Origin of the sequence: Clostridium sp. AM34-9AC (assembly GCF_003480225.1) — a bacterium.
Taxonomy (GTDB): domain Bacteria; phylum Bacillota; class Clostridia; order Lachnospirales; family Lachnospiraceae; genus Acetatifactor; species Acetatifactor acetigignens.
The window spans coordinates 1-81,780 of record NZ_QUIU01000019.1 but is presented as its reverse complement, the minus strand read 5'-3'; the positions used below and the strand labels follow the sequence as shown (position 1 = coordinate 81,780).

At 42.4% G+C, this 81,780-nt stretch carries 67 protein-coding genes and 1 pseudogene; 2 read left to right on the top strand and 66 right to left on the bottom strand.

Annotated features, from left to right (window positions below):
• Positions 1 to 202 precede the first annotated feature (202 nt).
• From DW835_RS12005 to DW835_RS11675, 66 genes and pseudogenes are all read right to left on the bottom strand, one after another.
• Entirely contained in the window at positions 203 to 940 is a 738-nt protein-coding gene (locus DW835_RS12005) for a hypothetical protein (RefSeq protein WP_118731224.1), read from the bottom strand.
• Between the two features lie 18 nt (positions 941 to 958).
• Complete coding sequence (locus DW835_RS12000; RefSeq protein ID WP_182430314.1) at positions 959 to 3,988, bottom strand: hypothetical protein; 3,030 nt, start codon at positions 3,986 to 3,988, stop codon at positions 959 to 961.
• Positions 3,989 to 4,045: 57 nt separating this feature from the next.
• Entirely contained in the window at positions 4,046 to 4,990 is a 945-nt protein-coding gene (locus tag DW835_RS11995; RefSeq protein ID WP_147353724.1) for a hypothetical protein, read from the bottom strand.
• Between the two features lie 102 nt (positions 4,991 to 5,092).
• Complete coding sequence (locus DW835_RS11990; protein ID WP_118731221.1) at positions 5,093 to 6,715, bottom strand: IS66 family transposase; 1,623 nt, start codon at positions 6,713 to 6,715, stop codon at positions 5,093 to 5,095.
• A 272-nt stretch (positions 6,716 to 6,987) separates the two neighbouring features.
• Positions 6,988 to 7,350 carry an IS66 family insertion sequence element accessory protein TnpB gene (tnpB, locus tag DW835_RS11985; RefSeq protein WP_118731220.1) on the bottom strand — a complete coding sequence of 121 codons (363 nt, stop codon included), beginning with the start codon at positions 7,348 to 7,350 and terminating at the stop codon, positions 6,988 to 6,990.
• Positions 7,343 to 7,708 carry a hypothetical protein gene (locus tag DW835_RS11980; protein ID WP_118731219.1) on the bottom strand — a complete coding sequence of 122 codons (366 nt, stop codon included), beginning with the start codon at positions 7,706 to 7,708 and terminating at the stop codon, positions 7,343 to 7,345. The genes tnpB and DW835_RS11980 overlap by 8 nt, the downstream gene beginning before the upstream one ends.
• 470 nt (positions 7,709 to 8,178) lie before the next feature.
• Positions 8,179 to 9,675, bottom strand: coding sequence for a hypothetical protein (locus DW835_RS11975; RefSeq protein WP_182430313.1), 1,497 nt, complete (start codon positions 9,673 to 9,675; stop codon positions 8,179 to 8,181).
• Between the two features lie 24 nt (positions 9,676 to 9,699).
• Positions 9,700 to 10,524 carry a hypothetical protein gene (locus DW835_RS11970; RefSeq protein ID WP_118731217.1) on the bottom strand — a complete coding sequence of 275 codons (825 nt, stop codon included), beginning with the start codon at positions 10,522 to 10,524 and terminating at the stop codon, positions 9,700 to 9,702.
• A gap of 34 nt (positions 10,525 to 10,558) precedes the next feature.
• Positions 10,559 to 11,869 (bottom strand): sugar phosphate nucleotidyltransferase, encoded by a 1,311-nt coding sequence (locus DW835_RS11965; RefSeq protein ID WP_118731216.1) that lies wholly within the window; start codon positions 11,867 to 11,869, stop codon positions 10,559 to 10,561.
• Positions 11,870 to 11,897: 28 nt separating this feature from the next.
• Positions 11,898 to 12,857 carry an L-lactate dehydrogenase gene (locus tag DW835_RS11960; protein ID WP_118731215.1) on the bottom strand — a complete coding sequence of 320 codons (960 nt, stop codon included), beginning with the start codon at positions 12,855 to 12,857 and terminating at the stop codon, positions 11,898 to 11,900.
• Between the two features lie 16 nt (positions 12,858 to 12,873).
• Complete coding sequence (locus tag DW835_RS11955; RefSeq protein WP_118731214.1) at positions 12,874 to 14,100, bottom strand: acyl-CoA reductase; 1,227 nt, start codon at positions 14,098 to 14,100, stop codon at positions 12,874 to 12,876.
• Entirely contained in the window at positions 14,081 to 15,172 is a 1,092-nt protein-coding gene (locus DW835_RS11950; protein ID WP_118731213.1) for an acyl-protein synthetase, read from the bottom strand. Before DW835_RS11950 ends, DW835_RS11955 begins: the two co-directional genes overlap by 20 nt.
• Before the next feature lie 2 nt (positions 15,173 to 15,174).
• On the bottom strand, positions 15,175 to 15,870 hold the full coding sequence (locus tag DW835_RS11945; protein ID WP_118731212.1) for a thioesterase domain-containing protein: 696 nt from the start codon (positions 15,868 to 15,870) through the stop codon (positions 15,175 to 15,177).
• A gap of 33 nt (positions 15,871 to 15,903) precedes the next feature.
• Complete coding sequence (locus tag DW835_RS11940) at positions 15,904 to 17,319, bottom strand: AMP-binding protein (RefSeq protein WP_118731211.1); 1,416 nt, start codon at positions 17,317 to 17,319, stop codon at positions 15,904 to 15,906.
• A 10-nt stretch (positions 17,320 to 17,329) separates the two neighbouring features.
• On the bottom strand, positions 17,330 to 17,569 hold the full coding sequence (locus DW835_RS11935; protein ID WP_118731210.1) for an acyl carrier protein: 240 nt from the start codon (positions 17,567 to 17,569) through the stop codon (positions 17,330 to 17,332).
• A gap of 106 nt (positions 17,570 to 17,675) precedes the next feature.
• On the bottom strand, positions 17,676 to 18,644 hold the full coding sequence (locus DW835_RS11930) for a transketolase C-terminal domain-containing protein (RefSeq protein WP_118731209.1): 969 nt from the start codon (positions 18,642 to 18,644) through the stop codon (positions 17,676 to 17,678).
• A complete protein-coding gene (locus DW835_RS11925; RefSeq protein WP_118731208.1) occupies positions 18,631 to 19,455 on the bottom strand; it encodes a transketolase in 825 nt (274 codons plus the stop codon). Before DW835_RS11925 ends, DW835_RS11930 begins: the two co-directional genes overlap by 14 nt.
• On the bottom strand, positions 19,439 to 20,188 hold the full coding sequence (locus DW835_RS11920) for an SDR family oxidoreductase (RefSeq protein ID WP_243037161.1): 750 nt from the start codon (positions 20,186 to 20,188) through the stop codon (positions 19,439 to 19,441). Before DW835_RS11920 ends, DW835_RS11925 begins: the two co-directional genes overlap by 17 nt.
• Positions 20,188 to 21,390 (bottom strand): acyl-CoA reductase, encoded by a 1,203-nt coding sequence (locus DW835_RS11915; RefSeq protein ID WP_118731207.1) that lies wholly within the window; start codon positions 21,388 to 21,390, stop codon positions 20,188 to 20,190. Before DW835_RS11915 ends, DW835_RS11920 begins: the two co-directional genes overlap by 1 nt.
• Entirely contained in the window at positions 21,371 to 22,450 is a 1,080-nt protein-coding gene (locus DW835_RS11910) for an acyl-protein synthetase (RefSeq protein WP_118731206.1), read from the bottom strand. The genes DW835_RS11915 and DW835_RS11910 overlap by 20 nt, the downstream gene beginning before the upstream one ends.
• A complete protein-coding gene (locus tag DW835_RS11905) occupies positions 22,443 to 23,432 on the bottom strand; it encodes a transketolase C-terminal domain-containing protein (RefSeq protein ID WP_118731205.1) in 990 nt (329 codons plus the stop codon). The genes DW835_RS11910 and DW835_RS11905 overlap by 8 nt, the downstream gene beginning before the upstream one ends.
• Entirely contained in the window at positions 23,419 to 24,261 is an 843-nt protein-coding gene (locus DW835_RS11900) for a transketolase (RefSeq protein WP_118731204.1), read from the bottom strand. Before DW835_RS11900 ends, DW835_RS11905 begins: the two co-directional genes overlap by 14 nt.
• Positions 24,261 to 24,995, bottom strand: coding sequence for an SDR family oxidoreductase (locus DW835_RS11895; protein WP_118731203.1), 735 nt, complete (start codon positions 24,993 to 24,995; stop codon positions 24,261 to 24,263). The genes DW835_RS11900 and DW835_RS11895 overlap by 1 nt, the downstream gene beginning before the upstream one ends.
• A gap of 34 nt (positions 24,996 to 25,029) precedes the next feature.
• Positions 25,030 to 25,683, bottom strand: a complete 654-nt coding sequence (locus DW835_RS11890) for an acetyltransferase (protein WP_118731202.1) — start codon at positions 25,681 to 25,683, stop codon at positions 25,030 to 25,032.
• An 18-nt stretch (positions 25,684 to 25,701) separates the two neighbouring features.
• Positions 25,702 to 26,673: an XRE family transcriptional regulator gene (locus DW835_RS11885; RefSeq protein ID WP_118731201.1), complete on the bottom strand. Its 972-nt coding sequence runs from the start codon at positions 26,671 to 26,673 to the stop codon at positions 25,702 to 25,704.
• 71 nt (positions 26,674 to 26,744) lie between these two features.
• The gene (locus DW835_RS11880) at positions 26,745 to 27,842 is read right to left on the bottom strand and encodes an acyltransferase (protein WP_118731200.1); all 1,098 of its coding nucleotides are present in this window, start codon (positions 27,840 to 27,842) and stop codon (positions 26,745 to 26,747) included.
• 4 nt (positions 27,843 to 27,846) lie between these two features.
• Complete coding sequence (locus DW835_RS11875) at positions 27,847 to 28,953, bottom strand: DegT/DnrJ/EryC1/StrS family aminotransferase (RefSeq protein WP_118731199.1); 1,107 nt, start codon at positions 28,951 to 28,953, stop codon at positions 27,847 to 27,849.
• 73 nt (positions 28,954 to 29,026) lie between these two features.
• Positions 29,027 to 30,475, bottom strand: a complete 1,449-nt coding sequence (locus DW835_RS11870) for a lipopolysaccharide biosynthesis protein (RefSeq protein WP_243037159.1) — start codon at positions 30,473 to 30,475, stop codon at positions 29,027 to 29,029.
• Complete coding sequence (locus tag DW835_RS11865; RefSeq protein ID WP_182430312.1) at positions 30,466 to 31,434, bottom strand: glycosyltransferase family A protein; 969 nt, start codon at positions 31,432 to 31,434, stop codon at positions 30,466 to 30,468. The genes DW835_RS11870 and DW835_RS11865 overlap by 10 nt, the downstream gene beginning before the upstream one ends.
• Positions 31,435 to 31,486: 52 nt before the next feature.
• Positions 31,487 to 32,749 carry an O-antigen ligase family protein gene (locus tag DW835_RS11860; protein WP_118731197.1) on the bottom strand — a complete coding sequence of 421 codons (1,263 nt, stop codon included), beginning with the start codon at positions 32,747 to 32,749 and terminating at the stop codon, positions 31,487 to 31,489.
• Between the two features lie 9 nt (positions 32,750 to 32,758).
• A complete protein-coding gene (locus DW835_RS11855; RefSeq protein ID WP_118731196.1) occupies positions 32,759 to 33,709 on the bottom strand; it encodes a glycosyltransferase family A protein in 951 nt (316 codons plus the stop codon).
• A gap of 25 nt (positions 33,710 to 33,734) precedes the next feature.
• Positions 33,735 to 34,409 carry a methyltransferase domain-containing protein gene (locus DW835_RS11850; RefSeq protein WP_118731195.1) on the bottom strand — a complete coding sequence of 225 codons (675 nt, stop codon included), beginning with the start codon at positions 34,407 to 34,409 and terminating at the stop codon, positions 33,735 to 33,737.
• The gene (locus DW835_RS11845; RefSeq protein ID WP_118731226.1) at positions 34,387 to 35,547 is read right to left on the bottom strand and encodes a glycosyltransferase family 2 protein; all 1,161 of its coding nucleotides are present in this window, start codon (positions 35,545 to 35,547) and stop codon (positions 34,387 to 34,389) included. Before DW835_RS11845 ends, DW835_RS11850 begins: the two co-directional genes overlap by 23 nt.
• Positions 35,548 to 35,565: 18 nt before the next feature.
• Positions 35,566 to 37,347 (bottom strand): hypothetical protein, encoded by a 1,782-nt coding sequence (locus tag DW835_RS11840; protein WP_147353721.1) that lies wholly within the window; start codon positions 37,345 to 37,347, stop codon positions 35,566 to 35,568.
• 49 nt (positions 37,348 to 37,396) lie between these two features.
• Entirely contained in the window at positions 37,397 to 38,683 is a 1,287-nt protein-coding gene (locus DW835_RS11835) for a hypothetical protein (RefSeq protein ID WP_118731193.1), read from the bottom strand.
• A 20-nt stretch (positions 38,684 to 38,703) separates the two neighbouring features.
• A complete protein-coding gene (locus tag DW835_RS11830) occupies positions 38,704 to 39,894 on the bottom strand; it encodes a hypothetical protein (RefSeq protein WP_118731192.1) in 1,191 nt (396 codons plus the stop codon).
• Between the two features lie 184 nt (positions 39,895 to 40,078).
• The gene (locus DW835_RS11825; RefSeq protein ID WP_118731191.1) at positions 40,079 to 41,401 is read right to left on the bottom strand and encodes a nucleotide sugar dehydrogenase; all 1,323 of its coding nucleotides are present in this window, start codon (positions 41,399 to 41,401) and stop codon (positions 40,079 to 40,081) included.
• A 12-nt stretch (positions 41,402 to 41,413) separates the two neighbouring features.
• Positions 41,414 to 42,676 carry a DUF1972 domain-containing protein gene (locus DW835_RS11820; RefSeq protein ID WP_118731190.1) on the bottom strand — a complete coding sequence of 421 codons (1,263 nt, stop codon included), beginning with the start codon at positions 42,674 to 42,676 and terminating at the stop codon, positions 41,414 to 41,416.
• A 46-nt stretch (positions 42,677 to 42,722) separates the two neighbouring features.
• Positions 42,723 to 44,144, bottom strand: a complete 1,422-nt coding sequence (locus DW835_RS11815; RefSeq protein ID WP_118731189.1) for a sugar transferase — start codon at positions 44,142 to 44,144, stop codon at positions 42,723 to 42,725.
• Positions 44,137 to 45,237, bottom strand: coding sequence for a hypothetical protein (locus DW835_RS11810; protein ID WP_118731188.1), 1,101 nt, complete (start codon positions 45,235 to 45,237; stop codon positions 44,137 to 44,139). Before DW835_RS11810 ends, DW835_RS11815 begins: the two co-directional genes overlap by 8 nt.
• A 353-nt stretch (positions 45,238 to 45,590) precedes the next feature.
• Entirely contained in the window at positions 45,591 to 46,361 is a 771-nt protein-coding gene (locus DW835_RS11800; protein WP_118731187.1) for a hypothetical protein, read from the bottom strand.
• A gap of 12 nt (positions 46,362 to 46,373) precedes the next feature.
• Positions 46,374 to 47,633 carry an AAA family ATPase gene (locus tag DW835_RS11795; protein ID WP_118731186.1) on the bottom strand — a complete coding sequence of 420 codons (1,260 nt, stop codon included), beginning with the start codon at positions 47,631 to 47,633 and terminating at the stop codon, positions 46,374 to 46,376.
• A gap of 71 nt (positions 47,634 to 47,704) precedes the next feature.
• Positions 47,705 to 51,118, bottom strand: a complete 3,414-nt coding sequence (locus tag DW835_RS11790; RefSeq protein ID WP_118731185.1) for an SIR2 family protein — start codon at positions 51,116 to 51,118, stop codon at positions 47,705 to 47,707.
• Between the two features lie 21 nt (positions 51,119 to 51,139).
• On the bottom strand, positions 51,140 to 52,657 hold the full coding sequence (locus tag DW835_RS11785) for a hypothetical protein (RefSeq protein WP_118731184.1): 1,518 nt from the start codon (positions 52,655 to 52,657) through the stop codon (positions 51,140 to 51,142).
• Positions 52,654 to 53,763 (bottom strand): glycosyltransferase family 4 protein, encoded by a 1,110-nt coding sequence (locus DW835_RS11780; protein WP_118731183.1) that lies wholly within the window; start codon positions 53,761 to 53,763, stop codon positions 52,654 to 52,656. Before DW835_RS11780 ends, DW835_RS11785 begins: the two co-directional genes overlap by 4 nt.
• Positions 53,760 to 54,956 carry a glycosyltransferase gene (locus tag DW835_RS11775; RefSeq protein ID WP_118731182.1) on the bottom strand — a complete coding sequence of 399 codons (1,197 nt, stop codon included), beginning with the start codon at positions 54,954 to 54,956 and terminating at the stop codon, positions 53,760 to 53,762. The genes DW835_RS11780 and DW835_RS11775 overlap by 4 nt, the downstream gene beginning before the upstream one ends.
• A 47-nt stretch (positions 54,957 to 55,003) precedes the next feature.
• Positions 55,004 to 56,596, bottom strand: a complete 1,593-nt coding sequence (locus DW835_RS18450) for a glycosyltransferase (RefSeq protein WP_243037157.1) — start codon at positions 56,594 to 56,596, stop codon at positions 55,004 to 55,006.
• A complete protein-coding gene (locus DW835_RS11765; RefSeq protein ID WP_118731181.1) occupies positions 56,593 to 57,246 on the bottom strand; it encodes a sugar transferase in 654 nt (217 codons plus the stop codon). The genes DW835_RS18450 and DW835_RS11765 overlap by 4 nt, the downstream gene beginning before the upstream one ends.
• A gap of 84 nt (positions 57,247 to 57,330) precedes the next feature.
• Complete coding sequence (locus DW835_RS11760; protein ID WP_118731180.1) at positions 57,331 to 59,196, bottom strand: nucleoside-diphosphate sugar epimerase/dehydratase; 1,866 nt, start codon at positions 59,194 to 59,196, stop codon at positions 57,331 to 57,333.
• On the bottom strand, positions 59,186 to 60,772 hold the full coding sequence (locus DW835_RS11755) for a hypothetical protein (RefSeq protein ID WP_147353719.1): 1,587 nt from the start codon (positions 60,770 to 60,772) through the stop codon (positions 59,186 to 59,188). The genes DW835_RS11760 and DW835_RS11755 overlap by 11 nt, the downstream gene beginning before the upstream one ends.
• Before the next feature lie 450 nt (positions 60,773 to 61,222).
• A complete protein-coding gene (locus tag DW835_RS11750) occupies positions 61,223 to 61,420 on the bottom strand; it encodes a hypothetical protein (protein WP_118731178.1) in 198 nt (65 codons plus the stop codon).
• The gene (locus DW835_RS11745) at positions 61,421 to 62,917 is read right to left on the bottom strand and encodes a DUF6056 family protein (RefSeq protein ID WP_118731177.1); all 1,497 of its coding nucleotides are present in this window, start codon (positions 62,915 to 62,917) and stop codon (positions 61,421 to 61,423) included.
• Positions 62,918 to 62,936: 19 nt separating this feature from the next.
• Positions 62,937 to 64,820 (bottom strand): hypothetical protein, encoded by a 1,884-nt coding sequence (locus DW835_RS11740; RefSeq protein WP_118731176.1) that lies wholly within the window; start codon positions 64,818 to 64,820, stop codon positions 62,937 to 62,939.
• A gap of 30 nt (positions 64,821 to 64,850) precedes the next feature.
• Entirely contained in the window at positions 64,851 to 66,950 is a 2,100-nt protein-coding gene (locus DW835_RS11735; protein WP_118731175.1) for a hypothetical protein, read from the bottom strand.
• A 68-nt stretch (positions 66,951 to 67,018) separates the two neighbouring features.
• Positions 67,019 to 68,029 (bottom strand): glycosyltransferase family 2 protein, encoded by a 1,011-nt coding sequence (locus DW835_RS11730; protein ID WP_118731174.1) that lies wholly within the window; start codon positions 68,027 to 68,029, stop codon positions 67,019 to 67,021.
• Positions 68,019 to 69,338: a glycosyltransferase gene (locus DW835_RS11725; RefSeq protein WP_118731173.1), complete on the bottom strand. Its 1,320-nt coding sequence runs from the start codon at positions 69,336 to 69,338 to the stop codon at positions 68,019 to 68,021. The genes DW835_RS11730 and DW835_RS11725 overlap by 11 nt, the downstream gene beginning before the upstream one ends.
• A complete protein-coding gene (locus DW835_RS11720) occupies positions 69,335 to 70,780 on the bottom strand; it encodes a glycosyltransferase family 4 protein (protein ID WP_118731172.1) in 1,446 nt (481 codons plus the stop codon). The genes DW835_RS11725 and DW835_RS11720 overlap by 4 nt, the downstream gene beginning before the upstream one ends.
• Positions 70,781 to 70,795: 15 nt before the next feature.
• Positions 70,796 to 71,950: an EpsG family protein gene (locus DW835_RS11715; RefSeq protein ID WP_118731171.1), complete on the bottom strand. Its 1,155-nt coding sequence runs from the start codon at positions 71,948 to 71,950 to the stop codon at positions 70,796 to 70,798.
• A 42-nt stretch (positions 71,951 to 71,992) separates the two neighbouring features.
• Positions 71,993 to 72,781, bottom strand: a complete 789-nt coding sequence (locus DW835_RS11710) for a glycosyltransferase family A protein (RefSeq protein ID WP_118669690.1) — start codon at positions 72,779 to 72,781, stop codon at positions 71,993 to 71,995.
• Complete coding sequence (locus DW835_RS11705; protein ID WP_117467221.1) at positions 72,778 to 73,950, bottom strand: hypothetical protein; 1,173 nt, start codon at positions 73,948 to 73,950, stop codon at positions 72,778 to 72,780. The genes DW835_RS11710 and DW835_RS11705 overlap by 4 nt, the downstream gene beginning before the upstream one ends.
• A 19-nt stretch (positions 73,951 to 73,969) precedes the next feature.
• The gene (locus tag DW835_RS11700; protein WP_243037156.1) at positions 73,970 to 75,421 is read right to left on the bottom strand and encodes an exopolysaccharide biosynthesis polyprenyl glycosylphosphotransferase; all 1,452 of its coding nucleotides are present in this window, start codon (positions 75,419 to 75,421) and stop codon (positions 73,970 to 73,972) included.
• 12 nt (positions 75,422 to 75,433) lie between these two features.
• Positions 75,434 to 76,195, bottom strand: a complete 762-nt coding sequence (locus tag DW835_RS11695) for a glycosyltransferase family 2 protein (RefSeq protein WP_118731170.1) — start codon at positions 76,193 to 76,195, stop codon at positions 75,434 to 75,436.
• A 67-nt stretch (positions 76,196 to 76,262) separates the two neighbouring features.
• Positions 76,263 to 77,192, bottom strand: coding sequence for a hypothetical protein (locus DW835_RS11690; RefSeq protein ID WP_117467225.1), 930 nt, complete (start codon positions 77,190 to 77,192; stop codon positions 76,263 to 76,265).
• A complete protein-coding gene (locus tag DW835_RS11685; RefSeq protein ID WP_118731169.1) occupies positions 77,189 to 78,241 on the bottom strand; it encodes a DUF6077 domain-containing protein in 1,053 nt (350 codons plus the stop codon). Before DW835_RS11685 ends, DW835_RS11690 begins: the two co-directional genes overlap by 4 nt.
• Positions 78,242 to 78,373: 132 nt before the next feature.
• Positions 78,374 to 78,721 (bottom strand): annotated as a pseudogene (locus DW835_RS11680) (sporulation initiation factor Spo0A C-terminal domain-containing protein); the annotation flags it as partial.
• A gap of 222 nt (positions 78,722 to 78,943) precedes the next feature.
• Complete coding sequence (locus tag DW835_RS11675) at positions 78,944 to 79,873, bottom strand: glycosyltransferase family 2 protein (RefSeq protein ID WP_118731168.1); 930 nt, start codon at positions 79,871 to 79,873, stop codon at positions 78,944 to 78,946.
• A 195-nt stretch (positions 79,874 to 80,068) separates the two neighbouring features.
• Here DW835_RS11675 and DW835_RS11670 point away from each other — a divergent pair, with 195 nt between their 5' ends.
• Together DW835_RS11670 and DW835_RS11665 are read left to right on the top strand one after the other, a co-directional pair.
• Entirely contained in the window at positions 80,069 to 80,533 is a 465-nt protein-coding gene (locus DW835_RS11670; protein WP_118502472.1) for a divergent PAP2 family protein, read from the top strand.
• Between the two features lie 22 nt (positions 80,534 to 80,555).
• Positions 80,556 to 81,731 carry a DUF3048 domain-containing protein gene (locus DW835_RS11665; protein WP_118731167.1) on the top strand — a complete coding sequence of 392 codons (1,176 nt, stop codon included), beginning with the start codon at positions 80,556 to 80,558 and terminating at the stop codon, positions 81,729 to 81,731.
• Positions 81,732 to 81,780: the final 49 nt, after the last annotated feature.

The following is an 81,780-nucleotide window of genomic DNA, read 5'->3' as shown; positions in this document are numbered from 1 at the left end:
CGGCGTTAAATTTAAGGGGAGGCGCAGGATTTGACGTTTACTGAACTTTTGATTCGTAACTACATGCTTCGTTTTATCAAAGTCAATTTTACTGCTAAAAAGCAGGTATAATCAGTTTTCACTAATTATACCTGCTTTATCCTACCTTTATAGAGTTGGAATATATTTACGACGGCAACCAAATTATTAGGTAATTACTCTTCTACAACACTTCATCTGTCCATCCGATATCCTCACCGTCTCCGCTATCTGAGGAGTCACCGGAGTCATCGCCCGAACTTCCGCTATCGGAGCTTCCGCTATCCGAGCTTCCGCTATCGGAAGAATCATCATCGTCATCATCGTCATCATCGTTGGATGAATTATCATTACTTACCGGCTGTTGCGTTGGAGCAGGGGTTGCTGCCGGAGTCGTTACCGCCGGAGGATTATTGCCGGTTGTCTGCGGTTTTGCTGTCTGAGCAGCTGTCTTATTGACAGCACTCTGTACCTGGGACGCAGATGCCAGCGTTGCCCCTGCCAATATACCCTGCTTTGCCATCAAAGGTGAAATCTGCTCTGCGCCAGCGGTTCCATTCTGTACTGCCTCACGATTCTGTGTGATCAGTTCCTGCATCTTATTTCTTCCTGCCAATACCGGATCTGCCTGCTGCAGATCCGCTACAGGTGCCACATCCACCCACTTTTCGTTTTCATCCTGTTGCTGAAGTATGCCGTTCATAACACGAACCGCCTGCATATTGTGTGCACCTGCAAGTTGTTGCCGGCTCTGATTCGTTTCTGCGGTTATCGTATTGGTCTGTCCCTCTGCAAGCTGTACCCGCATAGCTTCCAGAGTACTGTGGGAACGATACAACGCCATTGCCAACACTACAGTTGTCAATGCAAAAATGCATGTGAATACTATCCACACTGTGTTTTTCTTATTTTTACTTTTCATCCAGAATAGCTCCTATCTTTACTTTTCCACGCTGTCTACAATATTTTTCAAAAATTTATATCCGGATGTTCCCGGTTTAAAATCTCCGCGGTTCAGGATCTGTTTGCAGACAGTATACATACTACGGGACATTTCCGGTCCATAGATCACCACACTGCTGCCATCCTTTTCCATCACCGCATAGGCCCGGAAGATGTACGACGTGTTATAGCGTTCCGGAGGAAGTTTTGTCAGAACGTTTGCGAACTGGTCTCTCCCATTCACTCTCCGGATCACTTTATCACTGAACTTGCCGTTTATTACACCGTATGTTTTTCCGCCTCCCAATTTGTTGCTTCCATAGACCATCGGATATTGTGCATGAAGATCCGGTCGCATGATCAGCGTTCCCATCTCCGTGATACGATACCCTGCTAAGCCGGAGCCGCTGATCAATTGTGACTTTTTCGCCGTATCAATACCGAAGGTACACCGCAAACCGGTATTTCCCGTATAGCGCACGGAAAAACCATGATAGGAAAACAGATTCTCGAACTCCGGGACTGCTGTTGCAGTATAATAGCTTCCGTTATAGGAAAGTCTCCAGACATACATGCCTGTAGGGATACCGGATGCATTATATTGATACGCGGCTGCAGTTTTCGCCGTTGTTCCCAACTGGGCAATGCTGCTTATTGCCACCAGCCGCCTGGCTTCGTCATTCTGCCACGCTGTGCTGGAAGCCTCCACTCCATCAATATAAATCTTAGCACTACTGTCATAACCTGCCGGAAGAGCCAGGACAACATTACCATTTCCCACTTCAGGCTCTGTCACAGGCGGATCCGGGATTCCTTCCACCGTCTTCATTGTCTTCACAGAAGCAATACCATTGGTTGTAGCTCCGACAGCATACAACGTATTGTCTCCGCAAAAGATGTCAAAGCCATCGATATCTGTCCCTATAGTGGACGCAAGCTTCTGCCAGCTGTCATCCTTCAGATATGCTGCCTGCAGTATCTTCTCATTTCCTGACGTCCAGAAGACATATGGTATCCGGTCCTTTACCACAAGTCTTACAACATCCCTGCTCTGAATATCCGTCAGTATGTTTTCATCCCATTGCTGTCCATCATATGTAAGCATTGCTGTCGTCGCATTGCTATTGTTCACTGCTGCCAGATATAATTTGCCACCTGCTACACATGCATCGACAGAGCTGGCTTTCCCGAGTTGATCCATCGTATAAAGCTTCTGCCAGTATCCATTTTGCAACACTGCAATACAACCATTACCATCTGTTCCCTGTGCAAAATAATCACAATAAACCGCATACCACTTATTGTCATAAAAGAAATGTTTTGTTCCGGAGATGTTGATCCCCGACACTGTCAATGGTGGAAGTGAACTATCCGTATTCCATACATTTATCAGCTGTAACGTATTTCCTGCTGCATAGCTTATCCACAGTCTGTCCTGCTCATACAGCAATTCCATTCTCAGAGGAGAGATTGCTGTCTGAGAGCGGTATATCCGCTGCACATTTTCTGCAGAAACCTGCAGCACACACAGATAACCCGAAGCATCCGTATAAGCCACATAGAGATTGCCAGCCACACTCAGAATATCCACCTGGGATCCCCAGCCAACATCTGCTGTAGCCTGCATTACTTTCCAACTGCTGTCGGAAGCCTCCAAAGAATATATTTTCAACTGATCTTTTCCATTTTCATTAACAATACCAGCCAGATACAGGCTGTTTCCTGTCGTATTCCCGGTAATTGCCGGAGAAGTGAGCCCATTGATGCTCTCCCCCTTCGGCAACCAGTAACTGTCGGCCGAAAGTACCGGAAACTTTACATCAAAGGATACGCTGCCGTCTTCCTTAGTAACAACATTGTCAATCACAATTCCACTGTTGCTGCCATCAGAATAAAAAATAGTATCTGATGTATAATGAGCATTCAGATCGCTGCTTCCCAGTGAGCTGCGATACTGTCCGCCCACTGTAGCCTTAAATGCATCCTCTTGTGCCTTAGCCGGATCCGTTGTGTCCTTACGGAACACATAAATATAGTTATTTCCTTCTTTATTTGTATGATAATCAACCGCATTGTTCACCCGATAGACGATCAATCCGCTCTCCGGAATGTAGTAATCATAGTCCTGCTTGTTTTCCGGCTTTTTCCGGTATTCCACTACAAAAAACTCTGAATCGTTGCGGGATGTCTTCAGAATATACGCACGGTTACCGGATGCTCCTTCCGCCGGCCACAAGGTATATGTCCCACTTTCTTTTAACGTTTCGATATCCATCCACCTAAGCTCACTGCGCGTATAAGCCAATGGATAACTTGCAGTAAGGTTGGGTCCTGCCATCAGGTCCCACCAGCGACCTACCGGATCCCCAGCCTCTCCCGCAGTACGATACAGATCCGGTGCTCCCAGCGTGTGCAGAAATTCGTGCGAAGCCAAGGCATATCCCTGATCATAATTAGTTCCCAATCGAAGCATATTAGTCGGAAGAACATTATAAGCACCCACATGCCAGCCATGCAACAGTGTCTGGTTATCTCCCCAGTCCGCTTTGCGGGAACCAAACGCACCACTGGTATTGTTCTCGTCTACCTGGACAATAATCGTCAGATTATCGATATAATCGTCACCACGCATGCTGTCCAGCTTCGACGGGAAAGACAGTTCACTCATATTTTGTGCCGCTGTAATCACCTGCTGGACAAATTGCTCACCAACGGATGCATCCGGATAGTCCGATGCCGACCCTTGAATGGTGACCGGCAGGAATACATTATTCACCACCTGTGGGAAATAGGTATTTACCGTCACCTGTCCATCCGATATGGTCGAAATATATCTGCTCACGGACCGGTTCGGTTCTGATGCCGGACCGGTGTACATTTCCTGATATCTGCTAAAATTAGTCTGGAAGGTATTATCACCGTCCTCACTGAAATTCACCATCAGTACCAGATTATCAACCTGTGTTGCTGCCTCCGCCTGAACAGGCTTCCACAGCAGCAGGCCGCATACAAATAATGCTATACTCAATAAACTTTTTTTCATATGTGTCATAAATAACTCCTGTTGAAAAACATATCCCTGTGCCTATTCCCAGATATTGCAGATTCCCATCCGAACCGGTGCAAATGCATCATTGCCATCTTCTGCAGTCATAGTCAGGTAATAGATATTTTTCCCTTCCTGTCTGGAAGCATATGCCATCTGTCCTTCTTTACTCAGATATTCCGGGGTTGCTGTCTCGGGCCTTCCTTCCGCAGTAAAATCTCCGTCGTAGCTGACTGCCTGAGCGCTACGGTTACGGAAAGCATCTGCTGCTCCGCTACTCAGGTCTGCGGTGCCCATATGTACCGTAAATGCTCCCTCCGGACGGTTATTCGAAGACAAAGTTCCCTCGTATCCTACGTAAGTGCCATCCGTCAGATTCATGCTTTCACTGACAAAAGAGCCTGTCCGCTCTGCCGCGCATACATAATACCGAATTTCCGGATCCGTTACTTGCACATAGAATTGTCTGCCATCTGCCAGCGGATACTCAATCGCTGTGCAATGCTGTCCCAGTTCATCCGCCAGAATCGTCATTCTCCACTCACCGTTGTCCGCTGCTCCTGTATAGTTTCTCTGCCCGATCAGAAGATCTGACAGCATTACTGTATACCAGTCTTCCGTCAGAATACTGTCTACTGCTGTCTCTGCGTCACCTCCAGCCATGGCTTCCAACAGTACCTGCGCCTTACTCTGTACTTCATCTGTATCCTGTGTCAGATCCACCGTGATCTCTGCCAGCTGCGCCTGTCTCTCAGAACTGTAGTCCAGACGCTGCTCCCACTCCAGGGCATCCCGCTGTGCCAAAGGACTTTCAGTGTCTGTCGCAGTCTCAGTATTTGCTTCTGTTTCCTGTGTAGCAGTCTCCTGCATAGATTCCTCTGTTGCTGTCAATAGCTGAGTGTCCTGCGTTCCGCAGGCAGTTAATGACAGAGATAGTAACAGGGCTATTGCAGAAGTTGTCTTTATTATTCTTTTGTTATTCATTTTGTTTTCTCTTTCTGTATTTTTGTAGTAATATATGTATCGTAAACGCTCCATAGCGAGTACCTTGACAACCATAAGCCGCTTTTGCGGCTTATAGTAAATTTATTTTCGGATATTTTCAGGTAGCTTTGGTGACCAGGGAAGCAGATCCTCCAGAAAACTGCGATCTGTGTCTTCCATATGTTCCGGAATCACTGTCAGCAAATGTTCAAAGTACTCGTATGGTTTTAAATTGTTAGCTTTTGCAGTCTCTGCAATGCTGTAGATCACAGCTGAAGTCTTTGCTCCGTTTATGGTATCAATGACTTCCCAGTTCTTCTTTCCGATACAGAATCCCCGGATAGCCCGTTCCGATGCATTATTGTCCATTGGAACATCTCCGTCCTGAAGGAATACCCGGAGATATTTTTCCTGATTCAGAAGGTAGGTAAATGCTGCTTCCAGCTTTCCTTTTACCACGATCTGTTCTCTTTTCTGTTTCAGGTACACAAATAAAGCATCTACCAATGGCCGGATAACCATCTGACGCTGGACAAGTCTCTCTTCAGAAGAGAGGTCTTTTAGTTTTCCTTCTTCCCGGTAGATCGCCTGGATCTGCTTCATTACCAGATAGGCAACGGATTCTTTTTTCCCCTCAGCCGGTATGGTGGCAAGGGCTTCCTCGAATCTCCGGCGCCCATGTACCCAGCAGCCTGCAATCGTCAGGTCTTCCTTCTCTTTTTCCAGGGTATGATAGACCTGATAGCCATCTGTGACACAGATACCGGAAAAATCTTTCAGGAATTCCCGGGGATGCGAGGCATTTCTGGTTCGCTGGTACTCATACAGGACGATCTGTTCTTCCGGATACATATATCCGGAACGGTACACCCACATATAGCTCTTGGATCCTGCCGGTCGTCCGTCATGGTTTACAAGCACCGGTGTCTCATCCGCCTGAATGACATGGTAATCATACAACTTCCGGTGAAGATAGTCATACAGAACAGAAAGGTATTCCTCACCCAGCCGGATCATCCAGTTCGCCATGTTCTGTCTGGTAATGGCCAGACCATAGCGTTTGAACTCCTGCTCCAGACGATACAAAGGAACTGCATTGACATATTTGCCGTTCATAATGGCTGCCGCAAGTGTGGGTGACACAGGGCTTCCATGAAGCAGTCCTTTGGGATGCTTTGCCTTTACCATGTGGTCATCTTTCTTGTCAGAATAGACTCCGATATGGTGTTCCTCTACTTCCACTTTGGCAGGAATGAACCGGTATCTGCGGGATATGGCATCCGGAAGCTGCTTCCATCCATTTTTGCCAAACTCTGCAATGAGCTCTTCCTCCGTCATGTAATGATCGATCCGTTCTGTAGGAAGACCTGACAGATCCTGATCCTTTTTGCCTTTTTTCTTTGCAGAGTGAGGAACAGGTTCCTCCAGCTGTTCCGGTTCCGGCACCTCCGGATCGTAAACAGCTTCAGCCTCATTAAAGAAGATGATCGTTCCATCTACTTCCATGAAGCTGATCTGACTTGCATCCTCCATCTTTTCAGAAGATCGTCCAAAACGGTTTCTGTTTGCCAGAACCAGCTGTTCCATCATAAGCTGCATTTTTTCGTTGAGGGAACGGACTTCTGTGGTCAGCGTCTCTAACTGTTCCTGCTGGTTCAGAAACATCTGTATCAGAAGGGACTTGTCAACAGTATTCAGTTGTTCTTCTGTGTATCTGACTGCCATGGCGGAACTCCTTTTTACTGGTTCCATTATAGCAGATGCAGTGTATTTCCGCCAGCCGGCGGCTGTTTTCCTTCCGTCATTATGACGGTGGATAACAGTACTGAAAACCCGGGATATTCCTGTTATATTTCAGATTTTCAGTACTGCTATCCACAAATGGACTGCGTTCCTTCAGGTACAACTGACAGGACTTTAACATTGTGGATAAACAGCGGATATGAATTTCCGGGGGATAAACATATCCACAAAAAATTTCTACGAAATGCACAAAACTAAATGAGCTTTCTCGGATCTGTGGTCTGCTCTATCGGATGTCTGGCAATGATCTCCAGACCCTGCATGAGCATCGCATACTGTTCAGGAGTGATCGCCAGAGCTTCCTTTTTGCTTCTTGGCCAGTTGAAAGCCCCTGTATCCAGTCGCTTATAGAGTAGCAGGAATCCGTCGCCCTCCCAGAGCAGTCCTTTGATACGGTCTGTCCGCTTGCCACAAAAAAGGAACAAGGTGTTTCTGTCATATGGATCCAGGTGAAAGCGGAAACGTATGATATTTGCCAGTCCTTCCATGCCTCTGCGGAGATCCGTGTATCCGGTGGCAAGATATATTTTCTGAAATCCGGAAGCATCATTAAGCATGGCTGACTGCTCCCATAAGATTTCTGAGAAATTCCGGTGAAGCATCACTGCAAATATCTATCGTAATTCCTCCTGCATGAAGTACTGCAGCCACAGAGAAATGCATTTGATCCTCTTTTTCCGGTACGTTGTCCGTCGGTGTTGTAAGTTCCACGAGGGAAGGGGATGTCTCACAAAGCTCAAGACAGGCTTCGCGTACGCGCCGCAGACGGTAGTAATAATTCGCCTTTGTCAGGCCATGCTCCCGGCACCAGACATCCACTTTCATATCGGAGGGACGATTCTGGCAATCCCTGATCTGATCAGCCCACTGCTGAAGCCGGATCTGCTCTGCAACTAAACTGGTTTGAGTGTTCATAGTCTTGACCTCCTGAATCCGGTCAAAAAAGTCGAGTACTAAACTTTTTTGACTGTGTATAGTATGAGACTATTATTGCAGATGGGCACAGGTGATGAAAGGTACTCGCTATGGAGCGTTTACTATGTATCGGTAAGAACAGGGGAATACACTATATCTCATCTTGTCTAAATTTATTTTATTTTTAGGTTTTATTTTTCACTAAAAAAGAAAAATGGGGGTAGCAGTAATGCTAAAGCAATTTGTAATAGATTACTGTTTGAAGAACTTGAAAAAGTAAAAATTTACTGCATGAGGAATGTCAATATTTTCATACGTTTGAATGTAAGCGTCAAATCCTACACCTTGGCTGCGTGTGTGAATAAAAGTCTTTAAATATTCTTGTGCGGCAGAGCCGCACAAGAATATTCATTCACTCCCATTCATTGTCCCAATCCGGATACTGTTCAACACTATATTGTCGGCAGCCCCTACCTAGATTTCTTCCACAGCATCCATGCTATCGCTCTGGCAATCACTCCACCGCCCAGAACAATCACGACGATGATCCAGCCTGCATTTTCTTCTCCGGCTTCTTCCTTTTCTTCCGTCTGTCCGGGCTCCTTCGGATCACTTGCCATGCTCTCCGGAAGTTCTGTCGGCTGAAGTTCTACTGCCCGGTCCGGTGTTTCAGATGTGGTTTGTGATGCATCTGCATCCGACGTTACAACTAAAGCCGGTGTCTTTGGCTGCGGAACAGCTGTGGGAACCGGAGTAGTCACTACTGCCTCCATCGGTTTTTCCGGCGAAGAGGAACCTGTTGTTCCAGTCGGCTCCTTTGTTGATGTTGACGGTAATGAAGATGATGTTGTCGCTGGCTGTTGCGTCGGTGTCGGAACAACAGCCGGTGTGGACGGCGTCGGAGTAGCTGCCGCAGCCGGGGCAGCCGTAGGGCTGGGTGACGGTGTCGGTGTTGTCTTGCTTATTACAGTAAAATCTGTTTCTGCAGTGCCGGTGGCCGATACTATTCCTATAGTGTGTGTTCCAGGCGTTAATGTTTTGAGGAATTGCGGCGTCAGGCTGATGATCGTGCTTCCTTCTTTCACTGTATAGTCCGTATCCCGGGTTAACTCTTTCCCATCCAATTCTACACGCACAAAATCCACAAGAGCTGCATTGGAGCGAAATACTGCAGCTTCATTCGCCGTCACATCAATTCTGGCATCTTTTCCGTCGATTATACTTGGTGCCATTTTCTGGATGACAGTTCCTGTCTGCAATTTCTCTCCGCAGTCCTTACAATATAAATCCCCGGTGTACCCGGTCTCTGTGCTAGTCGCTTCTTTTACACCACGTAATTCGGTATTCTTATGATTTCCCGGATTGTATTCACCATATTCCTGATGACATACAGTGCAAATTGCTTTTGCAGAACATGTGGCTTCTCCTCCCGTATGTATATGTTCTCCCGATATTCCGGTAATACGAAATGTTAATTCATGATTCTCAATTTCCGTGACGGAAATGCTTATCTGGCCCGTAATCCCTATTTCTTTACCGACTGTTACTGCTGCATCCGATTTCGTGTCATAGGTTCCTCCCAGCACTTCATAATTCCACTTTGGTCCTGAATAATTCATGTTGCTGGGGAATTTTGTACCAGTATCTACAAGATAGCACACCAGACCTGATTGCAAATTTATACCATAGGCCTGCGAGCCATCCGCTTTATACAGTTTTTTGGTCTGTGAATCATATGGATTCCCATTTCCCGTAAAATCTCTGTACTCCAGATAAAGTGTCTTGTTCTTCTCCGGAATGTCCATTTTATAACCAACAATTGCCGAGTTATCCCTGCTTCCCAAAGCCGTCAGCGTATACTCTCCATTGGCTCGAAGTGTGGGTATATTTTCATCCCCTAACCAGCCAAGAGCTTCCTGTTCCTTCACAGATATAAGCTGTGGCACCGGAGATAACGGTTTTCCCATAACCGACATAAAATATACCGGTGACTAACTTTTCGGATTATATAAATCCCCTAATCCAAAAATATGAGCTGTCTCATGCACCACTTTTTCCAACGATATAATAGCATTTCCATTGGCATCCTTATAAAGATAGCCACTGGAATCTCCGGGATCCTTCTCATAGCCATTTGTCAACTGTGCGTATTCCCCACTATTCAGCGTCCTCGTACCTGCATTTATAGTTACTAAACCGGTATAATCCTGATAGTCCCATAATGGATCACCCCACTGTACGGAAATATTCGTCTGCGTTGTGTTCTTATATATGATCGTTATCGCATCAATGATTCCATCACCATTTTTATCAAGATCTTCATAGCTATATTGTGTTGTTCCATCATAACCAGATATAGGATTACCTGCAGCTATGGCAGCCATGACTGCATTCGACCAATCTACCTTAAGCTCATACATGCGTCCATATTTCTCACTTGTATCCTGATATCCTTCCTGATTATCCTCACTATACTTCGCATAATACCCTCGTGAGTGGGACAGCGTTAAAGAATTTCCTCCATCGAAGAGATACACACTGTTCATTCTCAATTTGCCAGAGGATACTGTCTGAAAATAGTCTGCTACATTGTAGTATGCTGTATTGTAGGAATTGTCGGTAATTTTGCGGACGCTCGTCCACGCATATTCCTTATCGATAAATTCATCTTCTCCTGCAAATCTGACAAACACAATTAAGTTCGTAAAGTTGCTTTCTTCCGGCACTGCTTCAGCCGCACGGCATATAAGAGTGTCATTTAGAAAAATACCAACTATAAAAATAAGCATTGCCAAATAGTAATTTATTCTTTTCATTCTTTTCTCTCAGAACCCCGGTAGGGGCCTGCATTTATCTCTCAACCTTTTCTTTATCCTGTACGCTGATATCTTTTCCAATCTGTACCTCGATCAGTTTCAGTTCCGTCTTCGCCATAACTGTATGGCAGCATCCTGCGGGCATTGTCACTACATCGCCCACTTTCACTGGCTGCTCTACACCACCAATAACAGTTCTACCCTCTCCGGAGATCACTACCCACACTTCATCGCGGTGCTTGTGGTTATGATAATTCATAGAGTGTCCTTCATTAAGGGTCACCTTAATTGTCATGGATCCTGCTTCCACGTCCAACACCCGGAAGCTTCCCCAGCTCTTCTCAGCAAACATGATCTGCTGTTCGAACTTATCTACAAACGGTTTGATATAGGAGCTCTGTTCTTTATCTGAAACTAAAATTCCCTCCGGGGATGCAGATATTACAACATCATGAAGACCCATGGCCAGCACCGGAACATCCATCTCATTCACAATGTGCACGTTGGAGCAGTTATCATTCAATACTCCCTTTCCGATAACCGAATCCTTCATTGCTTCTGTCAGAGTATTCCATGTTCCAAGATCCTTCCACTGTCCAGCAAATCGCTGCACCTGGATCTTATCTTCTTTCTCAACTACCGCATAGTCAAAAGAAATCTTAGGCAATGTTGCATATTTAGTAAGCAGGTCCTGATAATCTGTAAAATCAATTAATTTATGGGCAATCTCCATAACATACTTCAGCTTGTATGCAAATACTCCACCATTCCACAAAGCCCCCTGCGAAATGTACTCTTTTGCCACTTCCATTGTTGGCTTCTCTTTGAAAGTAGATACCATTGCAGTCTGCTCCGAAGTTGCCGGAATAATATATCCGTATTTTTCACTGGGATATGTAGGTTCAATTCCCATCAATACCAGATTTGCCTCTTCGTTGTCTGCCTGATCTGACAGTTTCTTCAACGCCTCAAAGTAATCTGTCTCCACATAGGGATCTACCGGACATACAACGACAGATTCCTCCGGGGACACTCCCAACACATCCACCAAGTATGCCGTAGCCAGCGCAATGGCAGGAAAAGTATCTCTTCTGCAAGGCTCTACGGAAATTCCTACATCTTCACCCAACTGGTTATGAATTGCTGAGACCTGTGTCTTGCTTGTAGCAATTGTCACTGTTGCTTCCGCATCTACCTTTTTGATCTGGTGATAAACTCTCTGCACCATGGACTCATAAGATCCATCTTCCTGTTTGAAAATCTTAATAAACTGCTTGCTTCTAATATCATTAGATAACGGCCACAGACGTTTCCCTGATCCGCCGGATAGTAACACGATATTCATTATTTATTGTCTTTCTTTATATTTAAATCTATACTGTAAGTTCGTTTAGTGTATTCCTAACAGCATCCACAGCATCAAAAAAGCCTCTGTATTCTTCTGGCAACCATTTTTCTCTAATTCTTTGTTGTACCCCTGCCGGACCGATTACAGAAGGGACCGACAAAGAAACCCCTCTAACACCATGTTCACCCATTAGTGGAGAACTGACAGAAACAATAGTTGGTCGCTGATTTATAATAGCATCAGCTATATAACATACTGTGGTCGCTATACCATAATGGGTTCTCCCTTTTGCCTTAATAATCTCCGCCCCCATCTTCCTTGTATCTTGAGCTATTCTATCTCTCACTTCAGCATTCCACTCAATAAAAGTTTGCTCACAATATTCAGCAATCGGAATTCCTCCAACCGTAACTCTACTCCATACTGGCACCTGATGCTCTCCGTGTTCGCCTACCAAGTACCCATTAATCACTCCTGTGCTTAAATTTAGATAATCTGCTATTACCCTTACAAAACGTGAAGTATCTAATAAACATCCCGATCCAAAAACCATTCCATTAGGAATTTCCATCCATTCACTAACCTTTTGCGTTAATATATCCACTGGATTTGAAATAATTAATATACATCCTCTAGTATAATATTGTTTTATAGACTCGATAACATTTTTAATTATTTTAGTATTTTCTGCCGCTAAATCAAGTCTTGTCTCCCCTGGTTTTCTACTTCTTCCAGCTGTAATTACAATCAAATCCGAATCAGCACAGTCTGAATAGTCTCCTGCATATAAATCCGCTGTTCCCATGCTCGGCAATCCATGTCTTATATCCTGTGCCTCTCCCATACTTTTCTCATTATTAATATCAATTAGCACAATCTCACGAGCAATATCTCTTAAGGCTAATGCGTATGCTATCGAAGATCCTACATATCCAGCCCCCACTATTACTACTTTTCTATTTCCTACTATGCATGCCTTTTTCACTTACACACCTTCTCTGTTACACATTAATTTTGATTGTTCTTGTCATCCGTTCAACCAAGTTATAGCCATCCCAAATAAAATCAAAATCCATTGTTTTCCCTATTGGAACTATTCTATCTACTCCTCTTACTCCCGATACGATCAGCGGTAATATTTGCTCTCTGTGTCCTAAAAAGCCTATCGTCTGGCAATGCGTATTATCACACAAATCGTGTATTTCCATTATGTCATCGCAATCATATTCAAAAAAGAAGCCCGAATTGTCCTTCAAATCCATAAGTCTTAGTTCTGCCTTTGGAACCATTACACGAACTATATAATTATCTTCCATTCTATTTATTTTAGATCCTGCAAACAAAATGGATGTCATATAGCAGCTTGTAAGTTTATTAATCGCCATAATAGGCTGAAACTCGTACTTCTTTTTTACAAGTTCATGTTCATACTTCCAAAACAACTCTTTGGCTTCTTCTTTACAATTTCCTAGCCACACAACCATTCTAGGACTTGTACATGCATTTTGATCAGAGAGATAGGTATCATTGTAAAATTCTTCCGCCAGCCGTTCCTTGTCATCCACTGCTAAATATTGCTCACTGTCAATTACTGCTAACGAGTACCTATCTGCAAATGTCACATCATTTGCTCTTGCTCCCAATGGTGATTTCCGAATTTCTTTTATGGTATTATCTCCGCCCCAAATAATTCTGATATCTGCAATTCCAGAAATCAAATCATTAATATTGGGGTCTCTTTCATATCGAACAAGGCATATATACCTTGCTACATTCGGATATTCTTCAAGTATCGATTTTATTGCTTTATTAATAATTGAAACCTGAGGAAATTCCTTTGATGGAATTCTAACAATATTTGCATTTCCTGTTAGTAAGCCTGTCACTAATGAATACGCATAATTTACAGGTACATTAGATGGAGCAATATGAAAAGCTATACCTCTTCCTAAAACAATATCCTTCGTTTGCTTCATAAATCTTTTGCGAAACTCCATAACAGATGATTTTCTCATCCAAAATGCTAAAGTTATAACATCTGGATACATTTTAGCCTCTGGAAGTTTCATTAACATTTTAGAAAGTGTATTTAAGAAATCTATTATCTCATTATCAAACGGTGTTTTTGCTGCCAACTCCCGCATTTCATTGATCGTAGTTGCACTTCCAACTAAATATTCTATTTTTCTGCTTACTTCATCCATTTCATTAATTAAATTTTGCTGCATAAGTATCACTGCACCCTCTTATCTCTGCATTTTTCAATCGGCCATATATTTTAAAATACTTACCTTTTCTGCCACATGGACAATCATCTTCTCCTAAAAGAACTCCTTCATCTTCTGTAATCAAAGAATGTCCAGGATAAGATTCCGGAATTGTAGACACTACCTGAATAATACCCTTTTCTCCGATATCACATACTTTAAAATCTTCTGGTCTTCTCATAATTACGTCCGAAAAAATACTAGCATGCAGATGTCCACATTCACATTGCATATAAATGCATCCCGTCTGTTCTACCATACCATAATAATCATGAATATGATCCAAGCCACATACATTTTTTAATCTTTGGTGGAATTCCTCCGGGCTTACTGCTTCACTTACAAGCTTTTTCCATCCTCCGCCATGTATAAGAACAGCATTTGATAAATCAAATGTAACCCCTTCTTTTTTTAACCTTTCCAATTCTTTATAAAAATGTTGCCATATCATAAAGGTAAAGCCAAACATGAATATTCTTTGTCCATTATACTTTTCTAAGAATTCCTTTAATCCATCGACATCCAATTTCATTTCATCATCCAGCGCATATATCTTCTTTGCACCAAAAATAGAAAATCCTAGTATTCCTGCCCCTCTAGCCGAAAACATTGCCCTATTCTTTACGACAGACGGACAATCTAAAATTATCATGGGCATACGACTGGATCCTGTAAATTCATTAACAATCTTTACCATAGCTTTCTGTTGGTTTGATGAAGTTCTCTTATCCAAATATATCTTAGATACTGCCTGTCCCGATGTTCCTGATGACGTCATTGTTTTTACTATGTCTTCGTCTAAAACACTTTTTAATGATAATTCTTTAAAAAGTCTAACCGGTAAGAATGGAATTTCCTCGTAATTCTGTATTTTATTTTCATCAAAAGAAATACTATCTAGGATTTGTGCATATTCCGAACAGTGTTCCCTGTGCAACTGTGTCAGTTCCACTAATCGCTGCGTCAATATTCTTTTTTTCTGCTCTTTATTTAATGAATACGGCTGTATCTCTAATAATTCTTCAAATGTCATTTTCACATACCCAACCTATTTTCTATTATTCTTGCAATTTCACTATAATGATCATAAATGAAAAAATGATTTCCTTCAAATTGTACGAAATCACATTTATTTATAAAATAATTATTCCATGCTTCCATTTTCTCATACGGTGTATCACTTTCGGAAAAAAAAACGGTTGCCGGAATATTCGTTTTCAAATTCAGTTCTTCAAATTTATAGGTTCCAATCAATGTATAATCAGCTTTATAAATTGGCAAGTACATACGCCAAAAGCTTTTGTTATTTATAAGTGTTTGCGGAATCCCCCCAAACTGAATGGTTCTTTCCTTTACGAGCTCATCCATTTCATTATCAGCATAATTTTTGAGTTCTTTTTTAGTAGCCGGTTCATGCGCTGCAAGAAAAATGTGTATCGGATTATTCAATATCGTATCTTGTAATATCCTCTTTAGGAGTTCTATTGTCGAAATTGTTCCCATACTATAACCCATAATTGCATAATCTTCTCCAGCTACAAGTTTTTCTTTTAACAGCCTCAACATATCTCTTGATAACTCATCAAATGTTTTATAAAGAAGCTCTTTATGACGCTGACCATGACCTGCATATTCTAAGGCAATCACTTCTACACTTTTTGATAATTCCTTTTGTAATTGATCATAAAAAGTTGCATTGCCTCCTGCATAAGTTAGGCATATTAATTTCATAAAGAGCCTCCCTATATTTCTGCGTACAGTTTTCTATACGCTCTTGTAATATTTTTCTAATTCCCTATATAAGGTTTTTCCTGCATCATTTTTTGGAATTTCATCAATAATAATCGTCTTAAACGCAGCCGAATTCAATCCTGTCTTTTCGATAACAAAGTTTCTAACCGCTTCAGCCTTTTCTTCATCTGTCAAGAACAGATACATATGGTCATCAATTCCTGCACTGGCACAGTCGATACTTTCAAATTTTCCTTTTATGAGTCGGTCAACTTCGTCCAAATTTACTCTGTTGCCATATATCTTAAGAAATCTCTTTTTTCTACCAACTATATAATAATAGCCATCTTTATCGAACTGAGCCATATCGCCTGTTTGCAGTATACCGCCGCGTTCATCGCCTTTACTCAGGTCTGCGCCACATTCTGCATAACCTAATGTGACATTTTCTCCCTCATATACAAGTTCTCCTGTAGTATATGGACTTGTAATTTCATCGCTATTCCCATCTATCAGTTTAAACTTGCCTCCCGGTATAGCAATTCCCATGGAACCACATTTTTCAATTGCCTTTTCTGCAGGCAAATATCCCATCCTTGCTGTTGCCTCACATTGTCCATACATTACAATAAATTTTTTCCCGTTTTTATCGGCATAATCCGCAAATTTTGCATGCAATTCAGGAATCAATTTACCACCAGCCTGCGTCATATATCTCAACGACGGAAGGTTCATTCGGAAGAATCTAAGCTTATCTAACATTTCGTAAGTATAAGGTACTCCGCCAAAGGATGTAGCTTTCTGTTCCCTGAAAAACTCCCAAAATTCCTTCTGCATAAGTCCTTTATCGGTCACCAAAATGGTTGCACCTACAAGCAGATGACTATTGATTATAGACAATCCGTATGTGTAGTTCATTGGTAATGTTGTGATGGGGCGTTCTGTCTCATCCAATTCCAAGTATTCCACGATAGAACGTGCATTTGACAGTACATTTTTGTAGCTTTGTCTTACAAATTTAGGACTTCCTGTGGATCCTGATGTGGTAAGCATTAAGCACAATTCATCATATAATGGATACTCCACATCAAAGTGAGTCTTAAGTAATGCATATCCATATGTCTCATACACTTTTTCCATATTCTGGAAACTATCTAATTGCTCTTTAGGTAACCAAAGATATGACGGCTTATAATTATCCAGTAAAACATCCCTCAATTCTTCATCCAAATGAGCATTCAACAGGACTGTTGGAATATTACTATTAATAAAGGCCGTATATCCCATTATTGAACCAATAGAATTCTGGCAAAAGCAAAATACTAGGCACCTTTTTCCAATCTTTTCTACTAATTTTGAGTTTTCCGCATTCAATTCCTGATAAGATAAGGTTGTGCCATATTCATCTATAACTGCCGTATTAGCTGCATACTCTTCAAATTTCCACATTATTTTTTCCTTAAAATTCAATGTTATAATTAGCTGCTAAAATTTCTTTTCCCTTTTCATATGAACTTAAATCGATTATATCATCCGTATCCATCATGATATCAAATGCATCTTCAATTGCTGCTATCAATCCCATATGGCCTACAGAATCCCAGTTAGGAATCTGCTGATACTGTAACCCATTCAGCTGGTCCTCAGTAACCTCTAATGATTCAATAAACGCCTGATTGTACTTTTCTAAATTTGTCATGTTTTTTCTCCTTTTCTAACGTTACATAGTAATTTTATATTATTTAATTCCAAATTTATTTGGAACTAAAATCGCACATAGAATATACTTTTTGTTTGCAAATGTTTCAACTTCTAAATTCTTTTATTATCCTTTCCGCAATTTGCCTAGAACTTAATCCTACTTGTTCTTGAACATAACCTGTTGTCCCACTTGGAGTATAGATATCATCAACTCCAAGAATAATATGCCTTGGTTTCACTGCTTCGGCAGCATAATATTCTGCGATTGCACTTCCTAATCCTCCAGCCTTCAAATGTTCCTCTACTGTCACGATTAATTTATAATGTTTTAACTCTTGTAAAAGAGTAGCATCTAACGGAACTATAGTATGCATGTCGATTACTGTGCAGTCAAGTTGATCTTTCAAAAGATCTGCCGCATCCAAAGCATTTTTTACAATATTTCCCGTGGCAATAATTGCAATCTCATTTCCCTTCTTTAGAATATTGGCTTTTCCAATCTCATAATTATAGGTAGCGTCTTTATACACTATAGGCATTAATGTATCTCCTGTCAATCGTATATACACAGGTCCCTTGTACTCGATTGCGCTTACAACAGCCTTATAAATTTCAGTTCCATCACATGGAGAAAGTATCTTTATTCCGGGAATGGTCCGCATAATTGCTATATCCGGTGGATTAGTGTGCGAATAACTAAATTCTGACTGTATGAATCCACTGTCCATACCTATTAATTTGACATTGGACTGCATATATCCCATATAGTTTCTCACTTGATCTGCTACTCTGACAGAGGTAAACATTGCCCACGACGTTGCTATAACGGGGCTTCCATATCTTGCCAATCCTGCAGAAACTCCAATAAGATTTTGCTCCGCTATTCCAACATTTACTAAACGTTCCGGAAAATCTTTTTTTACTCTGTCAAACCCTGATGCATGCATCAAGTCAGCCGTTACAACATATAGATCTCTTTCATCCTTCAAATAATCATATACCACTTGTCCTAAAGTACCTCTGGCACCCATTCTGGCCAAAAATCTTATATTCTTTGAATCAAGATTCAGCAATCAGCCCCACCTCCTCTTTTGCCCGGGTCAACTCTTGTTCACTTATTTTTCTATCATGCCAGCTGTTATCGCCTTCCATGAATGAAATTCCCTTGCCTTTAACCGTGTGGGCTATTACAGCATGTGGTTTTTCTCCTGTTGCTTCTCTTAATGCATCATATATTTGAGTACAATCATGTCCATTTACCTCTACTGCATCCCATTGAAATGCCATAAATAGTTGCTTCATCTCGTTCATATCAATAATTGCACCCGTATCCCCATCCGATTGAAGATCATTTTTATCAACTATAGCATATAAATTATCCAAATGGTTCTGTGCTGCAAACATAACAGCTTCCCAGACCGATCCTTCATTTATTTCTCCGTCACCTAATAATACATAAACCTTAGTCTTCATATTTCTTTTCTTCATTGCAAGCGCAATTCCAACCGCATACGATAAGCCAAGGCCCAAACTACCACCAGAGCACTCAATCCCTAACTCCCTATTGTACTCAGCCAGTTCCGTCAAATTAGTACCATCTTTTCTATATTGCTCTAGTTGAGTCTCTGATATTACACCAATCTGTTCTAATACTGCATACAACGCTGGTCCTGCATGCCCTTTAGATAAAATAAATATATCTGATTTTGAATCATCGCTACTTATATTCAGTACTTCTCCATATAATGTAGCCAAAATATCAATGCACGAAAGTGCTCCCCCCCAATGCATTGTTTTGGAACAACATTCACTCATCTTTACTAGCGATTTTCTTGCACCTGCAGCAATCCTTCTGATCTCATCTACTTTATTTTGATCCGCCATCAACTCTAATCACCTGCCCATTTATAAATGATGAGTAATCACTGGCCAAATATACAATCGTATCAGCAACTTCACGGGGCATTGCACACCGTCCCATTGCGCACCTCTCTAATAAATGGTCACTCCCAACAACATCCTGTACAGTCTTTATCATGTCCGTTTCGGTAGGACCAGGTGCTACAGCATTCACCCTAATCCCTATTTGTCCTACTTCCGAAGCTAAAATTTTTGACAAATGTATCAATGCTGCCTTACTGCTTCCATAAGTACAATTAGTCGGATTTACATCTATTCCCGAAATAGAAGCAACATTTATTACAGATCCGCTTTTTTGCCTGCTCATTAATTTTATAATATACTGTGTCAAACAAATTGGTCCAAAGAAATTAGTGTCAAAAACATCCCTGATTTCATGCATTGGCGTCATTTGGAACAAAGTTGCATTTACAACACCTGCCACATTAACAAGTATATCTACGTTTTCTTTAGTTTTGTATATCTGCTTAACCGCTTCTTTAATCTCAGTCTCTGTTGCTATATCAAAATACAATGGGATGATTTCAGTATTATATTTTTCAGCCAGTTCAGACATATCTCTTTCAAATTCACTATTACTCTTTCTCGCACATGCCCAGATTTTTGCCCCCTCATTTGCAAATCGTTCTACAACAGCACGGCCTATTCCACGATTTGCTCCAGTAACTATAGCTGTTTTTCCCTGCAAAATTCCCATTATTGATATCCTCCGGTATACACAAATCTAGACATCGTCTCAATCATTTTATATCCATCCCAAATAAACTCAAGTCCCATCGTTTGACCCAGTTCTACGATTCTGTCTACTCCACGTACTCCTTTATCAAACACTAATTTTTTCACCACATTCTTATCAATGCCATATACCGAAATAGTCTGACATTGCTTTGTTAAAATCGGCTCTATTTCCTCCAATTTCTCGGCAGAATATTCAAAGAAATATCCTCCTCCATTTTTATAATCCATCAGATATGATTTTAAAGTGTCTATTTCCATTCTAACAACATAATTATCTTTTGATACTAAGTGCTGGTTATTTTCCTTCATTCCAAGCATACATACCGATGTATATTTATCTACTGCTTGTATTGGCTTCATTTCGTAATCATTTCTAACCAACACTTCTAGTTCGTTCCAGAACTTCTCTTTTGCTGTTTTAATGGAATTTCCCATCCAAACAACCAGTCGTGGGGAACTACACGCATTTTGATCCGAGTAATATGTGTCCGTATAAAATCCCTTTGCTATTTCTTTTGAATCCCCCTTCATATACTCATCCGAATTAATAATGGCAATCGAATGTCTATCAGCAAATGCCATTTCAATTGCTCTGGGTGGAAGAGGTGCTTGCCGTATTGTTTCTATTGTTCTATTTCCACCCCAAATAATTCTCACATCACAAATAGCCGACAATTCTCTTGTAATATCATCACTATGTTCATATCTAATCAAGCAAAAATACGGCCTCATATTTGAGTGTTCTGTGTTAAGCAACTTATTCATAGCATGACAAATAATGTCCACCTGCGGAAACTGTTTATTTGATACTCTTATCAAAGTACAGTTTCCTGCCAACAATGAGGAGGTCATGGATACAGCAAAATTAACAGGCACATTAGAAGGTGCAATATGAAAAGCAATACCTCTACCTAATCGGCAATGATAATCTGTGTGTTTGCTACGAACGCTTTCGATAGAAGCCCTCCTGATCCAATATGCATATGACATTACGTCTACATACTGTCTGGTTCTTGCATCCTTAAGCAATTCTCGAGACAAATCTGCCAAAAAAGATATTGCTTGACTTGAAAAAGTAGGTAGTGCTGGTGTCTTTTGCATATTTTGCAACACTTCCATATCTCCTACAAGAAATTCTATTTTATTTGAATTTATCTGCATAAGTATCACTGCACCCCCTCAATTCTGCGCTTTTCATTCTTCCAAGAATTTTTACATACTTCCCTTTTCTTCCGCAGGGACAATCATCTTCCCCCAAAACGATTCCTTCATCTTCTGTAAGAAGTGAATGACCCGGATATGAATGCGGTAAAGCAGATACAACCTGTATTATTCCTGGTGTACCTATTGGACAAACTGAAAAATCCTTATAGTTTCTAATAATCACATCTGAATATATACTAGCATGCAAATGACCGTATTCACACTCTGCATATATACATCCTGTCTGCTCCACCATCCCATAGTGATCTAAGAAGTGAACAATACCACAAACCTGATTTATCCGCTCTTTAAACTCTTCTCGGGATATTTTCTCCGATTCCAATTTTTTCCAACCACCGCCTGTCATCAGCCAGGCTTTTGACATATCATATTTTTTATCCAACTTTAATAAATTATTATACAAATGCTGCCATACCATAAATGTAAAGCCAAATATAATAAATGGTTGATCCTGATACTTTTCAAAAAAGTTATCAAGGATATCCGTATTAAGCGTCATATCATCGTTCAATACATAAACCATTTCTCTGGCTGCCACTTGAAGCCCCAATATGGCAGCTCCCCGGGCCGTAAACATTTTTCTATCCTTCAGTACTGCCGGAGTATCTACAATTAGCATGGGTAAACGCTTTTTTCCCCAAAAGTCACTTAAAATCTTAATCATTACCTTTTGCTGGATCATCGCAGTTTCTTTATCCACAAATATCTTTGACACCCTTTGTCCTGTCGTTCCTGAGGAAGTCATTACTTTAAATACTTCTTGTCGATCAATACTAAGTAAGTCGTATTCCTTAAACATTCTCACTGGATAAAAAGGAATATCTTCCACTCTGTTAACTTTGCTTTCATCAAAATTAATAGTTTCAAGGAAATTCTTATACTCCTCGCATCTTTCAGCATGAGCTTTCGTCAAGCTAATCAATTCATTTGTCAAAAGCTCATTTTTTTGTTCTTTATCCAGTTCATAAGGGCTATACTTATAAAAATCTTCAATCATTCTTTATCCCCAAGCTCCCTTTTATTTTCAAAACAATATCTTCCGCTACAAGTCCCACTTGCTTTAACATAAACGATCTACTGCCCATTTTACAATTTGCATCATTAATACCTATAAACAATTGTTGGCACTCTGTCTTTTTCAATGTCATTATTTCTGCAATTGCAGAGCCAAGTCCACCCAATATATTATGTTCTTCTATTGAAACAATCAGTTCATGTGTATCAATAATTTCATTTATACATTCGTCGTCAATAGGTTTTATTGTATGCATATTGACCACCGTCGGCTTCACGCCTAATTCGCTTTCTAATAATTGAGCAGCCTTCTGAGCTTCTGATACCATAGAAACTCCCGTAGCAATCAATGCAACTTTGGTCCCTTTTTGTAATGTAACTGCCTTGCCTATTTTAAAGTCATAATCATCATTATAAATCATTGGAATCCCTGTTGTGCCACATAATCTCATGTACACAGGTCCCTCGACTTCAGAAATTGCCTGCATCATTTTAATAGCTTCTGTACAATCTGCCGGGGATAAAACAGTCATATTAGGAATGCTCCTCATGAGTGCAATATCACTAATTGCCAACAACGCAGTTCCTGACCATCCTGAAGTTAAACCTGCAGATGATCCAATTGCTTTTATATTTAAATTCATATTTCCCATTAAATGGCGTACTTGATCTGCACATCTATAAGTCACAAATGGAGCATATGTTGTAACATATGTTTGATATCCCTCCATTGCCATCCCTGCAGCAATTCCTATCATATTCTGTTCTGCAATTCCAACATTGTAAAACATTTCCGGATATTTTGCTGTCATTCTTTCGAGGCCAGAAAATCTTGATAAATCTGCCGTAATAACAGCTAAATCTTTTCTCTCATCGGCCACCTCATTAAATCCAACACTCCATATGGAAGGATTTATTCCCATGATAGACCATGAGCGCATGTTTCTTTTATTATACTCTATCATATCTTCCCTCCTCAATGTCTTTCATCATATACTCATAATCTTCTTCACTTAGCATAATATGATGAGACTCTGCTTTGTTTTCAATACTAGGAAGCCCATAGCCCTTAATCGTACTTGCCACAATCGCTAACGGTTTTCCTTCATGTTGTGTGAGGAATGCCTGATATAGATCTTCTATAGAATGTCCATTTACATCTACTGCAACAAAGCCAAACGCCTCTAACTTTTCTTTAAATGATCCCATAGGCATAATTTCTTCTTCTCTTCCATCAAACTGCATATGGTTATTATCAATAATCACAATCAAATTGTCTAATTGAAATTTAGCCGCTGACATAAATCCCTCCCAATTAGCACCTTCATTGCATTCTCCATCACCTAAAAGGACATATGTTTTATAATCCAGCTTTTTCCTTTTTCCTGCCATTGCCATTCCAATTCCAACGGACAGTCCCATTCCTAAACTGCCTCCCGAAAAATCTATTCCCATTTGTGGATTCCATGGATAGCCTGCTAACTCACCACCGTCTTCGTGGAAGCTCATTAGTTGCTCATGATTGATCATGCCTGCCTGTTCCAAGGCAGAATAACTCGCCAAATAGCAATGTCTTTTGCTGGTAATAAATCGGTCTCTACCTTCCCAATCCGGTTGGTCTGACCGATAATTCAAAATTCCTCCATACAACGTGGCGATAATATCCATAGAGGAAAATCCTCCACCCAAATGCGCGCCTGCTTTCCCCGTGGATTTTGCCATCTCTAGTGCTTTTAAACGCATTGCTTTTGAAAAGGCATAACTTCGATCTATTTTCATTTCATTATTATTCATTAAACACGTCCTCCATCAAGCACCATTATATGCCCTGTCATATAACTAGCATCTTCAGATGCAATGTATAAAGCGGCTTTAGCAACTTCTTCCGTCTTTCCCATTCGGTGAATACTCATTCTATCCAAAACTTTTTTAAGTTCCGCTTCTGATTTATAATTTCCCATATCCGTATCGATAAGTCCCGGTGCAATTCCATTTACCCTGATATTATATTGTCCAAGTTCTTTTGACACAGATTTTGTAATCCATATCATAGCCGCTTTACTTGATCCATATGCCAGATAGCCGGGGTTCGTTTCTATTCCTCCAACAGAACACATATTTATGATGCAACCCGCTTTTTGTTTCATCATTTGTCTTGCTACCAGCTGCATAATCTGAACCTGCGCAAAAACATTTATTTCATATACCTCTTTTAATTTTGCAATAGATGTCATTGTAAACAAACCGCCATATGGTACTCCTGCATTATTGATAAGAACATCTATGTTTCGTTTTTCCTGCAGAATGCTTTTAATGCCTTCTTTAGTTTGTGCCTCATCCGATAAATCAAAATATATCGGTGTAATAGTTACATTATTGTTGTCAGCAATGTTTTTCAATGTATCTTCAAATTCATTACTTTGTTTTCTCGCACACGCCCATATATCGTAGTTATTTTCTGCAAATGTTTTTACCAGTTGTTTTCCTATTCCTCTGTTTGAACCTGTGATAATAACCGTTTTGTTCACTTTCTCACCTCTTTAATCATAAAATTTAGTTTTACTATTTAAATACCGAGCCAGAATTTTCAGCTATTTCGCGTGCTGGATTTCCCATTACTACTTTATTATCTCTAACATCTTTCATCACGACTGCTCCCATGGAGACTATTACATTATGTCCAACTACTATGTGATCTCTAATAGATGATGACACTCCAATATAGGTTTCCTCACCAACCTGCGTATATCCTGCCACAATAGAGAAACTGGATATCTGACAGTGCATTCCAATATGAACATCATGTCCTATAATAGTTTTTCCGTTTATAAACACATTATCCTCCAACACTGCATCCGAAGATATTGTCACATGTTCCTGAATTACTACTCCTTCCCCGATCTTAGCGCTTCCACTTACCTGCGCTAACGGGTGAATAATGGTCGCTAATCCTAAACCATTCTCTGCCACTCTATCATAGAGTTTTTTTCTAACCGTTGGTTCTCCAACAGCTATTACTACCTTTATATCATCCTTTTTAATGTTATGGCACAAGCTAACTAAGGGCATCATTCTGCATTGCATAAAGGTCCCCTCTTGCTTTGTATCATCTATAAATATAATTTCATCCCAACATTTTTTTAAAGAAGGATTCATCTCAATCATATCAAATACTTCTCTTCCAGAACCACCTGTACCATAAATTCCCAGTCTCATATAACCTAATTATCCTCCTTACAATAAGCCTCGCCTCATTGCAATTTCCACTAAGTCTGCAATCTTTATTCTTTGAGTATCTTGAATAAATTTAATTACTTTTGAGGCATTTTGTATATCATCCCGATTTTTTAATTTAACAAAAATAAGTCCTCTTCCTATCAACTCGGCCTCTGCTTTTCTAAAATTCTTCGGATCCAATAATGATTGAACCGGATCATACAGTGAAAAAGAACCTTTGTTGAATACCTCTTTGCTAATAAATAGCATTGGTGCTGTATAGTATTCATCCAGACTTTCCACCTTTTCTGCAGAATCCAAATTGACAATTTTTAAGTTTGTATCATAACTGATTCTTTTACTCTGATCATCAACTTTATACAACAGACAAAATATTGTTGAGACTTCTGGTTTTACCATAGCTCTCTGCATATACTTTGTAACATCAGTGCCGTATATAAAATTATAGCCTTTTATCAAGACAACATTTCTATTTGCTACATAATTTTTTATATTGATATATTTTTCCGAGGCAAACGTATTCTCATATAATACATTTTCTATTCTTATTCCCCATTTATTTTCTGACTTACACAAGTTTTCTATATATTCATAGCTTCTTAACGCCGAAAATATTAGAATATTCTTAATTCCGACCAGCATAAAATAGCTTAGCAGATAATGTATTATAGGTTTATCGTGGAGAATCGTTCCTGCATAAATCGTCTCATTTTCTTCTTGATCCAGCATTAGGATTCCGCACCACTGTTGCCCATTATGCAATATGTCTCCATTAAGCAAACTTTCTATATCGGTATCCAATATTATTGAAAGTTTTGCTAATAGAGACACATCCGGGACTCCTAATCCTCTCTCCCATTTGGACACTGCTTTATCGCTTACTCCCAGCTTTTCTGCTAATTTGTTTTGTGTATAACCTTTCTTTCTTCTTAAAAAAGCAATTGCTTTTCCTACTTTATTCGCATCCATTTTCTCGTCTTTTTATTATAAGCTACTCAGCAAGTAGTGAAAACCGACTCTCCGTTTACTTAAAAAATCAATTATGATACCCCCCCGATTTTGGGATCCTTTCCAGTTAAACGCTGTGTTACCTTATCATATATTTCTGTTTTATCCAACCAGTTAAAAAAGGGAGTCTCAACAAACCTTATTCTTAGTAGATCTAATACAACACATACTACATACACAACAATCACTACCATGGACGAATATAGCGGTAACATGCTATCCGTGTAGTGATCGGCATTGTGAAATAAGTCTTGCCATAAAAGCTTTCTCATAGAATTGCTATTTGCATGAATCAGCAGGACGCCAAATGTTGCTGATGCTACTGTATTTATAATATAATTATATTTCAATCTTATATTTTTAAACAAAATGAATATACTTATGGATGTAGTAACTGCCAAAAGTTTATTACTATCATTTACCATATGGTATGCCGATGTAAATCCTAATTTAGCTCCCACAAAGTCTACTGTTATTATACTCAGCACCATCAACGCCGTTGATATTGTTGTGCAAAGCACTCCACATTTTAAGTTATCTACTTTTAGTGGGTACAATCTTATATATCCGCCAATAAGATATACTGTACATAACCAACCAGTAAAATCAAAAGTATCCCTCATCATAAATGTGGAAAGGAATGTAAAATATATCAATAAAACTGCCAGCATTAATTGATACTGCCGCTTACTTAATGCTCTGGCAAGAACATTCATAAATGGAATAAGTAACATCATGACAATCAATGTCCCTGCATAATATACGTCTGCTTCATATATCATACTAAAAATTATTTTCCAAATGTCCTTAAAGCTAAATATCGTATAACCAGTTATTGCAAATATAAAGGTAAAGAGAAAACTCCAGAATTTTATCGGAAGATATAACTTCAAAAACTTTTTTAATGTAAGGTCGGATTTCACCATAAAATATCCGGTTATTAAAGTAAATACATTAATTGCAGTCTTTCCCCACATTCCAAATACTTGTAAAAATACCATATTGAATGTAATATTATCAAACGAAAATAATTGAGGCAATCCACTATTTACAACAAAATGATGCCCTATAATGGATAAAATCATCAATATTCTTAATAATTCCAGATTACTCTCTCTTTTGTGTTCCATTTTTCTACCCTTTACAATTTAAAATAATCTTGCATATTCTATCCACATCTTCCACTGAAAGATCTGCATATAATGGTAATGTTAATACCCTCAAGCTAAGATGACGTGCAATAGGAGTTTCATTGACATCAAATTCACCATGGAAACATTCAAAAGAATTAGTTAATGGATAAAAATATTTTCGTGCTCCAATTCCATTCTCCGCAAGTTTATCCATTACCTCATTCCGACTGGCTCCAAATACTTTTTCATCAAAAATCACCGGAAAATATGCATAATTGCTTTCAACATTTTCCTGAATCGGTGATAACTGAATTCCCTCTACATTCTCAAGATGTTCTCTGTATCTCTCCACTACAGTTTTACGCTTAGCAATTTCCTCATCTACATGGCGTAAGTTACACAATCCCATGGCTGCACAAAACTCATTCATTTTTGCATTTGCCCCCACACCATCTACGATCTCTTCATTCCTGATTCCAAAATTCTTTAGTTTATATAATGCTCTTCCAAATTCTTCATCATGATAGCAAACGCAGCCTCCTTCAATCGTATTAAATACTTTAGTCGCATGAAAACTAAAACAGGAAGCATCGCCAAAGGTCCCTATTCCCTTTCCCTTATATGTCTCTCCAAAGGTGTGTGCTGCATCATATATAACTTTGAGACCATATTTTTTAGCAATACGATCAATTTCTTCTATGTTACAAATATTTCCATATACATGAACAGGAACAATAGCACTCGTTTTATCCGTAATCAGCTTTTCTATTTTAGAGGGATCCATGGTGAATGTAATAGGATCAATATCGCAAAATACTGGTTTTAATCCATTCCGCACAATTGCATGTGTTGTAGACGCAAATGTAAAGGGGGTCGTAATAACCTCTCCTTCCAGATTAAATGCCTGCATAGAAAGTTCAAGTGCCATATGTCCATTAGTAAGCAATTCAATCTGTTCAACTCCCATATAATCTATGAGGTTTTTCTGCAGTTCTTGATGTTTTACTCCCATATTGGTGAGCCAATGCGTATCCCAGATAGATTTTATTTCATTTATGTACTCTTGTAATTCTGGCATAGATGACCGTGTCACTAAAATTTTACTCATGCTATGTTCTCCTCATTTTTATTTATTTTTATGTGCTGTATACTTCACACACATTATCCTTATTCTAACATAATTAGTTATGTTGTTTTACTGTATCTAGTATATATTTCAATGTTTTTTGCTTGGTGATAATTGACAAAATAATATATACGACACCGCCTACCACTATTTGCACAAATAAAATACATGCATTATTTATCTTTAAATATTGTATAGGATATACGACTGCTCCCATAATCATTGCCAATAGCATGGAAGGAAAAATATCTTTCAGTTGTTCCCAATATGTGTAATTAATAAGTTTCGCATTAGGATAAGCATTTATCACGGTTGCAACTAATCCATCCACCAAACATCCTACTGCTATTGCGTATGGCCCAAATTGAAGGGATACAAAAATAATTACAATACCTATAATTTTCTTAATAATTTCCAGTTTTAAAAAAATATCACTTCTCCCCAAGGCATTTATAGCTTGCAAATTGGAAGTGTGGATTGGCCATAATGCATATGAAAAGCATAACACTTGTAAATAAGGAACACAGTCAATCCATTTTTCTGTTAACACAACTCGTACAAATGGATCCGCTACTGCTGCAACTCCTATCATCAATGGCCAAATGACATACGAACTAACCTGAATAGATTTTCTTGTCATTTCTTTTACGCGTTCCCTATCATCCTGAATTTGCGACATGGCAGGCAACAAGACAGCGCTTATGGATGTATTTATGTTTTTAATAACAAAAGATGAATATTTATCACCCTGGTTGTAATATGCTAAATCTTCTGTCGTGTATACTTTTCCAATAAGTAAGCTTCTTAATTGTGTATACCCTGTGTCCAGTAGCCCCGACGCAAGCATTTTCCATCCATATCTTATCAATCCCTTGGCTCGCTCCCATGAAAATATCCATTCAGGTCTCCATTTTACGGTAACCCATAATACTATGGTATCCGTACAAGTATTTATAAGATATTGTGCTACTAATGCCCAAACTCCAAAACCATGGTACGCCATGAAAATGCCCACTACTCCGGAAAATATCGTTCCAAATAATGTTGACCAGAAAAAGCGCTGAAACATCATATATTTAGAAACATACGCCTGTTGTACTGAATTTATAGCTGCTACAATCACTCGTATTCCCAAAACCCGCAAAGCCGCTTTCATAACCGGCATGCTATAGAATTCTGCAACATATGGAGCCAGCGCAAATATAATTATATATATTATTATTGATACACCTAAATTAGCAAAAAAAACAGAAGAGAAATCAATGTTATCAGCGTCCTTTTTCTGTACAAGTGCACTTCCAAATCCGTTAGACACAAAAACATTAGCTATTGTAATAAACACCATTATAAGTGCTATTGCTCCGAAATCCGAAGGCGCTAGTATTCTTGCAAGTATTATGGAAACAACTAAACTAACAAATTGTGCTAAGATTCTTTCTCCAAATTTCCACGCAAGTCCGGTCATTACCTTCTGTTTTATTTCACCATTCCTATCTATACCCAACTTTTAGTACCTCTTTTAAACATTCTGCAATATATATACTTGATCCAAAGTTTCACATTATATTTCTTCGCAGACAAACCTCTTTGGGGAGTCTTTGCTCTATTGCTTTCACAATTTATCAAATTCAATTCAAACCTCTTATCATCATCTAATATCCATTCTTTCAACGGATCTATTTCCTCATTCTTCTCCATCGTATATCCAGAACCGTCGTTTCCCCATGTTCTTGCTTTAGGTTTTATAGGAAATATGCTATATTTATTGCTGTATGCTATATACAATTGTATTACTCCATCAACAGATTTCAATTTTCCGTCTTCATTCCAAAAAATATTCCTTCTCCTATATAAAATATCATTAACATACACTCTAAATAGCCAGGGATTCTTACAATACATTTCTCTTTGGAATTTCATTTTTCCCTTATTTTTGTCTAAAATGACTTTTTCTTTTTCTTCCTCGTATTGCTTCCACTTTCTTCTCCATGTTCCATATCCATACGGTTGGAAATACGATGACTTATATGCAGTTCCTATACTCGTAGTAATTTTCTCTCCTTCTGGAAATCCACATACTGTCAAAATAGATTCATCTTCTTCAAATTCTTGTAAGCATATATCCATATATTCTAAAAAATTGGAAGAAAATTCATTATCATCCTCTGTAAAAATCCATCTATCGTAACTTTTAATTTGGTTTGCTAAAAAGTTAGCATTTTCACTAGGCCCTAGATTTTTTTCCTGAATATAAACAAAGACTTCCTTAAAGCCCCCAATTCCGCCTTTTAAATAATTAATTACCTCATTGTAACCTTTTTCATATTTTTCGGATGGTGGGAAGTCTACAGATATATAAATTTCTGTAAATTTAGCAAATTCGTTGCTAGCCAGTGAATTTATGCATTTTTTCAAATGTTCTATACGATTGCATGTAGGAATAATAACCGGTGCATATACCATCTGCCTTTTCCTCTCTACGTTAGTTAGTGATTCTTTCATATATCAATATTTATTATTTAGCGTTCTCATTAGAATATTCTTTTGCAATTATAAGAGCTAATAGAATCCAGAATAATGTAATACTGGGGAATGTGGAAATTGTAGATCCAACCATTCCATTTATTAAAACACAGGCAATAATACTATAACTTAACCCCCGTAATCGATAATCCAATTTTCTTCTTGTTGCAAATAGTGTCCAAACAGGTAATATAATATATAAAAGACCTCCTATTATTCCTGTTTCCATTATCACTTTTAAATACATGCTATGAGACGTCACATACACATTCGATATATTATATTTCGACAGTGTATCTCCGGCAGATCCCATTCCCCATCCCCAAATAGGATTAGCTACAATATAGGTTATCGCATCCTTCCAAGTTATAAATCTTTGCGTAAATCGTGTATCACTTGTGCTATTTAAAATGCTGCCTAACATTCTCCCAAGCATATTATCTCCGGAAAGAATGGGAATCACCCCTATAATCGCTAGACCTATCACTAACGCTGCCAATACTATAAACATCATTTTTATTGTTATAGCATTTTTTCTGTAATCATGTATATAAAATTCGCCCAAAAATATTATTGCAGCTACAATTAGGCAAACTAAATTTGTTCTTGTAATACTACAATAGCAACCAAACGCTGCAAACAATGAGAGGCAAAAATATCGTTTCTTCCTTTCTTCTAAAAACAGATAGAAAAAAATAGCAAATATCAAAATGCAAAACATTCCGTAATGAAATGGGCCTGAAAAAATTGATATCGAACGTACATGACCGCCATAATGTAAGGTCCAAAAATCTGCATCATTCATGCCTGCAAAAATATCATCTATTTTCCCCCAAAACAAAAATTGTTTTATTCCGTATAATACTATTGGCATCCCTAAATACCCAATATATTTAAGCCACTTAGAAATATCTAAATTTGTTTGATCTAAATATAATAAAAAAACCAATAATATTAACATCTGAAAATATGATTTTCTATATTCAATAATTGAGTATAACCTATTATTAATATTCGTATGGAAAATTTCCGCTATGGATATCACTTGTATGAGGAAAATAACCCAAAAATACTTTTCCTGGGCTTTCTTAATTTTCAGTTTTCCTCCCGTACATGCTACATAATAAACGATCAAGCCTATTAATGCCATATCCGCTATCAATGTTGCCCATCTGCCAAAAAACATTTTCAAAATACTAGAATAGAACAAAATAATTATATAAACTTTTAGGAGTTTATCGCTATTTTTTACCATGTTTTCCACCTAAATGTCTTTTTGATTCAATAATTCACCTGAAAATTTATAATATTCCTGGCACTGTTTTAATAATACATCATTTCTTCCTTGTCCCACATTGATTTTGGCCAAAGCAATATCCTGTGTTCCAGAAAATGTAAAAGTTTCCCTTGTATACTTTTTAAGCTTTACAACTTTTGTACCTTCTAATGCCTCCATTATTTTTAACCAGATATCATCTGCCGTTGGGCAGAGTTTTAAAAATAAGTCAGAATTCTTCCAATCACTATACAAGCAATTAGGAGGATATAAAACACCTCCCACCCCTGTTGCCAACAAATTATGTCCTTTCATATTAGACCCCGGAGCCAGTCTATTCCAATTTCCATACAATTGGATATTCTCATTAGAAAAAGTAATCTCGTGTACTCTCGCAGCAATAACACAATTTGGATTATTATAATGCCCTTCCAATAATTTTTCAATTAAATTCTCAGGGTATATCATATCATCATCTACCGTGACAACCAATGCTTGCGGGTTCTCAAGAAGCGCATAATAATACTTTGTATGAACTCTCACGTCCTTTACAAATCGTATTTCCAATCCATATTCTACTTCTGTTTCCAGTAGTTTCGAAATTTTCTTTCTTTCATCCTCGCAAATCTCATCCGTAATCCACAGTATAACACGATCTGGCATAACGGTCTGATTAAAAATGCTTTTAAGCATAAAAGGTATATTACTGATGCGTGAGGGAATCGTTGTAAATGAAACTACTATTTGTTCTTTTCTTTCTTTATCATTTAATTTTTTTTGACACTTGAGATAATTGTTCTTAACGTACTTATCACAAAGCTTATTAATTAATTGATACTCTTTTACAATCAGACCATTAATTATTCTTTTAAATATAGATGTGCTATTTGTAAATTTAGGAATTGTAAGTCGATAAAATTGTTCTATTCTTAGCTTCATTTATTACAAATACTCCTTTTTGAAATTATTTTTTCTGGATAATCATATTAGATTTCATTCCCATCGTTCTAATAAACTTTACTTCTACATTGCTCGTTAAATTCATTTCAGATATATCTCTCTTGCATAGTAAATTCAGATTATCCGTATTAGCCCAAAATTCACCCTTTAATTTTCGGACTATTTTTTGAAACACCTCCCAGGGCAACCAATGTAAAAAAGGAATAAAAGTATGCATCTCTAAAGGGAAATATCTATAAGGGGTAGTCAAAAAAACTTTATCAGCTACTCTTAAACATTCATTTATAAAAAACTCTTGATTTTCCCTACTTCCAACATGCTCTAATACAGCAGAACAAAAGCAAACATCAAATTCCTTGTCAGTGAATGGTAATGGCTTTTTAGGTTCATTAAATACAAATTTTTTCAATCCCATCTTTTCAACCAGTTCCGAGCAATCTTCAATAGAGCAGACCGTCAATTGCTTTTTATATGGATACAATTTATCAAAAAGATTAGAGTCTTTCAACTTTGTATCTGGAGTAGCTCCAACATCTAAAACTTCATTCTGTTCTAAGGGCTTAATAGTTTTCATAAAATAATTGAACATTTTCGTTCGTGCTTTCATAGAAAAAAAGGTTTTTAAAGAAAGCAGTTTATTATCATATGCAAAATAATCAATTGCCTTTGCCATCATCATTTCTCCATTCAATTCTTAATATGCCCATAAAAAAGCTGGCAAAAATCGTCACTATTCCTAATTCAATTAATGTTGCCGATGGAATAACAAATCTCATTAAAATTTCGGGGCTTACTTCTCCATAATTATTATTTTTCCAAAATATAAGTGCGATAATGGCGATTACTATACCTGTAATAACCCCCCCAACACCAACTAAAATCCCTTTATTCTCACCGAAATTAACAAATTTGTCTATTGTTTTATCATGCGGAATAAAATGACTTTTTTCTGCATACAGTTTTGTAAATATATAAAAATAAATAATGGTTACCCCGACAACAATCGCCATAGAGCAATATAATAATGTATGTATGCTGAAAATAATTGATCCTATTTTAAACTGACCAACCAACAATATAATAGCACCTATAATCCCTAGTGCAGAAATAACAACCCCAGGATATAGGAAAAGCCATCTAGGACTATACATAAACAAAAACTTTAAATGCCGCCATCCATCTCTAAAGCTTCTCAAATGAGGTGGACGAGATCTGCCATCTTTCTTTAGAGTTGTTGCGACCTCACATATTTTATATTTAGCTAATTCTGCCATAACAACCATTTCGCTTGCATATTCCATTCCCGTTGTATGTAATCCCAGCGCAAGTATTTTTTCCTTATTGTATCCCCTCAGTCCACAATGAAAGTCCTTTATATTACTCTTAAAAAATAATCTTCCAATAAAAGATAATATTGGATTTCCAATATATCTATGAGACCAAGGCATTGCTCCTTTCTCTATTCCCCCTTTAAAACGGTTGCCCATAACTAAGTCGTAACCTTCCCTAAGTTTTTGTACAAAAGGCATCAAATTCAGGAAATCATAACTATCGTCAGCATCGCCCATAATTACATATTTTCCATATGCTGCTTTGGTACCAACAATTAAAGCACTGCCATATCCCTTCTCGCTGGCATGAACCACTCTTGCTCCTAATCTCTCAGCTATTTGTATTGATCCATCTGTACTGCCATTATCAGATATTAAAATTTCACCATCTATGTTGTTTTCACTTAAAAACTTTTTTGCCTTTATTATACATGTTTCTAATGTTTCTGCCTCATTAAGACAAGGCATCAAAATTGTTAATTCCATCACCTTTTTAACGATTTACTAAACCAAATCGTTATTCTCCCCTCTTTGTTCTTTTAAGTTCATTTCTTCATTACCAGTAATTGCAAAGTAATACATTGATAAAAAGGTTCCAATGCAGGCACACGGCCAATAATACCTATAATCCGGCCAACCTGACGACACTACCAACGTCAAATAATTTAAAATCATCGGTAAAAATGGAAGAATATATTTCCATTTTATTTTTTTTCCCATTAATATCGATATTTCTATTAATGATATTGTTAAATAAAGACTAGTCCTCCAATATACCAAAAAAACAAGTGAATTTCCTGTTATTTTTTCATGCATATCTGATAAAATTATGGTTAATATATTTATCTTCCTCTGTGGATAATGGAAATCATAAATTCCTTTTTCGTCTAACCGTTCTCCTGTATAGCAAGATAGCATATCAACTTGTCCATATGTTTTATCCACACTCCAGCCAATACTAGTTCTTGTTAACATCCCCTTCAATAATAATTGAGGTTCTCTTACAAATGTTTTTATGTATATCTTGCAAAAGTCTATTACTGAATATTCTTTTAATGCATTCGAATTGTAATTAGTGTTATATGCATTAAAAACATATTCCTCCGGTTTTTGTCCAGTTATCTCATATACCATACTTTCTGCATCTTCTGATAAACTTCCACCATTATAATAAACATAGCATATATCATTTGCCATTGCAAAATACTTCAATTGTGGCTGTGGCTCTATATCCAGCCACGAGTACACGGGTCCCTTTATTATTAGCAAACACACAAAAACAAACATAGACAAGCTTCTAACATATTTCTCTTTTCTAAGTCCAACCAGTAAGATGAGAAGCATCACTGTAACAACATAGATACCGCTTTGTCTCATAAATGCAGTCAAAAGTGCGCTAATTATAAATTTGACGTGCCAAGACAGCGTTTGTATTTTACTTCTATCAAGTAATGCACCAGCAAACAATATTGACAGCCAAAATAGAGCAGGAACATAAATTGCATCTTTCCATACAGTTATAATTTGGATTATATTACAATAATTAAAGACCATGAAGCAATAATATAGGCCAATCCCCTTATTATCGATTACATGTGCCAACACCATAATTGATTCTACTATAACATAGGCCCATAAAAAAATCTGTACTATTGCGAGAAATGTAATGGAATCCACAATTTTTATTAAATATGATAACAAAATCAAATAAAAAGGCGGAATCCAGTCAATCAAACGACCTGTACCTATTTTATGAATTGTATCCCATATAACCACATCATCCCCTGCGGTAATACATGGATTATAAGCAAACAAATATATCAATCCAGGAATTACTGCAATAATCCACAATATAAACAAATATATTTTTTTTAATGCAGTTCTATTTTTATACAAACAAATTCTTTTAGGTATTTTTATCAAAAGACTTATTATTTGAAAAATTATGGGAATCATCCAAATACATGATAATACGTAAAACACATACGCAGGCAATTTCCAATTCCAAAATTCTTTATCAAACAAATAAAAACCACCTATTTCCGTAAACACAATATAGCATACTAGAACTGCCAAAAGAACTCTATACTTTATTTTGCCGTATACATTGCTCACTATATGGAAGTTTTCCTCAATTCCCTGTGCAGAATAATACGTCAAAAGGGTAATTACAATTCTCTCACTCATTCCTACTTGCTTGTTCAATATTCCTAACATCCACCAGCAAAATATGCTTGCAATGGTAGAGAATATTCTTGGCTTTTTTATTTTATTCCATACGTTCATACATACATTTTGTATTTTTACCATTGCTTCCCATTCAACTTTCCTTAAATCATTTTTTTAATTTCATTGTTAAAAAATTCCGTATGTTTATACATTTATCAATCCCCAAAATTGAAACAATCTTGCAAAAGGCTCTATGTTTCAATGGCCTTTGTTGAAAATTATAATAATTTTTTTTATTTTCGCTTTCTTCAATAAACTTCATATGATTTTTAAATTCCTTCATATAATCATTTTGAAGTAATTCATCTTGCAGGCATATTTTATCTCGTATTTCTTCCTTACTTTCTTCAATACAAATGTGCTGCAAATAATCAGAAAGCCTTTCATAGCCACATTTACCGTCTGCAAATACTGCATTTGCAGCATCAACTCCCATAATGCCTATAGGAGCTGCGTTCATTGTATCAATGGTTATAGTTACTTTTTTTTGCGCCGCAGTCAAGCATGCGCTTCCCGATGTTCCAATGAAATAGTCTACCTTATCTATTAATACTTGTGGTATTGGAGATAAATATCCCAAAAAATAGACCTTTAGATTTTTTATTTCAGAAAAAATTTCTTTTATTTTTAGCTCGATTGTTTTGTCATCGCAATCTCCAACAATAAATAATGCAATGTTTTTCTGTAAATTATTTTGGGCAAACAAAGCAATTTCTTTCATCATTGGCATAATGTAGTCCTTATTTAATCGAGATATAGACCCTAAATTAATGTCTGCCTCTTCAGCACTTTCTATGATGTCATTATTTATATCGCAGATTGAATTTCCACATGAGAATTTTAAATAGTAGTTTTTTCCTTCCGCTATTTCTCTATGTGATTTAAATATTTTTTGCATTGACATATTATTAATTCCTGCCAATTCTCGTCTTTCATATTTAAAGTCAAGGAAATCATAGTACCACTCTTCGAATTCTACAAAATCTTCATCTAAATCAAAAAAGACATGCTTTGCCTGCATATATTGCGCAAGCATCTCTCCCCATAAAGCGAATGGTTGCTTATGTGATTCTATAACAATCTCATTATATTGGGATATATCCCCTGCTATCTCTCTTATAATTTGTTTTTGGCGTTTTACAGAGGTATAAAACGGAATATGGTTTAACTCTCTATAATAGTTATCCTCATACATTTTCATATCATCTAAATATAGTTTGCCAGATCTTCCAGTGTATACGTCAACAACCCATCCGTTTTTCTTAAGAAAATCCGTTTTGTTTCTTGTATATAGTTGTCCGCCCCCCATATCAAAAAATGTGCCTATTATAATATATCTTTTCACGAAATCCTCTTTTCTGATATATAACCTTTTTGTTTCTGTCTGCCGCATAACACTTATTTTATGGAATACTACTGTTGCTTTGTTATCCTATCCATTACTGGCTTAATCCTTTTTTCCCAACTAATACCATCCTCATTGTATTGTTCAAAATTTCCACCGCAATTATGAATATATGTACTCCACGTTTCTTTACTATTTGAAATTTCTATATACTTTTTAAATTCATCCACTCCCAATATAGCCGTAGTTATTATTGGTTTATTTTGGGTTAGATATTGATACAGTTTTAAAGGATCTCCACCATTTTCATTTTTTCCTACCGAATGTGGAATCATCAGTATATCAAACTCCTTCAGCATCGTATATACATATGCAGAAGGTACTCCTTCCAAATGTAAAACATTATTTTGCGTTTCAAATAATTCAACAAGGTCTTTATTCATTTGTCCCTTCAAATACGGTCCCACAAAAACAAACAAATCTTCTGGGCATAGTTTACTTACTTCTCCTATAAGATCCTCGTCTAATCTTTTCCCTATTTTTCCTATATATCCAACTATTTTTCTATATTTCTGTTTTGCTGCTCTAACTGCCCTCAATTGCGGCAATTCTTTCAATTCTGTAGCATTGCTGTTAAAAAAAACTCCATTTTTTACAAGCAGAATATCGTTAGAAGAATATTTTTGCATATATTCACAAGTTTGTTGAGAGTTGGCACTTACAACGTCTGAAATGTGAAATATTTTTTTATATCCCTCTAATGCAGATAACTGTTCTTCTCTTTTTAATGAAGGATGAATAGCAAAATTATCCATTACGTCAAAGTAAACCTTGCATCCCAATGATTTCAATTCACAAACAAGTTTCACTGCGAACGGATTATTAGAATAGACAAGACACTCGTCTCCAGTATTTATTACTCTTTTAATATTATTTAATATTGAAACATAACCGTTTATCCACCATTCTCTTTTTGAAACTATCTGCTCCAATGAAAAGAATTTCAGATTTTGAAGTGTTATTGCATGGTCAACTATTTGCTTAACATTATATTCTATAGTCCCTTTAGGATAATTGGATTCATCTATAGTATATCTCTTTTTATCAAGTATTGTTCTTGGTTTTTTTATATTAACAACATTTTTATATCCTGCATTGTACAGCATATAAAGAATTGCAAATTCTCGCGTCAATATTCCATCCGAATAAAAATTATCCGTATCCTGATATGGAATAAAAATCAATATCTTTCTGCTCATTGTTTCCTATGTGGTAATCAAGACTTTAATTATCACATATTCCCTTTCTTTTAATATCTATTTTACATAAATATTGTCATCGTCAGGCTTGATCAATACTATATGTTGTCAAACCTGACGATGATATTTTTCATATGTTTATATGCAAATAGTTTTTGTACTAATACTACTTTTCAATATTAGTTTACAGTCTCCAATAGCTAAAACCTGAATTTTTCAATTCTTCAATTTTATAAATCCCCTTAACATCCAGCAATACTTTTTTGCTATTTTGTACATCCTTAAACATATGGTTTAGTTCTTCAATTCTAATATTTCGGAACTCATTATGTCCAACCGCTATTATAATACAGTCTGCCTCTGTCACCTGATCTAATTTGACAAGTTGTACATTATATTCTTTTGAAGCCTCATCCTCATTTGCCCATGGATCAACAACGATAGGAGTTATTTCATATTGAGACAATCTTTTTATGATATCACTTACTTTGCTATTTCTGATATCTGGACAATTTTCCTTAAATGTCAATCCCAAAATTACAACTTTAGATTGCTTAGGAGTCTGACCCGCTACTATCATTTGTTTTATAGCAGCATCTGCTATATATGCCCCCATAGCATCATTTACAATTCTTCCATTTAAAATGATTTGACTATGATATCCCAGTTTCTCCGCTTCATATGTAAAGTAATACGGATCCACACCAATGCAGTGTCCCCCTACTAACCCTGGTCTGAAACCTAATGCATTCCATTTCGTGTTCATTCCATCTACAACTTCGTTGGTATCGATGTCCATTCTGTCAAAAACCATTGCCAGTTCATTCATAAACGCTATGTTTATATCTCTCTGACTATTTTCAACAACCTTTATAGCCTCTGCCGTTCTCAAATTAGAGACTGGATATGTTCCAACCTCTATAACTATATCATAAACATTCTTAATTACCTCTAAAGATTCTTTATCACACCCTGATACTATTTTTCTTATATTTTCTAATCTATGAATTTTATCACCTGGATTTATTCTCTCAGGAGAATATCCTATTTTGAAGTCTACCCCACATCTAAGTCCAGATTCTTCTTCCAAGATTGGAAGGCATACGTTCTCTGTACATCCCGGATATACCGTTGATTCATACACCACAATACTTCCTTTTGTCATATTTTTTCCAACAATCTTCGACGCACTAATAACCGGCGTAAGATCCGGTGTGTGATCCGTATTTACCGGAGTTGGAACTGCTACAATAATAAATTTTGCTTCGCTAATCTTCCTTTCATCCGAAGTAAATTCTACCTGTGTTTCCTTTATTTTGTCATTTCCTACTTCTAAAGTTGGATCTATGCCGTTTTTATAGAGTTCAATTTTTCTTTTATTTAAATCAAAACCTATTACCTTAACACCCTTTGACGCAAATGCCACAGCTATTGGCATGCCTACATATCCCAATCCAATTAATGCAACCTTTTCATCACCATTTACGATTTTATTATATAAATCCATTTTTTATCTCCTTTATTGTTTTGTGTCCACATCTACATTAACAAAAATCCGTTCATATTTTTGGCATATATACGGCCAGCTATACTCCTCTTTAATTCTTTTTTGAGCTTTTTCTCCCATTTCTTGAAGTTGTTCACTCTGAAATTTATCTACAGTGTCTATAAGTTCTGCCAAATCTCCCAGCCCTTTATTCCAATAGAGTGCTGCATCTTCAGCAACCTCTCTGTTAAATCCGACATCATACAATAGATTTAGTTTTGTAGATCCCAAAGCTTCAAGCAGTGACGGGTTAGTCCCCCCCACTTCATGGCCATGGAGATACCCATACGCATTCTCTCGTATCTTTTTCAGAAGTTCCGCATCATATACGGTTCCTACAAATTTAATTCTTTTATCACTTTTGTAGTTATACTTCTGTTGTAGCTGTTCCGCAAATTTAGGATTATCTGTTGCGATAATTACAAAATCTCTTTTCGTATTGCTCTTCATAAATTCACGAATCATTATTTCGTAATTATTTTCCTCTACAAAACGACTAATGCATACGTAATATGGTTGTACTATGTCGTTCTTCTTTAACCAGTCAACATACTTGGAATCGTCATCAGTCAATTTAGAAGGAGAAACGTCTGCTCCATATGCTATAAACGTGGTATTCGGCTTATATAATGAATATTCATCTCTTATATAAGTTTCAATATTTTTGCTATCACATACAACAAGATCCGCATTTTTGACAGCATATTTTTCTGAGATTTTCCAATATTTTCTAATTATATAATTCCACTTTCTTCGCCAATCTTCATGACCATCAGGGTTTTGATAAACAAGTCCTCCCTTATTGTGTATTCTTTTAACAAATCTTTTTTCAAACGGTCCCACTCTTGAAGCAAGAATATATACAATCGGTTCATGTACATCATTTTCTTCAATATGTTTACACACCCACTTAAGTGCACTAAGATCATAATATATCGCCTGTGCGGCTCCAATTTTTTCGGGCACCTTGATCAAAAAACATTGAGCATTACAATATTCAAATTCATTTTTTCCGGTTTTATGAGCTTCTGAAAGTTCCTCGACTTTCATGTGGCCTTGACCATTTGCCTTGCATGCCACATGATATCTTATTAATTTATTATTTTTGTGTTGCTGAAGAAGATTTCTTACAAAAGACTCATAGCCTCCATACATTCCAATTGACTTTGATCCAACAATATATACATCCCGTATTTTGCCCTCTTTTACATCCTGCACATTGTTTTCTTTTTCCATTTTTTATTCTGTGCTCTCCTTTATTCCTTTGTAGTAGATGTCCAAGTTATTTTGATCCCTTTCCAAATAACACTACCCAAATCGTCTGTATTAGTATTTTCATGTCCTGTTTTAATGACCATTCATCTATGTATTTCAAATCTAGTTTTACGACATCATCAAAATCTTTAATATCACTTCTTCCACTGACCTGCCACATCCCTGTAAGTCCAGGAGTAATACTTAATCTTCTACGATAGTAAATATTATATTGTTCAAATTCATCCACTGTCGGCGGTCGGGTTCCTACCAGACTCATGTCTCCTTTTAATACATTAAAAAACTGTGGCAGCTCATCAATACTGGTCTTACGAATAAATTGTCCTACCTTCGTAATTCTGGGATCATTATCCATTTTGAACATCAATCCCTTGACTTCATTCTGAGCCATTAGTTCTTTTTTTCGTTCTTCTGCATCAATGTACATAGAGCGAAACTTGTACATTTTAAAACGTCTTCCATTTTTCCCAATTCGCACCTGTGAGAAAAAGACCGGTCCTTTAGATTCCAGCTTAATAGCCAACGCAACAAAAGGAGTAAACACTAACGTAATTAATACGCCTACGCTTCCTCCTACAATATCCATCAGCCTCTTAATCATCATTCGGCGATAATCCATTTCTGTCATAACATAGGTCATCACAGGCATTCCCGCAAACTTCCCTACACTATTGCATGGAATTTCAAACCCGAACTGCTCCACACAATTATGACATACAATTCCCATCGCAAGAAAGGACTGAACCAAAAGTTCCAGTTCCTGATTATTCATATGGGGGCAGTATAAAAGTACAACATCTACAGCACTCTGCCTTGCCACATCAATGACATCTTCTTCCTTCGCCACAACTTGAACGCCATGAATATTTTCTCCTACACGATCTTCATCTACCAATGCTATAGCACTGATTTCATAACTCCATGCCGCATCTGTCTCAATCTGCTTCATGACATGTTCTGCATCTTTTCCCGAAGTAACTATCATTACTTTGTCACTACTGCGACTCTTACTATAGTAACGACGCATATAGCTCTTAAAGGCGATTCGAACTATATAAGTTACTACAGTATTAATCACAACAAAATAGCCTAATAATAGTCTGGAAAATTCCAATTCTAAGCGAAAAGCATAAATATATGCGCCTGTTGCCAGAAAAAGAATCACATTATAGCGTACTACCCTTAGCAATTCATAATAATACCCTCTCTGGAAAAAGTGCTTATATTCATTTGTAAAGAAATTGTTTAGCATACAAATCAATAGAAATGGCAAATAAATCTGAGCAATTTCGCGATTTCCTAACGGAGATTCCACCCCATAAAATCGTATCATGTATGCCAATCCATACGATACCGTAATGCAGACTACATCTAGTAGAAACAAACCATAGCTTTCTATAATCTGATATTTTTTATTGTAATTATTCATGTAATGCTTTTCTCCCTTTAAAAAGAAGTTGAGCAAAATAAATTAATGGCAAATTCCACAATACGCTAAGTGGTAATAGTTCCATATATCCATATATAGCCATAGTGCCTAATGCAATGGTTACATAATATTGCCCTTTGAAGTTACAATACCACATCCCTGCCACATATGCAACCAAGCATAAAACTAACAAAATCCATCCATAGTTAAATAAAGTATGAAAGTACATACTGTCAAAAGGTCGTCCTGGTATATGTCCTAACAGCAATGTCCACACTTCACTATATACTTCATTTATAAATCTAACTCTTCCTGTAAGTATCTTATTGATCCAGGCTGAAAAATCAGAGTTTCTTTGTGCTAACGGCGGTATTATCAATGTAATGCTCATCAGAACTACTGGTATAAAGGTGATTAATCTTAAATACATTTTCTCCCATGAAAAATGTTTCATCACCCAATACCCTATTATCATAAAGCATAAAACAAACCACACCACCAATCCCGTTCTACAGATCATAAATTTATATGCAACTATTAAGATCATAGTTTCAATCACATAAATATACCACTTGAGTCGTTCTTGATATACAATAACAGTTAATAGTAATATTACAAAAATATTAGCAAACGCCATATTTGCACTGTAGTAGCCATAACAGTATATTTCTAACAAATCTCCATTTTTAGGTAATATTACTAATTCATTTTCAATCACTCCGGTCGCTACCAGCGTAAGTGTCCCCACCGTCAGCACCGCCTTTTCCCACAGTGCATATTTCATCACCTTATCCAGGTTCACATTCTTTGCTCCAAAGATTGCCATAACCGTAAGGATCAGTGTTTTTTCGCCGTTTCGGAGAAAGTTCACACCGAAAAGCAGCGTCAATACGGCCATAATTGCAATCTCCTGCCATGTAAAATCCGTTACCGCCATTTTTAATAGCAGAAACAGCATTGCCGCAGCAAATACATATAAATAGATTCTGTCATCCGAATTAATCCCCATAGAATTCATTCCTGTCATAGGGAGCAGGAACAGCATATAGAATACTTCCTGATAGTTTGCCAACTTTTTTCGTAATTCCAACATATTATTTTCCCTTCATAAATTTGTTTTCCACCAATGTATCAATCATTATCTTTATATTTCAAAAAGCCACCTTAATCGGTAGCTTTTTGTAATTATATCATCATTCGACTTATTTATTACTCCCTTGGCATCTCTAGTCTAACCTTTTTACATTTGAAATATCGGATCAATAAATTCATAGGTATCAATCGGCAATCTTCCACCGCTTTTTCTCAATAGTTCATAACCGTCATATTCTTCTATGCCAATCTTATAATTTCTCTATTTATAACTAACCACTATTATAGCATTTTGTAATATAGATAACAAGATTCCCCTCTTATTTCTGCTAATCAACTTCTGTCTCTCAAAATCTAAAACATTTCCATTTTCACATCATGCTGTTTTAGCCATCTTACAAAATAGAATAGCATTACTCCTGCATAAGCCGGATATTGTTCACAGTTTTGCAGATTTTCGACTTTTCTTTTTACTGCACTGATTGCAGCACTTCTTGATTTCCCTTTCACAGCTTTCTCTATAATCTTTTTGCAGCTTTCATACACTGCTTTCCTTCCCTCAATCAGCCCAGATGAAGGTTTATTTAACCACAATACACTTTCCAATTCTTTTGTAATCTGTTCTACTACTTCTTTAGGAAACGCACCTTCTAAATCAAATCCTATTTCTCCATTGCTGACATAATATATTTTTCTCATCATTGCAGGATTACGAGGATCGATTTTAATGATTGTAGAAGCTTTACTCTCATCACAACAAGAATATACTTCCCCATTGCTCTGATCTTTCCCGGCGCATACCGCTAAAAAATTATTATAATCAAGTGCTTCGCTTTTGCTTAAACTTAATGGATACCAATGCTCTATTTTCGTTGAGGAATGAGAATTATCAATTTTCCGCATACAATACGCGCATAATCCATGTTGCTCCGCCAAAGTCAATCTTCTCAATTCGTCGGAGTTAAGTTTTCCAAACATTGTGCGCAGGCTTGACGTATATTTGCTCTTTTGTTTTTTATCTTTGGGCGGAATTTCAGGAAGTTTTTTCCATTCTTCGCTGCTCTTCTGTTGTGAAATTTCTTCAATAATACTATGAGAAGGAGTTCTCTTTTGTATATATATCATTTTATCACCCGTTTAAAAAATCGCTAAATCATAATCAGCCTGTGCTCCAATAACAAAGGGATTATCCTTTCCAAAAAGTTTGATCATTTCCTGCAATATATCATATGCCATTTCAAACTTTTCATCTGATAATGCTCTATCAAATGCTCTGATCTTTTCCGTTGCCTCTGGCAGCATATCAACACTATCCTGTCGAGTAGTAAGCACAGAGTTAATAGGATATGCATAAGCTGATTCTTTTCTAATAGCCTCCGTACAATTTACTAATTGAATTAAATTTGCATCTTTATTTGACGCAATAATGACCGGAGAGTGCGTTGCAACAATAAACTGAATTTGGGGGAAATTTTCCTCCAAAACATTTAAAATTTTCCATTGCCATTTGGGATGCAAATGCATATCAATTTCATCAATCAGCACAATTCCTTCCGCATTTACCGATGTATCAATTTCTGGATTTAGCAATGCGATTCTAAAAGTAATGTCCATTACCATCCACAGTAACGATTGATATCCTGCGCTCCAATAGCCTAACGGATAATCCTTTCCATTTTCTACATAAGTTACTGTTCCATGGGTCGCAGAGTATCTAATTTCCGGCACTTCTTCCAGATCGTTCATTTTTTGCATAATTCTGGATACCGTAGAATTAAAGAACTCATATTCCGGCATCTTTTTTTTCTGCAAAGCCTGCTCATATGCCATTTTTTTAACCCATTCAATAATACTGTTTTTATCAATCATGCTGTCCAAACATCCAACGTATCCACATCGTCTGTCATCCAGCATGTTTTTCTGAGTTTTTCCAAAGTCGGAACGTTTTGCAGCAACCACTCGAGAAATTCCCATATACATCAACACAGGAAGATTGCTTCCGTTTTTTTCCGTAAGTTCTTGTGCATACCCGCTTATCTGTCCACTTACTGTTCTCGTTCTCCCCTTACCACTTCGGTCAGTACGGGTACGGCTGCCAGAGTAAGTTTTTCCACCTAAATTCAAATCAAACAATATATTAGGGGAATAATATGTTTTCTGTTTTGACGCTCCGGCAATAATCTCAACTTCTTCCCGGAAATCGTCTTGCTGAATCCCCACAGAAAGAATTTTAGGAACCCCCAGCAAATAACTGCCAAGTGCAACAACCATTGCCTCTAATGCTGTCGTTTTTCCCATACCATTATCGCCAATCAAAATATTTATTCCTGGTTTCAAATCTAATTCTAATTCTTTGATTCCCCTAAAATTTTGTATTTTAACTGATTCAAAATGCATATGCAATATCCTCTTCTTTCCCAAAATCAATCAAAATGACTACTTTAGTATAACACAGGCAAATATTCTCATCAATATCCATAAATTCTCTGCAGTAGCGCCACCGTCTCCCGCATATCCGTTGTTTCTTCATATTCCGAATCGTCCGCGGTTTCGGCGATCCGCTTCATTTCCCGGAATAGTCTCTTCTGTTCGTTCCGAAGATCTCTGGACTGGGCATAGCGCAGGCTGGATACGAGAAGTCCGAAATATCCCTCCCGGAACTCTATGTCCTCCGGGTACAGCTCCATCCATTCTTTGGCGTGGCGGATCACGGTGTCCGGTGTCTTGCGGTAGTCCGCTGTCTGCATGTAATACGCCTGGCTCACGCTGACATACGCCATTCGAATTAATTTGGACTGCGGAAACGTCTTCAGATGCTGCTGTATCGTTTCATAGGTTTGTGCTTCCACTTTTTCACGTTTCGCCGCAATGTTGGCTATGCATAGGCTCTCGGCTTCTGCCGCTTCACAGATATTTTGCTTCCCACATATAGTATGTGTCAGATCCTCCAGGCGCTGCAATCCTGAAACATCCCCTTTTCTCGTCAGGTATTGAATGGCCTCTCTGGCTGTTTCCATGGACAGCCGGCACATTCTCTCCGGGTATTCCCACTGGGCGAGAAGTTCGCCGATCTTCTCCCATTCGGGCTGCAGATCTGCTTTCCTGTCTTCGTACAGCTTCAGGTGCTGTAGTCTAGCATAATTGTTGCAGCAGAATTCGCCGATTTCCAGGACTTCCTGCAGTTCTTTTGCTAATTCCGTGCATTTGTCCAGGAACAGGCTGTATTTCTCCACTTGTTCCGCGTTATGCAGTCCTACACCGTAGGCCTCCAGAATATCTATGGCTTCTTTTCGGAAGCTTATTTTCTCTGTGGTTTCCTGCAAATAGGTCACGAAGCGAGAGCTGCTTTCGAATAACCGCTCCATATCTCCTCGTTCCGTCAGCGTAATGGCGATTCTTCTCCATACTTCCAGTGCATACTTGTAGAAAAACGGTTCGCTCTGCAGCAGAACGTCTTCTACAGCTCGCAGGTCCTTCACTGCCCGCAGATCCGGCAGCAATCCCATATAATATTCAAAGTAATTCAGCACTTCCGCCGGCGGCGTGATTGCCAGTTTCTGTAGCTTCCGGTTATCCGGCCAGTCTTCCAGTGCCAGCGTAATAAAATGAGCCAGTCCCAACACAGAATTCGCTCTTGCCAGTCTGGCGAAGCGTTCGATATCTCTTTCATTGATTGCATACGATACGATATATTCTTTGATGATATCCGGGAAGACCGGTTCCACGATCCATGCATACGACGGTAATGCAGCAATTCTTTTGCATTCAGCCTCATGGAGTTCCTGTGCTCTTCTTTCTTGTTCCAGCGTTGCAGCGCCGGCATTGACCAGCATCCAGAGATACATTTCCTCTGGGTTGGCATCCAGTTTTGCGTAGGCTACCATATATGCGAACCGCTCATCCTCATCTAAGCTTCGGATGACCTCCGCCGCCTCTTCATTTCTGTTTTCTTCCAGTTTGGCCGGATCGTTCAGCATTTCCACGATGGAATCTTCCTCTTCGGTCTCCACCGGTTCATCCATCCGCGTATACAGATCCAGGAACAAATTTTCCGCCCCGGGACGTGCACTTTTCTCATCAAAATATTGGGTCAGTTTCCGGCAGTCTTCACTCAGATAGTCATCTCCATATCTGTCGGTAAGGTTAAATTCACCGATAGCACAGGCCACCGCCAGGACACGCAGGTAGGAATCCACCAGTTCTTCCTGCCCCAGTAGGACTCCCCAGCGCTTCTTTTCCTTGTTCAGATATTCTGACAAAAGTTCTTCCGTGGAATTCAGCTGGATATGCCCCTCTTTACTGATCCATACTTCGATATACACACTCAGATACAGCGGACGGTCACAATCTGCCGCCATGGATCCGTGATATGATTTCTGTATTTCTTCCGCCGTATTTTGTCTGTAATCACTGCAGTGCTCAATAAATTCTGTCTTTTCCAGCAGGGGAAGATAGCTTTCCAGATAGTTTTCCGTATAAATCAGTTCCTCCTGCTCTCCCAGTGCTGTCAGACACAGTGCCTGTTCTCTGTAGCTTCCGGCTTCAAATTCCAGTCTTGCATCGGGGACCATCTCCCGTTTCAGGCGGATCAGCCAGTCATCCTCTGTGGTTCGTTTCCGGCGCTCCAACAGGAGAATTCTAAGTTTAAAAGGCGTATTTTCGAAAGCCGTAAGATAAGCCGCAATGGTATCCGCACACGCTTGCTCCTGCCCCAGTACATAATCGAAGATCACAACGGTATCTGTAAAAGGCCGGAACTGCCACACTGCATCCGCTTTCTTTTTTGCAAAATAACCGAACCAGTGGGAGGGCATTTTCCGCAGCCATTCCAGCGCCAAGCGGCTTTTGCCCATACCGCCCTCCCCAAGAATCGTCCACCAGGAGAACTTCTTGTCCTCTTCCAGGAAATGATACAGTGCTGTCTGCTCGGTCTCTCTGCCAATAAATTTCAGGAATCCGTTGGTAAAATGCATTCTGCCGAAAGCCGATGTTGCCTTTCTGCTCTCCCGATAAGGATTCACAGAAATCAGCTCTTTTAATCCACTTCTTCGTTGCAGCCGCAGCAGTGCCAGCTCTTTCAGGAATTCCGGTAGATCCGTATATTCGTCCCCATAGGGAATGATTACCGCGTTGCCCGGCAGCAGTGGTGCCGTATCTCCCTTTTTCATCAGGTAAAAATAGGGGATGTCGAATGTTTCTAATTTTTCCGCCGCAAAAGACAGAAATCCCGCCAGATTCGGGTCTTCCACAGTTCCACCGCAGCCGACGATTATGATCGGATAGGTGCTGAGAAGATTCTGGATAAACTGCGCTCCGCTGTTATCCAGAATGCTCTGGTACTGGGAGCCGTCCGCGATGATGTCATCCACCCCGTTTTCCTTATCATATCTTCCATGCAGATGGATCACACGGTTCGGGCTTTTTCCCCGGATCACAGAGAGGATATCCGCCGGTGTCGTATAAGAGATCCCAGGGTTTCCTACCGATTCCTCGATCAGCATATCATAATTTGTCGTTGTGATCAGATCTCCCGCACGCCAGATCTTCTGTAATACCTCCATGAGAATCTGATTGACAGGATGTACCGATGCGATGGTCTGATCCATAAAATTTTGATAGTTTCCTGCCGCTTTTAATCCCGCCAGCAGATAGGTAGCCGCATCGATCAGTTCCGACGTTGTCCATCTGCCGATTTTTTGCTCCAGTTCGGTCTGTTCCGCAGCCGTCAGATACTCTTTCCCGGCCAGAAGCCACTTTGTCCAACTCAGCTGATGAGCTCCCAGAGACATGGATGCCCCTGCGCCGCATAAATATACGATTTTTTCGCTGTCTGTCACTGCGGATATCAGCTGTGGATACGCTGCAGCCGATATTACGGGCATCTCATGCACCTCCTTGTCTCATTATTTTCTCACTTTATTTTTCACCAGCATCCAGTAATATTTCATTTCCTCACTTCTGCCATACAGCAGGAAAAATACCGCGTGGAACAGGATCACGGCCACGGTTCCCGAAGCCAGCAGGTTCGGGATCGGGCTCCATCCGGCCATCGGGCGGATGCACAGTTCCGTCATTCCGAGGATTCCCAATAGTACCAGCAGATGTCGCAGTGTCTGTCCCACATATTGGCCATAGCCCATACCGAAGAGTGGTTTGCACACATATTTCGGGTAACTGTAGAGGTAGACTACCAGGCTGCTCAGGATCGTGCCGAGGAATACTCCTGCTGCCCCCATCAGCTTGGTGAGCACAATGGATACCGTCAGGTTCACAACAGCTTCCACCAGAGGGATCCTGCGGTCTTCATGGAAAATGCCTGCTGCCTCCTTAAAAGTATTCACCGAGGCCCGCATTCCCTCCATATAGAAATTCACCACCAGTACAAACAGCACGGTCTTATCAAACAGGAAGTCCCCTCCCAGCCACAGTGTTACCATCGGCTGCAGCACGGCGTACATTCCCACTGCCACGCAGCCGAAGCACCAGAAATTGATAAAGTCGATCTTCCGGTATACCTCCCGATTTCCCTCCCGGTTGCTGTCTAACAGGAAGTTGCCCACACTGTTGGTCAGGGTCTCGAAGATCCGATTCAACAGGGCTGTGATACCGCCGATGATCAGATGATAGTTTGTATAGAGGTTCATAACTCCCAGTCCCAGAACGCCGGTAATCACGATACTGTCGCTTCCGGTGACCAGCATTTTTCCCAGTTTATGGCACAGCAGACCTTTTACCTTGGTCACGATATCCGTCTTGACCTCTTCCGGGACCGGTGCCACCTCTTTTTCCCGGGTAAAGGGATATTTTTTGCTGATATACAGGGAGATCAGCAGGTTGGATACCACCTTCCCCATAGTCTTCACAATGAGAAACAGGATAAAATTGTGGAATGCCACCAGCACATAGACCTGCAGAGCATTCTGTACCAGATACGTAACAAAATAGATGGTATCCGGGATATAATTCATCATGTCCGCGTAGAGCAGTGATTTCTTATATGCCAGAAAATAAGAACACAGGCAGTCCACCAGGAACAGGGCATAGATCAGATAAATGCTGTCCGGGATCTCCACATCCCCGACCAGCATCGGCAGGAACAGTCCTACTACAACGCCGATCAGAAGCACTACGCCGGAGATCACTATGTAACATTTCTTGTAAAAATGCAGCAGTGTATTGATCTTCGCCGTATCCCGTTCTGCCACCGGCTGATACATATGGTAGATAATGGCAGTTCCGATCCCCAGATCCGCCAGCGACATCATGGAAATAATACTGCTGAACAATCCGTTGATGCCGTTATAATCCCCGCCCATGGTAGAGACCAGCGCTTTCTGCACGATAAAAGCCGTGATCAGGATGATGGCGTTGGTGCCTACGGATGCTATGACATTGATGATTGATTTCTGGGTTCTCTTCATGAACGATTTCCTTTTTGCGTAAGTATCCTGTTATGTTCTGCCGCCATATTTTCTATGGTGTAGCTCTGGATCCTGTCGATGGCACGGGCAGACATTTCTTCTCTGCGTTCCGAAGACTCTGTCAGCGCAAGCAGTGCCTTTTTCATCTGTTCCCGATCCTCGTTGACCACAATGTAGCCTTCCTCTCCGTTTCGGATCAGTTCCAGTGCGGCAATGCAACGGTCTGTGCTGATCACAGGGAGTCCTGCTGCCATGGCTTCGTTGATCACCAGTCCCCAGATATCCTCCCTGGTGAAGAGTGCAAAAATATCCATGGCCCGGAAGAATTTCATCAGCCGGTCTTTCGGCATGAAATCCAGGAAATGAACATTCTGCAGATGATTTTCCTCACAGATCGCCAGGTATTCCTGCGGAGGGGTTCCCCCGACGATATAGACTCCTGTATTTTCCGGCAGGTCCTTACAGCAATGTAACAACAGATCCATGCCTTTCCGGGGGATGAACTGTCCCACGGATATAACAGCACATTCCTCCGCAACTCCGAATTCCTCTTTCCACTGCTTTTTCTCTTCCGCGGTCAGTTTCTCTGTCAGGCAGTCGGCCTTTTTCACAGAAGTAAAAGGATATCGGATAATATTTTCCGGTTTTGCTCCATAAGTCATGCAATACCGGTCGAATTCCTTTGAGCTGCTGAGGCATTTTTCTGCCGCTCTGATAATATAACGTTTTAATGTTGCTTTCACACCGGAAGCCTGCCCTGCAAATCCCCCGTCTCCTTCATAATAGTACGGAATCTTCCTATGTTGCAAAGTATATGCCGCCAATAGTGCCGTAGGAGATGCCAATACTGTCAATACCACAATATCATACAACCCCTTCTGTAAATGTTTTACGATCTCCGGGCAAAACGCAGTATCTGCACTCATTCGCCGGCCTTTTAATATGATTCCCTCAAAGGTATCAAAACAATATTTTTTCCATTCTTCACTTCGTTCTGTTGAAGCATCCGTTTCAAACAGTGCTGTCAGTTCACAATATTTTCCCAGTTCGTTATAAAAGTCTACTTTATACGGAGACGGGATATTGGTTATATATAATACCTTCATCTTTTTTCCTCATAGACAGCCAGGACTTCCTGTCCAAATCTTTGCTTTGAAAAAAATGTTACTGCTTCTTCCATTTCCCCGCTAATACCTTTTTTTCTGCATTCACGAATAACCTTTTCAATCTCCGCTAAGTCCCCTGTCACTATGGTTCCGGCTCCTTTTTTCACAACTTCCGCGCATGCTGTATCGGCATATACAATCGGCCAGGTGCCGCATGCCATAGCTTCTGCCACCGTCAGGCCAAACGTTTCCTCTCTGCTTGGATTTACAAATACATCTGCCGCCGTATAAATCTGTGCCAGTTTTTCGGGGGTATCCGTCCTTGGCAGGCCTAAAACATTTGCTGGCAAAGAAGCGAGCTGCCCTTCGCTAAGTCCGACCAATACAATCTTATATTCCTCCCCCAGTCTGTCAGCCAATGCCAAAAATGTAGAAAGCCCCTTTCTCTCTACCCACACGTTGGCAACTCCCAGAACCACAAATTTATTCTCCAGATGATATTTTTTACGGAAATCGCTTGGTGTCGGCCGGTATATATCGAGATCAATTCCATTATAAATCACCCGAACCGGATAATCCTTCAGGAAGCTCTCTTTCACCCTTTCTGCCAGCCAGTAAGAGGGAACCAGCAATGTCATATCTTCTATTCCGGTAAACGCTTCCTTCTTCCTGAGATAATTCTGTCTGGAACGGTCTATTCCCATGCTGGCCGGATATTGACGGGTCAACGGACAATGATGACATTTTTCCTTCCATTTATTGCATCCTGCCTGTTGAAAGTGTACACAATGCCCTGTAAAAGGCCAACAGTCATGCAATGTCCATACCACTTTTATCTTTTTCTGTTTCAAATATCGAAACAGCAGTTCTATATTGATGTAATATCCATGCAGATTGTGTAAATGGACAACATCGGGATGATACTCCTCCACTTTTTTCAGGAATTCTATTGTTGCACGACGGGAAGCAAATCCCTGAGCGTCCCAAAGTCTTGTTGCCATCGCATGCATCCTGCAATCTTGCATTGATCCGATTTCTATCGTCTTCCTGCCCCCCGGATCATTATGAAATTTATGTTCTCCATAAGCAATCATACAGTCATGTCCACCGCTCACCGCAGTATCGTACAAATCTGTGACAATACGTCCGGTTCCGGTCACACCGCATACAGAATTAATCTGTAATATCTTCATTGTAAGCCCCGTTTCTCTGATTTCTGACGATTTAATTTACTGATTTATTATCCCAGAATCATTTTTGCCGCTTCAATAGCTACACATTCAATCAGATACCACCTGCTATACCCATTAATACGATAACAGTACAGGTATCTGTCCCGGATCCGCTTCTTCGCCGCTTTCAGATCCTTGTGATTGCTAGCACCGCCCATGTGGAAATTCGCCAGCACCTGATCCACGGTGACAATCTGTCTGCCCAGCTTCCGCATCTGGAGGAAAAATCCATAATCGTCATGAATTCCCAGCTGGCGGAAAGGATATTTCTTATAGCACTCCGCTTTTACGAAAGTCGTGGGGTGGTTCCAATCTCTGGAAGTCTGGAATTTCCGGGTTCTTGCCTTTTTCACAAAGGTACTTCCATCTGCTTTGTGCATCCGGATATTGGCATACATGAGGTCACATCCCGTCTTCCGGAATGTCTCTACCGCTGTCTGGACCGCCTCCGGCTCGTACCAGTCATCACTGTTGATAATGCCGATAATGTCTCCGGTAGCATTGCGGATTCCTTTATTCATGGCATCGTAGATCCCGCCGTCCGGTTCGCTGAGGACATGATAAGTGATTCCTCTGCTCTCCAGCGCCGTCCGATAGGATTCCGCAATCTCTACGGTCCGGTCCCTGCTGGCGCCGTCTATGATCCAGTATTCGATGTTTGTATAGGTCTGTGCCAGTACGGATTCTATCGTATGAGCCAGTGTCTGCTCACTGTTATAGGACACCGTGATAATACTGACCAGGGGTTCTTTTTTCTCTTTCTTACCGGCATTCCGGGCAATGGTTAATGTTCCGAAAGCCTTCCTTGCCAGTTTTCCCGGCTTTCCCGGAAGATAAAACGCCATTTTAACGAAGGGATTCATCCATCCGGCGTGAAATATGTGTCGTCCGGAGGCCTGTGCCAGTTCGAAGACCATATCCGGGGTACTGCGGTAAGCATCCTCCTGGGGCCAGAAGAGTCCGCCCTCTCCGGACTCCGCCAGTGTCCGCAGATACTCACACAAATGGTCGATCCGTAGCACACTGCGCTCATTGTGGTAAGTCGGAAACAAGGGCAGCTTCTGTGCCATTTTAACCAATGTCCTATAATTTCCCTTGCAGCCGGGGCCGTAGATCATGGGGAGGCGTAAAATTGCCAGCCTTGTCCCTGTGGACGCTTCCGCCGCAAACAATCCCTGCAGCTTCTGTTCCGCCTGCCATTTGCTGTCTCCATAAAAATTAGAAGGTGCCGGCTTCGTATCCGCCGTGATCCGGACCGGCTTCCAACTATTGCTGCTGTCTCCGTAGACAATGATACTGCTGAAGTAGATATACTGTGCAACCCCGTCTGCAATAGCTTTGCTGGCTGCTTCCACGGCCAGATCACAGTTGACAGCATAGTATTCCTTTTTCTGCTCCTCTGTGAGACTACTGATATCCGCATGAGCTTTTCCGGTGACATTCAGCACACTGTCGTACCCGGACCAGTCCCTGTTTTTCCAGTCGGTTCCCCTCAGACTGACAATATCTGTCTGATATTGTCCGGGATATTTTGTTGTAAGGTAATTATGAAAAGAAGTGCCAATATAGCTATTGGCACCCAGAATCAGTATTTTTTTCATTTTTTATCGGAATTCTCCTTATGCATTTTCATGCTCCCGGTGCCGCCTTCCACGACACCATCCTGCCTGAGTACGCTTACAAAGGTACCGAAAAAGCAGCGAAGGTCCATACCCAGACCATATTTTTTCACATACTCACCGTCCAGCTTTGCCTTGACGGGAATCTCCAGTTCATCTCTGCCGTTGATCTGTGCCCAACCGGTGAGCCCGGGAAGCACATCATTGGCTCCGTATTTATCCCGCTCTGCGATCAGATCATACTGGTTCCAGAGAGCCGGCCGCGGCCCCACGATGCTCATATCTCCCTTGAAGATATTGAAGATCTGCGGGAGCTCATCCAGACTGGTGCGACGCAGAAATTTTCCGGTTCTGGTAATATACTGCTCCGGGTTGCTCAGCATATGGGTCGGCATATCCTTCGGCGTGTCCGTCCGCATAGTCCGGAACTTATAGATCTGGAAATGACTCTTATGGATGCCTACCCGTTTCTGGGTAAACAGGATTGGTCCGGGAGAATCCAGTTTAATGGCAATGCACAGGAGCAGAAGGATTGGTGACAATACAAGAATACCAATGCCGCTTAACAGGACGTCAATGGTTCTCTTTATCGGTGTATAAGTACGGATCCGCTTCTGCGTTGCTGTCGTCATGTATCTTCTCCCTTCGTGTTGCTCTTGCCCTGTTTCCCTGCCCGGAAACCATTCGTACTACTCTTATTAGGATGGGGCCATCGGCTACTCCTCTGCCGGGTGGTAGGTGGTTACAATTTTTTCCACCGCTGCCCGGATGTCACTGGTCTCATCCATAGCCTCCCGTTCCAGTTCCACCAGCTGGCTGCGGAACACTTCTTCATCGAATTCAATGGGTTTGCCGATGAAGATCATCTTATTGGCTGTTTCCTTCAGTCCTTCTTCATTCATCAGCAGTTCCTCATACATTTTTTCACCGGGACGTAAGCCCGTAAATACGATCTGAATATCCTCCCCGACACGATAGCCGGACAGTTTGATCAGATTCGTGGCCAGATCCAGAATTTTCACCGGTTCTCCCATATCCAACACGAAGATCTCTCCGCCCCTCGCATAGGCTCCCGCCTGAAGTACCAGAGATACTGCTTCCGGAATCGTCATAAAATACCGGATAATATCCGGGTGGGTCACAGTCACGGGACCACCCTCGACAATCTGTTTCTTGAACAGCGGGATCACGCTGCCGTTGCTCCCCAGTACATTACCGAACCGGACCGCCACATAATTGGTCCGGGAGTTGCGGTTCATGGACTGGATCAGCATCTCACAGAGCCGTTTGGAAGCACCCATGATATTCGTGGGATTTACCGCCTTATCCGTGGAGATAAGTACGAATTTATCCACTCCGTACCGGTCTGCTGCCTGTGCTACCTTATAGGTACCGAATACATTATTTTTAATAGCCTCGTGTGGGCTGTCCTCCATGAGCGGCACATGTTTATGTGCAGCTGCATGATACACGATATTCGGTCGATATGTCTCGAAAATGCTGTCAATACGCTCTTTGTTACGCACAGATGCGATCAGTACCACCAGATCCAGCTCCGGATACTTGCGGATCAGCTCCTGTTGGATGTCATAAGCATTATTTTCATAGATATCCAGGATGATCAGCTGCTTCGGATGATGGGCTGCCAGCTGTCTGCACAGTTCACTTCCGATGGAACCGCCGCCTCCGGTCACCAATACCACCTTGCCGCCGACATGTCCCAACACTTCTTCCGTATTGATACGGATCGGTTCTCTGCCCAGCAGATCCTCGATCTCCACTTCTTTCAGACTGGATACCGAGACATCTCCGTTGATCAGCTGATAGGTTCCGGGAATGGTCCGCAGTTTGCAGCCGGACTCCTTGCAGATATCCAGAATTTCTTTTCTCGTCTGCACACTGGCAGAAGGAATTGCGAAGATGATCTCATCAATACTATATCGTCCCACAGCATCCAGAATACTCTCTCTGCCGCCAACGATCGGCACGCCACGCATAAGTTTACCGTGGCATCCGGGCTGGTCATCGATAATGCACTTGGCCCGCATGCTTAAGTAACGGCTGTTCTCGATCTCCTTGAGGATCATGTCACCACCGGCTCCTGCGCCGATGATCATGACATTGACACAATGTTCCTTGCCCAACAGGTTCATGCGTTTATTATTGATCAGACGTAAGATACGATAGCCGAAACGGATACAGCAGATGGCCAGTGTCAGCAGGAAAAAATACAATACTGAATAGCTTCTGGGCATCCGGTTGTCTGTAAATTTGCAATAGACGAACTGCGCCAGTGACGCGCAGGCAGTTGCCCCCACGATATTGACCAGTTCATTGGCACTGGCATAACGCCATACGCTGCGGTACAGTTTCCATATTACGAAAAATATCAGAGTTCCTATAATATTCGGGATCAGGAGGTTTTCACAATGTTTAAAAAATAGAGGATCAATATCCTGAAAAGAAAAATCATACCGAATATACAATGCTGCAAAGGATACCAGCAATATGGACATAATATCCATGATCACCAATGCAATGATCCTTTGCAGAGGAACTTTTGAATTGTATTTATTCTCCATCACAGATTGCCTTTCTCCAAGCGATGAACAACAGGGTGATCGTCAGACTGGATACTCCCCAGGAATACTCCAGCAGGCCGAATGCCACCGGAATCAGCACGAATAACTGTGCCGCTGCTGCCGCAGGATCTTTCTTTTCCGCGTAGGTCTTGCCCAGCCTTATCAGAGACCACAGCGCCAGAACTGCAAATACGATCATCATCGGAACGCCGAAGTCCGTACCGTATTGCAGGAAAATGTTGTGTGCATGTCCCACCCAGTAGTGCTCGTGCAATTGGAATCCCTGTTCGGAATAGGGATGTCCCGTCAGATTCAACTGGCTGATATAATATTTGTAAATGGTGCTTCGCACCAACAGAGTATCCGTATCCTGATCCGACCGCAATACCGGAATCTTGTTCGCCGGAATCTCGGTCTGTGCTTCTGCAGCTTCTGCCTTCATGGCAAACGGAGAATGCTCCAATGCATTCTCAAAAGTTTCGAAAATTCTGCCCAGAGCGGCATCCAGATATTCATCGATATCTACGAATTTTTCCGAGTTCCAGGGATCCCAGGAATGAACCTTTCCCTCGCTCCACTCTCCCCAAAACCATACCGGATGATGGAACACCGGCGGCAGATATCTGGTAGCGCTGAAGCAGATGGGAAATGTCAGAATCACGCACAATGACAGTGCCATCAGATTCTTGAACCATTTTTTATAACTTTTCAGTTTACAGATCATCCACAGGAAGCCACCGATCATCAGAACCGCCACCACCCATCCGGTGCGCCCTATGGTCAGCAGTTCGAACGTTAACACCACACCGGCCCCCAGCCAGTAGTACAGGCAGATCCATTTGCTGCACCGGTTTTTCGTCACATACAGGATTTTGGCAAAGACTGCTGCCAGTACTTCCAGGTAAAACAGGGCATTCAGGTTCGGGTTGTTATACATTCCCTGATATCTTACGCTGTCATAAGGCCGGAACACACAACAGAATCCCTGAAACACGAAAAATCCCAGTATGATACCGTTCAGGCATCCCTGAAACAGATCTTCTCTTTCCTCGGCGGTATAATCTGTCAGATAGAAACAGCCGAACATCACCAGATAGCAGAGCGGCCAGATGTAATCGCTTCTGGAGAAGATCATCAGAAACATCATCACTCCCCACACTGCCAGAAATTTCTTCTCAAGGACAGGATATTTTTTCTCAACGGCCACACGGATCACCGTATGGATCAGGGCATAACCGGTCAGGAACACTGCCAGCGCTGCCGACACTCGACCGTTCACAAAAGGATCAAACGAAGTTACTCCCACTACATAGGCAATCCCCACAGCTCCACCCAGAATCGTCCAGAGCAGATAAGGAAGCTTATGTGCCCTGATCTCTCCCCATTTGCAGTGGGACAGCAGTATCACTGCCATAATGCTGCCGGTCATATTGCGGAAAGTCTCAATATAGCCCTCTCTGCCGGAACCGGTCTTGGTTCGCTGATCGATCAGGCAGAACATGAAAAAGCAGAGGGTATATACTATCCTCTTCCATGACCATATATGAAACGTCTTGCCCTTTATTGAAAAGTCCATTTTGCTATCCTCATTTTCTTTGCTGTCATTGCATACTCTTCTATATTTTAAACAATTTGCGGTATAAGTACAAGCTTTTCTTTATCGGTCCATAAATTCTCATTTTCATTAAAGTATTTCCAAATCTGAAAGGCACCGATATTCCACCGATGCCTTCGCTACAACGCAATATGTATCTTCTTCTCCACTATTTTCCGGGCCGCCTCTGCACAGTCCAATGTAATCTCCCGATTGTCTATATCGTAGATTTCAGCTCCAAGGATTTTGATGATTCCATTGTTGCCGGTATCTCCGGTTCACCCGTCTGAAAGAGGCATCTATTTTACCTGCGGCACCTTTATCATCTGTAATTATGCAAAATTTTCCCTCTTCTTCCGGTAATTTCACAAGAACATGCAGACATACCGCAAGCATTTCTTCCCCAAGGTTGTCTCCGGATTCCTTATTGTTTCACACACCGGAGAAAAAACGCGTATAAAAGTCCTGCGTGTTTTTGCTTTTCTCTTCTACTATATTTCGAAGTCCCTCATCTTCAAGAAGTGTCTTTGCTATTGTACTTACCGGACTGTTGATCATCCGGATTGCCCCGATCAGGTAATTGTTCACCTGTTGTCTGGAAGAAAAGCAACTCTCCATAATATCCTGCAATTATTCTCCCGCCGTCCCGGTTGTCACCGTCACAGATTCCTTCCCATAATACTCCGCGCAGGCCGTATTTACCCACACATAGCCATTCTCGGGCTGCAGATCGGTATACATGAGCAGTTCCACATAATTCAGCGGTTGGAACACCGGATTTTTTACGGAATCGTCCTTCAACACGGCGATCCGCTCTTCCCAACCGGCACCGTAGGCCTGTGCCCAGCCGTTTCTCCACATGCGGTAGGCACGGTAACTGGTGGTGCTCTGGACATTGCCGAACAGAACGACTGCTGCCAGAAGTGCCCCCGTCACTGCAAAATAACGCAGGAGGTATTTCTGTGCCAACAGGTCTGCCTTTTCACTCTTTTCCGCTTTCAGAACCCGCTTTGCGATCCAGCCACACCAGTACAGTACATTGGCCACCATCCACAGCACATAAAAATACCACAGGATAGCTCCCTGCCTGCCGCCGCCCATGGTGCCGTCCACGTAGATCGTTGCAGTAGCCTGGGAGGCGTATACTCCGAAAGTCAGCGCAGTAAACAGGCCGGGGAAGCGAAACTCATAGTTCATTTTTCTGACCGCTTTCCAGAAGAAAGGGATCAGCAGAACCAGTAACAGCAGGACCTTCAGATTCGTCCAGCTGATAATATTCAGAAAAGTTCTCTCCAGGGACAGCCAGATGGCCATCAAAGGGGAATTGGCTGTGCTGCCGCCAAAATTGCCGTTGAGTCTGGTGGCTGTCAGCGGAGAAGTCACACACATCAATACGCTGAGTGTCTCTAACAGTGTCACGATCCAGGTCCGGCGGAAAGCATCTTTACGGCAGATCAGAAATAATATCTGCAGACAGATCAACAGGCACATGGTGGATACGCTGGTGGAAAAATTGTTACCACCCACCAGAATCGCCAGCAGGCAGGCCAGCACGGTAAGCACGACCCGCTTTGCCTTGCCGGTCTCGCGAAGCGCAATTTCCAGATACAGTGTCAGCAGGACCAGTGACAAGCTATACACAAAAGTGTAATTCACCGAACCGTTATACCAATAAAAGCTTTCCTCCGGATAGGGGCAGTAAAGCACCTGGAGAATTGCCATGGGAATACCGATGGGCAGGATCAGCCAACGGTTCTCCTTTGCCTGGCCCGCAATGCATTCTCTGAGCAGCAGGAACTGGGACAGGATCACGGAACCGATCATCAGATAGGGGGTGATCCGGTAAAAATGTTCTCCAAATGCCGCAGGCTGCAAAGCCGACAGAATCAGTATGGAAAATCTGGCTTCCCACACATTTTGTGCCAATGTCTGGTATATCGCATGAAATACACCGGCGATTCCTTCTCCGGCCTGCATTGCCCGGTACATATATTTTCCGAAAGACCAGTCATCCGCAGAGGGATAATCGTATTTTGCGATCGTAAACAGCGGCCACAGGATCACCGCCAGTGCCAGGATCCACGCGATGTGGATCAATATCATTTTCTTTCGTTCTGTCAGTTTCATTGGTATAAAATATCCTTTCTTACAATAGATCCGGTGTCCAGTCCATATCTACATCACTTCCGCCGCTGTCTCCACCGGAACTGCCGCTGTCACTGCTTCCGCTATCGTTGCTGCCAGAATCACTACTGCCGGAATCACTGCTGCCGCTGTCATCATCGTCGTCATCGTCATCATCCTGCGCAGGTTCCGGGGTCGGAGCCGGTGTGGGCGCAGGGGTCGGAGTGACTGCAGGCTTTGTCGCAGCAGGTTTGGTCGTTGGCTTTGGCGTGGTGCCGGGATTCTGGGTGGCTGCAGGTTTCTGAATACTTCCACCGGTCTTGTCTCCCGACACGGTTCCGCTGCCGGTGATCGTCTGCCCATCGTTACCGGCTGTACTGTTGCCATCTGCACTGCCGGTGATTTTGCCGGTAATGCTTCCTGTGATGCTTCCGGATGCAGTGGTATCATGGTTTTCTTCATAAGCCGCAAAAGGATCCTGTTTTGCCATTTCTCTGACCGCACCGGCGCTGACCCAGTATTTTCCGTCAAACCATTGTACTTCTCCGTCAAAAATACGGATCTGCGGGGTATCACTGTCTATGGCACCCGTGGTGTTGTCCGCTGCGTTGCCTTTCTCTCCGCCGTCCGTGGCGGCACCGGTTCCCTCTGCTGTATTTGCATTGTCCTCTGCTGTCATATCTTCTGTCACCTCATAGGACGTGTATTCCGGACGGGTCTCCAGTCCTATCATTTCCCCGCAAAAACGATACTCCTCTGCGGTAATATCCCCGCCGATTCCCTGCCACAGGCAGTTCTCACCGGTAGCATCATAGGCATAGAGGATCAGATCCGTATAATCTGTTCCCTCCAGCAGTTTTTTCTTGATTTCTTCGGAGGGCTGCTCTGTCAGGATCTTTCCTTCGGAATCAAAACTTCCCGTGTAAGTGATATATTCCATACCCTCCCGGTTGCTCCAGAGGGAATAGACATCCAGCGCACCTTCTCCGGTATGGACATCACAGGTATAGTCTCCCGTGAGCACACCGCCCTGCATGGTTCCCTGTTCATGGGTAATGCTCCCGGTAGCGCTGTCCACGCTCCAGGCTTCGAAGGTACCGTTCCAGTCCTTCATGGTTTCCGGTGTATCTGTCAGAGGCGCTGTTGTATCCGAAATCTCTGTCGTTGTATTTTCCCGGGCTCTGGCTTCTGTGGTTCCCGTTTCCTGTGTGGCATCGGAATTCTCAGTTTCTGCCGGATCCGCGATGTTCTCGTCCGCACCGGCCGCTGTCACTGTTACCAGCCGGATCGTTGCACCCTCCTGGCTCAGGAATCGTTTCGTGTCGTTTCCGGTATACCACACCCTGGAGAAGCATTGTCCCTCTTCCGTATAGCCGGTCTGTACATAAAGCAGAGGCTGACTGTCTCTTTCCAGATAGTAGTTTCGCTGTCCCTCTTTCAGTTTGGGCATCATGGTGGTGAACCAGTCCTCGCTGTCGATGAGATTCACGCTCTCACTCAGATACTCGGTCAGCTCCAGATCATTTTGCATTTCCTGTGCACGGCTGCGGATCCCCTCTGTCTCTTCCTCCAGATTCACGCTGATCTCCTGTAGAGCAGCAAATGCTTCCTCATCCGCATAGAGCCGGTAATCCTGTTCCAGCATATCCCGCTGTTTGCGGATGTATCCCGCTCTGTTGTAGGCATCGGCCAATGTCAGATAATCCTCCTGGGTAAACTCTCCTTTATTATATTTTGTCTCCAGATTGAGAATCTCCAGCTCCAGCTCTGAGAGCATCGGCTGTGCCTCTACGGGAGTCACGGCATCCTTCGCATTTTCATCACTGCCATCTCCGCAGGCCGTCAGGGATGTTACCAGAACAGCGCTCATGGCCAGTGCCAGAAATCTTGTTGCTTTTCTTTTCATCTTTTTGTCCTATCTGTTTTTCATTCTTAACTATTGTGCATCACTGATCAGTTTTCGCAGGAAAGTATCCGCCTCCGATCCCTGTGCATAGGTTCCCATATTCAGTACCTGTTGTGCCAGAGCATAGATGCTGCGGGCCTGCACCGGACCGTAAATGGTAATGTCCTTGCCATCCTTGTTCAGGATGATGTATCCGCGGAATGCATATTCCACCTTATACTGGTTTGCCGGAAGGCCGACCAGTACGGAAGTGAACCGGTATCTGCCACTCACGGTCTCATAAATACTATCCTGATGGGTGCCGTTGGCATTCGTACCGTAAGCAAGTCCGCTGATGACTTTTTCGCCACCTTTGATCATGGGATATGTATTCCGGTTGGCATTGTTCATGACCAGGGTTCCGTATTCTTTCAGGTAATAGCCATTGACACCGCCGGTTAACAGGGTGTTCCGTAGATCCGCACTGATACCTGTCTTAAAGCGGATTCCCGCTTTTCCGGTAATCCGGATGGAAAATCCGTGATAGGTCAGCAGATCCGTAAGTCCCGGCTGTTCTGTGGCCACATAGGCATTGTTACGATATTCCAGGGTCCAGACATACATGCCGATGGGCGCTCCGTTCTCATTATACCGGTACACAACCGCCGACTGGGCATTTCCGTTCGGCAGTTTGACGATACGGCGGTTATTCCGCACCTGTGGTGTATAGGCAATGCCGTCCACGTAGATCGTGGAAGCATCGTAACCCGACGGTACCTGCAATACCACATTGGTAGAGGAAGTCGGCATCGGGCAGGGGCTGGCCGGCATATTTTCATAGACCGGGATTTTGAAAACAAAGGTGTTCTCCAATGCTCCCGCGCTTTCGTACAGCTTTTTCATGCTCAGTGCTTCACTGGTAGGGGCTGCGATATTCTGCATATACTGATGGGTATATACCGGGTTGCTGGCCGTAGTAGACACATTGAATTTCTGCAGGTACAGGGTATCCTGTCCTTTTTTTATGTAATTCGCAGAGATGACATTGGCACCGCCCAGGATAGATGCATAGGCATTGTCCCAGCCATTGTTCCGGGCGTAGTTCAGTCCATTGGTGATCACCTGCTCGTTGGTGCTGCCGCTGGCTGAGATATTAAAATAGTTATAATATCCTTCATAGCCAGGATAGTTTCCGGAGATCAGCGGTGAGGTACCCTGTCCCTGCTCCTGGTAGACTCTTGCCGCCAGGTGGAACGGGCTGACCTGCTGCTCCGCGCCGATTGCCCAGAAGATATGGGAAAACGTCATATCCGTCTTAGGCGCCGGGCTGTTGCTGTTCATAAAAGTATTCTTCAGGAAGGTCTCTACTGCTGCCTCCGTGTGGTAACTCTCGTTATATGTCAGCTGTTCAAATTGAAAAATGGCATTCTCATGTAATGAATTTCTCGGATCCATGTATAATTTCAGTACATCTTCCGAAGCGAAATACCAGTTGGGGCTGTGCTGTCCTTCCTTGCAATAATCCCCGTAACTCTTATAGACCAGACTTTTTCCGCCCTGCAGTTCGTTGTTGACTGCGGTCTGGAAATCCAGTCCGGTATTCTGTCGTACAAAAGTCCAGTTGGGTTGTTTCTGTTTCAAAGCCTGCAATGCCTGCCGGTAGCTCTCCGGAAACTGCTCGATGTCCGCATAGACACCGGTGGCATTTTCCTCTGCCAGCATAACCGCCGCTCCGGGATTCATGCCGTACAGTTCTTCCCATTCCAGAAAACGTTCATCCGAGCATGCCAGATAATCCCGGGGGATATATCCCTCGTAGACCTTGCCCTTTACCTCGGCGGATACTTTTTCCCAGACCTGATAATCTTCATCCACCGTCACATCCCGGATCTCCACCATCTGTCCACTGGGCACGGTGACCACTTTTGTGCTGTCTTCCGACGCTTCCGCACGGATCGTCAGATCATCGCACAGATAGACCAGTGCCATGACTTCCCGGTCTTCTACTATATTCTGCAAAGCCCCTCGTGCTTCTTCGATCCATGCCTGATCTTCTTCATCCAATGCATGCGTCTGATAGGTATTTCCCTCGTAGGTGAATATAAATGCCGCCAGGAGAATTGCTCCCAGAAATGCCAATTTTCTCTTCATGTAACGTGACTCATTCCTTATTCTATGGTTGCTGTGTTGCCCGTTCTATCCTGCCTCTACATCGGGCATCACTCTATGTGCTTCAGTTTCTTATGCAGTACCCGGATTCCCTTCGGTGCAATGGCAAACAGTGTATGATAACACTTGTTCTTTTTGGTAAGCCAGGGAATTTTCATGGCTCTCCACCAGCCGTGGCGCAAATCGCGTACCACCCTGCGGTAAAATGCGTTGTCCCCGGTCATCTGTGCAATAGGGATGTGCAGCAGATAATCCAGCCGCTGGAAAATACCGAACCGGAATGCGATTTCCGACAGCTCCGGATATTTTCTATCCACCAGCGCAAGCACCATGTCCGCATTGTCGATATTGTCGGCGAATACTCTGGAGAACCGGTTCTTGTCTCTGGTATTGCTGTCCGGACGATAAAATACATGATACGCCTGTCCTGGAATGCATGCAATCCCCGGAACTGCACTTTCCTCCCGGGTCAGCATTTTTACTAATAAATGAAAATCTTCATTCAGTGCCCCCACCGGAAATTGTTCTATGGTAAACAGGTCCTTCCGCAAAAGCTTGGTACAGAAGGAGCAGTCTCCGCGGTGCATCAGAAGTTCCTTCAGAAAACCTTCTGCCGGGATCACCTGTTCCGTTGCCACCGGCTCGCAGATATTCGGTAAAATATTGCCGTCTTTGTCGATTTCATCTCTGCCGACCTGCGCTACGGGCATTCCGGTCTTTTCGATTGCCCCGTACAGCCGCTCATACATATCCGCATCCACGTAGTCATCGCTGTCCACAAAGCCCACATATTCTCCCCCGGCCTGCTGTAATCCGAAATTCCGGGCGGAAGAAGGCCCGCCGTTCTTTTTATGGAAGACGCGGATTCTCTCATCCTCCGTTGCCAGCCGGTCACATAATGCCGGTGTCTCATCCGTGGAACCGTCATCGATCAGCAGGATCTCCAGATTTTCGTAAGTCTGTGTCCGCAGGCTTTCCACGCAGCGGGGCAGATACGGTATGATATTGTACACCGGCACGATCACGCTGATCAGCGGTTGCTTGGTTACACTACTGTTCACTGTTTATTCTCCTATACATAGACCGCTCCGGGATCACAGGGGCCGGAGAGCAGGGGCCGTCATTCCATAATTGTGGAATCACCGGGGCAGGTGTTGTGATGTCCTGCATCACATCCTGGCCGGCATCCGGCATTTCCTGTTCTTCTGACATTTCTGGCAAGAACTTCATTTTCCGGCACAGTTCGATCAATCTTTCCGCAGCCGTCCGGGCATTCCATTCCCCGACAATGGTCTGCTGTGCGTTTTCTCCCAGTCTGCGGCACTCTCCGGGATCCCTGAGAAGCCGTTCCACGGTCCGAAATAATTCCTGTTCCTCACCGTCCCGGTACATACTGCCGTTTTCTCCCTGACGGATCAGCCAGGGAGCCGCTCCGATCATATGATCTGCCACCACAGCACAGCCGCTGTTCATGGCTTCATTCACCACTGCCCCCCAGCCTTCTTTGCGGTCACTGGTGACCAGATAGATTTCTGACTTTTCCATGGCCGCCCGGACTTCTTCCGGGCCTTGAAAACCGGGAAAGGTGATCACGTCGGTCACTCCGAGTTCCTCTGCCAGGCGATGCGTCTCTTCCTCCAGTTCCCCTCCGCCGATCATGGTAATATGAAACGTATTTTCTTCCAGATGTTCTTTTAAATAAGATGCTGTTTTCACCACCAGCTCTGGATGCTTCCAGTCGATCATCCGGGCCGCCCACAGAATACTGCCCGGTTCTTTGTGATTGAAGGGCTGCCCTGCCTCGTAATGCCTGGTCTCCGGGAAATAGCCGAAGCGCAGCATTTTGCCGGGGTAGGCATGGATCAGGTGATAATCGCAAGGCACATAGGCTCCTGCGCACAGGAAATACACCGGTGCCTTACGGTATCTGGTGTGATCCTTGTATTTTTGCAACAGGCCTCTCGGAGAAACAGCCTTCCATTGCCCTTCCTTATATAAGCGTTCATTATAACGGAAGATCGGTTTTCCGGCAGTCAGTCTCTCCTGAATATAGCTTTCGTCATCGCATCCGCCGAAGATCACCACATCCGCGGTAAGCAATAGTTTCTCAAAATCTTCCGCATTTGTGACGGCGTTGCTGTTCGACTCAGAGCCGGGCGTTTTCTCCACCCCAGACTTATGTGCACACGAATTCTTCGCAGCGTAGCGCACGTAGGGACGTTCCTCGGCCTGCCAGCCCATCTTCATCCGCTCTTCTTCCATGGGCTGTGTCTGCAGGAAACAGAAATCTCCCTCCAGCAATTCATACAGAGCATCACAGAAGGGCAGCTGATGATGATTAAAATAGTTTGAGACAAATATCAGCTTCATTCCTTCCTCCCTGCTATGTTTGCATAGATTTCCTGCAATTTTGCGAAATTCTGCTCTTTATCATGGGTTTTTCTTGCATGTTCTCTTGCATTTTTTGAGTATTCCAACATTTTCTCCGGAGAACTCCACATTTCGATAATAGAATTTGCCATGGAATTTACAATATTTTCCAATTCTTCTGTTTTTGTCGTTTTATAATTTCGCATGTTATTTTTACTTTCAGAAGCATCTGACGCATATTTGTCATTTTCAGCCACTTCCGACAGCTGATGTCCCCGGCACCACAGGCCGTCCCTTCCGCCATCAAACAGGCTGGGGATTCCCCCTACCTCCGTGCTGATGCAGGGAACTCCCAGAAGCATGGCCTCTCCCAGGGAATTCGGTGAATTTTCCAGAGAGGAACAGCACAGGAACAGATGACTTTTCAGAAATCTTTCCTTCATTTCTTCTCCGGTCAGTTTTCCGAGGAAGTGTACCCTGTCCTCCAGCTGTCCTTCCCGGATCAGTCTGCGCAGGTAACGGCCATATGCCGATATTTTCAGCTTTTCCTTCGGCGTCCGGTATGCCGTCAGATCATTTCCTGCCACATACACCTGTACCCGGGGATATTTCTCCCGGATCTGTGGCAAGGCCTGCAGCAGATAGTGCAGTCCTTTCAGAGGATAATCCGCCTGACTGACGAAAATGGAATAGGGTTCACAGTGCTCCGGCTGCCATTGTCCTTCATAAAAGGAAGCCCGCAGGGTCTCATTCATCGTATAATAATGTGCCTTGGGATTCCACGCGGTAGTCACTGCCCTGTCCCAGGCGGTTCTTCCGGTGATATTGCCGGCAAGTCCTATTGCTTCCCTCTCCATTACACCTCTGCGGGCAAATTTTTCCTGCTGGCTGCGCAGGGTATCCTTCTTCACCAGATCCCGGAAAGTGGTCTTGTGGATCTCCGATTCCGGCATATCGGCAAAATATGCCTCCGCACACAACGTACAGATTCCCTGAATTCCCACCAGTATCTTCTCCTTGTGGGGAAACACCCGGCATACTGCCAGTGTGTGTGGATATTCCGTGCCGAAACAGTGGATCACATCCGGTGAAAAGTCTTCCGTGATCCGATGCAGTTCTTCTTCCAGTAACGGCTGATATCTGTCGGGGTGTACGGTGTCTTCGTGGAATCCATAACATGTGATATTATATGTTTCAGCATCTGCACTTGTCTGTAAATGCTCCCGGTCTTCTTTTTCCCGTGGCATTGCTATCTGCAGTCTCCAGGGCACCTCCGTATCTGCCGGCACCGGGAATGCCACAGCCAGCTCCAGGTCACTGGAATTCTCCGCGGCTACCTGCTCCAACAGACCGGACAGCCAGCCCTCTTTATTCGAAGCTTCTTTATGCAATGCTTCGGCTATGACCGGAAGCATGATATTGCAGACCCACAGCACTTTCATAAATTAAATCCTCTTTTAATTAAAGATCCAGTTTAGATACGGAAGCAGCCGTATCTCCACATCATACATTCCCCGCAACAGCATTACGAAATACAATAGATATGCTGCAACAACGCCAATAATACACAGGGTTCGGAACCATCCCTTTTTGGCATCCTTCAGCACACCCGGAATCAGGAAAATCTGGCTTTGGATCAGGTAATATGCTACTCGGGATACTTCCGGGATAAAGGAGCCGCAGGAATAGAGCACCAGTCCCGCCAGATTCAGGTAGAAGTAATAACGGTTTCTGCGATTTTCCTGAACGCTGTCCTTCCAATAGATCAGGCACAGTATCAGCACTGCCAGGCATTTGGCGATGTTGACATAGGATAACTGTCCGTTGTCGAACATGGAATCCTTGTAATAGGGATAGAACCGGAAGATAATATTCCGGTACACATCCTGTCCGAAGATCAGAGATAAGATCAGTAATACGCCAACCGCATAGTGCCACTTTTTCAGCTGGATCCGGGACAAGAGATCTATCACAATATATGCCGGGATGACCAGCAGTACCGATTTGTGGATCGTACAGCCCAGCAGCACCCAGAGAAGAAACTTCCCATATTCTCCCCGCAGCACATATTTCTGCGCATACATGACCAGTGCCAGTGCGAAATAGTAACGTACCGAATTCATACTATTAAAGTAAAATCCCTGTGTCAATAACAGGAACAGGGAAAATACATACCAGTCCGCCTGATCATGCAGTGCCTTCAGGAAAAAGAAGACCGTAATCAGGGAAAAGAAGCCAAAGATCGGAAGATAAGATCCCTCTCCGAAAATCAGATGGAAAAATTTCACCAGATACACAAAACCGGTTTCGTAGGAGACATGCCTTCCTTGATCGATCAGCTGAAATTTCAGCCAGTAGACCCAGTAATCACCGCCCACAGCAATGCGGCAGGCAGAAACCCCGGCCAGGAGACAGAAGATGGCGAATTCCGCCACAGCATTGCACGCCTGCTGTCTGTCCGGCCCGGCCGCCATCAGATCCCCGGAGGTATTTCCACGAAAGGAGCGTCTGCCGGACAGATATTCTGTCGTATAGTCACGATTTTTTACCAGAAAACCGAATGCTACGGTAACAACTGTCAATATGATATACACCAGTGCGCTCTTCTCCATGTGGAACCTCCTTTCTTTATGGCCTTTTTTCCAAAAAGCAAGCTATCGTCTTCCTGCCTCCCGGATGCCTTCCCGCATCCACTGTTTTGCCTGCTGCAGGCTTACCTCTGTGCACAGCGTACCCTTATGAGCATACAAAAACCGCAGTGCCAGCGGCCATTCCAGCCATCCATACAGATAATGATACAGTACTCCTCTGTCATGGAAAAATTTTTCATTATAGCCATGAAACCAGGTGGATTCCCCGGCTTCCTCTCTGCCGATGGTCACCGGTGCGGTATATACCCGGTATCCTTTTTTTATAAACTCTGTCAAAAACAGGCTGTCTTCTCCATTGCTGTATTTTGCACCGCCGCCAAACAGCAGGGAGAACGTAATACCAGATTGCAGCAGGCTTTCTCTGCGTACAGCAAAACTGACTGCGCCATACCGCCCGCAATTATACCAACGTACCGGTTTCCGTTCCGTAATATGGTAGGTGCGGCGTTCTTCCTCCACCTCGATATTGAAAATGATCATATCGGCCCGGGGATTCCGTTCAAACTCCGCAAGAACAGCCGCCTCATAACCATCTTCATACACAATATCCGCATCCGAAAAAAGGCAGATGTCCCCTTCCGCCCGAAGAATGGCCTCATTGCGGCTTCTGCCGATGCCACGATCGGGAAAACTGCAGAAACGGATTCTTCCGTTCCCCGGAGATATCTGCATTTCCTCCTGCCCCAGCCGGTCGCACTGATTGATGATCACCGCATCCGATTGCAGGTTCATATGTTGTACGGTCTCCGGAAGAGAAGCATTCATTACCGATGCCAGAACTTCTACCTTCATGCCTGCTCTCCTCCGTGTTCTGTATTCTGTGTCTGCATGGCTCCCGGCAGAAAATAATAGCTGCGGATCAGCTGTTCATCCGCATTCCACAGGAAGGCTCCGTCCACAGAGCAGTCCTGGGTATGCAGATACTCTAATACCGCTTCCAGTCTCTTTCCCACCCGTTCTCCGGCCGGCACCGCCAGCAGAAAGGCATCTGCCTTACGAAGTGTCTCTCCACTCTCCGGGCATAACAACGGACTGGGAACCGCTACATATTCCACCGGTATTCCCTTCCGGATCTTACCTGTCTTAGCCAGCTTCTGCAAATTCTCCACGACTTCCTTCGGATCCGCTTCCGGCAGTGCCACACATACTGCCACACGGCAGATTTCCGCATTTTCGGACTCCTTTGCCTGCTTTTTATCGTACACTTTCTCCAGCGTATACATCAGATTTTCCGCAAATCCCACACTGCGCACCGTTCCCAGACTGTTCAGTCCGTAGCGTCTGCGAAGTGTTGCCGGCAGCCAGATGCTGTCCTGCGAGATCTCCACCAGCAAAAAGAGCACTACTGCAAAAAACAGAGACAATACCGCCGCCAGAATGACTGCCCGCACCGGGCGCACATCCGGTACCACGACTTCTGCAAAATCTCCGTGATCCAGCACTTTGATCCGGTCGATCTCCACGATACTCTCTGCAAATTCGTCACACATGGTATCCTCCACTGCATGGGCCAGAGCAATACTCATCTCCGGATCCTGAGTTGCCGCCTGTGTCACCGGAACACTGAAATCCGAGGGAAGTGTTGCCGAGAGGTCTGCGATCCACTGATCTCTGCCCAGAGACAGTGCTTCCGAAGCTCCATTGTCTCCCCGTTCCACAGCCTCCTGCAGATGCTTCTCCACACCATCCAGGAATTCTCCCGTATGGATCATGGTGTTCCATGTAGCCTCGTTAATGTAGTACGCACCCGCCGCATTGGGGTTCTCTTTATATTCTACCTTATAAGTGGAAGAAGCCGCATACCCTGGATCGGGCTGCAGCACCACATTTTTTACATAATAACCGCCACCGAACAGTAATGTTCCCACTACTGTCACAGCCAGTATTTTCCACAGATTGCGGCATAGCCGCAGACACATAAGTCTCAGGTCGAAGGGCTCTTTTCCGTAGCTTACTTCCATGCGTCTACCTCCTGCCTTCTCAGTCGTCATCCTTCTCGGCACGACCATCGTAGGTTGCCTTGAAAGCCGTTACCTGTTCGCTCTCCACACCCTCGGTACTGTCCGGCCAGAACAATACCTTCAGTGTCAGAAGCATCAATTTAAGATCCAGCCACACAGAATAATTCTCGATATATGTTAAATCCAGTTTTAATTTATCATACGGAGAAGTATTGTACTTTCCGTATACCTGTGCGAAACCGGCCAGTCCCGCTTTCACCTTCATACGGAATGCGAACTCCGGCATGACTTCCATGTACTGTGCAATAATCTCCGGGCGCTCCGGTCTGGGGCCGATGAAAGACATATCTCCCCGCAGAATATTGATCAGCTGGGGCAGTTCATCCAGCCGGCATTTGCGGATCACCTTACCCACGGGAGTGATACGCTTATCCCCTTTCTGTGCCAGACGTGCCACGCCGTCCTTCTCGGCATCAGTGCGCATACTGCGGAACTTCATAATATAGAATTCCCTCTGTCCGGTGGTGCAGCGCACCTGCTTGTACAATACAGGTCCGCCGTCATAAAGCTTGATGGCAAGCGCTGTCAGAAGCATCAGCGGTGAAGTCACCACCAACAGGATCAACGAACAGATCACATCGATAGATCGCTTGATGAACCGCTGCTCCATGCTCAGGGAGTACTCTCTGGTCAGCAGGATCGGAGTGTCAAATACATGCAGTTCCTCGGAGCCAACTAAAATAACATCTGATATTTTAGGCATGACATAGACACGAATGGAATGGGAATAGCAGAATTTCAGGATAATATTGCGATCCTTTTCATTAATATCCCAGATCACTACCGCATTGATCTCACCATTCTGATAATTAACCAGAATCTCCCGACACAGCTCTGTTGTACCCTTTTTGATGTGCTCGCATTTTGTGATCTTATATTTGTCCTTACGGCTTTCAAATTTGTTGACAATGTCTTCGATGGGACGATCACCGTGGATCAGCAGAAGCTCTCTGGGCGGGAATGCTGTACGATAGATCTTGTTGGCAATATTGGCATAGATGATCACCGCTATGATCTGTAAAAATACCATCAGCAGGAACATGTCCGCCGGGAAAATGCTGCGGGCCATCATACACAGCTCCGCATAGATCAGTACATCCGCCATCAGGGTTGCAAACACCTGGGAGAAAATGATCTCCGTGTTTTTCATGTATCCCAGACGCATGCCGCCGTAGGTCACGGAGAAAAATATCAGGATTGCACTGTAGATACCGTTTTCCAGCAGAAAGCCACGATACCAGATCTTCTGCAGGGGATCTACCAGCTGGAACTGGAAATGGAACTGCCACATGTAGGCAAACAGGCTGATCTCCAGCAACAGACAGATCATCGACAACCCTATATTGATCAGACGCTTAAAGGATTCCCTTTTCCGCAGTCGGTTTTCATAATAATTACCGTTTGTATTCAAAACAAACTCCTCCTATACTCTGCGTTTTACGGCGCGTACCGCCCAGAAGCAGAAATGCCAGGCACTGTTCGGCACTGACATGCCTTCCGCCTTACGGTACAGATTCCAGATCCTCCGCAAAGCTTCCAGCTTATTCGATGACAGGGATTTCCCTGCTCTCCGATATTTTACCAAATTTTGATCCAAACCACAAGCTACATAACCCTCCCGCAGTATTCTCCACCACAGGGCAGTGTCCTCACTCTTGATCTGGGGCATCTGCAGTTGTTCTTTCGACAGCTGTTCCATATCGAACATCACGGTACTGGTAAAAATTGTGGTATTTTTCAAAGCTTCTTTATAAGTAATCGTGGCCGGCACACGGACAATCTTTCCGGTGCCCTTGCCATTCTCATCGGCGAATTCATAGCCGGTAAACACAAAGGCTGCCTGTTTCTCTTTCAGAAAAGCCAGCTCTTTTTCCAGCTTGTCCGGTGTCCACAGGTCATCTGCATCCAGATAGGCCAGATACCGGCCTTTTGCTTCGTTGACTCCCAGATTACGTGCTCTCGCCGCCCCCAGATTCGTAGAGTAAGTCAGCATGCGGATTCTCGTATCTCCGGTTCTCTGAATATATTGTTCTATGATCTCCCTGCTGCGGTCCGAGCCGCAATCCTCCACCAGCAGCAGTTCCCAGTGTGGATACGTCTGTGCCCGGACGCAGTCCATCGTTTCTTCTATATAACGTTCTGCCCGGTACACCGGCACCACAATACTGATCAGTTCCTGTTCCATTTTGCTTTCCTGTTCCTAATTCTTACAAATCGTTATAGTTTTCCCTATCTTTCCGCAAGATGCCTACTTACATCACGATCAGGAAATATCCGCCAAAGGACCGCAGTCTGCCGTCCGCAGCCTCTTGCAATTCCTTCTGTACATCCTCCGACAGGTCCTCCGGCAATAAAATGTAGTCTATACCGGCCTTCCCGGCGCTGTCAAGGCACGCAGCAAAATCTATTTTCCTGCCACCGGCTTCTGTCGTGGTATTTTCATCTGTCCGCAGATATTCCGTCTCCCCGGTAGTCTCCAGGTGGCTCATCCACAGATACATATCTTCCTGCCAGGTCTCATAGGTATCATAGGAGTAGCTGCCCAGCGATGCATCCCAGATGCTTCTGCCGTATACCGGGTGGATCTCAGCGCTGTAGGCTCTGGCAGCCTCTATGACCTCCTTCGGCGCCCACAGACTGTATTCCCGTGAGTTTCCTTTTTCCGCATTGTATACAGAAAGCTGCTCCAGAATTTCCCTGGCGGGAGTTCCCTGTTGCTGTCCGGGCATTCCCGTCAGTGCCGGTATCTGCGTTGTCTGTGCCACGGTCCATTCCGACACCGGGTTTCCACCCAGGAACAGGATGCCCAGCAGGATCAGCGCAGCCATCCCGTTTCGCAGGCTTTTCTCTTTTAATAAGTTACACAGAAAGTCCGTTGCTGCCCATGCGATCAATGCTGTCTGGGGTACCGCCGCCCAGATCCATACATAAGAGTAAAAGGCGGTCTGGTATTTTAACAGGATCAGTGCCGTTACGGGACAGATACAGCCAAATGTCGCCAGCGCTCCGTAAAGATACAGCCGTTTCCGTGCTTTTTCCGCCCCGGATGCATTGGCTTCCTTTCCGGAACCATAGAGGACAAATCCCAGATACAGGATCGCCAGCAGCAAAAGTGCCGCAAATTTTCCATGTTGTGTATAGTCGGTCCAGCCTGTCAGGGCGGACTGCAGAAGTGTCATCATTCTGTAGCCTCCTCTCCTGACCTGCCATGTGCATCAGTCATTTCCCGTTTTTCCCATCGTTTCCGGAACTGGGAAACCAACGCTCCAAGTATCAGCCATGCCACAGTAACAAGCAGGCAGACTCCCGCGCCATACAGGGTCCAGACTATGCAGGCCTCCGCCAGGATGCAAAGGATCACGCCCGTATATTTTCTGTCCATCAGACAGGACAGCAGATACGGAAGCAACACCGCCGCCCGGATCGTCACACCGCGGAATCCTCCGTAAAACACATCAAAACCATCCACTCCGGGCATATAGGCCCCTGTACTGAACAGTATTCCCACGATCAGCAAAAACGTCCGTCTTTTCACAGAATTTTCCGGAAAAAGTGCTTTCCCCAGGCTTCCGTAAGCTACATAAGACAACAGCAACGTAATGCAGGGGATCAGACGATACACCACGTCTACGGGTGCCATACCCGTAAAACGGCTGATGGCCCCGTACAGAGTGGGCAGGCACAATATTTTCAACCGTAAGGACATCCCCATCGAATATGCCGTCCCCGTGAGAGGATTCACGGTATAAACAGCATTTTCCCTGAGAAATGTATTCACGGTCTCCACCGTCATATCTCCGGTCAGCCACATACGGTTCCCCGTCAGAATCCGCAGAATCTGCAGCAGAATCAGAAATGCCAGGACGCCCGTGAGGATCTGTGTGTATTTTTCCTTTGCCGTATCTGTCCCGCTGTTTTGATCCGCAACTGGATCATTTTTACCGGCTGTGGCCCGTTTTCGTGTCTGTCTGGATATTACAGACAATAATATCGCCGCCAGCAGAACGATTCCCACCTCTGCCAGCAGCAGATCCGTTACAGTCAAAAAAGACCACCCTAACAGGCAGCCTGCCAAATGGGCGATCTCTGTCAGCCCGATAATGATCAGGCTCCCCCCGATCAAAATATCCGATGTCCGAAAAGTCATTTCATCTCCCATACCCGCCTTTTTCTTACACGGGCTTTTGTACATCTTACCATATTTATATGGACTTGACAAATATAACAGCATTTCCCTGCAACAAAAAACCGCGTACCGGAAACTTCCCATTCCGATACGCAGTCTTTCTCAGTCTGCAGAGGAGAATACTGCATCTGCTTAATTAACAAACTCTCCCTGTTCCAAACAATTAAAATCAATATGTTACATAGCCTTATAATCCAGCCGGATGTTGTCGGCGATACGTGCGATGTACTCGCTGTTCGTAGGTCTTGTCCTTCCGGAGGCTACAGAATAGCCAAAAATCTTTTCGAATGTCTCCACATTTCCTCTGGACCAGGACACTTCAATGGCGTTCCTGATCGCACGTTCCACTTTCTGATCTGTGGTCTTGAAATGTTTCGCGATGGTGGGATATAACAGCTTGGTAACGCTGCTTACTACCTCCATGTCTTTCCCTGACAAAATGATTGCATCACGCAAATAGTGATAACCCTTCAAATGCGCCGGCACCCCTATCTCCAACATGATTTTGGTTACATATCTCTCTAACTCTGAATCTTTTACTGCAACAATATCCAAAACAAGTCCCCCTTTTTACTTGTCGAGTATTGCTCCTCTGCAGTGACTGATAGAGAAATCATATCATAGCTGTCGATATTTGAAAAGACATTTTTCCGTTAAAATATAGTTAAGAAACTAAAAATGTTACATTTTACCCATATTTTGTAACATTTTTACGTACATAAAAAACGGATATTTATGCTGTTTTTCTTAAATTTCCTCTTTTACCAGGTAAATCGGACGGCGTTTTACTTCCATGTATGCCTTTGCCAGATACTGCCCCAGAATACCCGTGCAGAAAAACTGTACGCCGCTGGTCATCAGGATGATGCACACCAGAGAAGGCCAGCCGGACACCGGATCTCCGAAGATCAGCTTCCGCACGATGATAAATATGATCATCAAAAAGGCAATGATGCAGAACAGCACGCCCACAAAGGAAGCGATCAAAAGCGGTGCCGTGGAAAATGCGGTGATACCGTCAAGGGAATATACCAGGAGCTTCCAGAAATTCCACTTGGTCTCGCCCTTGGCGCGCTCTACATTCTCATATTCCAGCCATTTGGTCTTAAAGCCGACCCAGCCGAAGATTCCTTTGGTAAAACGATTATATTCCCGCATGGACAGGATGGCATCCACCATCTGTCTGGTCATCAGGCGATAATCTCTCGCTCCGTCCATTATTTCCGTCTGGGATATCTTCTTCATCAGACGATAAAAGCTTCTGGCAAAAAAGCTGCGGATCGGCGGTTCGCCCTTGCGGGTCACGCGGCGGGTCGCTACAGAATCATACCCCTGCCAGATCCATTCAAACATCTCCGGCAGCAAGGAAGGCGGATCCTGCAGATCCACATCCATCATAACCACGTAATCGCCCTTCGACTTTTCCAGTCCGGCAAACATCGCCGCTTCCTTTCCGAAATTTCTGGAGAAAGAGACAATATGCACACGGGAATCCTGTTCGATCAGCTTTTTCACTTCTCTCACAGTGCCGTCTTTGGAACCGTCATCAATATAGAGAAGCTCCAGTTCTATTTCCTTTTCCTTGAAAAAAGGATCATTTTTCGTCAATTCCTGATAAAACAGGGCAACGCTTTCTTCTTCATTATAGCAGGGAACGATCACGCTCAATAAGCTCATTTTGTAATCTCCTTATGTTTTCCTGTCGCTTTTTCAGGCTTATCTGCGCCACTGTGCGACAGGTAACAGCTATATTATACTATCCTTCGATGCATCATTTCAAGGTCAACACTGTACTTTTTCCGCTTTTTGGATTATACTGGATTTATATATGTCTGTTCTGCAAACTACAGCATATAGGAAACGAGGTTATTTATGACTTTTTTTGAACAGTTTTTCAGCAATACCATTTTCCTGACTGCAGCCTTCGGCTGGCTGGTGGCACAGGTTCTGAAGACGCTGATCCATTTGATCGTCTCCAAGAAATTCGTTGCGGAGCGTCTGGTCGGCAGCGGCGGTATGCCCAGTTCTCACTCTGCTACCGTATGTGCCCTGGTAACAGCGGTCTGCTACGAATACGGTGCGGGAAGCTTTGAATTTGCCATTTCCCTGATCCTGGCGATCATTGTAATGTATGATGCTATGGGAGTACGCAGAGAGACCGGTATTCAGGCACAGGTATTGAACGAAATGCTGAAGGTCTTCGAAGATATGGGCCGCAGTGAGATTTCCGCCCATGATAAATTAAAGGAATTCGTGGGACATACTCCCCTGCAGGTGTTGATGGGTGCGCTGTTAGGCATTTTATGCGGCGTGGTCATTTACAGCTTCTTACTCTGATAACCAATCGAGGTGTGATTATATGTGTAAATATAAATTTCGACGGCAGTTTCTGCAGACTGCGGTACCTCTTCTGCTGACTGTCTCCATGATGCTTACCGGATGTGGACAGACGGGTAACTCCGATTCCCCGGTCCGTCCGATCCTCCCGGATAACAGCCCGGATTCCTCCACAGTTTCTTCCGGGGAAAAGCTTCCGGATCCCGTAACGATCGTTGTAGAGGATGATTCCACTCCTCCCGCTGAGGGCATGGTCCGCAGCCGTCTTACGAACGAATGGGTGGATGCCGATGTGGCTGCCACACGCCCCATTGCCGTAATGATTCCTAATGAGGCCTCTGCAATTCCACAATACAGTCTGTCCGATGCTTCTATTATTTATGAGGCGAATGTTGAAAACCGTATGACCCGGATGATGGCAATCTACGAAGACTGGCAGAATCTGGACAAGATCGGCAATATACGCAGTCTTCGTGATTATTATGCTTACTGGGCATTCGAATGGGATGCTTTTATCGTACATTTCGGCGGTCCGTTTTTCATCAATGAGCTGCTGGTGCAGCCGGATACTCAGGATGTGGACGGTACCTCCGGGAGTGATGAGGCTGCCTTTTTCCGTACTACCGACCGCAACAAGCCTCACAATGCTTATGCTTCCGGTGAAGGTCTGCAGAAGGTGATCGAGAAAAAGGGCTACAGCCTGGGATACCGCGGACTCAGCGATGAGAATCACTTCCGGTTTGCCACCAAGGCGGAACCGAACACCCTTGGGCAGTATGGTGCCAAAGCAAAGGATGCCACCTATATCGATATGTCCGGGTGTTATCCGCTGACAAGGTGTTATTTTGAATTTAACGAGGATGACGGCCTCTATTACCGTTCCCAGCATCTGTCCGGCAGCACAGACGGCCCTCATATAGATGCCGCCACCGGAGAGCAGCTGACTTTCAAAAATATTCTGGTACAGAATACGTTTCACGAGGAACTGGGCGAGGGGTATCTGGCTTTTCAGTGTCATGACACCACCCGGGACGGCTGGTTCTTCACCAATGGCAGAGGAATACATGTGAATTGGGAGAAGACTTCCGATTACAGTGCCACCAGATATTACGATGACAACGGGGACGAGATCATCCTCAATACCGGCAAGACCATGATCTGTATTATCGAAGATGGAGATTCCTTTACGTTCCATTAATGTAAATGGAAAGTTAGCCTAGCTACGAGCCATGCAAAAATAGAGTGGA

Bases quoted from the DNA above. Each gene is read 5' to 3' on its own strand.
- DW835_RS11875 (WP_118731199.1), bottom strand. From the start codon at position 28,953: ATGAGTAAAATTTTAGTGACACGGTCATCTATGCCAGAATTACAAGAG.
- DW835_RS11915 (WP_118731207.1), bottom strand. From the start codon at position 21,390: ATGCAGATAAATTCAAATAAAATAGAATTTCTTGTAGGAGATATGGAA.
- DW835_RS11710 (WP_118669690.1), bottom strand. From the start codon at position 72,781: ATGAAGGTAGAAGTTCTGGCATCGGTAATGAATGCTTCTCTTCCGGAG.
- DW835_RS11890 (WP_118731202.1), bottom strand. From the start codon at position 25,683: ATGAGACTGGGAATTTATGGTACAGGTGGTTCTGGAAGAGAAGTATTT.
- DW835_RS11905 (WP_118731205.1), bottom strand. From the start codon at position 23,432: ATGATAGAGTATAATAAAAGAAACATGCGCTCATGGTCTATCATGGGA.
- DW835_RS11910 (WP_118731206.1), bottom strand. From the start codon at position 22,450: ATGATTGAAGATTTTTATAAGTATAGCCCTTATGAACTGGATAAAGAA.
- DW835_RS11815 (WP_118731189.1), bottom strand. From the start codon at position 44,144: ATGAATAATTACAATAAAAAATATCAGATTATAGAAAGCTATGGTTTG.
- DW835_RS18450 (WP_243037157.1), bottom strand. From the start codon at position 56,596: ATGAAAAAAATACTGATTCTGGGTGCCAATAGCTATATTGGCACTTCT.
- DW835_RS11835 (WP_118731193.1), bottom strand. From the start codon at position 38,683: ATGCGGCAGACAGAAACAAAAAGGTTATATATCAGAAAAGAGGATTTC.
- DW835_RS11830 (WP_118731192.1), bottom strand. From the start codon at position 39,894: ATGAGCAGAAAGATATTGATTTTTATTCCATATCAGGATACGGATAAT.
- DW835_RS11735 (WP_118731175.1), bottom strand. From the start codon at position 66,950: ATGAAGAGAAAATTGGCATTTCTGGGAGCAATTCTCCTGGCGGCATTT.
- DW835_RS11800 (WP_118731187.1), bottom strand. From the start codon at position 46,361: ATGATATATATACAAAAGAGAACTCCTTCTCATAGTATTATTGAAGAA.
- DW835_RS11775 (WP_118731182.1), bottom strand. From the start codon at position 54,956: ATGAAGATATTACAGATTAATTCTGTATGCGGTGTGACCGGAACCGGA.
- DW835_RS11790 (WP_118731185.1), bottom strand. From the start codon at position 51,118: ATGCCCGTAATATCGGCTGCAGCGTATCCACAGCTGATATCCGCAGTG.
- DW835_RS11675 (WP_118731168.1), bottom strand. From the start codon at position 79,873: ATGAGCTTATTGAGCGTGATCGTTCCCTGCTATAATGAAGAAGAAAGC.
- DW835_RS11690 (WP_117467225.1), bottom strand. From the start codon at position 77,192: ATGATGACACTTCTGCAGTCCGCCCTGACAGGCTGGACCGACTATACA.
- DW835_RS11955 (WP_118731214.1), bottom strand. From the start codon at position 14,100: ATGCAGCAAAATTTAATTAATGAAATGGATGAAGTAAGCAGAAAAATA.
- DW835_RS11765 (WP_118731181.1), bottom strand. From the start codon at position 57,246: ATGACGACAGCAACGCAGAAGCGGATCCGTACTTATACACCGATAAAG.
- DW835_RS11965 (WP_118731216.1), bottom strand. From the start codon at position 11,869: ATGAATATCGTGTTACTATCCGGCGGATCAGGGAAACGTCTGTGGCCG.
- DW835_RS11975 (WP_182430313.1), bottom strand. From the start codon at position 9,675: ATGGGAAAACCGTTATCTCCGGTGCCACAGCTTATATCTGTGAAGGAA.
- DW835_RS11780 (WP_118731183.1), bottom strand. From the start codon at position 53,763: ATGAAGGTATTATATATAACCAATATCCCGTCTCCGTATAAAGTAGAC.
- DW835_RS11880 (WP_118731200.1), bottom strand. From the start codon at position 27,842: ATGGAACACAAAAGAGAGAGTAATCTGGAATTATTAAGAATATTGATG.
- DW835_RS11745 (WP_118731177.1), bottom strand. From the start codon at position 62,917: ATGAAACTGACAGAACGAAAGAAAATGATATTGATCCACATCGCGTGG.
- DW835_RS11865 (WP_182430312.1), bottom strand. From the start codon at position 31,434: ATGGTATATGCACCGGTTATTATTCCTACATGCAATCGTATAGAACAT.
- DW835_RS11725 (WP_118731173.1), bottom strand. From the start codon at position 69,338: ATGAAGCTGATATTTGTCTCAAACTATTTTAATCATCATCAGCTGCCC.
- DW835_RS11670 (WP_118502472.1), top strand. From the start codon at position 80,069: ATGACTTTTTTTGAACAGTTTTTCAGCAATACCATTTTCCTGACTGCA.
- DW835_RS11950 (WP_118731213.1), bottom strand. From the start codon at position 15,172: ATGACATTTGAAGAATTATTAGAGATACAGCCGTATTCATTAAATAAA.
- DW835_RS11860 (WP_118731197.1), bottom strand. From the start codon at position 32,749: ATGGTAAAAAATAGCGATAAACTCCTAAAAGTTTATATAATTATTTTG.
- DW835_RS11995 (WP_147353724.1), bottom strand. From the start codon at position 4,990: ATGAATAACAAAAGAATAATAAAGACAACTTCTGCAATAGCCCTGTTA.
- DW835_RS11785 (WP_118731184.1), bottom strand. From the start codon at position 52,657: ATGAAGAGAACCCAGAAATCAATCATCAATGTCATAGCATCCGTAGGC.
- DW835_RS11810 (WP_118731188.1), bottom strand. From the start codon at position 45,237: ATGTTGGAATTACGAAAAAAGTTGGCAAACTATCAGGAAGTATTCTAT.
- DW835_RS11900 (WP_118731204.1), bottom strand. From the start codon at position 24,261: ATGAATAATAATGAAATGAAAATAGATCGAAGTTATGCCTTTTCAAAA.
- DW835_RS11685 (WP_118731169.1), bottom strand. From the start codon at position 78,241: ATGCTGTTATATTTGTCAAGTCCATATAAATATGGTAAGATGTACAAA.
- DW835_RS11945 (WP_118731212.1), bottom strand. From the start codon at position 15,870: ATGAAATTAATATGCCTAACTTATGCAGGAGGCAATGCAACTTTTTAT.
- tnpB (WP_118731220.1), bottom strand. From the start codon at position 7,350: ATGCTTAATGATGCTTCCGGATTTCAGAAAATATATCTTGCCACCGGA.
- DW835_RS11820 (WP_118731190.1), bottom strand. From the start codon at position 42,676: ATGGAAAAAGAAAACAATGTGCAGGATGTAAAAGAGGGCAAAATACGG.
- DW835_RS11855 (WP_118731196.1), bottom strand. From the start codon at position 33,709: ATGAAGCTAAGAATAGAACAATTTTATCGACTTACAATTCCTAAATTT.
- DW835_RS11825 (WP_118731191.1), bottom strand. From the start codon at position 41,401: ATGGATTTATATAATAAAATCGTAAATGGTGATGAAAAGGTTGCATTA.
- DW835_RS11935 (WP_118731210.1), bottom strand. From the start codon at position 17,569: ATGACAAATTTAGAAAAGTACAATCAGGCGTTTATTGAATCATTAGAG.
- DW835_RS11990 (WP_118731221.1), bottom strand. From the start codon at position 6,715: ATGGCAGTCAGATACACAGAAGAACAACTGAATACTGTTGACAAGTCC.
- DW835_RS12005 (WP_118731224.1), bottom strand. From the start codon at position 940: ATGAAAAGTAAAAATAAGAAAAACACAGTGTGGATAGTATTCACATGC.
- DW835_RS11970 (WP_118731217.1), bottom strand. From the start codon at position 10,524: ATGAAAAGAATAAATTACTATTTGGCAATGCTTATTTTTATAGTTGGT.
- DW835_RS11665 (WP_118731167.1), top strand. From the start codon at position 80,556: ATGTGTAAATATAAATTTCGACGGCAGTTTCTGCAGACTGCGGTACCT.
- DW835_RS11740 (WP_118731176.1), bottom strand. From the start codon at position 64,820: ATGAAAAGAAAAGCAACAAGATTTCTGGCACTGGCCATGAGCGCTGTT.
- DW835_RS11720 (WP_118731172.1), bottom strand. From the start codon at position 70,780: ATGAAAGTGCTGTGGGTCTGCAATATCATGCTTCCGGTCATAGCCGAA.
- DW835_RS11885 (WP_118731201.1), bottom strand. From the start codon at position 26,673: ATGGATGCGAATAAAGTAGGAAAAGCAATTGCTTTTTTAAGAAGAAAG.
- DW835_RS11705 (WP_117467221.1), bottom strand. From the start codon at position 73,950: ATGGAAGTAAGCTACGGAAAAGAGCCCTTCGACCTGAGACTTATGTGT.
- DW835_RS11980 (WP_118731219.1), bottom strand. From the start codon at position 7,708: ATGAACACTCAAACCAGTTTAGTTGCAGAGCAGATCCGGCTTCAGCAG.
- DW835_RS11695 (WP_118731170.1), bottom strand. From the start codon at position 76,195: ATGGAACAGGAACTGATCAGTATTGTGGTGCCGGTGTACCGGGCAGAA.
- DW835_RS11795 (WP_118731186.1), bottom strand. From the start codon at position 47,633: ATGCATTTTGAATCAGTTAAAATACAAAATTTTAGGGGAATCAAAGAA.
- DW835_RS11840 (WP_147353721.1), bottom strand. From the start codon at position 37,347: ATGAACGTATGGAATAAAATAAAAAAGCCAAGAATATTCTCTACCATT.
- DW835_RS11925 (WP_118731208.1), bottom strand. From the start codon at position 19,455: ATGGCGGATCAAAATAAAGTAGATGAGATCAGAAGGATTGCTGCAGGT.
- DW835_RS11920 (WP_243037161.1), bottom strand. From the start codon at position 20,188: ATGGGAATTTTGCAGGGAAAAACAGCTATAGTTACTGGAGCAAATCGT.
- DW835_RS11715 (WP_118731171.1), bottom strand. From the start codon at position 71,950: ATGGAGAAGAGCGCACTGGTGTATATCATATTGACAGTTGTTACCGTA.
- DW835_RS11845 (WP_118731226.1), bottom strand. From the start codon at position 35,547: ATGGAATTAACAATTTTGATGCCTTGTCTTAATGAGGCAGAAACATTA.
- DW835_RS11755 (WP_147353719.1), bottom strand. From the start codon at position 60,772: ATGGACTTTTCAATAAAGGGCAAGACGTTTCATATATGGTCATGGAAG.
- DW835_RS11850 (WP_118731195.1), bottom strand. From the start codon at position 34,409: ATGATGATGGCAAAGGCAATTGATTATTTTGCATATGATAATAAACTG.
- DW835_RS11760 (WP_118731180.1), bottom strand. From the start codon at position 59,196: ATGGAGAATAAATACAATTCAAAAGTTCCTCTGCAAAGGATCATTGCA.
- DW835_RS11940 (WP_118731211.1), bottom strand. From the start codon at position 17,319: ATGTGGAAATTTGAAGAGTATGCAGCTAATACGGCAGTTATAGATGAA.